Source organism: Clostridium kluyveri DSM 555 (assembly GCF_000016505.1).
Taxonomy (GTDB): Bacteria; Bacillota; Clostridia; order Clostridiales; family Clostridiaceae; genus Clostridium_B; species Clostridium_B kluyveri.
The window spans coordinates 57,672-173,014 of sequence record NC_009706.1; the positions used below are offsets into that span (position 1 = coordinate 57,672).

The 115,343-nt window shown below is 31.7% G+C and carries 108 protein-coding genes, 14 tRNA genes, 1 rRNA gene, 2 pseudogenes and 1 other annotated feature (1 of these 126 only partly in view); of the genes and pseudogenes, 82 read left to right on the forward strand and 43 right to left on the reverse strand.

The features are described 5' to 3' along the window. The first annotated feature begins 301 nt into the window (after positions 1-301). The 7 genes and pseudogenes from CKL_RS00285 to CKL_RS00315 all read left to right on the forward strand — a co-directional run bounded on the left by CKL_RS00285 (position 302) and on the right by CKL_RS00315 (position 3,538). Positions 302-847 carry a terminase small subunit gene (locus CKL_RS00285; protein WP_011988661.1) on the forward strand — a complete coding sequence of 182 codons (546 nt, stop codon included), beginning with the start codon at positions 302-304 and terminating at the stop codon, positions 845-847. Positions 848-946: 99 nt separating this feature from the next. After that, positions 947-1,183 (forward strand): DUF3139 domain-containing protein, encoded by a 237-nt coding sequence (locus CKL_RS00290; RefSeq protein ID WP_011988662.1) that lies wholly within the window; start codon positions 947-949, stop codon positions 1,181-1,183. Between the two features lie 293 nt (positions 1,184-1,476). After that, the gene (locus CKL_RS00295) at positions 1,477-2,040 is read left to right on the forward strand and encodes a flavin reductase family protein (RefSeq protein ID WP_011988663.1); all 564 of its coding nucleotides are present in this window, start codon (positions 1,477-1,479) and stop codon (positions 2,038-2,040) included. Positions 2,041-2,166: 126 nt separating this feature from the next. After that, a pseudogene (locus tag CKL_RS19580) lies at positions 2,167-2,388 on the forward strand (DUF4829 domain-containing protein); the annotation flags it as partial. A 5-nt stretch (positions 2,389-2,393) separates the two neighbouring features. Further along, positions 2,394-2,582 (forward strand): hypothetical protein, encoded by a 189-nt coding sequence (locus CKL_RS00305; protein ID WP_012620037.1) that lies wholly within the window; start codon positions 2,394-2,396, stop codon positions 2,580-2,582. 117 nt (positions 2,583-2,699) lie between these two features. Beyond that, on the forward strand, positions 2,700-2,882 hold the full coding sequence (locus CKL_RS00310) for a hypothetical protein (RefSeq protein WP_011988665.1): 183 nt from the start codon (positions 2,700-2,702) through the stop codon (positions 2,880-2,882). A gap of 389 nt (positions 2,883-3,271) precedes the next feature. Beyond that, positions 3,272-3,538, forward strand: a complete 267-nt coding sequence (locus tag CKL_RS00315; protein WP_049759117.1) for a zinc ribbon domain-containing protein — start codon at positions 3,272-3,274, stop codon at positions 3,536-3,538. 155 nt (positions 3,539-3,693) lie between these two features. On the opposite strand, the gene CKL_RS00320 is transcribed toward CKL_RS00315, so the two are convergent. The 10 genes from CKL_RS00320 to CKL_RS00360 all read right to left on the reverse strand — a co-directional run bounded on the left by CKL_RS00320 (position 3,694) and on the right by CKL_RS00360 (position 13,333). Further along, positions 3,694-4,041 carry a cupin domain-containing protein gene (locus CKL_RS00320; protein ID WP_011988667.1) on the reverse strand — a complete coding sequence of 116 codons (348 nt, stop codon included), beginning with the start codon at positions 4,039-4,041 and terminating at the stop codon, positions 3,694-3,696. A 53-nt stretch (positions 4,042-4,094) separates the two neighbouring features. Continuing rightward, positions 4,095-4,610: a hypothetical protein gene (locus tag CKL_RS00325; RefSeq protein ID WP_011988668.1), complete on the reverse strand. Its 516-nt coding sequence runs from the start codon at positions 4,608-4,610 to the stop codon at positions 4,095-4,097. Between the two features lie 17 nt (positions 4,611-4,627). Then, positions 4,628-7,261, reverse strand: coding sequence for a phosphoenolpyruvate synthase (gene ppsA, locus CKL_RS00330; RefSeq protein WP_011988669.1), 2,634 nt, complete (start codon positions 7,259-7,261; stop codon positions 4,628-4,630). A 73-nt stretch (positions 7,262-7,334) separates the two neighbouring features. Beyond that, positions 7,335-7,955 carry a TetR/AcrR family transcriptional regulator gene (locus CKL_RS00335; protein WP_011988670.1) on the reverse strand — a complete coding sequence of 207 codons (621 nt, stop codon included), beginning with the start codon at positions 7,953-7,955 and terminating at the stop codon, positions 7,335-7,337. 210 nt (positions 7,956-8,165) lie between these two features. Next, positions 8,166-8,366: an ATP-binding cassette domain-containing protein gene (locus tag CKL_RS21445; protein ID WP_278184190.1), complete on the reverse strand. Its 201-nt coding sequence runs from the start codon at positions 8,364-8,366 to the stop codon at positions 8,166-8,168. Positions 8,367-8,417: 51 nt separating this feature from the next. Continuing rightward, entirely contained in the window at positions 8,418-8,750 is a 333-nt protein-coding gene (locus tag CKL_RS00340) for a zf-HC2 domain-containing protein (protein WP_011988672.1), read from the reverse strand. Next, on the reverse strand, positions 8,747-9,223 hold the full coding sequence (locus tag CKL_RS00345; RefSeq protein WP_011988673.1) for an RNA polymerase sigma factor: 477 nt from the start codon (positions 9,221-9,223) through the stop codon (positions 8,747-8,749). The genes CKL_RS00340 and CKL_RS00345 overlap by 4 nt, the downstream gene beginning before the upstream one ends. Positions 9,224-9,268: 45 nt before the next feature. Beyond that, positions 9,269-9,448 (reverse strand): helix-turn-helix domain-containing protein, encoded by a 180-nt coding sequence (locus CKL_RS00350; RefSeq protein WP_011988674.1) that lies wholly within the window; start codon positions 9,446-9,448, stop codon positions 9,269-9,271. Between the two features lie 317 nt (positions 9,449-9,765). Further along, entirely contained in the window at positions 9,766-11,517 is a 1,752-nt protein-coding gene (locus CKL_RS00355; RefSeq protein WP_011988675.1) for an ABC transporter ATP-binding protein, read from the reverse strand. Beyond that, positions 11,510-13,333 (reverse strand): ABC transporter ATP-binding protein, encoded by a 1,824-nt coding sequence (locus tag CKL_RS00360; RefSeq protein WP_011988676.1) that lies wholly within the window; start codon positions 13,331-13,333, stop codon positions 11,510-11,512. Before CKL_RS00360 ends, CKL_RS00355 begins: the two co-directional genes overlap by 8 nt. A gap of 588 nt (positions 13,334-13,921) precedes the next feature. Between CKL_RS00360 and CKL_RS00365 the strand changes: the two are divergent. The 5 genes and pseudogenes from CKL_RS00365 to CKL_RS00385 all read left to right on the forward strand — a co-directional run. Beyond that, a pseudogene (locus CKL_RS00365) lies at positions 13,922-14,662 on the forward strand (transposase); the annotation flags it as partial. Positions 14,663-15,053: 391 nt separating this feature from the next. Then, entirely contained in the window at positions 15,054-15,527 is a 474-nt protein-coding gene (locus CKL_RS00370) for a hypothetical protein (protein ID WP_011988679.1), read from the forward strand. A gap of 14 nt (positions 15,528-15,541) precedes the next feature. Continuing rightward, positions 15,542-15,760 carry a helix-turn-helix domain-containing protein gene (locus tag CKL_RS00375; RefSeq protein WP_011988680.1) on the forward strand — a complete coding sequence of 73 codons (219 nt, stop codon included), beginning with the start codon at positions 15,542-15,544 and terminating at the stop codon, positions 15,758-15,760. Between the two features lie 415 nt (positions 15,761-16,175). Then, positions 16,176-17,003 carry a class I SAM-dependent methyltransferase gene (locus tag CKL_RS00380; protein ID WP_011988681.1) on the forward strand — a complete coding sequence of 276 codons (828 nt, stop codon included), beginning with the start codon at positions 16,176-16,178 and terminating at the stop codon, positions 17,001-17,003. Positions 17,004-17,047: 44 nt separating this feature from the next. Then, positions 17,048-17,839, forward strand: a complete 792-nt coding sequence (locus CKL_RS00385; protein ID WP_011988682.1) for a class I SAM-dependent methyltransferase — start codon at positions 17,048-17,050, stop codon at positions 17,837-17,839. Between the two features lie 214 nt (positions 17,840-18,053). Here the strand turns inward: CKL_RS00385 and CKL_RS00390 are convergent, their stop codons facing one another. The 6 genes from CKL_RS00390 to CKL_RS00415 form a co-directional block, all read right to left on the reverse strand. Continuing rightward, on the reverse strand, positions 18,054-18,488 hold the full coding sequence (locus tag CKL_RS00390) for a MarR family winged helix-turn-helix transcriptional regulator (RefSeq protein WP_011988683.1): 435 nt from the start codon (positions 18,486-18,488) through the stop codon (positions 18,054-18,056). A gap of 24 nt (positions 18,489-18,512) precedes the next feature. Continuing rightward, positions 18,513-20,189: an MFS transporter gene (locus CKL_RS00395; RefSeq protein ID WP_242652512.1), complete on the reverse strand. Its 1,677-nt coding sequence runs from the start codon at positions 20,187-20,189 to the stop codon at positions 18,513-18,515. 262 nt (positions 20,190-20,451) lie between these two features. Continuing rightward, positions 20,452-21,996 carry a heavy metal translocating P-type ATPase gene (locus tag CKL_RS00400; protein WP_341271429.1) on the reverse strand — a complete coding sequence of 515 codons (1,545 nt, stop codon included), beginning with the start codon at positions 21,994-21,996 and terminating at the stop codon, positions 20,452-20,454. Then, a complete protein-coding gene (locus tag CKL_RS21675; RefSeq protein WP_011988686.1) occupies positions 21,981-22,331 on the reverse strand; it encodes a hypothetical protein in 351 nt (116 codons plus the stop codon). Before CKL_RS21675 ends, CKL_RS00400 begins: the two co-directional genes overlap by 16 nt. Positions 22,332-22,340: 9 nt before the next feature. Beyond that, positions 22,341-22,622, reverse strand: coding sequence for a metal-sensing transcriptional repressor (locus CKL_RS00410; protein ID WP_011988687.1), 282 nt, complete (start codon positions 22,620-22,622; stop codon positions 22,341-22,343). A gap of 128 nt (positions 22,623-22,750) precedes the next feature. Beyond that, positions 22,751-24,055, reverse strand: a complete 1,305-nt coding sequence (locus CKL_RS00415; protein ID WP_011988688.1) for a M18 family aminopeptidase — start codon at positions 24,053-24,055, stop codon at positions 22,751-22,753. Positions 24,056-24,564: 509 nt separating this feature from the next. Here CKL_RS00415 and CKL_RS00420 point away from each other — a divergent pair. The 3 genes from CKL_RS00420 (at position 24,565) to CKL_RS00430 (ending at position 28,207) form a co-directional block, all read left to right on the forward strand. Further along, positions 24,565-25,968, forward strand: a complete 1,404-nt coding sequence (locus CKL_RS00420) for an NAD(P)/FAD-dependent oxidoreductase (RefSeq protein WP_011988689.1) — start codon at positions 24,565-24,567, stop codon at positions 25,966-25,968. A gap of 75 nt (positions 25,969-26,043) precedes the next feature. Further along, positions 26,044-27,330, forward strand: a complete 1,287-nt coding sequence (locus CKL_RS00425; protein ID WP_011988690.1) for an adenylosuccinate synthase — start codon at positions 26,044-26,046, stop codon at positions 27,328-27,330. A 127-nt stretch (positions 27,331-27,457) separates the two neighbouring features. Beyond that, entirely contained in the window at positions 27,458-28,207 is a 750-nt protein-coding gene (locus CKL_RS00430; RefSeq protein ID WP_011988691.1) for an acyl-[acyl-carrier-protein] thioesterase, read from the forward strand. A gap of 13 nt (positions 28,208-28,220) precedes the next feature. Here the strand turns inward: CKL_RS00430 and CKL_RS00435 are convergent, their stop codons facing one another. Further along, positions 28,221-29,450: a BaiN/RdsA family NAD(P)/FAD-dependent oxidoreductase gene (locus CKL_RS00435; RefSeq protein ID WP_011988692.1), complete on the reverse strand. Its 1,230-nt coding sequence runs from the start codon at positions 29,448-29,450 to the stop codon at positions 28,221-28,223. A 145-nt stretch (positions 29,451-29,595) separates the two neighbouring features. Between CKL_RS00435 and CKL_RS00440 the strand changes: the two genes are divergently transcribed. The 8 genes from CKL_RS00440 to CKL_RS00475 all read left to right on the forward strand — a co-directional run bounded on the left by CKL_RS00440 (position 29,596) and on the right by CKL_RS00475 (position 30,861). Continuing rightward, positions 29,596-29,967, forward strand: coding sequence for a CoA-binding protein (locus CKL_RS00440; protein ID WP_011988693.1), 372 nt, complete (start codon positions 29,596-29,598; stop codon positions 29,965-29,967). A 206-nt stretch (positions 29,968-30,173) separates the two neighbouring features. Then, positions 30,174-30,248 (forward strand) — tRNA-Glu (locus CKL_RS00445). A 9-nt stretch (positions 30,249-30,257) separates the two neighbouring features. Continuing rightward, a tRNA-Val gene (locus CKL_RS00450) sits at positions 30,258-30,333 on the forward strand. Positions 30,334-30,339: 6 nt separating this feature from the next. Beyond that, positions 30,340-30,416: transfer RNA gene (locus CKL_RS00455), tRNA-Asp, on the forward strand. A gap of 107 nt (positions 30,417-30,523) precedes the next feature. Beyond that, positions 30,524-30,598 (forward strand) — tRNA-Glu (locus CKL_RS00460). A gap of 9 nt (positions 30,599-30,607) precedes the next feature. Then, positions 30,608-30,683 (forward strand) — tRNA-Val (locus tag CKL_RS00465). 21 nt (positions 30,684-30,704) lie between these two features. Further along, positions 30,705-30,781, forward strand: a tRNA-Asp gene (locus CKL_RS00470). 4 nt (positions 30,782-30,785) lie between these two features. Further along, a tRNA-Thr gene (locus CKL_RS00475) sits at positions 30,786-30,861 on the forward strand. Between the two features lie 41 nt (positions 30,862-30,902). Here CKL_RS00475 and CKL_RS00480 read toward each other — a convergent pair. Both CKL_RS00480 and CKL_RS00485 read right to left on the reverse strand, forming a co-directional pair. Next, positions 30,903-31,889 carry an ATP-binding protein gene (locus CKL_RS00480; RefSeq protein WP_011988694.1) on the reverse strand — a complete coding sequence of 329 codons (987 nt, stop codon included), beginning with the start codon at positions 31,887-31,889 and terminating at the stop codon, positions 30,903-30,905. Beyond that, positions 31,882-32,874, reverse strand: a complete 993-nt coding sequence (locus tag CKL_RS00485) for a DnaD domain protein (protein WP_011988695.1) — start codon at positions 32,872-32,874, stop codon at positions 31,882-31,884. Before CKL_RS00485 ends, CKL_RS00480 begins: the two co-directional genes overlap by 8 nt. A gap of 214 nt (positions 32,875-33,088) precedes the next feature. On the opposite strand from CKL_RS00485, the gene CKL_RS00490 reads away from it, so the two are divergent. The 13 genes from CKL_RS00490 to CKL_RS00550 all read left to right on the forward strand — a co-directional run bounded on the left by CKL_RS00490 (position 33,089) and on the right by CKL_RS00550 (position 44,082). Beyond that, positions 33,089-34,153 (forward strand): NAD(P)H-dependent flavin oxidoreductase, encoded by a 1,065-nt coding sequence (locus CKL_RS00490; protein ID WP_011988696.1) that lies wholly within the window; start codon positions 33,089-33,091, stop codon positions 34,151-34,153. Positions 34,154-34,194: 41 nt separating this feature from the next. Next, complete coding sequence (locus CKL_RS00495) at positions 34,195-34,671, forward strand: MarR family winged helix-turn-helix transcriptional regulator (RefSeq protein ID WP_011988697.1); 477 nt, start codon at positions 34,195-34,197, stop codon at positions 34,669-34,671. Continuing rightward, a complete protein-coding gene (locus tag CKL_RS00500) occupies positions 34,664-35,635 on the forward strand; it encodes a beta-ketoacyl-ACP synthase III (RefSeq protein WP_011988698.1) in 972 nt (323 codons plus the stop codon). Before CKL_RS00495 ends, CKL_RS00500 begins: the two co-directional genes overlap by 8 nt. A 24-nt stretch (positions 35,636-35,659) precedes the next feature. After that, the gene (locus tag CKL_RS00505; protein ID WP_011988699.1) at positions 35,660-35,887 is read left to right on the forward strand and encodes an acyl carrier protein; all 228 of its coding nucleotides are present in this window, start codon (positions 35,660-35,662) and stop codon (positions 35,885-35,887) included. Between the two features lie 12 nt (positions 35,888-35,899). Next, positions 35,900-36,844 (forward strand): enoyl-[acyl-carrier-protein] reductase FabK, encoded by a 945-nt coding sequence (fabK, locus tag CKL_RS00510; protein WP_011988700.1) that lies wholly within the window; start codon positions 35,900-35,902, stop codon positions 36,842-36,844. A gap of 15 nt (positions 36,845-36,859) precedes the next feature. Continuing rightward, on the forward strand, positions 36,860-37,798 hold the full coding sequence (fabD, locus tag CKL_RS00515; RefSeq protein WP_011988701.1) for an ACP S-malonyltransferase: 939 nt from the start codon (positions 36,860-36,862) through the stop codon (positions 37,796-37,798). 10 nt (positions 37,799-37,808) lie between these two features. Continuing rightward, entirely contained in the window at positions 37,809-38,555 is a 747-nt protein-coding gene (gene fabG, locus CKL_RS00520; protein WP_011988702.1) for a 3-oxoacyl-[acyl-carrier-protein] reductase, read from the forward strand. A gap of 24 nt (positions 38,556-38,579) precedes the next feature. Continuing rightward, positions 38,580-39,818, forward strand: coding sequence for a beta-ketoacyl-ACP synthase II (gene fabF, locus CKL_RS00525; RefSeq protein WP_011988703.1), 1,239 nt, complete (start codon positions 38,580-38,582; stop codon positions 39,816-39,818). A gap of 1 nt (position 39,819) precedes the next feature. Beyond that, positions 39,820-40,332, forward strand: a complete 513-nt coding sequence (gene accB / locus CKL_RS00530; RefSeq protein ID WP_011988704.1) for an acetyl-CoA carboxylase biotin carboxyl carrier protein — start codon at positions 39,820-39,822, stop codon at positions 40,330-40,332. A gap of 19 nt (positions 40,333-40,351) precedes the next feature. Then, positions 40,352-40,804 carry a 3-hydroxyacyl-ACP dehydratase FabZ gene (fabZ, locus tag CKL_RS00535; RefSeq protein ID WP_011988705.1) on the forward strand — a complete coding sequence of 151 codons (453 nt, stop codon included), beginning with the start codon at positions 40,352-40,354 and terminating at the stop codon, positions 40,802-40,804. A gap of 24 nt (positions 40,805-40,828) precedes the next feature. Further along, on the forward strand, positions 40,829-42,172 hold the full coding sequence (locus CKL_RS00540; protein WP_011988706.1) for an acetyl-CoA carboxylase biotin carboxylase subunit: 1,344 nt from the start codon (positions 40,829-40,831) through the stop codon (positions 42,170-42,172). Positions 42,173-42,292: 120 nt separating this feature from the next. Continuing rightward, entirely contained in the window at positions 42,293-43,168 is an 876-nt protein-coding gene (gene accD, locus CKL_RS00545) for an acetyl-CoA carboxylase, carboxyltransferase subunit beta (protein WP_011988707.1), read from the forward strand. A gap of 68 nt (positions 43,169-43,236) precedes the next feature. Then, positions 43,237-44,082, forward strand: coding sequence for an acetyl-CoA carboxylase carboxyltransferase subunit alpha (locus CKL_RS00550; RefSeq protein WP_011988708.1), 846 nt, complete (start codon positions 43,237-43,239; stop codon positions 44,080-44,082). A gap of 87 nt (positions 44,083-44,169) precedes the next feature. Here CKL_RS00550 and CKL_RS00555 read toward each other — a convergent pair whose 3' ends face one another. From CKL_RS00555 to CKL_RS19595, 16 genes are all read right to left on the reverse strand, one after another. Next, positions 44,170-44,679, reverse strand: a complete 510-nt coding sequence (locus CKL_RS00555; protein ID WP_011988709.1) for a ferritin — start codon at positions 44,677-44,679, stop codon at positions 44,170-44,172. Positions 44,680-44,847: 168 nt separating this feature from the next. Then, entirely contained in the window at positions 44,848-46,047 is a 1,200-nt protein-coding gene (locus tag CKL_RS00560) for a S8 family serine peptidase (RefSeq protein WP_011988710.1), read from the reverse strand. A gap of 100 nt (positions 46,048-46,147) precedes the next feature. Beyond that, positions 46,148-46,579 carry a DMT family transporter gene (locus tag CKL_RS00565; RefSeq protein WP_011988711.1) on the reverse strand — a complete coding sequence of 144 codons (432 nt, stop codon included), beginning with the start codon at positions 46,577-46,579 and terminating at the stop codon, positions 46,148-46,150. Positions 46,580-46,714: 135 nt separating this feature from the next. After that, entirely contained in the window at positions 46,715-47,194 is a 480-nt protein-coding gene (locus CKL_RS00570) for a dUTP diphosphatase (RefSeq protein WP_011988712.1), read from the reverse strand. A gap of 308 nt (positions 47,195-47,502) precedes the next feature. Then, a complete protein-coding gene (locus tag CKL_RS00575; protein ID WP_011988713.1) occupies positions 47,503-47,748 on the reverse strand; it encodes a TM1266 family iron-only hydrogenase system putative regulator in 246 nt (81 codons plus the stop codon). A gap of 28 nt (positions 47,749-47,776) precedes the next feature. After that, positions 47,777-49,168 (reverse strand): asparagine--tRNA ligase, encoded by a 1,392-nt coding sequence (gene asnS / locus CKL_RS00580; RefSeq protein ID WP_011988714.1) that lies wholly within the window; start codon positions 49,166-49,168, stop codon positions 47,777-47,779. A 51-nt stretch (positions 49,169-49,219) separates the two neighbouring features. Further along, positions 49,220-49,462 (reverse strand) — a binding site (T-box leader). Between the two features lie 96 nt (positions 49,463-49,558). Continuing rightward, entirely contained in the window at positions 49,559-50,032 is a 474-nt protein-coding gene (locus CKL_RS00585; RefSeq protein ID WP_011988715.1) for a methylated-DNA--[protein]-cysteine S-methyltransferase, read from the reverse strand. A 38-nt stretch (positions 50,033-50,070) separates the two neighbouring features. Then, the gene (locus tag CKL_RS00590) at positions 50,071-51,825 is read right to left on the reverse strand and encodes a DUF4434 domain-containing protein (RefSeq protein ID WP_242652514.1); all 1,755 of its coding nucleotides are present in this window, start codon (positions 51,823-51,825) and stop codon (positions 50,071-50,073) included. 99 nt (positions 51,826-51,924) lie between these two features. Beyond that, positions 51,925-55,419, reverse strand: a complete 3,495-nt coding sequence (locus CKL_RS00595) for an AAA family ATPase (RefSeq protein ID WP_011988717.1) — start codon at positions 55,417-55,419, stop codon at positions 51,925-51,927. Next, entirely contained in the window at positions 55,382-56,626 is a 1,245-nt protein-coding gene (locus CKL_RS00600; protein WP_011988718.1) for an exonuclease SbcCD subunit D, read from the reverse strand. Before CKL_RS00600 ends, CKL_RS00595 begins: the two co-directional genes overlap by 38 nt. Positions 56,627-56,737: 111 nt before the next feature. Then, positions 56,738-57,238 (reverse strand): SEC-C metal-binding domain-containing protein, encoded by a 501-nt coding sequence (locus CKL_RS00605; RefSeq protein ID WP_011988719.1) that lies wholly within the window; start codon positions 57,236-57,238, stop codon positions 56,738-56,740. Positions 57,239-57,294: 56 nt separating this feature from the next. Further along, positions 57,295-57,456 carry a CxxH/CxxC protein gene (locus tag CKL_RS19590; RefSeq protein WP_011988720.1) on the reverse strand — a complete coding sequence of 54 codons (162 nt, stop codon included), beginning with the start codon at positions 57,454-57,456 and terminating at the stop codon, positions 57,295-57,297. Then, entirely contained in the window at positions 57,440-58,006 is a 567-nt protein-coding gene (locus tag CKL_RS00610) for a GerMN domain-containing protein (RefSeq protein ID WP_011988721.1), read from the reverse strand. The genes CKL_RS19590 and CKL_RS00610 overlap by 17 nt, the downstream gene beginning before the upstream one ends. 15 nt (positions 58,007-58,021) lie before the next feature. Then, a complete protein-coding gene (locus CKL_RS00615; RefSeq protein ID WP_011988722.1) occupies positions 58,022-58,810 on the reverse strand; it encodes an MBL fold metallo-hydrolase in 789 nt (262 codons plus the stop codon). Between the two features lie 22 nt (positions 58,811-58,832). Beyond that, positions 58,833-60,095, reverse strand: coding sequence for a UDP-N-acetylglucosamine 1-carboxyvinyltransferase (locus CKL_RS00620; protein WP_011988723.1), 1,263 nt, complete (start codon positions 60,093-60,095; stop codon positions 58,833-58,835). Between the two features lie 432 nt (positions 60,096-60,527). Next, a complete protein-coding gene (locus CKL_RS19595) occupies positions 60,528-60,692 on the reverse strand; it encodes a DUF1540 domain-containing protein (protein ID WP_011988724.1) in 165 nt (54 codons plus the stop codon). A gap of 217 nt (positions 60,693-60,909) precedes the next feature. Here CKL_RS19595 and CKL_RS00625 point away from each other — a divergent pair, with 217 nt between their 5' ends. After that, positions 60,910-61,455, forward strand: coding sequence for a hypothetical protein (locus CKL_RS00625; RefSeq protein WP_011988725.1), 546 nt, complete (start codon positions 60,910-60,912; stop codon positions 61,453-61,455). A 51-nt stretch (positions 61,456-61,506) separates the two neighbouring features. On the opposite strand, the gene CKL_RS00630 is transcribed toward CKL_RS00625, so the two are convergent. Then, a complete protein-coding gene (locus tag CKL_RS00630; RefSeq protein WP_011988726.1) occupies positions 61,507-63,405 on the reverse strand; it encodes a type I glutamate--ammonia ligase in 1,899 nt (632 codons plus the stop codon). Between the two features lie 347 nt (positions 63,406-63,752). On the opposite strand from CKL_RS00630, the gene murI reads away from it, so the two are divergent. From murI to CKL_RS00645, 3 genes are all read left to right on the forward strand, one after another. After that, positions 63,753-64,526, forward strand: coding sequence for a glutamate racemase (murI, locus tag CKL_RS00635; protein ID WP_011988727.1), 774 nt, complete (start codon positions 63,753-63,755; stop codon positions 64,524-64,526). A gap of 61 nt (positions 64,527-64,587) precedes the next feature. Next, positions 64,588-65,262 (forward strand): S24 family peptidase, encoded by a 675-nt coding sequence (locus CKL_RS00640; protein WP_011988728.1) that lies wholly within the window; start codon positions 64,588-64,590, stop codon positions 65,260-65,262. Positions 65,263-65,382: 120 nt separating this feature from the next. Further along, positions 65,383-67,182, forward strand: a complete 1,800-nt coding sequence (locus CKL_RS00645) for a heme NO-binding domain-containing protein (RefSeq protein ID WP_011988729.1) — start codon at positions 65,383-65,385, stop codon at positions 67,180-67,182. Positions 67,183-67,232: 50 nt separating this feature from the next. On the opposite strand, the gene CKL_RS00650 is transcribed toward CKL_RS00645, so the two are convergent. Together CKL_RS00650 and CKL_RS00655 are read right to left on the reverse strand one after the other, a co-directional pair. After that, positions 67,233-68,132 (reverse strand): radical SAM protein, encoded by a 900-nt coding sequence (locus CKL_RS00650; protein ID WP_011988730.1) that lies wholly within the window; start codon positions 68,130-68,132, stop codon positions 67,233-67,235. Positions 68,133-68,254: 122 nt separating this feature from the next. After that, positions 68,255-69,295, reverse strand: a complete 1,041-nt coding sequence (locus CKL_RS00655) for a YkvI family membrane protein (protein ID WP_011988731.1) — start codon at positions 69,293-69,295, stop codon at positions 68,255-68,257. Positions 69,296-69,479: 184 nt separating this feature from the next. Here CKL_RS00655 and CKL_RS00660 point away from each other — a divergent pair, with 184 nt between their 5' ends. From CKL_RS00660 to CKL_RS00670, 3 genes are read left to right on the forward strand one after another with little or no spacing between them, the layout of a single operon-like run. Continuing rightward, complete coding sequence (locus tag CKL_RS00660; RefSeq protein WP_011988732.1) at positions 69,480-70,580, forward strand: hypothetical protein; 1,101 nt, start codon at positions 69,480-69,482, stop codon at positions 70,578-70,580. 49 nt (positions 70,581-70,629) lie between these two features. Beyond that, the gene (gene mnmL, locus CKL_RS00665) at positions 70,630-71,550 is read left to right on the forward strand and encodes a tRNA modification radical SAM protein MnmL/YtqA (RefSeq protein ID WP_011988733.1); all 921 of its coding nucleotides are present in this window, start codon (positions 70,630-70,632) and stop codon (positions 71,548-71,550) included. A gap of 38 nt (positions 71,551-71,588) precedes the next feature. Then, a complete protein-coding gene (locus tag CKL_RS00670; RefSeq protein WP_011988734.1) occupies positions 71,589-72,311 on the forward strand; it encodes a 2-phosphosulfolactate phosphatase family protein in 723 nt (240 codons plus the stop codon). 34 nt (positions 72,312-72,345) lie between these two features. Here CKL_RS00670 and CKL_RS00675 read toward each other — a convergent pair whose 3' ends face one another. The 5 genes from CKL_RS00675 to murC all read right to left on the reverse strand — a co-directional run bounded on the left by CKL_RS00675 (position 72,346) and on the right by murC (position 76,930). Beyond that, positions 72,346-72,750 (reverse strand): hypothetical protein, encoded by a 405-nt coding sequence (locus CKL_RS00675; RefSeq protein ID WP_011988735.1) that lies wholly within the window; start codon positions 72,748-72,750, stop codon positions 72,346-72,348. Between the two features lie 31 nt (positions 72,751-72,781). Further along, the gene (locus CKL_RS00680; protein WP_011988736.1) at positions 72,782-73,474 is read right to left on the reverse strand and encodes an HAD family hydrolase; all 693 of its coding nucleotides are present in this window, start codon (positions 73,472-73,474) and stop codon (positions 72,782-72,784) included. Between the two features lie 138 nt (positions 73,475-73,612). Next, positions 73,613-74,956 (reverse strand): [Fe-Fe] hydrogenase large subunit C-terminal domain-containing protein, encoded by a 1,344-nt coding sequence (locus CKL_RS00685; RefSeq protein WP_011988737.1) that lies wholly within the window; start codon positions 74,954-74,956, stop codon positions 73,613-73,615. Between the two features lie 197 nt (positions 74,957-75,153). Continuing rightward, complete coding sequence (locus CKL_RS00690; protein ID WP_011988738.1) at positions 75,154-75,474, reverse strand: hypothetical protein; 321 nt, start codon at positions 75,472-75,474, stop codon at positions 75,154-75,156. Between the two features lie 82 nt (positions 75,475-75,556). Then, entirely contained in the window at positions 75,557-76,930 is a 1,374-nt protein-coding gene (murC, locus tag CKL_RS00695) for a UDP-N-acetylmuramate--L-alanine ligase (RefSeq protein ID WP_011988739.1), read from the reverse strand. Between the two features lie 292 nt (positions 76,931-77,222). Here murC and purR point away from each other — a divergent pair, with 292 nt between their 5' ends. From purR to CKL_RS00890, 39 genes are all read left to right on the forward strand, one after another. Next, entirely contained in the window at positions 77,223-78,035 is an 813-nt protein-coding gene (gene purR / locus CKL_RS00700; protein WP_011988740.1) for a pur operon repressor, read from the forward strand. Positions 78,036-78,138: 103 nt separating this feature from the next. Next, the gene (spoVG, locus tag CKL_RS00705) at positions 78,139-78,429 is read left to right on the forward strand and encodes a septation regulator SpoVG (RefSeq protein WP_011988741.1); all 291 of its coding nucleotides are present in this window, start codon (positions 78,139-78,141) and stop codon (positions 78,427-78,429) included. A gap of 155 nt (positions 78,430-78,584) precedes the next feature. Then, positions 78,585-79,955 carry a bifunctional UDP-N-acetylglucosamine diphosphorylase/glucosamine-1-phosphate N-acetyltransferase GlmU gene (gene glmU, locus CKL_RS00710; RefSeq protein ID WP_011988742.1) on the forward strand — a complete coding sequence of 457 codons (1,371 nt, stop codon included), beginning with the start codon at positions 78,585-78,587 and terminating at the stop codon, positions 79,953-79,955. Positions 79,956-79,979: 24 nt separating this feature from the next. Then, positions 79,980-80,939: a ribose-phosphate diphosphokinase gene (locus tag CKL_RS00715; protein WP_011988743.1), complete on the forward strand. Its 960-nt coding sequence runs from the start codon at positions 79,980-79,982 to the stop codon at positions 80,937-80,939. 483 nt (positions 80,940-81,422) lie between these two features. Further along, positions 81,423-82,109, forward strand: coding sequence for a response regulator transcription factor (locus tag CKL_RS00720; RefSeq protein WP_011988744.1), 687 nt, complete (start codon positions 81,423-81,425; stop codon positions 82,107-82,109). After that, positions 82,110-83,525, forward strand: coding sequence for a sensor histidine kinase (locus tag CKL_RS00725; protein ID WP_011988745.1), 1,416 nt, complete (start codon positions 82,110-82,112; stop codon positions 83,523-83,525). 80 nt (positions 83,526-83,605) lie between these two features. Further along, positions 83,606-84,796, forward strand: coding sequence for a S1C family serine protease (locus CKL_RS00730; protein WP_011988746.1), 1,191 nt, complete (start codon positions 83,606-83,608; stop codon positions 84,794-84,796). A 94-nt stretch (positions 84,797-84,890) separates the two neighbouring features. Then, positions 84,891-85,454, forward strand: coding sequence for an aminoacyl-tRNA hydrolase (gene pth, locus CKL_RS00735; protein WP_011988747.1), 564 nt, complete (start codon positions 84,891-84,893; stop codon positions 85,452-85,454). A gap of 107 nt (positions 85,455-85,561) precedes the next feature. Continuing rightward, a complete protein-coding gene (gene mfd, locus CKL_RS00740; RefSeq protein ID WP_011988748.1) occupies positions 85,562-89,083 on the forward strand; it encodes a transcription-repair coupling factor in 3,522 nt (1,173 codons plus the stop codon). Between the two features lie 75 nt (positions 89,084-89,158). Next, the gene (locus CKL_RS00745) at positions 89,159-90,184 is read left to right on the forward strand and encodes a peptidylprolyl isomerase (protein ID WP_011988749.1); all 1,026 of its coding nucleotides are present in this window, start codon (positions 89,159-89,161) and stop codon (positions 90,182-90,184) included. A 235-nt stretch (positions 90,185-90,419) separates the two neighbouring features. Beyond that, the gene (gene spoVT, locus CKL_RS00750; protein ID WP_011988750.1) at positions 90,420-90,971 is read left to right on the forward strand and encodes a stage V sporulation protein T; all 552 of its coding nucleotides are present in this window, start codon (positions 90,420-90,422) and stop codon (positions 90,969-90,971) included. A gap of 169 nt (positions 90,972-91,140) precedes the next feature. After that, the gene (locus CKL_RS00755) at positions 91,141-92,676 is read left to right on the forward strand and encodes a putative polysaccharide biosynthesis protein (RefSeq protein WP_011988751.1); all 1,536 of its coding nucleotides are present in this window, start codon (positions 91,141-91,143) and stop codon (positions 92,674-92,676) included. Between the two features lie 13 nt (positions 92,677-92,689). Beyond that, positions 92,690-94,138: a bifunctional methyltransferase/pyrophosphohydrolase YabN gene (yabN, locus tag CKL_RS00760; RefSeq protein WP_011988752.1), complete on the forward strand. Its 1,449-nt coding sequence runs from the start codon at positions 92,690-92,692 to the stop codon at positions 94,136-94,138. 366 nt (positions 94,139-94,504) lie between these two features. Next, on the forward strand, positions 94,505-94,828 hold the full coding sequence (locus CKL_RS00765) for an HU family DNA-binding protein (protein WP_172634745.1): 324 nt from the start codon (positions 94,505-94,507) through the stop codon (positions 94,826-94,828). A 97-nt stretch (positions 94,829-94,925) separates the two neighbouring features. Next, a complete protein-coding gene (locus CKL_RS00770; protein ID WP_011988754.1) occupies positions 94,926-95,171 on the forward strand; it encodes an RNA-binding S4 domain-containing protein in 246 nt (81 codons plus the stop codon). Positions 95,172-95,234: 63 nt separating this feature from the next. After that, positions 95,235-95,525 carry a sporulation protein YabP gene (gene yabP, locus CKL_RS00775; protein WP_011988755.1) on the forward strand — a complete coding sequence of 97 codons (291 nt, stop codon included), beginning with the start codon at positions 95,235-95,237 and terminating at the stop codon, positions 95,523-95,525. A gap of 31 nt (positions 95,526-95,556) precedes the next feature. Next, on the forward strand, positions 95,557-95,967 hold the full coding sequence (yabQ, locus tag CKL_RS00780; protein WP_011988756.1) for a spore cortex biosynthesis protein YabQ: 411 nt from the start codon (positions 95,557-95,559) through the stop codon (positions 95,965-95,967). Positions 95,968-96,094: 127 nt separating this feature from the next. Next, the gene (locus CKL_RS00785; protein WP_011988757.1) at positions 96,095-96,367 is read left to right on the forward strand and encodes an FtsB family cell division protein; all 273 of its coding nucleotides are present in this window, start codon (positions 96,095-96,097) and stop codon (positions 96,365-96,367) included. Between the two features lie 179 nt (positions 96,368-96,546). After that, the gene (locus CKL_RS00790) at positions 96,547-96,957 is read left to right on the forward strand and encodes a S1 domain-containing RNA-binding protein (protein ID WP_011988758.1); all 411 of its coding nucleotides are present in this window, start codon (positions 96,547-96,549) and stop codon (positions 96,955-96,957) included. 125 nt (positions 96,958-97,082) lie between these two features. Then, positions 97,083-97,171 (forward strand) — tRNA-Leu (locus CKL_RS00795). A gap of 6 nt (positions 97,172-97,177) precedes the next feature. Then, a tRNA-Met gene (locus CKL_RS00800) sits at positions 97,178-97,253 on the forward strand. A gap of 11 nt (positions 97,254-97,264) precedes the next feature. Next, a tRNA-Met gene (locus tag CKL_RS00805) sits at positions 97,265-97,341 on the forward strand. A gap of 10 nt (positions 97,342-97,351) precedes the next feature. Further along, positions 97,352-97,440, forward strand: a tRNA-Leu gene (locus CKL_RS00810). Between the two features lie 6 nt (positions 97,441-97,446). Continuing rightward, positions 97,447-97,522, forward strand: a tRNA-Met gene (locus CKL_RS00815). A 12-nt stretch (positions 97,523-97,534) separates the two neighbouring features. Continuing rightward, positions 97,535-97,611: transfer RNA gene (locus CKL_RS00820), tRNA-Met, on the forward strand. Positions 97,612-97,871: 260 nt separating this feature from the next. Continuing rightward, complete coding sequence (gene spoIIE, locus CKL_RS00825; RefSeq protein ID WP_011988759.1) at positions 97,872-100,259, forward strand: stage II sporulation protein E; 2,388 nt, start codon at positions 97,872-97,874, stop codon at positions 100,257-100,259. 179 nt (positions 100,260-100,438) lie between these two features. Further along, positions 100,439-101,827, forward strand: a complete 1,389-nt coding sequence (gene tilS, locus CKL_RS00830; protein WP_011988760.1) for a tRNA lysidine(34) synthetase TilS — start codon at positions 100,439-100,441, stop codon at positions 101,825-101,827. A 4-nt stretch (positions 101,828-101,831) separates the two neighbouring features. Then, the gene (gene hpt, locus CKL_RS00835; protein WP_011988761.1) at positions 101,832-102,377 is read left to right on the forward strand and encodes a hypoxanthine phosphoribosyltransferase; all 546 of its coding nucleotides are present in this window, start codon (positions 101,832-101,834) and stop codon (positions 102,375-102,377) included. A gap of 82 nt (positions 102,378-102,459) precedes the next feature. Further along, positions 102,460-104,262, forward strand: a complete 1,803-nt coding sequence (gene ftsH, locus CKL_RS00840; protein ID WP_011988762.1) for an ATP-dependent zinc metalloprotease FtsH — start codon at positions 102,460-102,462, stop codon at positions 104,260-104,262. A 138-nt stretch (positions 104,263-104,400) separates the two neighbouring features. Continuing rightward, positions 104,401-104,784 carry a thioesterase family protein gene (locus CKL_RS00845; protein WP_011988763.1) on the forward strand — a complete coding sequence of 128 codons (384 nt, stop codon included), beginning with the start codon at positions 104,401-104,403 and terminating at the stop codon, positions 104,782-104,784. 151 nt (positions 104,785-104,935) lie between these two features. Then, positions 104,936-105,715 (forward strand): type III pantothenate kinase, encoded by a 780-nt coding sequence (locus CKL_RS00850; protein WP_011988764.1) that lies wholly within the window; start codon positions 104,936-104,938, stop codon positions 105,713-105,715. Positions 105,716-105,723: 8 nt separating this feature from the next. Next, positions 105,724-106,686, forward strand: a complete 963-nt coding sequence (dusB, locus tag CKL_RS00855; RefSeq protein WP_011988765.1) for a tRNA dihydrouridine synthase DusB — start codon at positions 105,724-105,726, stop codon at positions 106,684-106,686. Between the two features lie 60 nt (positions 106,687-106,746). Continuing rightward, positions 106,747-107,568 carry a hypothetical protein gene (locus CKL_RS00860; protein ID WP_011988766.1) on the forward strand — a complete coding sequence of 274 codons (822 nt, stop codon included), beginning with the start codon at positions 106,747-106,749 and terminating at the stop codon, positions 107,566-107,568. A 176-nt stretch (positions 107,569-107,744) separates the two neighbouring features. Beyond that, positions 107,745-108,224, forward strand: coding sequence for a transcription elongation factor GreA (gene greA / locus CKL_RS00865; RefSeq protein WP_011988767.1), 480 nt, complete (start codon positions 107,745-107,747; stop codon positions 108,222-108,224). A 17-nt stretch (positions 108,225-108,241) separates the two neighbouring features. Beyond that, positions 108,242-109,750 (forward strand): lysine--tRNA ligase, encoded by a 1,509-nt coding sequence (lysS, locus tag CKL_RS00870; RefSeq protein ID WP_011988768.1) that lies wholly within the window; start codon positions 108,242-108,244, stop codon positions 109,748-109,750. A 150-nt stretch (positions 109,751-109,900) separates the two neighbouring features. Continuing rightward, positions 109,901-109,975, forward strand: a tRNA-Asn gene (locus CKL_RS00875). Between the two features lie 318 nt (positions 109,976-110,293). After that, positions 110,294-111,685: a glycine--tRNA ligase gene (locus CKL_RS00880; RefSeq protein ID WP_011988769.1), complete on the forward strand. Its 1,392-nt coding sequence runs from the start codon at positions 110,294-110,296 to the stop codon at positions 111,683-111,685. A gap of 625 nt (positions 111,686-112,310) precedes the next feature. After that, positions 112,311-113,687 (forward strand): UDP-N-acetylmuramoyl-L-alanine--D-glutamate ligase, encoded by a 1,377-nt coding sequence (gene murD / locus CKL_RS00885; RefSeq protein WP_011988770.1) that lies wholly within the window; start codon positions 112,311-112,313, stop codon positions 113,685-113,687. Positions 113,688-114,308: 621 nt separating this feature from the next. Beyond that, a 16S ribosomal RNA gene (locus tag CKL_RS00890) occupies positions 114,309-115,343 on the forward strand; it runs 476 nt beyond the window's last position.

The following is a 115,343-nucleotide window of genomic DNA, read 5'->3' on the forward strand; positions in this document are numbered from 1 at the left end:
ATAATGATTAACAATATTATCAAAAGTAAGTACCCGTCACCTGGGTGCTTGTTTTTATATCTTTTAACATATGTGTAATGATATCATAACAATTGGTGAATATAATATATTTAAAGGTAATCCATAATGATACCAAAAGCAATACCCGTAATTAAGCATAGGTAATTATTGATTATATATAATTATACTCATCAACTAAAAACTCTTAATATCACACAAAGTACCAATATTATTTTGGTACTTATTTTTTTATTTCAAAAAATTAATGGTCCATGGATTAATAGGAACTGAGGTGGCATTGATGGGAAAATTAACGTCAAAACAAAAAATATTTGTTAATGAATACTTAGTGGACCTTAATGCCACTAGAGTCTATAAGATAGTTTATCCTAGGCGTAAAAAAGATGAAACAGCAGCACAGGCAGGAAGTAGATTGTTGAGAAACGTCAGGGTTAAAGATTATATAGATAATACAATCCAGGGATATACTGCAGCACTTGGTAAGTATGCTGTAAATGCTATTGATACTATTCTAGGTGTTAAAAATGAAAAACCGGCTAGTTTTTTACAACAAATTCCGGGATTAAAAGAATTCTTGGTTAATCCATATTCACAACAAAGAACCATTGAGGATTTTTATTCACTTAAAAGTGATATATATTCAAAATACCAGGAAGCAGTTAAAAAGTTTAAAGCAGAAAATCCTGATATAGAATATAATGACTGGCTCAGAGCTTTAAAGAACAATATTACACCTATTAAAAATCCTAAGGAAGAAGTAATAAGTTTACCTGATGAACTTTCAAAATTGCACAAACAGCAATATCAATATAATTTTGAAGAGTAGTCTTTTTATTTTGCCTGAAATATAAAATATGGTAATATTAAAGTATTATTAATAGTAGTAAAACACGATATTGGTAACTAAATGAGAGGAGTATAAAGAATGTCAGGCGAATCTAATGGACACAGTAAAAGTTTCATTGTTCTAATAATATTAATTGCAATGTATTTTATCCAAATGGGAGTAGTTAATTATAAAAAGCATCAGGTATACAATAATGTAAGAGCTTATTTGATAGACACAGAGGGACATAAAAGCCAGAATATTAAAGAAATTAAAGTAACGCATACTTATTTAGGTATTATTTTAGGACCTTCTAGCTATCCTAGTTTTTACTGATGAACCAAACGCCTTATATCAGTATGCTGGTTATGATAAGATATATCAAATAGGGGTAGCTGGGAAGCCGAATGAAGGTAAAGATTTCAAATATTTTGAAAGATAATAAGTCTAGATAATATAATGGAAACTTTAGCGTGATAGATATTTATTGCGATGCTAAGAACATTTATTTTTGGGCATAATCTATCTATATGATAACTCATAGAAAAGAAACAGTCTATATTTTTTAAAAATTTATCCATACAATTATTATTGTTGCAACAAATAAATAATTGGATTGGAGAAAGAATATGATAAAGAAGAAAATAGCAAATATCCCTTTTGGACCATTTATTACAATTTTAGCAGGGGCGATGGTTAATGGAAAACCAAACTATGCCACACTAGGTGCATATGGGGTTGTAAGTCAGAAACCTGTACTCTATATTTCATTGAAAAATTCCCACTATACGACTTCAGGCGTAGTGAAAAATGGATTCTTTAGTGTAAACATACCATCCTCTGAATCTATTGATAAGACTGATTTTTGTGGGTGTGTCTCTGGTAATAAAGAAGATAAATCGAATGTTTTTGATTCATTTTATGATGATACAGGAAATGCGCCAATGATAAAAGAATGTCCTGTAAATTACCTTTGTAAGGTAATACAGACAATTCCTATATTTGATTTTACGATGTTTATTGGAGAAATTGTTGCAGTATATGCGAATGAAGACTGCTTGGAAAACGGAAGACCAAGTGCTCTGAAAGTTAAACCAACGGTAATGATGGGTTCAGGGTACTTTGATCTAAAGGATAGAGTTGGTTCAATATTTAAAACATATCGTACCATAAGTACTGATGATCCTAAATAATAGGTATTAATATAAGGATGATACAGAATTTTATTATTACACAATATTTCCCATAATGAGACACAACACATTCAGAGTCTTGGAGAAATCTAAGACTCTTTTTACTTTGCTCCACTTTTTAAAGAAGGGTATCTATCTAATGGCAAAGGAAGCATTAATGGTGTCAAAGGAGAAAATGTAAAGATATATAGAATTGAATATGATGTGAAATATAAAAAGGGAGCAATTGTGGCCGAAGAAAGTGGAACGCACCAAAAATGGTGTACACTTATTAGAAAAGACAAAAAATCACCTTGGTTAGATGGAGTGTTAAGACCGGAGACTTGGAATATATTTTTGAATAATTAGGGGAGATGTTTTATGTGTCGCAAAAGTTAAGCAATCTTATAGAAGTGAAGAAAATGATTGCTATATCTTTAATCGCTACATTTATTGTGTTAGCTGTACGTAGGATAATTTCAGGGGAAAGTTTTCAGAACATATTTTTGATAATTATAGGCTTTTATTGTGGACAAAGTACTGCTAGGAATACAAATAAATAATTATTGCCCTGGGAAACCAGGGTTTTATTTTTTTATGTAAAATTGGAATATTGAGCAGGAATATACATATTATTGTAGAAGTACTTATATGTAATAATTGAAAGGAGAGAGAAATAAATGAAAATCATAGGAATAATTCTTATTATTGTAGGAGTTGCTGGAATAATAGTGGGTTGTGTTGTGCGCGGTAACATAGGAATAGCTGCTATAATAGGAGCTTTAGCAAGCTTAATATCAGGAATAGGATTTATTTTGGCAGACAAAAAGATTGAATTATTATCGAATAATAAGAGTTCTTAATTTATTCTATACTGGTAGAAAGAGATCAAATATATAATTACTCCTAAAAGAGATAAAAGCTCTGGTGTATACCAGGGCTTTTATTGAGGTAATACATAATGAGTAAAATATAAAAATATTCTTATGGTATTAACCATTATATCCAATTCACTACATTTAAAACAAAAGAGAGCTTTATGTTCAAAACCTATTTACATATATTGTAAAATAGTATATCATATACTTATGAGGTCAACATTCCTGAGTTTATTATTATTTACAACCAATATATTCTCCAAGCCTACCAGAAAAATCTCTGGTAGGCTTTACTTTTATGCCTAAATATGGACGAACTGTTACTATATTGTTACAATTAAATAAAATGTACATAAATGGGGGAGGGAATTATAGTGGAAAATAAAAATTTAGTAAAATGTAAAGCTTGTGATGCAGATATTGCAAAGAGTGCTAAAAAGTGTCCGCATTGTGGAGAAGACCAGAGAAATTTTTTTATGCGATATAAGGTATTATCTATAATAATTATTTTAATAGTATTGGCTGGTATTGGTTCTGCATTGAATAATGAGAATGATAAAATCACTACTACAAATTTTACAAGACAGGATACTGCCAACACAAAAACTTCTACTTCAACTTTAAGCGGCAAAGATTTCTGAATGATCCCAGCTTTTTTTTCTTGAACTGGTATTCTAAATAGCCATAGGTGCTGATGGTCGTCCGAATTGTTGGAATTATTGTCTATTCTTAATATCTAGTTTTCTATAAAATGTGCCTCCTTTCTGAAATGTGGGATCTACCATACAGTTTCTCATTACTTGATAAAGGTCAGCAGCATCTTAAACCGTTCTCTTGCTGACAAGGCATGTGGAACATTGGCTGGCATGACCACAGATTCTCCTTTTTTAACGGTGAGGGTTTTCTCACCGATAGTGATTTCTGCAGCGCCATCCAAGATTTGTAACAGAGCGTCCCCTGGAGCGCTGTGAGCATTAATCGCTTCCCCTTGGGCCCCTTGGTCTATAGCAAGCAATATAATGTTGATGTTGGACAATTGAGCAATCGGTAGGCTAACCAACTTTCCCCTTTGATACTCCACCAAACTTTCCAGGTTCACGCTCTCCTCATTGGGAATATTCATGATAAACTGGTTTTTCTCCAAATTAGCTCAGTCCTTTCTTGTGTTTTAAAATATTAAGCCCCCCATGCCAGTTTCTAAGTAGGGTTTCCTGCTGTTCGCTGAAGCGCGGCCTGGTGTTCTACTACTTTCTTGTAAACGTCATCCCAAGTTTTACAGGGAATAATGTTCAGATCGCTTTTGGGGTAATCCGTTTGACCATACAGAAAAATGGTTCCCTTATAACTGCTTGGTAGATAGTTGAAAATATCAAGGGTATCGTCAATCGAACCGATGACATGAGGATAGAGATAGGCTAATGTATCTGCTTTCCATTTCATTCCTTCCTCAAGCTTTAAATTGTTAGGTCTGGTTATTACTGGTATATCGGGAAAGCCATGTTTCTTTAGCCATCTCTTTGTAGCATCCCTGATTGACGTCTGTCTTAAAGTAAGGTAACCTACTACAGGGATAACATGATCTATTCTTTCAATCGCTTTATCAGAACCTTTAATGATCGGATATCCTTCCGTCATTTCTTCCGATTCCAGGGCTTGCAGCCCCCACTTTCGAATTTCTTCAACATTCCAAAAGGGAACATCATGAGCAAGCATTCTTGCACATAGTTCTTCTACAGATAGATTTTCAGGATTTCCACATACCCTTTCGTTCCATTTACCCGAATTTTTTGTCCGTCTTTAATGAGCCTGGTAGCGTTTTCCACGCCTACAACCGCAGGCAGGCCGTATTCTCTGGCAACCACAGAACCATGGGTCATCATGCCGCCCACTTCCGCCACTAATCCGCTAATGGACACGAAAACCGGCGTCCAGCTTGGGTCTGTGAATCTTGTCACTAAAATGTCGCTTTTTGATAGTTCGGCGTCCTCTAGCCGGAGAATAACACGAGCGCGGCCTTCCACAACCCCCGACGACGCGGGTATTCCAATGAGCGCCCCTTTTGGTGCCTTTCCCGAGTCGTATTCGCCTGGGATTATCTCGCCTTCGGAAGTCATCAGCCTCGGTGGCGTCAGTTTTTTGTAAACTTCGAACTCCTCTTCTCGCTTCAATATTTTGTTATAATCAAATTTCTTCGTCCGGGCGGCCTCCCGCAGTTCCTCAAAAGACAGATAATAAATATCCTCTCTCTTGCGGAAAACCCCGCATTGAACCAACTTTTCGGCCTCCCGCAGGAGGGCCTGTTTGACTATCCAATAGCGACAAACCATGACGTACTTGGGATACTCCCGGTAGCCGATGAAGTTGCGTATGCGGCTGATCATTTTCTCCGCTTTTTTCGCTTTGCCCTTCGAAAGGCGGCTTAGAATTTCCCGCCGCTTTTCCTCGGCTTCTTTCAGTCCCTGTTCAAATATCTCTTTATGTGCGCCTGGTGTGAAGTTTTCGATATTGCTCAGAATCATCGGGGCAAGTGCGGACGGCTCCTCTATCCAGCGCGGCTTTGTGATGTCTATCTCACCGGAACAGCGCACGCCGTATTTTGCTAAAAATTCCCGCATGGCTTTGCTTACGGCCTCGCCGCCCTCCAATTTGCCAAGATCATTAAAAAACACGTCTGCCCCCTCAGGTTTAACTGTTTTTAGGTATTCCGCTACCGCCGGGTACTGTCTCACCACGTCTGAAACATCCAGCAGTTCAAGCCCCATCTCACCCGCTACATTGTTCGGCACGGACTGTGTCAGTGTGTCCGCAGCACCTTTCTCGCCGAGCCATTTCTCCACGTTTTTGTTGACCCAGCTCACCGCGAGGGTCCCAGTCCAGACAGAACCCAAACCCTGAGGGTCGCCGATCGCCTTAATAAGCTGTTTTAATTCCATATCAACTGCGGTAAAAAGCTCATCGCCGGAAAGTGCGGCGAACTTTTTCTTAAGCTCCTTTATAGCTGCCTCATTTTTCCTCATCAAAGCGGGGACTACGCCCACGTCGCCCGACCGGTAGATTTTTATGAACTGCGTGACCAATGCCCACGAAAAATACCCCGACCCCATGCTAAGAAACCGCTTGCCGCGCGAAAGCGATTTTATGAACTCTTTCCGCTTCGTTAAGTTTTTTAGCGCGCTATCGATCAGCGGGTCGACTTTCCCCATTGCCGCGACCGCAAGCGTCCGCCCGAAAGTTGACGCCATATCGTGAGAGAGATCCATGAAAAGCCTGCCTCCCGCTTGGATCATCAACGTTTCGTCGCCCCCGCTGTACTGGAAGCAGGAAAGCCCCAGCGGCTTCATCGCGTCTGTCATCATCTGCTGGTGCCCAAACGACATATACACGTGGTTTTTCCCATCCCGCACGTCTGGTATGGGGTATAAGGTAGTGATGGGACGGCTCTGGACGATAAAGAATTTATTTTCATATAGGCACCATTCGATATCCTGCGGACGGCCAAAATAGGCTTCAATCCGTCTGCCTGTTTTCTCAAGCTCCAAAATCTGCTCGTCTGTCAGCGTCTGCCTGTTCTGACGGTCAGCCTGGATTTTTTTCTCCTCCGTTCCACCTTCTTTTAAGGCATAGATCGCCAGCTCTTTTGTGGATATCTTCTTATCAATGATCCTGTCGTCACGCACCTTATAGTTGTCCGCGTTTACTAGGCCGGAGACCAGAGCTTCACCGAGCCCAAAGCTTGCATCGATGGAGAGTACCTTCCTGTTAGCACTGACAGGATCGGCTGTAAACATAATTCCTGCCGCCTCCGGGAAAACCATCTTCTGGATAACCACAGACAGATGGACCTTACGGTGATCGAAGCTGTTTTGGATGCGGTAGGTCACGGCACGGTCAGTAAATAGCGATGCCCAGCACCTGCTGATGTGTCTGAGGATTGCTTCCTTTCCTATGATGTTCAGATACGTATCCTGTTGTCCCGCAAAGGAGGCTGTCGGCAGATCCTCTGCCGTAGCGCTGGAACGTACGGCATAGGCATTTTTTTCACCAAGTTGGGCAAGATGACGGGTAATCTCATTATCAATGCCTTTCGGAAGAGTTATTCCTTCGATGACCTTGCGGATTTTTGCGCTGATTTCACCAATGCCTTCTCTGTTGTCTGCTTTTAGAGGGGATAATTGATTTAGAAGTGAATTAAACTCTTCGCTATTCCTGATAATTTCTTTATATGCTTCGGTAGTAACACAAAAGCCCTCCGGCACTTGTATTCCCTCAATCCTGGATAGTTCTCCCAGGTTGGCGCCTTTGCCCCCGACCATCGCAAGCTTGGTTTTATCGATTTCGCAAAAACCAAGTACATATGAGTTCATACATATTCTCCTTTCTTTTTGCGTTTTTATTTCTCATTAATGAGAAGTATTTTTGAGTAAATCAGACTATACGTTATAAATATTTTTCCTTATAAAAATTTTTTTTAAATAGGTTTATACATTCATCAATTTCTTCGCATAGAGCATCAAGATCAATCCTTGCTTTAGTTGGCATTTTACTTAAATACCCATCGACAAGCTTATTGAGTATTTTCATAACAAGATTTGGATCAATGTCATCTTTAAATTTTGAAATGTCAGTGCCTTCAAAAGCAATTTTGCTTCTCAAACTTTCACTTTCACTATTTGCAAGAATAGCTTTTATGTTCGCTTTAACTTCATCATCATTTTCAAAATACACACTGTCTAAGAAAGAAAGGATGGCAGGATGTTTTTTCATAACCGAAATTTCAATGCTGGCTGCAAGCTTAATTCTGTCAAAAAAATCAGTAACGGCATTATCAAACTTTTCATAGAGTTCATTCAGGATAATACGAGTGCATAAATCAATTAGGTATAAATACAAAGCCTTTTTTGTGCTAAAGTAATGAAATACCAATGCTTTTGAAATCCCCGCTGCAGCAGCGATATCGCTTATAGATGCTTTTTTGTAACCGTTAGTTCCAAAGCATGTAAGAGCGGCATCAATAATTATATTTTGCTTTTCTATGGGTAAACTTAAAAATTTCTCCAAAAGACTCACCTCGTAAATGTTATTAACCGAAACGGTTAATAACATAATAACACAATTAACCGTTTCGGTCAATAATATTAAAAACTTTAACACCTACTATAAGTAGTGTTTTATATGATGGTTGTTTTAAATTAATTGCAAAAAGGACATAATATCCATTTGCTTTCTTCCATATGATACCTCCGCTATCATTTTCACAACTCATACTTTCTAAAAACAGAGAGGCCCAATATGGTGGCTATCAGCATAGTAGCAACCGAATTGATTACAATTAAAATTCTGGATTAATCCCGTAAGGATATGGAGTAGGGTTGTTTTTCCAGAACCGTTTTTCCCAACCAGCCCGTAAATATCGCTATATTCTACATGTATAGAAACATCTTCTAAAATGGTACTTGCTTCATACTGCATTTTGATGCTTTTTGTTGTTAAAATGTGATTATTCAATTTACAATCCTTCAATCAATAGGGTTTTGGTAAAGCTCGTATATCCATAAACAAATACAAAACGAGAGCAATGGCGGCAATCACTAAAAGTGTAATTAAGACACCTTCTAGTAAAGATCTTATCATTCCTTTTTTCCATCTCCTTGACAGTTTTCTTACTGCTTCGGCTTCTTTCAAGTTTTGATCTTTGTGATTTATAAAAAGATCCCCTTTCATTGTTTGCAGTTCGGTCTTGCAGTTATCGCATTCAGCAAGGTGTTCCTCAATCAGCGCCTTGCTATCATTACTGCATACCCCGTCGAGGTACAACGGGAGCAGGTCTTTTATGATCTCGCAAGATATTTTCATTTTATTACCTCCTGTAATTGCTTTTTGGCCCTATAAAAAATCAGTCTTGCCCAACTGTCAGTTTTTCCGAATAGTTCCCCGATTTGTGAGAATGGCAGTTCTCCAAACACCCGTAAAGTAAAAACTTCTTTGTATGGTTCAGTTAGATTATGCAACTCAATGTGCAGCTGTTTCGACGTATCCTTGTCAAGATAATCCGTTTCTAAGTTGAAAGATATATCCGGTATGCCTGTATCCAAGTCTGATACAATACGCTTTTTCTTTTTATAAAGTGTAAAATAGGTGTTCTTTGCTATTTGACAAAGCCAAACATACAGCTTGCAAGAACCATTAAATTTATCTATGTGCTGCATTGCCTTAAAAAAGGTTTCTTGCGTTATTTCTTCTGCAACAGCCTCATCCATATAAAGGGATAGTACATATTTATAAACGTCGGAAAAATATTCCGAATATATCTCACCGAAATCCGCCACTTTCTCACCTCCTTACTTATAAGACTTGTATTGTATAAAAGCGTTTCAAACTTTTTTATTTTCTTTCCGGCGTCCGTCTGCGGGCTTTTCAGCGTCTTTCGGTATCAGCCACATTTGACTGAATCTTATCACACCAGATATGCGGTTTTCCTCACAAAGTTTTTGTACGCACTGTTCTGAAATACCCAACTTCTTTGCTGTTTCCGGGGCAGAAATATAATCCATATTTACCTGCCCTTTCTTTTCTACTTTATATTATATACGGCAAGCCGAATAGTAACGAGAAAAATATGACTTATTTAAGTCGTATGTATGATTAAGGAAATGGACAAATCCACGCAGAGCAGATAGCTTGAAAGCCCGCTTGACGATATGAGCGATGCTGACCTCTTGACAGTGAAAAGGGCATGTTAACCAAGGGTTAAATTATTTTTTAACAGACATAGTAGTGTTAAGTTACATGACTGGCAAAAATTAAAAATGACAGGCTTATCTTTGGAAGATACTCCTGTCGTTTTTGTTCTTGTATTTAAATGATTTTTCTATACACTCCAGCCTAGACTTTCCTGCTGAATATTGTATAGTCTTTCATATAGGCCTTTATTTTTGATCAATGTATCATGGGTACCTTCCTCCACTAGTTTACCTTCATTTAAAACAATGATTTTATCCGCCCCTGCAACTGTTCTCAGTCTGTGTGCGATTACAATAACTGTTTTTCCCGAAATCAATTTAGAGATGGCCTGCTGAATCCATACCTCATTTTCAGGATCTAAAGAAGCTGTAGCTTCATCCAGCAGTACGATAGGTGCATTCTTTAAAAGTGCACGGGCAATTGAAATTCGCTGTCGCTCACCGCCTGAAAGGGTACTGCCGTTTTCACCGAGCGTTGTTTGATAACCGTCAGGTAATTCATTTACAAACTTGTCGCAGCAAGCTGCTTTTGCAGCCTCCATCACTTGATGTTCTGTTGCCTCTAGATTTCCGATGCGGATATTATTGTATACCGTATCGTTAAAGAGAATAACATCCTGAAATACAAAGGACATATAGCTCATAAGATATTCCGGATCCAGTGTTTTAACATCCACGCCTCCAATTTTAATCCTTCCCTTGTTTACATCCCAAAACCGTGCAATTAGTCTTGAAATTGTGCTTTTTCCGCATCCTGAAGGACCTACCAGAGCTGTAATAGTATCTGAAGGGATGGATACTGTAAGATTTTTGATTACCACATCTTCCTGAGGATTCTTATTATTATAGCTGAAGGACACATTTTCAAAATCAATATTCCAGTTTGTAATCTGTGTTTGAGTATCTCCTTCCATAACCGGTGTATTTATTAAAGTACGCATTCGCTTTGTAGCAATGCGATGATAAAATAGTTCTGGTAATAAAGTAAGTTCAACAACAACTGGTCCATAGATTCTTACAACGATGAGCAAAAACATTAATAATGGGATGAGCTCAATTTTACCCTCTGTCAGTAGATAAACGCCGACAAAGACTGTAAGTCCCACACCAGCCTGTATAATCATCTGAGCCCCTGTAACAAAAATCCCGGTGCCAAATTCCATTTTAATAGCCATTTTTTTCATCAAACGTAAAGAGCTATCTAATGATGAGAACTTGGAACCGTCCAAACCGCATGCCTTGATAACCTTGATACCCTCCAGATATTCCTGCACCTGTCCGGATGCCTTTAGCTTTGCATCCACATGTTTTTCTCCCAATTTATTCTGAATCTTTTTACTGCCTAAAATGACAAGAAGCGCAATGGGTACAGTGCAGAATATAGAAAGTGCAAGCCTCCAGTCAAATATGGCAAGCATGGCACAAATAATGGTGATAGAAATAGCATTGGCACACAATTGCGGAATTATATGACTCAATACATGTTCAGTAGTAGAGCAGTCTCCCATGATATTCGTGGTAAGCTCTGATAAATCCTTGGAATTAAAAAAGCTCATGGGAAGTTTTCGTATATGCTCAGAGACGCTGATTCGCGTATTCTCAGCCTCCATATAAGAGGTTACATAGGTTTTTTTATAATCATTTTTGCTGGCGATAAACACCAAAATTGCCGATATGATACCGGCTCCAAACAGTATCCACATTATTGTCCATGAAATTTTCTGACCCATGAGCGGTTTTAATAGTTCGGTAAAAATTCCAATGGTCACGCCAAAGGGCAGCATTAGTGAGAGATTGGTAATAGTACATGCTATTATGGCCTTCTTTAAATCGGAATAGCCTTTATCTGTAAGCATCAACATCTCCTTGAGATTAAGCATTTGTTTCGCCCCCCTTTCTGTTCATCTTCCAATCCAACATTTTGACATACATATTCCACATGGCGAAATATTTTCCTTCTTTTGCAAGTAGTTCATCATGGATGCCCTGCTCGATAAGATGGCCCTTGTCAATTACCACTATTTTATTAGCACTCCGTATGGTAGACAAACGGTGTGCAATCATAACCACTGTTTTGCCATGCATTAGCTTTTTAAAAGCCCTTTGGATAAGATGTTCATTCTCGGGATCCGAAAATGCAGTTGCTTCATCTAGTATAATAATTGGTGCATTTTTTACAATGGCCCTTGCAATGGCAATACGATGCTGCTCCCCTCCTGATAGATGAATTCCTTTTGTGCCAATCACAGTATCATATTTATTATGCAGCTTTTCAATAAATTCATGGCATTGGGCGGCTTTGGCCGCAGCAATTATTTGTTCATTTGTTGCATTTTGATTTCCCATACGGATATTTTCCATAATACTCTGTTTAAAGAGAAATACATCCTGGAATACAAAGCTAACTTTTTCCATCAAATAATTTGTATTCATATGGCGAATGTCCACCCCACCAATTCGGATGCTTCCTTCTGTTACATCAAAAAAACGCGGAATCAGATGGGCGATGGTACTTTTTCCTCCCCCGGAAGGGCCCACAATAGCTGTAATTTGATTTTCCTCCGCGCTGAATGAAACGCGGGACAGGGCCGCAGCTTCTTGATCTGCATAAGAAAAAGATACATTTTCAAAAATAATTTCATGCTTTTTAGTTGTTTTTGGATTTTTGGGTTGAGACAGTGATGCAGTGTGCAGAATTTCATCCATTCGTTCTACTCCACCGATGATTTGGATGCCGCTGGTAGAAACATACATAATTTTCGTCATAATGGTTGCAATAGAGGGTACAAAAATCAAATAAAAAATAAATTTGCTGGCAAATGAAATATAATCTGTTGTATTGAGTCCAATTAGAATACCTACTGGTATTAAAAATAAGTAAATGTTATTTACAATTGTGATAAAGGCCGACATATAATTTTCCCAGCTTAATGTATAGGGAATCACCATATTAGTATATTCCTTTATTGCTTTGTGCATCCTGCGAAAGGAATATACGGTTTGTTTGAAAGCTTTGACTACGGTAATGCCTCTTATATATTCTACAGATGCATTGTTCATATCTTCTAGTGAGGTTTGATATTTTTTCATCATGGTCTTTGCTCCATCATTTCCGTAGGCAATCATCTGAATAACAAAGGCAATGACAATGCCTACGATTGCTGCGAGACCAAAGCGCCAGTCAACAACAAGTAAAATGATGAACATGACAAGTGGTGCAACAAAAGATGCTACCATATCGGGAAGTTGATGGGCGATAAATCCTTCGATCTTTTCAATGTTCTCATCCATAATCTTGCGTAGTTTACCGCTGCCGACTAAAACGTGAAAGCCTAGGGGTACTTTAGCGAGATGTGATGCAAAATTTACCTTCAATTCGTACAGCGTACCGAAGGCTGCAAGATGTGAACACATCAGAGCTAAAAAGTACAATAGGATATTCAGAATAATACCTCCAAAAGCAATCCAGCCGAATCCAATTGTCCTTTCTACATCAAGGGCTGAGAATTCGGGATATATTCCCATGATCTCCAAAACGATATAGTAAATAGCGATATACGGAATAAAAGAAGCAATAGAAGCCAGTGCGGATAAAATCACCGAAGTGATCATAAGCGGTTTTTTTGTGGCCGCAAGTTCCATTAGCCTTGTCATTCCAGTTTTCGGTTTTTTGGCTATTGCAGTTTTCTGTTTCATGGGCAACCTCTCTTTTCTAAAAAATATAGTTTCATTTCTAAACTCTGAAAGCATACAACACTTGAAAACTTTAAGGAGTATCATTAAGTTAGTTTTAACTAACTTAATGATACTCCTTTTTCTCTATTTTTTCAATCCTTTCAAATAAATTTGATAGAGTTGTTAAAGGAGTATTCCTATGCACACCTGATCAAGATGACGTATAGACATATATATAGTTATAACAAGTTAATCTTCTAAAATTTTCAATAAGTGCTCTTTTATAAAATGCTATATGGTTTTAATTTACATTGTATTTTGACTCTGATAGTATACTGTATCAATATCACATGGTTATATATTCATATAATTAAATATCCTGAATTGTAAAATGAATTGCAGCCCATTAACTTTATTTGAGTTATAAAATTTTAAGTTAAATATATATGTCCAGGAGGCTGCATCCTGGCTTACAAAAAGATTGGTGAGGAGCCAGTCTTTTTGTTGCGTTGTTTTTATCAGACATTTATCCTTAAAACGTTGGCGGCAGAATGGAGGATATATGTCTAATTTTTTTACCTATGAAGAAAGACTTGAGTTGCAGAAATATCTGAAAAAAAGTCTTTCCTTTATATTGATGCATGCCTGTTTGATGTCAGGAACATTGATCTTCCCAGAAAAGTTAAGTTTCGTGAGCGATACAAAAAGCCTGAATTTAAAGTAGATAAAGGCTGCCGCATCGGTCGCAATTATGAAGCATTTGGAACTTTTATGGATAAGAATCCTGACATATCAGTAGTACAAATGGATTCTGTCATTGGTAGTAAAGGGGGTAAATATCTTTTAACTATTCATTTTGTAGAATGCAGTCTTATGCTTGCTTTTTTAAGAGAAGCAAACACATCAAAATCTGTGATTGATGTATTCAATCAACTTGATAGTACCCTTGGGAAAGACTTGTTTAGCAAACTATTTCCAGTTATTCTTACTGATAACGGAAGTGAATTTTCTAATCCCAAATCGATTGAATATAGGAATACATTTCCTTTGCTGCGTACGCATGTATTTTACTGTGATGCGGGAAGTCCCTATCAAAAAGGAGCTATTGAAGTAAATCATGAACTTATACGTCGTGTACTTCTAAAAGGAACGAGTTTTAATCAGCTTAAACAGGATGATATTAATTTAATGATGAATCATATCAATTCCTACAAAAGAAAAAAGCTAAATAATCGTAGTCCCTACGAAACATTCAGCTTTTATCATGGAGAAGAAGTTTTACATAAGCTTGGATGTGCACCAGTTGCCTCCAGTGATATCATGTTAAAACCTGCTCTTCTCAAAAAATAATAAATTTGCGTGCCGCCAACCATCTATTTGTCTAAGGAATAAAGGGGTGGATTCTCCGATTACAAAAAAATCGAGAGGGAGTTGACTCCTCTTTGGCATGCCTGTGATTATTATAATACTCCAATAAAAGTTGAAGATCAAACTGCATTTGGTTTACAAAAACTGCGATTCGAGTACAAAAGTGGCATTTCGTTTACAAATATTCAGTTGTCGTTTACATATATTGCTTCTCACTTTACAAAGTGGCTTCTCACCTTACAAGTAAGTTTATACTCTGCATTTAATATCTTAGTCGTATAATATTTAATGTTTTACATTAAATATTAGTTGAAAAACATAAAATTATATGTTAATCTAGATTTAGAAAATATAAAGGAGGTTTTTTATAAAAATGCGAGCGAAACATGAAATCGAGACTACCAGCGTAGCTCTACAAATTATTTTAGCAATCACGTCAATACTTACGATTATTGCAGAAATATTTTCAATCAGAGAATTAATAAATGCTGTTGAAGGTAACGCAATTTTAACGACTCAAATTAAGCAAGTCATTTATTATGTATTTTTCATAGCAATTCAGTTTGTTGCATTTCTGATTTTTCATGCAATTTCTAAAAACAAAACACCATTTTTGCCAGAAGTATCTAGAAATATAAAAATCATTGGTGGACTTATCATGTCTTCCAACGCTATAGCACAGTGGACAGGAAGTATCATTTCGTCAATTATGAGCAACCATATAAAAATTACAATTATTGATGAATCTGTTCTGTTAGGATTGTTACTAGGATTAATCTTTGCCTGTTTAGGAGCAATTTTTGATTATGGCTGCGTTCTTCAAAAACAAGATGATGAAACTCTTTAGAGAGGGAGGAGAAAATGGCAATTATATTAAGGTTGGATAGGGTAATGGCTGATCGTAAAATATCGGTTAACGAATTGGCGGATAAGATTGGTATTGCAAACGTCAATCTATCGAAGATAAAAACTGGCAAAATTAGCGCAATACGTTTTTCTACGCTTAACGCAATCTGTGATATATTGGATTGTCAGCCTGGAGATATCCTTGAATTTCAGAAAGATGAAAACAAAACATAATATATCTTTTCGTTTTTCCCTTTTTGAAGAAGAATAGTATCTATTGCTTCTTTTATACCATATATTGCTACCTATAAGGTGAATTTTGCATTCCATATTGCCAAGGTACCACTAGGCTTTTACATTTTAGTGAACAGCGGCAAATTGTACGAGATTAAAGAATATACCAATATGGTGATTTCCTATACATTAAGCTGGGAAAACTATATATCTGCTTTTACTACTATTGTAAATAATATTTATCTATTTCTAATCAATGGGTATTCTAAAGAGAATTAAAAACACAGGTACAAGTTGACTCTTTTCATTCTCGCAACAATTTGATATAATATAAACAAGTTAGATTAATCTAACTTGTTTATATTGAGATAATTGATATATTAAATAATACTTTGTTGCAAGAAAGGGGTTCAATATGGAAAAAAAACCAATATTACAGGTGCAGACAGTACAAAACACAATGCTTCTTCCGCTTTGGGGACGTGCTGTAGCTAGTGAGAAGAATCCTGAAATACTGTATGATAAGCAAGCTATTGATATTATCAAAAACTATGATTATAATTTTAAAAATGTTGCAAAAACCTTTGGGGAATTTGGTGGCATTTGTTATGTAATACGTGCACGTAAAATTGAAGATGCTATTCGGGAATTTATACGAAAGTATCCTCGAGGGACAGTAGTAAATATTGGAGCAGGTCTGGATACATCCTTTTCCAGAGTTGATAATGGAAGTATACTATGGTATAACCTGGATTTACCTGATTCTATTGCTTTTCGCAGGAGTTTTATTCCAGATTCTGAGCGTAATATTAGTATTGCAAAATCTTTGTTTGATACTACATGGTTTGATGATGTAAAATTTACCTTTGAAGATGGCATATTTTTTGTTTCGGGAGGGGTTTTCTATTTTTTTAAAGAACAGCAACTTCGTGAAATATTAAGGATAATGGCAAGGCGTTTTCCAGGAGGAGAATTGTATTTTGATGCTGAATCCAGAACGGCAGTTAAAAAATCAAATAATATGATTAAAAAAACAGGGAATAAAGGAGCCACAATGTATTTTTATGTTAATGATGCAAAGAAATTTCAAAGTTGGTCATCAGCTATCAAATTGGTTTCCTGTGAAGGCTATTTTAAAAATATTCCATTTAATAAACAATGGAGTCTTAGACTTCGTTTGATGATGAGGATGTCGGATTGGACGCATATGATGAAATTTGTTCATCTACGTTTTTTAAAATAAGTGTAGTTAGAATTTCTGAATAACTTGATATAAGGAGGAAAAAAATGATTTCGTTAAACGGTGTGCAGGAAACTCTGTTAATACCCCTTGCCATTAAGGCGAGTGAAACCAAACGATCCAATGCAAGGATACATGATTTAAAAGCTGTGGAAATCATAGAAAAGTTGAATTTGGACACTTCCAAATATGATAAATTTATGAGCCACGAAGGTGTTGTAGCAAGAACCATTCTTTTTGATGATGCTACTAAGTACTATTTGAAAAAATACCCTAAATCCGTTTGCATTTCTATTGGATGTGGTTTTGATTCAAGATTCTCAAGAGTTGATAATGGAATATTAATTTGGTATGATTTGGACTTTCCTGAAGTGATTTATGCTAGAAAACAATTTTTACCAGAGCATGAAAGAGTGCATTTAATAGAAAAATCTGCATTAGATGCCTCATGGCCTGATGAAATAAAAAAAGGCTATAAAACTATTATCATTATAGAAGGAATGCTAATGTATTTAAAAGAAGAAGAGGTAAAGCAACTTTTACAAATTATAAAAAACAATTTTAATGACATCATATTACTAGTAGAACTTATGCCATCTATTTCGTCAAAAAGTAGCAAATTTCATGATACAGTCAAAAATACAGATGCAACATTTAAATGGGGTGTTAAATCGGGAAAAGAAGTTGAAAAACTCTGTGATGGTCTGAAACTTGTTTATGAAAAGAGTTTTAATTGTGAAATGAAAAAACACTCCTTCAGAGGCAAACTGTTTGCTTCCATTCCCATCATTCGAAATTTTAATGATCGGCTTGCTGTTTTTGCATTGAATAAATTTTAAATGGTATTTTAGTAACTATTAGTGTACATTTATGACCGCTATTGTGTTGCCTGACTTCTTTTTAAATACAATGGTATTTTCTGACGAAAGTTTGTCAGGGAGTGGCAATAGCTGTGAATCTTTTTCATTAAATAATGACAAGTTTTATCCTAAAGCTGCCACCCCTTTGATTTAAGAATTTCTGGGTGTCTAAAAATATTGATATAAATTTACTTTAAAGGCATGTATCACATGCGTTTTTTGCCATTTGTTCTATGCAGTTCAAGAAGATTTTTTGTGATTCCACTGGAATACCTGTCATGATTTGTTTATTCCAATCTGTAATTGCAGATTGAATCTCAGGAACGAGAGCTAATGCTTTTGGAGTTAAATAGACCTTATTGGCTCTTTTATCAGTTGCGTCTTCCTGGCGCCTTACATAATTTCCCTGTTCTAGTTTTTTTATTGCCCTTGCGATAGAACCTTTATCCACTTTCAACAAATCCGATATTTGTTCCTGGCTAATTCCATCATTTTTGTAAATCGATAAAATCAGTAGAGAAGAACCACTTGCTCCACCATATGCCTCCAACTTTTTATTCATATAGTTTTTACGATAACGGTATAGTATAGATATCCAAAGATTTAAGAAATTTTGGTTATGTGTCATTTTAATTCTCCTCTCTTACAGGTATCATGATTCGTCATGCACATATTGTTTGCCACGCATGTAGGATGCAACTGCAGCAATGGCAGACATAACAGCCGAAATATAAAATGCAAGGCGTAGACTCGACATTACCGCAGGTGCTATAGTTAATGGAAAAAAATGATTACCCAAAATAATTGTTTTAGTAGCACTTGGAATGGTAGAAAGAGTCTGTTGATCAATGAGTGCTCCCATTGGATTATATCCTAGAAATGCTGCAAACAAAGCTGATGTAGGAGGCATGTTGGAAATCTGCTGTGCCATTGTGGATGGAACGCCAACATTAATCAATCCACTGTATAAAATAGAGGGTAAGTTATGTGCAAGTCCAAGGATAATAATTGCAAAATAAAGTGTCATACTTAAAGCCATTCCGGTATTCTGAAAGGTTGACCTCATTCCCGAGGTAGCTCCTCTTTGAGAAGCAGGAACAGAATTCATGATTGCAGTGGTATTTGGTGCGGCAAACATGCCCATACCACAGCCTAGGATTAATAAGATTACAATAAAAATGTTGTATCCAAAATTAGCTGGCAAAAGCGTCAAAAGGATAAAACCAAGAGCTGAAAATAGCATCCCGCCTGTGGCAAAAAATCGAGCACCATATTGATCTGATAGTTTTCCACATAATGGTCCCATTATAAAGAAGCCAATCATCATGGGCAACATATAAATGCCCGCCCACAATGGGGTAGATTCAAAACTGTAGCCATGTAATGGAAGCCATATTCCTTGTAACCAAATAATCAACATGAATTGTAAACCACCTCGTGCGATGGATGATATAAACAGACTTAAATTACCAAAGGCAAACGCACGATTTTTGAATAATTCCAGATGGAACATGGGCATCTTGACTTTTCGTTCGATAAATACAAATACAATAAGCAGTAATAAACCTAAACTTATTCCCAAAATCACAAAAGGATTGCCCCAGCCCATTTTGGATGAACCATATGGCATAATTCCATAGGTTAGTGCCAGCAGCAGTAGAGTTAGACCAACAGCGAATGTACTATTTCCTAACCAGTCAATCTTTTGTGTTTTATCCGGTACAGACTGTTCTTTGAGTTTGATATACGCCCATATAGTTCCAAATAATCCAACGGGTACACTTACAAGAAAAACAAGGCGCCAGTCAATTTCGGCAAGGACTCCTCCGATAACAAGACCAAGCAATGATCCCCCAATACCAGCAATTTGGTTGAGTCCCATAGCCATACCACGCTCTTTAGAAGAAAAAGCATCAGTAAGAATAGCAGTGCTGTTAGAAAATAAAAATCCTGCTCCCACTCCCTGTAGAAGTCTGAACAAAATCATTAAAATGATGCCATTTGATCCGTTCCCAGGAGTCAGATACAGTAAAATGGAGGCTGCTGTAAAAATTCCAAAACCTAAATTGTATAGACGTACACGGCCATAGATATCCGAAATCCTACCAAAGGAAACCAGTAATGTGGCGGTTACTACAGTAAAGCCCATCAGCATCCATAGCATATATGAAGCACCATTTGCCGATAATGGATCCACATTCATTCCTCGAAAGATTGCAGGAAGTGAAATTAGAATTATATTGTTATTTAATGAAGCCATAAGTACGCCAAGGGTTGTATTAGAAAGAGCAATCCATTTATAATGTTTTTTATTATGTTTTTGTTTCATTAGTTTGTTTTGTCTAGTAATAAATTGTAGCATTTTTTTACCTTTCTTAAATTTAATTATTATTAATAGTATTACCCTTGATAAGTAAAGGATAATCTATTTTTAATTCATCTTTTATGAAAGATTATATCAAAAATTAGTTGCCTAGTCAACTAATTTGGTTTATGGAAATATAATGCTTGAACTTTTTTCATAAGCCAAAATACATTTTGTTGAATTTGCTGAAATACAATTTTAATTTTTGATTTTAATGACGACTTAATTAAACTTTTTTATCATACAATCTCGCGAATCTCGCGGCATTCATTACCACTAATACAGAACCAATATTATGCACTAATGCCCCTGTAATAGGATTTAATATTCCTAGTAAAGATAATGTAATGGCTATGACATTAATTATCATGGATATTGAAATATTGATTTTGATATTATATATGATAGCATTGGACAATCGTTTTACATAAGCCGTTTTAACGATATCATCTCCCATAAGGGCAATATCGGCAGCATCAATGGCAATATCGCTGCCCATTGTTCCCATTGCCATTCCTATAGAGGATGTTTTTAATGCAGCTGCATCATTGATTCCATCGCCAATCATACATATGTAATCACCTTCATTTTCTATTTGTGATATAATGCTAACTTTATCTTCGGGAAGAAGAGAAGAATTTACTTCTGTAATACCTGATTTTTTGGCGATATACTCTGCTGCATTTTTATTATCTCCGGTTAAAAGTATGGTACGATGTATACCAGCAGAATGAAGAGAATATATTGCTTCTTTGACGTTTTCTTTAAGAACATCAGAAAGTGCAATAAAACCTATTACCTTATAATCTCCAGCAATAATTACTACAGCTTTTCCTTGACTGTAAAATTCATTAAGTGTAAGTTTTAAAGAATCTTCATAAGAAACATGAAAGTCTTCAAGCAGTTTTTCATTTCCACAAAGGATGAGTTTTTCTTGTACGATTCCATGCACCCCTTTACCTATAGACATTACAAAATTTGAAACTCTATGAGTTGGTATTTTTTTTTCACGGACATAAGATGTAATGGCCTTTCCTATGGGATGTTCAGAATGGCTTTCACAGGATGCAGCAAGAGATAATAATTTATTTTCTTCTATATTAAATGATATAATATCGCTTACCTCAAGTATTCCTTTTGTTAAAGTACCTGTTTTATCAAAAGCTACTACAGATACCTTGCCCATTTTTTCTAAAGCTTCTCCAGATTTTATAACTACACCAAATTTAGTTGCTTGTCCAATAGCAGCTACAATAGAAACTGGTGTAGCCAGTGCTAATGCGCAAGGGCAAAAAACCACTAATATCGTTACTGCCTTAATAAGATCTTTGGTAATAAAATATCCCACAATAGCTATAAGACAAGCTATGGGAACCAGACATTGAGCCCATTTATCCACAATTTTTTGCATGGGAGCTTGTTTGTTTTCAGCCTCCTTAGCAAGTAATACCATTTTCTTTAGGGAAGAATTCTGAAGGGTTTTTGTTACAGCTACATCAATAGAGCCAAAGCAATTTAGAGTTCCTGTAAATACAACATCTCCTACAAATTTGTCAACAGGAAGCGATTCTCCAGTTAAAACTGATTGATTAACGGAGGTTTCTCCTGAAATGATTTCTCCATCGGCAACAATAATTTCACCAGGTAGTATGCGAATCATATCTCCAATTCTCAGAGTGGATACATCTACAATTTCTTCTGCAAGAGAATTGTTATCTGATTTTTTTATCCTTTTGGCTTTATCTGGAATTAGTCTTAAAGGACCTTCAATCCCTTTTTTGCCTTTTCAACTGTCCTATCTTCAAGCCAGGCACCAATGGCCATAATAAAAACAACTTCACCTGCTGCAAAGATTTCACCTATATATATGGATGCAAACATGGCAATTGAGATAAGCAGAGCGGAACTTATAAAAAATTGGGTAATAATTCGTTGTAATGCCAAAACTACAAGTGGTGTTCCACAGATAAGTATGGTTATCCAGGCAGGATCCACGGGAAATATATGAAAAAAGATATTTAAAATACTTAGAATTAAAAATAACCCTGCTGTAATGATCATTGGCAATCGGGATAAGGAATCATAAATTTGTTTAAGAATATTCATTGTTATACCTCATTTCATGAATTTTCCGATGGCATCAGAAAATTTTTCAAGTTCAGATTTATCACCGGTATTTATTGCCTCTGTAATGCAGTGGTTTAAGTGATCTTGTAAAATGAGTTTGCCAATATTGTTAACTGCAGATTTTACAGCTGCCATCTGAATTAATATTTCACTGCAGTCCCGTTCATCTTGTACCATTTTTTTTACTGACTCAAGATGTCCTATGGCACGTGATAAACGATTTATAACCATTTTGGTATTCTCGTGTTTATGTTTTTTTTCTTGTGACATAGTTTACCCTCCTTTCTCAATATCCCCCCGTGGGGGATATTGAGATTATAACAAGATACTTTATTTTTGTCAATATTTACTCTTATAGAATTCGACCCTAAAAGTATGAAACAAAAGGTTAAGTTAAATTAAAAATTATAGAATGTTTTAAAGGAATTCATTGCATATACATAATCCTTTACACCCGCTAATTCTCTTATAGAATGCATGGATAATATAGGAATTCCCATGTCTACACATGTCATATTAATGTGGCTGGAGGAAATAGGTCCTATAGTTGAACCTCCTCTTTCATCCGAATGGTTCACAAATATTTGCACTGGAATGTTAGCCCTGTCACATATGCTTTTGTATATTGCGCCAGATACACCATCGGTAGTATAGCTTTGGCTGGCACTTATTTTTATAATGGGACCTTTATTTACGATAGGTCTATTTGCAGGATCTGATTTTTCTATATAATTTGGATGGAGTGCGTGCCCAAGATCACAGGATATCATAAAGGATTTTGATATGGCTCTATAGAATTGATCTTTATTTTTACCTAAGTTAAAGACTATTCTTTCCAATAAGGATAACAACATAGGAGAATTTGCGCCTTGCTTTGTAGTACTCCCAACTTCTTCGTTGTCAAAGCATACCATTACATTTGTACTATTTTTAACTTTAGTATCTGAAATGGATTTTATGCCCGAATATACCATACTCAAATCGTCTAATCTACCAGAAGATATAAATTCTCTATTAGCTCCCATTATAGTTCCTTTTCCAAATTCGTACAAAAACAGGTCAAAATCCAGAATATTTTCTTTAGCTATAGATAATTCTTCGCATATAATTTCAATGAGACAATGTTTATTTTTAGAATTGCTATTCACAAGGGTCAAAAGAGGAAGCATATGTTTTTGTTTACTCAATTTAATACCTGAGTTCACATCTCTATTCATGTGTATGGCTAGATTTGGTATTATCATAAGGGGCTTAGCTATGTTTATTAATGAGCTATGTGGATAAAAAGGATCTTTACTTTTTAATACAATCCTACCTGCCATGGCAAGGGGTCTATCCATCCATGTATTTAATATAGGGCCGCCATATACTTCTGTGTTTATTTTTATATAGTTATTTTCTACATTTATATCTGCATTGGGCTTTATTTTAAAGCAAGGAGAGTCAGTATGAGCTCCTATTATCCTAAATCCATCTTTCTCTATTTCTCCATTTCCCACTGTAAATGCAATAAGTGCAGAATCATTTTTTGTTATAAAATATTTTCCGCCTTTTTTTAAATTCCATGAATTCTCCTCTTTAATTTCGATAAATCCTGATTTTTTAAGTAAGTTTACAGCATTTTTCACTGCATGAAACGCTGTAGGGCTTTCATAGATATAATCTATAAGCTCTTCTGCTTCTTCAATTTCGTAATTTTTCATAATTCCTCCTAAAATAATTTAATATTTAATTTATATTTTATTATCCAAATTAAAAATATTCAATATAAAGTTTTATCCGAACGGCTATCATTTAATGAGTCTATAAAAAATATTGAGGGATTAAATTCAGAAATACAAACACTGCAATCTATTTCAAAAAAATTATAAATTTACCATGTAAATATATAGTTAAAATATTATTTATAAAATATTAAAAAAGTAAATAACTATTTAATATATATGACATAATGTTGTCACAATAATTATATAAAATAATTATATTAATATAGAATTTATCAGAAATTTAAAATAGTATAGATCTCCCTTATTAAAAATAAGTGCTGGCAATTAGCTGGTACTTATTTTTTTAAGATGTGAACTTTTCAAATTAAAAGAGAAGGTTTTTACCAGCATTTCACGAATTTTGATAGAAAATTTGTGAAAAATATTCGTATTGTTTATTGACTGTAACATTCAATTTTGATACCATGTTGTAGGAGGGATGCTACTTGAAGGAAAAATATGATGTTGTGATAATTGGAGCAGGTCCTGCTGGAATATTTGCTGCACTGGAAATCACAAAACTAAACAAGAACTTAAGTGTGCTTATAATTGATAAAGGTAGAAGTATAGAAAAAAGAAAATGTCCTGCAAGAGTAAATGGAAAATGTATAAATTGTAGTCCTTGTGGTATTACTTCCGGCTGGTCAGGAGCGGGAGCTTTTTCAGATGGAAAACTTTCTTTAAGCCCGGAAGTGGGAGGAAGGTTATTAGAGTATTTTTCAGAAGATGAGTGCATGGAATTAATAAAATATTGTGATGATATATATTTGAATTTTGGCGCTAATAAAACTGTGTATGGATTAAACAATGAAAAAATAGATAAAATAAAATACGAAGCAAGTAAATATAATATTCGTCTTATAGAATGTCCTGTAAGACATTTAGGAACGGAATTAGCTTATGAGGTATTGAAGAAAATGTATCATTATATTTTAAATGATACAAATACAGAATTTAGTGAACTTACAGAAGTAGAAGATATATTAATAGAAGATGATGCAGCTGCAGGAGTTTTGGTTAAAAATAAACAGGGACAAAAAAAGATTTCAGCAAAATATGTAATAGTTGCACCAGGCAGGGGTGGAGCGGAATGGTTTTCAATTCAATCTAAAAAGTTAAATTTAAAAACTAAAAATAATGCTGTGGATATAGGCGTAAGAGTAGAGGTACCTAATTCTATAATGGATCATTTAACTAAAGATTTATATGAAGCAAAACTTGTTTACTATTCGGATACCTTCGATAATAAAGTTAGAACTTTTTGTATGAATCCAGGAGGAGTTGTATCTGAAGAACATTATGATGGAACTATAGCAGTTGTAAATGGGCACAGCTACTCGGAAAAGGAACTGAGAACTGAAAATACGAATTTTGCTATGCTTGTTTCTACTTCTTTTACAGAACCTTTCGACCAACCTATAACTTATGGTAAGTATATTGCAAAACTTGGTAATATGTTAACTGGGGATGGTATAATGGTTCAAAGATTGGGAGATTTATTAAATGGTAGAAGAACTGATTATTCAAGAATTAAAAAATCTACTACTATACCAACTCTTAAATCAGCAGTACCAGGGGATTTAAGTTTTGTATTGCCTCAGAGGTGTTTGACTTCTATAGTTGAAGCATTAAAGGCTTTTAATAATATTGCACCAGGGCTTTACAGTAAAAATACATTACTTTATGGTGTGGAAGTTAAGTTTTATTCAAGTAAATTTGAAACTAATGATAAATTTGAAACAGCTATAAAAAATTTATATGCTATAGGAGATGGAGCTGGTATTACAAGAGGTCTTATGCAGGCTTCTGTAACTGGTGTAGTAGTTGCAAGAGATATAGCACATAAATAGTTTAAATATTATTTTAAAGTTGAAATTGTATTAATTGTAAGTTTCATGATATGTAAAAAAGGGGAGGAAGTTCTCATGTCAGCATTTATTGTTTTAGGTTCCCAGTGGGGCGACGAAGGAAAGGGTAAAATGACCGATTATCTTGCAAAAGATGTAGATGTAGTTGTCAGATTCCAAGGTGGTAATAATGCAGGTCATACAGTTAGGGTAGGGGATAAAGAATATAAACTTCATATTATACCATCTGGGATACTTTATAAGGATAAAGTAAATGTAATAGGCAATGGAGTAGTGCTTGATCCAGAAGCATTATTTCAGGAAATAGATTATTTGGAAAAAGCGGGGGTAGATATTCAGCCCGACAATTTGATGATAAGTGACAGAGCTCAGCTCATTATGCCTTATCATAAGGTATTGGATGGGATAAAGGAAAGATCCAGAGGGAAAAAAGATATAGGTACCACTGGAAAAGGAATTGGTCCTTGTTATACAGATAAAATGGAGAGAAGTGGTATAAGGGTTTGTGATCTTATAAACCAGGATGTTTTTAAAGAAAATTTGAAAGAAAATCTAAAGATTAAAAATGATATAATAACAAAAGTTTATGGAGAAGAAGCTTTGGACTTTGATTCAATCTGTGATCAATATATAGAATACAGGAAAAAATTGGCACCTTACGTTAAGGATATCTCTGTAGAGGTGTATAATAGCATCAAGAATGATAAAAAGGTATTATTTGAAGGGGCTCAGGGTACTTTATTGGATATAGATTATGGAACTTATCCCTATGTTACTTCCTCAAGTACCATTGCAGGGGGAGTATGTATAGGTGCAGGAATAGGACCTACACTTATAACAGGTGCCATAGGTGTTGCAAAAGCCTATACCACAAGAGTAGGAAAAGGGCCTTTCCCAACAGAACTTTTTGATGATACCGGAGATTGGATCAGAAAAAGTGGACGTGAATATGGAGTTACTACAGGCAGAGCTAGAAGATGCGGATGGCTGGATCTTGTAATACTTAAAACCAGTAGTAGAGTTTCAGGGCTTACTAATTTTGCTATTACTAAAATAGATACTCTAGGAGGACTTGAAAAGGTAAAGGTATGTACAGGATATAAATTTAATGGAAAAATTATAGATTATGTACCTGCTAGCTTGCAGGATTTAGCCAAATGTGAGCCTGTATATGAAGAATTTGATGGATGGGATAAAGATATTGAAAATGCTAAGACATATGATGAACTTCCGGAAAATGCTAAGATATATTTAAATAAAATAGAAGAGTTTACTAATACTAAAATATCTATAGTTTCTGTAGGACCAGGAAGAGATCAAACAATAAATTTGAATAATATGTAATTTGAATTTCACCTTTAAATAAACTTCTAAATTAATAGAACTTATTTAAAGGTGAAATTTTATTCTATGGAAAAAATAAAAATTATGTTATAAAATAAGTTTATAGTAAATTATAGGAGGGAAAATATTGGATAAATCAACTTTTGAAAAAGAATATGAAGTTCAATATCATGAAATAGATTTTAAGGGAAGATTACTTGTTACAAGTCTCATAAATTATTTTGGGGATGTGGCTACAAAGCATTCTGAGGCTATAGGAGGAAGTCTTAAATATCTAAAAGAAAAAGGTATTGCATGGGTTCTTTATAAATGGAATATACATATAAATAAAAGTCCCTATTATGGTGAAAAAATTACTATAAGAACTAAGGCTTGTTCTTTTAAAAAGTTTTACGCTTATAGAACTTTCCATGTTATAGATAAAGAGGGCAATATTGTAGCTTATGCAAATTCTCTTTGGATCTTGATAGATGTTAGTAGACGCAAAATAATTAGAATAACACAGGATATGTATAAGATGTATGGTATAAGTGAAAAAAATAAGGGTTTGATGGATATAAAAAAAATAAAGCTTCCAGAAAAATTTTCTATAGAGAAAAGCTTTGAAGTGAGGTATAGTGATATAGATACCAATAGACATGTTAATAATGTTAAGTATGTGGATTGGATGATAGAAACCATTCCTCTGGACATAGTACTTAACTACTCTATAGAAAATTTAAACATAACTTATGAAAAAGAAGCCAGGTATGGTGAAAACATAATAATACACACTGAGTTAAACAAACAAGATGAAGGTTACATATCTCTACATGAAATTGTAGATAAAGAAGGAAAAAGGCTGTCTGCCATAGAGGCTGTTTTGCAAAAAAAGTAAAAGTGCTAATGAATTATTTTTCAGCAGCACTTTTTCCTGCCGTAAATCCAGAGCTCCAGGCCCATTGTAGATTAAAACCACCACAATCTCCATGTACATCTAGTATTTCACCGGCAAAATATAAATTTTTTATCTTTTTAGATTCTAGAGTTTTTGGATTTATTTCGCATACATCAATACCACCGGAAGTGACCTGTGAGTTTTTAAAGGAATTGGTGTCGTATACTTTGAATTTCCAAGATTTAATTAATTTATATATGTTGTCTTTTTCTATCCAGGTTAATTCATCACAGGGCTTATGGATATTTTTTACTGAAGCTTCATTTAAAAGTATAGGTATTATTTTTTTATTTATTATTCCTATTAAAGAATTATGTATACTTCTATAATTAAAAATTCCCCAGTGATTTTCCAGAAATTCTGTTAACTCTTTTTTACTAAACTGTGGAAGCATATCAATTTCTAATTCAACTAACCTTTTATTAAACAAATTATAAGAAGCTGTGCCGCTTATATTCAATATAGGGGGACCTGATATTCCATAGTCGGTAAATAGTAATTCACCTTGCTCCTGTTCTTTTATTTTGTCATCTACAAGTAAATTCACATTGCCATTAAATTTTACTCCCGACAAGGCTTTTAAGCGGGTGTAATGCAGTTTTAGCTGTACCAGTGCAGGGATAGGAGAAATTATATTATGGCCTAGTTTTTTACATATATTAAGACCAGAACCATCAGAACCGGTGTCCGGAGCAGATTTACCTCCAGTGCATAAAATAATTTTTCTGCATTCATATATTTTATCTTCACAAAATATTTTAAAATATTTTTTTGTATATACAATATCTTTGACTTTTGAATTTAAGTAAATGGGAATATCTCTATCTTCAAGGGACATTTTTAGTATGTCTAGTACGGAGGATGCCTGAAGTGAAAGTGGATACATCTTCCCTTTTTCTAAAGTTGTAAGAGGTAATCCTAAAGAATTAAAAAATGTAACTGTATCATTTAAAGTAAAATTATCTAAGGTATCTTTAAAAAAATCAGGGTTTTTACTGTGATACCTAGAGTAATTTATATTCTCATTAGTTATATTGCATCTTCCATTTCCGGTGGATAATAATTTCTGGCCAATTCTTTTTTTCGACTCTAAGATCCCGACATCTTTTCCATTGTCTTTTACAGTAATTGAAGCCATTATGCCAGAAGCACCAGCGCCAATTACCATTATCTCATGAAACAAAAACATACCTCCCTAAGTTAAAATGAATGTACTATATAAATATTTTAACTCACTTGTATTTTTTTTAATATAGTTTGTGACTAAAAATTATATATTTACTTTAAATCTGTATATACTATAATTAAAAGAAAAGGGAGGGATATTTATGGTAGCTTCTGAGTTCTTGAATTATAAAAATTGGGTGGTAGTGGGCAGTGTAGCTAATAACAAAAAATATGCTTTTAGAATATTAAATTGTTTGAAAGATGATGGATTTAATGTAGCTGGGGTAAACCCTAGAAGTGCCGAAGGGGGTGCCTATAAATCCTTAGTAGAGGTACCTTTTAGCATAGATGTATTAGATCTATGTATAAACCCTGCACTTGGAATAAATATAGTTAAGGAAGCCAATAAGTTGGGAATAGATAAAATATTAATACAACCTGGTGCAGAAAGTGATGAAATATTCAACTTTTGTAATAATAATGGAATAAATTTTGTAGAGGGATGTGCACTTGTTGAACTTTCTCGAAGATAGAGTATAAGCCAAAATATTAATTTTAATTCAGTATAACTAAAAACTTATATAATTTTCAAATTAGCGTAAAGTGTTGAGATGTAAGGACTTTAGTAGAAATATAGAAAAAGATATTTAAGAATATAAAAAAAAGTGTTGACACTTTAGAGAATATTTTGTATTATAGACTATGTCAGGCCGCTGGATAGGTTTGATGCATAAGTAAAGGCCCCTTGGTCAAGCGGTTAAGACACCACCCTTTCACGGTGGTAACAGGAGTTCGATTCTCCTAGGGGTCACCATTATTACATGGGCGCATAGCTCAGCTGGGAGAGCACCTGCCTTACAAGCAGGGGGTCACAGGTTCGATCCCTGTTGTGCCCACCAACATAAGGCTCAGTAGCTCAGATGGTTAGAGTGCCGGCCTGTCACGCCGGAGGTCGAGGGTTCGATCCCCTTCTGAGTCGCCATGCCTTGCAACATTTATTTGTTGTAATAGGCCTTTAGCTTAAATTGGGAAGTCTACTCTAACATGAGAGAGTTACTTAGTTTAAGTTAAAATACTAAATTTGTTTTAGGCCCCTTGGTCAAGCGGTTAAGACACCACCCTTTCACGGTGGTAACAGGAGTTCGATTCTCCTAGGGGTCACCATTATTATATGGGCGCATAGCTCAGCTGGGAGAGCACCTGCCTTACAAGCAGGGGGTCACAGGTTCGATCCCTGTTGTGCCCACCATGTACCATATATTACGTATAGGGCTCAGTAGCTCAGATGGTTAGAGTGCCGGCCTGTCACGCCGGAGGTCGAGGGTTCGATCCCCTTCTGAGTCGCCATTTTGCTGGCATAGCTCAGCTGGTAGAGCAACTGACTTGTAATCAGTAGGTCGTGGGTTCGAAGCCTACTGCCAGCACCAAAAACCCCATGATACAATATCATGGGGTTTGGTGTTTTTTGCTATTTAAAGTTTTTGCTTTTTATATTTTTACGTATTCTTATATCTTCTCCAAAAAATTTAAATAAGGTAAATTCACCTAATAATCTGGAAGAAATTCTCTCTGAATAATATTTTAAAAGTTCTTCCAAATCACAATTAGTAGATATGAGCATTTTATTCTGTTTTAATAATTTCCTATTTATAAGATTAAATAATTCTGTCTTGGAAAAATCTGTTATCTGTTCTGAACCTAAATCATCTATTATTAGTAAATCACAATTTATTATAAGATCTTCTAATTTATTGTTCTCCTTAAATCTTATGCTTTTTAAGTCTTGAATTAAAGCTTCAGAAGTCCTATAAACTACTAGAAATCCTCTATCTAAGAGTTCTTTTGCTATGCAATTTGATAAAAAAGTTTTCCCTGTTCCTGGATTTCCATAAAATAACAAATTTTCTTTGGAAGAAGAAAAATTTTCTATGTATTTCCACGATGTAGAAGCTATTTTCTCTATGTTTTTTCTGGGGCTGGTTGGTTCTCCTTCATTTTTTAAAGGGGAATATAAGTGAAAATTAAAACTATCAAAATTGTTTTTACTTAGTATATTCATCAAATCGGAATTGTTATAATATAATTTAACTAACTTCTGTTTATAGCATAAACATTTTTTAGTGCCTATAAAACCAGTATCTTTACATTTGTTACATTTATAAATCATATCTAGATAATTCACAGGATAATTATTGGCCAGCATAAGTTGAGCCTTTTTTTTTCTCAGATTTTTAATTTTTTCTTTAAGTTCCTTCAAATATTTATCCTTATATTTTACATTATTCAATATATTTATTGATAATTTTATACAAAGTTTACCTATTTCACTTTCAATATCCAACACTTCAGGAACAGTTTTTCTAATTTCTTCTTTTCTTAGGTTTAAAGTTTGTTCATTTTTCTGCCTTATGTTTTCATAAATTTTTGTTATGTTTGAGTGATAGCTTTTAATCATTTCTATCCCACCCTAATAGTTTTTTTTCTAAATCTTCAAAATCATAGTTTCTTTGTTTGAAATTATTAAAAGATCCCTGATTTGAGTTATTTCTTAAGTTTTTATAATTAGTAGATGTATTTTTTTTCATATCTTTTTTTCTTATATCCTTAGTGGTCTTTATATTATCTCTATGCCAACTTGTAAGTATACCATCAATATATTTAAAGTCTGCTTTATTTATTCTTTGAAAGCATATATCGCAGGCTTTGTATATAATGTCTATAGAAAAGTTATAGCTTTCTATCCATTTAGAAAGCAATTCTTCTTGAGGTTTCATTATTTCTCTATCTTTTATGCCAAGGTAATTTAGAATTTTTCTTATATTTACCCATTTATCCTCATGTTTTTTTATAAAGGCCTGAGCATCATCTACATTTTTTATTTTAGCATCGAACCAGGATAGGGCGGTTTTTTCTATATATCTTATATTAGCCTTCCCTTTTAAGGTGCAATATTGCACTAATAAGAGTATTATTTCAGGAGAAAAATTCAGATCATTTAGCCAACTTATGTACATCATCATTTCTTTTGAAGATAATGGTCTTCCCATAGATTTTTCTATATCTTCTAACATGTCTTTTACAGAATGATTATTTAGTTCCTCCAATAAGTTTATATTACTTCCTTTTTCAATTTCTATATTATCATCATATAAATCTAAAAATTCTATATTGTAATTTCCCATATTATCTATAGGAACTAATTTTATTACATTCTCCTCATTCCAATAATTCCATGCATTTAATACATCCGTTTCCAAAAGATGCAAAGTATTTGCTATTATTTGAGAGTTTACTCCTATCTCCCCTGATTTGCAATATTTTAATCCAAGAAGATATACCTTTACAAATTCTCCACGGGCCTTAGTCATGTATTTATCTATGAATATATTGCTTACAGGAGTATAGCTGCTTTCTTTAGTCTTAAACATATATGTACTCATATTCTATTTACCTGCCTTTATTAAATAAGGTTTTAAAAGCTGTATTACTAAATTATTATATCAGACTAAATACAAAAAGTATAATGTAGTAAAAGGGTTACAAGGGTGATAAATTTACGGAAAATTTTAACATACTGGACAGTTAAAAGTTTTTAATATATACTTTGATTATCAAAATATTTGATAATCAAAAATTAAAAAAGGAGAGAGTTAAATGAGATTACCTTCATTGATTATAGGAGATTTAAAGGCTAATATACCTATTATTCAAGGTGGCATGGGTGTGGGTATTTCTGGATATAATTTAGCGCAGGCAGTAGCAAATGAAGGTGGAATAGGTGTAATCTCTACTGTTCAAATAGGTTATAAGGAATTAGATTTTGAAACTAATTCTAAAGAAGCAAATATTAGAGCTTTAACAAAACAAATAAGAAAAGCTAGAGAATTAAGCCCAAAGGGTATAATTGGTGTAAATATAATGGTAGCTATAGAGCAGTATGATGCAATGGTAAAAACCTGTGTGGAAGAAAAAGCAGATATAATAATATCGGGAGCTGGGCTGCCCCTTAATTTACCTAAACTGGTTCAGGGAAGTTCTATAAAAATAGTACCTATAGTTTCTTCTGGAAAGGCTGCATCTATTATAATTAGAAATTGGCTTAAAAAATACTCCAGAATGCCAGATGCAGTTGTAGTAGAAGGGCCTGAGGCAGGGGGACACCTTGGATTTCATCTAAAGCAACTTCAAGAAGGTAAAGAATTACTGGAAGATATAGTTGTAGAAGTTGTTAAGGTAGTAAGAGGCTTTGAAAATGGAGATAATGTTCCAGTTATAGCTGCGGGAGGCATATATACAGGATGTGATATTGTAAAATTTTTAAAACTAGGGGCAAACGGGGTTCAAATGGGAACTCGTTTTGTAGCCACTGAAGAATGTGATGCACATATAAATTTTAAAAATGCCTACATAGATGTGAAAAAAGAGGATATAAGTATAATAAAAAGCCCTGTAGGACTTCCAGGAAGGGCTATAAGAAATAAATTCATAAAACAAACTGAAACCACTGATATAATTACTCCTGATAAATGTTATAATTGCCTAAAAAAGTGCAATCCGTCTAAAACACCGTACTGTATATCTAAAGCTTTAATAAATTCAGTTAAAGGAAATGTTGAGGATGGACTTGTATTTATAGGAAGTAATGGGTATAGGGTAAATAAGATTGTAAAGGTTAAAGAGCTTATAAAGGAACTTGTAGAGGAAGCAGAAAAGTGCTAAATACATGTTGAAATACATTATTTATTTAAAGTGGTGATTTAGTGAATAAAAGTATAAATGTCATAAATGAATTATTGGTGGACATTTTTAATGACATTTTAGAAATAGAACAAAAGGCCCTTCAATATGCAGCATTTAATGATTTATCTATTACAGAAATACATACCATAGAAGCTATAGGCATGTATAAGACTAGAAAAATGACTGAAGTTGCCTGTCAGTTAGATATAACGTTAGGTACCTTGACTAAAGCTGTAGATCAATTGGTAAAAAAGGAATATGCCCTAAGAAGACGCAGTGAGGAAGATAGAAGAATTGTATATGTACAGTTAACTAAAAAAGGCAAACTTGCGTTTAGAGTGCATCATAAGTTTCATTCTGATATGGTTAAAGAAGCTATGGAAGGATTTACAGAAGAAGATGAAAGGATTTTAATTAAATCATTAGAAAAACTTAATAATTTTTTTAAATCAAAATATAATCTTAAAATTAAACCAAAGGAGAATAACAATGAATAAAGTAGAAATTGCAGGTTTAGGAAGTTACGTTCCACCTAAAATTTTAGATAATAATGATCTGTCTTTAATAGTGGATACCAATGATGAATGGATAAGATGTAGAACAGGAATAAGGCAAAGGAGAATATCACAGGGAGAAAACACTTCAGAAATGGCTACAAAAGCAGCTATAAATGCTATGAAAAGTGCAAATATAAAGGCGGAAGATATTGATCTTATAGTGGTTGCAACCATTACACCAGATAACTTTATACCTTCTACAGCATGTATAGTACAAAAAAATATTAAAGCTGTTAATGCTACTTGTTTTGATATATCTGCAGCCTGTTCTGGACTTATATATGGATTAGATATTGGAACACAGTTTATACGTTCAGGAAGATTTAAAGTGGTACTTGCAATAGGAGCTGAAACTCTTTCTAAAATACTTAACTGGCAGGATAGAAGTACCTGTATTTTGTTTGGAGATGGGGCCGCTGCTGCTATTTTACAAATGGGAGAAGAGGAGAGTATACTTTCTATGTATACAGGATCTGATGGATTTCAAGGAGATGCTTTAACCTGTCCTGCAGTTCCGGTAAATAACCCCTGTACTACATCAGATTTTCAAAAAAGTGTAGTAACTATGGATGGTAAAGCTATATTTAAATTTGCAGTAAAGATTTTGGTAAAGTCTGTGAAAATGTTACTTAAGGAACAGGAGGTTACCTTAGAAGAAATTAAATATATAATTCCTCATCAAGCTAATTATAGAATAATAGAATGTGCTGCTAAAATATTGAAGGTAGATATAGATAAATTCTATATTAATCTGGACCTATATGGAAATACATCTGCAGCTAGTGTGGGAATAGCTTTGGATGAGGTATATAAAAAGAATTTGGTAGAAAAGGGAGATAAAGTTCTTATTATAGGTTTTGGAGGAGGATTAACTTACGGAGGATTATTGATTAATGTAATTTAATGATCAGTATTCTGGAGGGTAAAAATGATTTTTAATAGGATAAAAAAGATTATAGTAGAACAGCTTGATTTAGATGAAAAGGATATAGAAAAAAATACTTCTTTTAAAGAGCTTAAAGTGGATTCTTTAGAATTATTTCAAATAATAATTGATATAGAAGAGGAATTTGATGTTCAAATAGAAGATGCGGAATCAATAAAAACTGTTCAAGATGCAGTAAAAATTGTAGAAGAAAAAATTAATATAAAATAGGAGGTCTAGTTTATGATTAATACTGTATTTTCCAATATGATGGGAATAAAATATCCAATTATCCAGGGAGGAATGGCCCGTATTGCAGATAGTTCTTTAGCAGCTGCAGTATCTAATGCAGGAGGAGTTGGGATAATTACAGGGAATGCACCTCTTGAGTGGGTAAGAAATGAGATACGCAAGGCTAAGGAACTTACGGATAAACCTTTTGGTGTGAACATAATGTTGCTTTCAGAAACCGCTGAGGCTGTGGCTAAAATGGCATGTGAAGAAAAGATAAAATTTGTTACTACAGGGGCAGGTAATCCAGGAAAATACATAGACATGTGGAAAAAGTATGATATAAAGGTTATACCTGTGGTTGCATCTGTAGCATTAGCCAAAAGAATGGAAAGAGCAGGAGTAGATGCTGTTATTGCAGAGGGATGTGAGTCAGGAGGACATATAGGAGAACTCACAACCATGGCATTAGTTCCTCAGGTAGTAGATGCTGTAAGTATTCCTGTAATTGCAGCAGGAGGTATAGGTGACGGAAGAGGAGCAGCAGCAGCTTTTATGCTTGGAGCAGAGGGTATACAACTTGGAACCAGATTTTTAGTTGCAAGAGAGTGTACAGTTCCAAAAAGCTATAAAGATAAAGTATTAAGATCGAAGGATATAGATACTCAAGTTACAGGAAGAGCTACAGGTCATCCTGTACGTGTTTTGAGAAATAAACTTACTAGAAAATTTCAATTGCTGGAAAAGCAAGGGGCATCCCTCGAACAATATGAAGAATTGGGAAAAGGAGCTCTTGCAAAGGCTGTAGTAGATGGGGATGTAGAAAATGGTTCTGTTATGGCAGGACAGATAGTAGGACTTGTAAATAAAGAACAAAGTTGTAGTGAAATAATAGAAGAAATATTTGAGGAATGCAAAAATAGTATTGAGAAGATAAACAATATGTTTGAAAAATAGTATTTGGAGGTAACCATGGGCAAAATAGCATTTTTATTTTCGGGTCAGGGAGCACAGTATTTAGGTATGGGGGAAGATCTCTTTGAAAATATAAACGTATGTAAAGAGATATTTCAACAGGCAGATAATGAATTAGGAGTTTCCATAAGTAATATATGTTTTAAAGGGCCGGAAGAAGATTTGAATAGGACTGAAAATACACAACCGGCAATTTTAACAACTAGCATAGCAGCGTTGAAAGCTTTAGAAAGTTTTGATATTAAGGCTGATATCACTGCAGGGTTGAGTCTTGGAGAATATTCGTCACTTGTATATAGCGGCGTTATGAAATTTGAGGAAGCTGTAGTTTTAGTAAAAAAAAGGGGAAAATATATGCAAGAAGCAGTCCCAGAAGGTAGAGGTACTATGGCTGCAATTATGGGATTAAATTATTGGGATGTGGAAAAAATATGTAATGACTGCAGTTACTTGGGAACAGTAGAACTTTCAAATATTAATTGTCCAGGTCAAGTTGTAATAGGCGGGGAAGTAGAAGCAGTGAAAGCTGCTTGTAGTGCAGCTAAAGATAAGGGTGCACGTAAGGTAGTAGAGCTTATTGTTAGTGGCCCTTTTCATACATCTATGCTAAAACCTGCTTCGGAAAAGCTAGAAGAAGAATTGAAGAATATATCTATAAATCAGTTTTCTATGCCAGTTGTAACAAATGTCACTGGAGAAATAATTGAAAAGGTTGATGATGTAAAGCCTTATCTCAAGAAACAGGTTATGAGTACAGTACTTTTTGAAAAAAGTATAAATACTATGATAGAATTTGGAGTAGATACTTTTATAGAGATAGGTCCTGGAAGAGTATTAAGTGGATTTGTAAAGAAAGTAAATAGAAAGGTACGTGCTTTAAATGTTCAGGATATAAAAAGTCTAAATAGTACTGTGGAAAAATTAAGAAATGGATAGGAGAAATGCAATGGATAATTTAAATAAAAAAGTGGCTTTAATTACAGGAGGAGCTAGGGGAATTGGAAAGGCTATTTCACTTAAATTGGCAGAACAGGGATTTTATATAGTAGTAAACTATAGAAGCAGCTCGAATCTTATAGATGAATTAATAAAGGAGGTTGAGAAAAGAGGAAGCAAGGCTATTGCTGTTTGTGGAGATGTAAGTATATTTGAAGATGCAAAAAATATCATAAAAGAAGCAGTTAGTGCTTTTGGAAGGATAGATGTATTGGTAAATAATGCAGGCATAACTAAAGATGGATTAATACTTAGAATGAAAGAAGAAGATTTTGATCAGGTTATAAATGTAAATTTAAAAGGAACATTTAATTGTATAAGACATGTAAGTCCAATAATGGTGAAACAGCGAAGTGGAAAAATAATAAATGTATCTTCAGTAGTAGGTATAGCAGGCAATGCAGGTCAGGTAAATTACTCTGCGGCAAAGGCAGGAATAATAGGAGTTACAAAGTCCACGGCCAGAGAATTGGCATCAAGGGGGATAAATGTAAATGCTGTGGCACCAGGATTTATAAAGACAGATATGACAGATACCTTATCAGACAAGGTGAAGGAAAACACATTGAATGGTATACCATTAAAAAGATTTGGAACAGCTGATGATGTAGCAAATGTAATAGCCTTTTTAGCTTCTCCTAGTGCGGATTATTTAACAGGACAAATAATAAATATAGATGGTGGAATGGTAATGTAAATTTTTAAAGGTTAGGTGAAATATATGAAAAAGAGAGTTGTAATTACAGGACTTGGGGCAGTTACCCCTCTAGGAAATGATGTGGATACTTTTTGGAATAATGTAAAAAATGGTGTTTGTGGTATAGACTTTATTAAGTCATTTGATACAGAAAATTTTAAATCAAAGTTAGCGGCAGAGGTTAAAGATTTTATCCCTGAAAAATTTCTTGATAAAAGAGAAGTTAGAAGGCTGGATAAATTTTCACAATTTGCCATGGTGTCAGCAGAGGAAGCTTTAAAGGATTCAGGACTTGATCTTGATACCTTAGATAAATATAGATTTGGGGTTTTGGTAGGCTCCGGAATTGGGGGAATAGGTACCATAGAGAAAGAACATGTTACCCTTATGGAAAAAGGACCTGGAAGGGTACGTCCTATGTTTATACCTATGATTATAGGTAATATGGCAGCAGGAAATGTTGCCATAAAGTTCGGGGCTAAAGGAGTATGTACTACTGTTGTTACAGCCTGTGCTACGGGTACAAATGCAATTGGTGAAGCTTATAAAATGATTGAGGGCGGGAGAGCAGATGTGATGATTGCAGGAGGTACAGAGGCATCTATAACACCTCTTTCCATAGCAGGATTTATATCTCTTACAGCACTTAGCAGAAGTGATGATCCAAAACGAGCATCTATTCCTTTTGATAAGGAAAGAGGTGGATTTGTTATGGGGGAAGGAGCAGGTATTGTCATACTTGAATCACTAGAACATGCAAAGAAAAGAAATGCCAATATATATGCTGAGGTAGTAGGATATGGATCAACTTGTGATGCTTATCATATAACAGCAGTAGATCCTGAAGGAGAAGGGCCTGCAAGAGCTATGAAAATTGCAATAGAAGAAGCGGGAATTGATAAGGAGGAAGTTTCTTATATAAATGCTCACGGTACAGGTACTCCAACTAATGATAAATCAGAAACTAAAGCTATAAAATTAGTATTTGGGGATAAGGCAAAAGATATACCTATAAGTTCAACTAAATCTATGACAGGACATCTTTTAGGGGCTGCCGGAGCTATAGAAGCTATAGTGTGTGTTAAATCTGTTCAAGATAATTATATTCCACCTACCATAGGTTATAGAGAGGCAGATGAGGAATGCGATCTTGATTATGTTCCAAATGAGGGAAGAAATGCAGAGGTTAAATATGCCATGTCTAATTCCTTCGGATTTGGAGGTCATAATGCAGTAATTTTATTGAAAAAGTGGAGTGATTAATATGGATGTTAAGGCAATTGAAGATATTATAAGAACCATGGATAATTCACAATTGGGATATTTAGAAATAAATTGGCAGGGAATATCTATAATAATGAAGAAACAAGGGGAAGAAGGCAATATAAAAAATATAAATATTATGGGAGAAAATAAAGAAAAATTAAATGCTATTTCACAAAATTGTGAAGATAAAATAATAAGAACAAGAGAAGAGAAAACTAATGAATTAGAAATCACAGAAAGTGAGATTGCTACTGAAAAGGATGATTCTATAAAAGAAATAACAGCACCTATAGTAGGTACCTTTTATAGTTCACCTAGTCCTGATAAACCCTCTTTTGTAAATGTAGGCTCTAAAGTTAAAAAAGGAGATGTGCTTTGTATAATAGAAGCTATGAAACTTATGAATGAAATCCAAAGTGAAGTAGAAGGGGAAGTAGTAGAAATCCTGGCTAAAAATGAACAGATGGTAGAGTATGGACAGCTTATTTTCAAAATAAAAGTTAGTAATTAGAAAGAAGGGAAGAGCGCATATGGAAGAACAATTTAAAGTGGATTTTGGAGTGCAGGATATAAAAAATATTATTCCTCATAGATATCCTTTTTTATTAATAGATAGGGTAAGTTATATAGAACCTGGGAAAAAGGTTGTAGCTTATAAAAATGTTACTTCAAATGAATATTTTTTTCAAGGACATTTCCCTGAAATGCCTGTAATGCCAGGGGTACTTATAATAGAAGCATTAGCTCAAGCAGGAGCTGTGGCCATTTTGAGCCAGGAAGAATTTAAGGGAAAAATAGCTTTTTTTGGAGCCATAAATAAAGCAAAATTCAGAAGAAATGTGGTACCAGGAGATACTTTGAAATTAGAAGTAGAAATAATAAAAATTAAAGGTTCCGCAGGAATAGGCAAGGGCACTGCTTATATAGGAGAAAAAAAAGCTGCTGAAGGAGAATTGATGTTTATGATAGGAGACAAAAATTAGATTGTCAGGAGTTGAGTTTTAGAAGTGTTTAGTAAAATTTTGATTGCCAACAGGGGAGAAATAGCAGTTAGAATAATTAGAACCTGTAGAGAAATGGGTATAGAGACTGTGGCAGTATATTCAGAAGCGGATAGAGACGCCCTCCATACACAAATGGCAGATGAAGCTGTTTGTATTGGCCCTGCCGCGCCTGGGGAAAGTTATTTAAATGTACAAAATATAATAAGTGCTACGGTATTATCTGGTGCAGAGGCTATTCACCCTGGGTTTGGTTTTTTATCAGAAAATAGTAAATTTGCTAAGATATGTGAAGAATGTAATATTACTTTTATAGGGCCTGGCGCAGAGTGCATTGAGAATATGGGTAATAAATCTAATGCTAGAAGTATAATGAGTAAAGCAGGAGTTTCTATAATACCAGGCTCCAAAAAAGCTATAAATTCAAATGAGGAACTTTTAGAAGTGGCAAGAAATATAGGATATCCTGTTATGATAAAGGCTTCTGCTGGAGGGGGCGGAAGAGGTATAAGAATTGTACGTAGTGAAGATGATCTCATAAGAAGTTATGAAAATGCCAAAGCTGAGGCAAGAATAGCTTTTGGAGATGATACTATATATTTGGAAAAATTCATAGAATCCCCAAAACATATTGAGATTCAGATACTCGGAGATAATTTTGGCAATATAGTCTATTTAGGGGAAAGAGATTGTTCCATGCAGAGAAGAAATCAAAAACTTTTAGAAGAGGCTCCAGGAAAAGTCATAACGGATGAACTTAGAATATCTATGGGAGAAATGGCTGTAAGAGCTGCTAAAGCTGTAAGGTATAATAATGCTGGAACTGTAGAATTTCTTTTAGATAAAGACGGAAATTATTATTTTATGGAGATGAATACCCGTATACAAGTAGAACATCCTGTAACTGAAATGATAACAGGAATAGATCTTATAAAAGAACAGATAAAAATTGCCTTTGGAGAAAAATTAAGTTTTTCACAACAGGATATAAAAATAAATGGACATTCCATAGAATGCAGAATAAATGCAGAAAATGTGGAAAGGGGTTTTATGCCTTCTCCGGGGAAAATAACTGAATTATATGTTCCTGGAGGACCTAATGTTAGAGTAGATAGTGCAGTGTATTCAGGATATAATATCCCACCCTATTATGATTCTATGATAGCGAAACTTATTGTATATGGTAAGGATAGAGAAGAAGCTATATGCAGGATGAGAAGAGCTTTAGGAGAATTTATCATAGAGGGGGTAAATACAAATATAGATTTTCAGTTTGAATTAATAAGCAGTGACGAGTTTATAAGAGGAACCTATGATACAGCATTTATAGAAAAAAATTTTAAGTACTGATGAAGTTTGAAGTTTAGTGGTAGATAGTAAATAGAGTTTATTTTTGCAATGTTTTACTATATAATAAATTAAATGGTAATTTAGTTAACTGGTGATTTTATAAAAGAGGTGATAGCGAACTTGTTAAATAAATTCTTTAAAAAAACTAAGTACATTACAGTCAGCCAGCGAGCTTTAGGGGATATTCATGATGATTTTACGAAGAAGCCAAGTATACCAAATGGCATGTGGGTAAAATGTGATGGTTGTGGTAAGGTATTATATAAAAATGATATGGAGAAAAATAATAAAGTATGTTATCATTGTGGATATCATTTTAGGATGAATGCACTGGAACGATTAGAACTTATATTGGATAAAGAAAGTTTTTATGAATTTGATAAGGATATAACTGCTGCCAATCCCATAGAATTTAAAGGGTATGAAGATAAAATTAAAAATATGCAAAATAAGACCAATATAAAGGAAGCTGTAATAACAGGCAAAGGTACCATAGGACGAGAAGAAGCCGTAGTATGTATTATGGATAGTAATTTTATGATGGGAAGTATGGGTTCTGTGGTTGGGGAGAAAATCACAAGGGCAGTGGAAAAATCTATAGAGTTGAAATTACCATTAATCATTTTTACAACTTCAGGAGGAGCAAGAATGCAGGAGGGAATTTTTTCACTAATGCAAATGGCAAAAGTAAGTGGTGCAATTAGTAGATTGAATGAAGAGGGACTCCTGTATTTATCGGTACTTACGGATCCTACAACAGGTGGAGTAACAGCTAGCTTTGCTATGATTGGAGATATAATTTTAGCAGAACCAGGTGCCCTTATAGGATTCGCAGGAAAAAGAGTAATAGAACAAACTATAAAGCAAAAACTTCCTGAAGGATTTCAAAAAGCAGAATTTCTACTACAACATGGATTTATTGATAATATAGTTTCCAGAGAAAATTTAAAAGAAACTTTAAGAAAAATATTAGTTATTCATGGTAGAGGTAACTAATATTAAAAAATTGTTTATAATAAATTACTATTTTATTATAAATTTGTTGGATGAAAGGAAGTTGTTGTATGGAAAGGTTAGGAAAGGTGCAAAAAGCTCTTAATAAAAAATTTGAAAGTAAAAGTGTGTGGAATAGGGTGACTTTAGCAAGAATGGTTGATAGACCTACTTCTTTAGATTATATATACAAGATATTTGATTCCTTTATGGAATTTCATGGAGATAGATATTTTGGAGATGATCCTTCTGTAGTAGGTGGAATTGCATTATTAGATGGAAAACCTGTGACTGTAATAGGCCAACAAAAAGGCAATAATACTAATGAAAATATAAAAAGAAATTTTGGCATGCCGGAACCAGATGGATATAGAAAGAGTTTAAGACTTATGAAACAAGCGGATAAGTTTCATAGACCAATTATATGTTTTGTAGATACTCCTGGGGCTTTTTGCGGTGTAGAGGCAGAAGAAAGAGGACAGGGGGAGGCCATAGCTAGAAATTTGATGAATATGTTTAAATTAAGGGTGCCTATAATATCCATAGTAATTGGAGAAGGTGGAAGTGGAGGAGCACTTGCCTTTGCCGTTGCAGATTCAGTTTGGATGCTTGAAAATTCTATATATTCTATTTTGTCTCCTGAAGGATTTGCAGGCATACTTTGGAAGGATGCATCTAGGGCTAAAGAGGCCGCAGAGGTTATGAAGATTACAGCTCAAGACTTAAAAAACTATGGGATAATAGACCAAGTATTAAAAGAACCTTCAGGAGGAGCACAAAAAGATGTAGATACTATGGCTAAAACTATAAAAGAAGAACTTATAAAAAAATTAGGTATACTTAAGAAATTTGATATAGATGAGTTACTTAAGCTTAGATATAATAAATTTAGAAGTATGGGTGAATTCATAGAATAGTGAAAAGTTTAATAATAAAAATAACTACAAAGAATAGATTAAATATTTTTCAGTGTAGTTATTTTTATTTATGTGAATTTCTTTAGATTATACGGCAGCAGGGGGAGTAAAAGTTCTACTTGACAGTTCCTGATCATACAAGTAAAGTGCTGCAGGATTGTCACCTATTCTCTTTAATGTTTGGATGGCATTGTTAAAAGTATCTTCTTCTTCAACTTGTTCATCTATAAACCATTGAAGAAAACCTAATGAAGCATAATCTTTATCTTCTCTAGCTATTTCCATTAAGTTATTAAATCTTTGTGTAACTTTTTGTTCATGAGCTAAAGCGGCTTCAAAGGCTTCAAGAGGTGACGCGTAATTATTTTCAGGATCTGGAAAACCTTTAATAATAACTCTTCCGCCTACTTGATTTAAGTAATTAAAGAGTTTTGTAGCATGGAAGTTTTCTTCTTCTATTTGGACTTTAAAAAAATTTGTGAAGCCGTTTAGACCTTGTGATGCAAAATATGCCTGCATAGCCAAATAGATATTAGCAGAGTAGTACTCAAAATTTATTTGATCGTTTATAAAATTTACTAATCTTTCGCTTATCATAACAGCACTGTTATCAAAACTTATAAAACTGTTTTTTATAATTGTTTTAAAATAACAGTTTACACCTCCTTGTAAATTTTAATTATTTATAATTATTAAATAAAAGTATATATTCATAATAGCATATTTTAACTAAAGTTTAAATAGTTTGTTAAATTTTAGATTCATCTATGGTAATAGTTTCTCCAGATCCAGCATACCAGAACCCTGATAGTATTTTGGTATATCTAAAGAATTACAGCATACCTTTAAAAGAGAAATGAGATCCTTAAAGGTAAGTGATGGATTATTTTCGTACATAAGAGAACACACACCACTTATATAACCGGCAGCACAGGAAGTTCCGCTGTAGCATGTATAAGGCTTTTCTAATATTTTAGGGTATAATTTCATGCCATTTCTTTCAGAAATATAACTGGTATTTGTATTTATAGAGCATATGTTTACACAAGCAGCGGCTAGATCAGGTTTCTCTGTTTTGTTAATGGGTCCGCAAGAAGAGTATTTATAGGGTTTTGGGATTTTATAGGTTGTATCCATGCCTGCCACAGTTATACAATTCCTTAAGGTGGCTATACCTCTTATACTACCCTCTGAATTGCCTCGATGTCCTGTGGGAACTACAACGGCTATGTTTAATTTGACAGCTTCTTCAAAAAGTTTTTCAAATAGGGATAGTATGAAGTAATCAGCTATTTCTAGTTCCAAAGGCAGGCAGATTACTTTTATATTTTCATTAATACTTTCTTGTATTAATAATTGAAGTGAAAATAAGATGTCAGATATATAACCTTTTCCAAGAGAATTAAAGGCTTTTACAGAATAAATACTGCTGCCCTCTGCAATACCTCTATACATACCTTTAGATTGGATACCATTTCCGCATATAATTCCACTTATAAAGGTGCCGTGACCATTATCGTCATAAGGATATTTGTAATTGCCTATTAAGTCTATAAATTTTTTTATTTTATTTTTGGGACTTAAAAGATCTGCATGGGGATAAGTGCCTGAATCTACTAGTCCTATACATACATCTTTTCCTGTGAGCTTATATCTTCCTTGAAATGTTATGCCGTTTGAAGCAAGAACCCCCTTTTCACCGCAAAGCAAAGCAAAATAATCATTTGCTATAAAACTTACTTGAGGAAATTCAATTATTCTATTTATAGAACGAGGAGTCAAAATGGCACATATACAGTTTATCATTGAAATGGAATGTATCATATTACCGCTGTATGTTTTTATTTTTTTTTCTATGGCCTCTGGTAAGGAAGTACATTTTATTATCACCCTGTAATTTTTATATAGTCCTTTATCTAAGGATATTTTCAGGTTAGTTTCTAATTTATTTTTGATAGAAAACATATTCTTCCCCTTAAAATTAATTACAATAATATTATAATATTACTTAATAATATATGTGATATTAAGTGTAATAATTAATATATAATTTTAAAATATACATCTATCCTTTCCATTTCAATATAACAATGCCTATTATCATTACGGCAATGCCTATTATTTTATTTAAGGTAAAATTAATCTTTGGAGAATCAAATAAACCGAAAAAGTCAATTACAGCTGCAGCTATAAGCTGTGCCGTTAGGATTATAGCAATGCAGTGGGTTACCCCTAAAAGTTTAATTCCCTGCATTACAGTAAAAATTATAATCACTCCTAAAGCTCCTCCTAAAAAGTACAACTTTCTGCAGCAGCTTAAATTTGATAAATTTTTATCTTTAATCATGAAAACTATTATAAGAGTTATTATAAAACCAATACCTTGTACTATTGCGTTTGTTAACCACAATCCTATTTTTTCACTAAGTCTTGTATTGAACACACCTTGTAAGCTCATACTGACTCCTGATATTATTGCATATAATATGCCAAGCATAAATACATCACCTTCCTGAAAATTAGTTTAACCATAAAGATGATATATTATTAAGCTATAATATGAAATTTTAATGTAGACTTAATTAGTTGAAAGACCATTCTCTGTATTAAATAACATACAGAGAATAGTCTTTCAACATTTAAATTTTTCCTTATAGATAAAATGGTTATAGCAGTAAGCATTTTCTATTTCCTTCATAGACAACCCTATTTTTTTCCCTAAACTTATGAAATCTTCAAACAAAGTAATATAATGGTCTTTTGAAGAACAGACTATAAAATCATTTATATCAATATATATGTTCAAAAATTGTGATGTAATAATATCTTCATTAACTTTTATGTTTACTTCAATATCTGTAAACCCTTTTTCAAGTCCTAAAGTCAATATGAAGTATAAGCAATCTACATAACTCTTTAAAATTAAATCCTTATTGGTAGGTGCATTGTCAGTCCAAAATTTGAAACATTGAGTTTCATTAGCCAGTTCAGCTATTTTTACTTGAAGTGCAAGAGTTTTTTTTGAAAGTAAATCCTTTTTTTCTATAAAAACATTTTTTTTAGTTCTTTCATCTAAGTTTTCTTGTAATTCAAATAATTTTACAAGATCCATAAACAGACCGCCTTTCCATATTGATATAATTATTGTAAAAAAATTTTTTCACCTAATAATATTTTAGCTAAAATTGATATATATTAAAACAATGTGCAACCGGTTACACTAAAAATTTATTTTAAATTTTAAAAATAAATTGATTTATAACGATTACTGTAGATTATAGTGAAAATATAGGAATGTTTCTATATGGGAAAATATACATTATATGTATATGAAGGGTAAGGCTTCTATAGTTTGATATAAAATCATAGAAGCCTCGTTAAATGAAGGTATGTTATTTTAAGTTAGATATTTTAAGAAAATTATTTTTTTGTAATAGCTGTTTTTACATTTATCCCATTTATTCTCCCTAATTTTCCGGTCATAGAACTTATTTCATCAGAAGTTCCATCTACTATTATTGATATAACAGAAATATTTTTTTCTCTATAGGGGATACCTAGTCTTCCCACTATAATATCTGAAAAAGAATGAAGTATACTATTTACAATTGGAGCATTATCAAGATCTTCTACAACTATTCCAACCACAGCAATTCTTTTTTCCAAAGGTTTTTCCCCCTTCTCAATTAATATTTTAAAATTCAGCAGAACCCGGTGTTCTAGGAAATGGAATTACATCTCTTATGTTAGACATACCTGTTATATACATAAGTATTCTTTCAAAACCCAATCCAAAACCAGAGTGTTTGGTTTCACCATATTTTCTAAGTTCGAGATACCACCAGTAATCCTCTTTGTTAAGCCCAAATTCTGATATCCTCTTTTCAAGGACAGATAATCTTTCTTCTCTTTGACTTCCTCCCACTATTTCTCCTACTCCTGGTACTAAAAGGTCTGCAGCGGCTACTGTCTTTCCGTCTTCATTTTCTCTCATGTAGAAGGCTTTTATAGCTTTTGGATAGTCTGTAACAAATATAGGCTTTTCGAACACTTTTTCTGTTAAATATCTTTCATGTTCTGTTTGAAGATCAATACCCCATTCTACTGGGTATTGAAAAGATGCCCCACTTTTCTGTAAGATGTCTACAGCTTCGGTGTAAGTTATTCTTCCAAATTCTGAATTAACCACGTTATTTAGTCTGTCAAATAAAGATTTATCAATGAATGAGTTGAAAAAGGCCATTTCTTCAGGAGCTTTTTCAAGTACATAATTTATTATATACTTTACCAGTTCTTCTGCAGTATCCATATAATCTTTCAGTTCAGCAAAAGCCATTTCAGGTTCTATCATCCAGAATTCAGCTGCATGTCTTGATGTATTTGAATCTTCCGCTCTAAAAGTAGGACCAAATGTATATACATTTCTAAAAGCAAGAGCCATAGTTTCAGCAGACAACTGACCACTTACAGTTAAATTTGTTTCTTTACCAAAGAAATCTTTAGAAAAGTCTACAGAGTTATCTTCTTCTTTAGGAACGTTATTTAAATCCATTGTAGTTATTCTGAACATTTCACCAGCTCCCTCGCAGTCACTGCCTGTGATTATAGGAGTATTTACATATACAAAATCTTTTTCCTGAAAGAATTTATGTACTGCATAGGCCGCAATGGAACGAACTCTAAATACAGCAGAGAAAGTATTACTTCTTGGTCTTAAATGAGCTATAGTTCTTAAGTACTCAAGAGTATGCCTCTTCTTTTGAAGAGGGTATTCTGAAGATGAATTTCCTTCTAAAGATATCTTTTTGGCTTTAATTTCAAAAGATTGTTTTGCATTAGGGGTTAAAATTAGGGTGCCCTCCACAGACAATGACGAACTAATAGGTAATTTTATTATTTCTTTAAAATTTTCTATTTTGTCATCTAAAACTACTTGAACATTTTTAAAAAATGATCCATCATTTAATTCTATGAAAGCAAAGGATTTAGAATCTCTTATGGTTCTTATCCAGCCCGAGATTTCAATATCTTTATCTATAAATTTTTCAGTTTCCCTGTAAAGAGATTTTACTAATGTTTTTTTCATGTTATTTTCCTCCGTAAATTTATTATGTTATTAATAAAAGTCTTTCATCCCTAAAGGGACGAAAGACTTAATTCGCGGTACCACCCAATTTGTCATAAATATGACCAGCTCTTAGGATAAGATAAATACCTTATCCTTCAATTTTAAGGTGTTGAATACCTCTAAGCCTAATTCCATAGTGGTTTCGGTTAGAAACTTCGAGATGTTCTTCAATATAGACTTACATTGGACTTTCACCATAACCAATTCGCTTTAGAAAGTTCCTATATTTACTCTTCTCATCATAGTTTTTAGTTTATAAGTTAAAATTTATCATAATTTAAATCTTCATTTTAAAATTATAATATTTATGAAATTTATTGTCAATGATTATGAAAAAATATGTTGATATCAGTTATATTTTTGTTCATGCTCCAAAAGCCATTTTTTTCGCCATAGCCCACCGCCATATCCGGTTAAATTCCCATCCTTACCTATAACCCTGTGACAGGGGATAATTATACTTATTTTGTTATGGTGATTTGCACCTCCTACAGCTCTAACGGCATTTTTATTATTTATTGAATTAGCTATATCATAATAAGAACAGGTGTGGCCATAAGGGATTTTTAGAAGTTCCTTCCACACTTTTTCTCTAAAGGGAGTACCTGAAATATGAAGTTTAATTGAGAAATTTTTTCTGGTGCCTCTAAAATATTCATCCAACTGAGTTATACAATTTTTTATATGTATACTGTAATTATTATTAGTTGTAATTTCTGGTTCATAGTTTAAAAACACTATAGAATTTATTCCTATGTCATCACTATCTATTTTCATGGTTCCAATAGGAGAAGAATAGAAGCAGGTGTATGGAGTTTCCATAATTAATCACTTCCTTTCTGCTATAAAAATTTTTATTTTCAATTTCTTATTTCAAATTCGTCTATAAAAGTGTAGTGATTGGCTTTGGTAACAGAGAATAGCCTTACATATCTGGCATTTATAGGAGTATCCAGTGTGAGGTATAAAGGGTACTTAGAACCATATCTATCGGAAAAGGGGATAGATGGAATTCGTATAAAGCCTACTGGAGTAAAATTTATGCCATCTTGTGATATGGAAATAGAGGCCCTATCAGGTAGTTCAGACCATGGAATGGGATCTCTAAGGTAACTTACCATAAATTGCTGAACAGGTATTACTTTTCCTAAGTCTATAGTTATATCTAAGGGGTCATTGTACCATCCTGTAAAATTTTTATCTTTCACTGAATTTATGGAAGAATATTTACCATCTGTAATTTTAGTAAGTTTGGGATCATTATAATTTTCATGTGGCATTGGGGATAGAGTATAGGTGCAATTTTTAGAAACTATATTAGGCAGTTTCTTGATAGAATCCACATTAACTGTTACCAAATTAGATGGTTTTGATAGATTGCCTGAAAAGTCTAAGGCTCTTACTTTATAGGTATAGGATTTTACATTTTCTTTCAGTATAGGTATATCTACAATAGTATTAGAAGATACTTTAGGATCACCCCCATATTTTCTTTGAACCATAATTCTTGAAATTAAAATATTATCTCTGTAAACTTCATATCCACAGATATTATCGGTTCTTTTTGGAGCCTGCCAGGTTATCTTAAATTTATTTTTTTCTATGGCAGCTACATTTAGATTCTGGGGCATATTTAGTTTTTCATTAGGGAGTTTTCCGTTTTTTACATAGTAGGAGTATGCCTCATTAAACCCATTGGATATATTGTTCGGACTGTAGTAATGGTTGTATGAAAAACAGATTATATTATCTACAGTAGGTTGTTCTAATTTGAGTTGTTTTAAAAATCTATCTAATGGTACAGTGGAATTATTGACATAGTCAAAGGTTTCAGTATTAGCCCAAAATAACATTCCAGGTTTTTTAGATACCGCTTTTCTAAGAGCTGTATACCAGGAATTAACTTCATCCAGTTTTAGTCTGCCACTTCCTATAGAATCTTGGGGACAAAATATATCTCCACTTTTGAAGTTAGTTTTTGAAAATAAATATTCCCAGTTTGAAGCATATTCTTTTGCAGTACCTACAGAAGAATTCATAAATGGTGATAGTAAAATTGGCAAACGTTTATGGTTTTTATCAAGGTAATTCAAATGGATATTAAGGGCATTAGACAGAGTATCAAAGTCACTAAGTTTATTGAACTTAGCATTGTCCACTTCATAAGGAAAATACCAGCCATAAAATGCATTGGGGTATTTAGAATGATAATTTTCATATAGTTCACTGGCTATAAGATTAGCTCTTTCCATTTGAGAATTTAGCCATAAGGAATCATTTCCTGATATTTGCCACCATTGACTATTGAAATTTGTATCTATGAAGACTTTAATATTTAATTTTTCAGCGTTTTTTAAACATAATTCTACAGGGTCTATATTGCCATATAGTTTTTGAAAACTTTTATTCTTACTTTTATAACAGGTCTTAGTAATATCTCCCTCTGTTTGAGAAACATTTGTTATTATAAGGTAGTTCATTTTATTTTCTTTAAGATAGAGCAATTCTTTTTCCCATTTATCTGAATTCCAGTTTTGTGTTAAATCCAGTTGTATAAAAGAACCGTCTACTATAGGATAATTTTTATTATTTCTTAAAGGGCTATTAAAATACATTAATGTAAAAAGTAAAACTACTAATATTAAAATTATTGATATGAATTTTTTATTCCACATATATTATGAGCGTTCCTTTCTCATTTTTAAGTAATTTAATTAACTTTTTTCTATTCTTACTTTACTTCCCCCCATTCCAGATTCAGCAGTAGTTACTATAAGTTTTACAGGCATCCTTTCTTTTATAACTTCCAGATGACTTATGACTCCTATGGACAATTTGTCATTATGGATTTTTTCCAGTGAGTCCATCACTATTTCCAGTAAATTGTCATCTAGAGTTCCAAAGCCTTCGTCCAGGAAAAACAATTCTAAAGGTGATCTGCCTTTTAATTGTATTTGAGATGACAGTGCCAGTGCCAGTGCCAAAGATGCAACGAAAGTCTCACCCCCTGATAATGTGGAGGCATCTCTTTCCTTCCCTCCATTTTTATAATCCCTAATGAAAAATCTTCCGTCTTCATCTACTTCCAGTCCATAATTGCCGCAGGTAATCTCCCTCAATTGTTTATCGGCCTCTAAGGATATATATTTCAATTGATTTGCTGCTATAAACTCCACAAACTTTTTACCTTTAAATAATTTTTCTAGATCACTTAGGAGAGCCAATTTATGTTCTATTTTTTTCTTTTTATTTAATAAATCCTTTAGTTCCAGTAATCTTGTATTTATAGAAGTTACTTCTTTATTTAATGTTATTTTATCCTCATATAATTTCTCTAGTTCATAACTCTTTTTATTTTTATCATTTTGTGTTTTATACCACTGATCTTTTGTTAAAGTTCTTCCCTTCATATTTTTATAAATGTTTTCTATAGCACCTTTTATTCTTGAAATAGAATTTCTATATTCTTGTATCTCTTTATTTAATTTTTCTATTTCTGATTTATTCATAAAAAACTTTTCAACTTCATAAATATCTTCAAACCCTTGTTCATACAGTATACTTTTAAGATTTTTTTCTTCTTTTATATTTCTTTCATTTAAATTAACTAGATTACTTTGAGCTAATATTATCTTATTATTAATTTCATCATATTCTTTTATTATTTTCCTGGCGGTTTTTTCAGTTTTTATATATTCACTTTCAATTTTTTCTATAAGATTACATACTTCTCTATTGAAATGATTAAGATCTGTTATCTCACCCACTTTATTTTTTATGTTATATTCTTTTTCAACTATGCTTTTATTCATTTCCCGAGTTCTTGTTTGTTTTTCACTTAGTTTTTCTTTCAGTTCTGTAATATAATATCTAATTTCATCTTTTTCACTTTGCTTTACTTCTATGGTTTTCCTTATTTTCTTTACTTCCCTTTCCAGGCTGGATGTACGTTTTTGTGTTTCTATAATTTCATTTGCTTTGTTCTTTAAATCTTCTACAGATAAATCAGCTTTTAATAAAGATAATTGGTCCTTTATTAATTTTATTTGTTCTTCTTCTAATTTTAAATCCTGCTGTAACTTTATGAGTTGGGTACTATTTTCAATTTCTATTGTAAGTTCCTTATTATAGTCAATATCCAGAGAATTCTTGTTGTCTTTCAATGCTTTTATTTCTTCTTCTATAAGACTTTTTTCTCTTTTAAATTCATATATTTGCTGTTTTAATTTATAAAATTTATCTTGAAGAATTTTTATAGGTGTTGATTTAAAATCTTCCCCTAGTTCTTCAATTTTCTTTTTATTTTCCTCTATATTTTTTCTTTTTAATGCTATGTTAGTTCGAATTTCTATTGTTTCTTTAGTTGATTTCTCTATTTTGTTCTTTTTTTCAAGGCAATGTGATTTTAATTTTTCAAGATTATCCCTATCAATTTTACCCATTTCCTTTTTTTCATGATATACAGAACCACATACGGGGCATGGATCACCCTCTCGCAGAGTGTGTATCAGCATAATTGCCATATTGTCTCTTTCGAATTGGTAAATTTTTTTCTCTAATTCTTCTATAGAATTTCTCATGTTAGATTCAAAGGCAGTTATATTTCTTAGGTCTTTCTCTAAATTTTCAACCATGCCTTTATTTTTATCTAACAAATCCATATACTCATTATATTTATCCCATTTTGTTTTGAAATAAGACAAACGTTGGTGAAAATTTAATAGTGTATTTTCATCTCCAGGGCAAGTTTTAATCAGTATATTTAATCGTGTATTACAGTGAGATAAGGTCTTTTCTATTTCATTTATATGTTTTAATAGTATTTCTTTTCTATAAACTGCTGCTTTTATATTTTCTTCACAATTTTTTATACTTTCAATTAATTTGTCCCTTTGTAGTATTTTATTTTCATAATTAGTTAAAGTAATTATACCTTCATTTATTTTTTCCCTATATTCTTCAGATATTTTTAAAGTTTCTATCAATTTTTCTTTAGTTTTCATTTCATTTAACAAATTAGAGGTATAATTCTCATTTGTTATTACCTGGTCATTTTTATTATTGAACTTTTCCTTTAAAGATTCGATATCGTTCTCAAGAAGGATTTTCTCCTGCCTAAGTTTTTCAAGTAGTTTTTGTTCTTCAATGGCGTCTTTAATTTTTTGTTCTTTTACCTTCAATTCAGGTAGTTTTTTATCTTTTTTATCTCTTGCTTCGTTTAGTAATATTTCTATTTCATTTTTATTTTTTTTTATACTGTTTATTTTAATATTTAAATTAGATAAGTTATCTTTAGTAATTTTTATTTGTGCAGATGTATTCTTGAAATTATCTGCATAAGGTTTCACCTTTAAAGTACCTTCTGCCAATTTGATTTTTTTCTCATAATTTTTTATTTCATTTTCTCTTTTTGTTAACAGCTCTAGTTCATAAGATTTCTGCTCTAATTCCAATTGAAGTTTCCATAAATCATTTTCATCATTATATTTCTTTTCTAAATAGTTATATTCCTTTTTAGTTTCTTCATAGCTATTTTCTAATTGTTTCATTTGCATCATCTTGACTTCTAGAATTTCCTCATTGATACCTTCATAACCTTTAAGTTGTCCCTCAAGCTCATGGAACTTCATTTTTTCCTCTTTATTTTTTAAATTCAATTTAAATGAAAGATTATCTCCATATTTTTGTAGGCCAAATAACCTCTCAAGCATATTTCTTCTATCTTTTCCTTCTAGTCTTAAAAATTCACTGAATTTACCTTGGGGAAGTACTACAGTTCTTGTGAAATCCTCCAGTTTCAGTCCCAGTATTTCCTGACATTTTTCAGTTACATTTTTAGACCCTTCTTCCAGAATTTTTTCTATATTATCTTCAATACTTATTATTCTGGCTGTTTTACTTCTTACGCTGCCACTTTTTTGGTCTCTTCTAAACTCCCTTTCTACCCTATAAGTCTTTACCTTTTTTTCAGATATCTGAAATTTATAACTTACATATAAGTTGTTGCAATTTACATTTATAAAATTTGAACTTTTTCTAGCTACTTCACCATATAGAGACAAGGTAATTCCATCAAGCACAGTAGATTTTCCACTGCCAGTGGGGCCAAATATACCGAATATACCTCTTTCTGTTAATTTTTCAAAATCAATTTCTTGACTGCTCTCAAAGCTATTTAATCCTTTTATTTTCAGGCTGATAGGCTTCATCCTCTTTTTCCTCCTTCATAATAGACAATAATAAATCTATTACCTCTGATTGAGGCTCTACTTTTCTTTCTTTAAAGTAGAATTCTCTAAAAATTTCTTCAAAGGATTTATGGGAAAAATCATGTATATTTATATTTTTAGAAGGATTATCTCCTATTTTTGGTACAATTTCAATTATGTCCTTTTTTGTAGTTTTCATAAACTTTATTTCATCTTCCCTTATAAACCTATCTGTAGTTACCTCTAAATAAACCCAACAGTTTCTATCCTTGTTCTTAGTACATCTTTCTATGGCATCTTCAATGCTGCTGCACTTCCAGACTTCTATGGGCTTATACACCTTGAGTTCAATCTCATGGATATTACACTCCTTTCCAGCTTTTACATCTACAATAAAACACTTTTTCTTAAAATTGATTTCTTTTTTATTATATTGAATAGGTGAACCGGAATATCTGGCCTTTCCATTAGTTCCCGGTACTATTTGAGGTTTATGAATATGACCCAGGGCTATATACTGTGCATTTTCTGGAAAACAATCTTTATTTACAATAAAACTTCCACCAAGCTGTACATTTCTCTCAGAGCCGGCTTGGTCACTTCCTAGAGTGAACAAGTGAGAAATGAGAATATTTATAGTGTCTTCCCTATAATTTTTACTTAAGTTATGAAATAATTTTTTAATTCTGTCATTGTATGATTTTATTTGTTCTTTTTCTTCTTCCATACTATTGTATAAAACTTCATTCAATCTCTTTTCACTAGGATAAGGTACTGCTATAATTATGGCCTTTTCTTTATTTAGCTCAATTTCAATAAAACCCTGGCCGGAATTTATTACTTTGTTATTTCCATAGTCACCCCTGGGAACTATGGATTTTGGAGTTCCCATCATTATGATACCATGATCTCTAGCGAGAGGTCCTGCTGCCACTAACCTGTCAGGATTATCGTGATTTCCTGCGATAATCAGGGTTAACCTTTCTCCTTTTGAGGATAACTTTTTTAATGTTTGATAAAATATTTTTTCAGCTCTTGCAGGTGGATTCGCATTATCATAAATATCTCCTGCGATAATTACCAAATCTACATGATTCTTCTGGACTATATTTATAAAATCTTCAAGAAATGCCTCCTGTTCCTCCATACGACTGTGGCCTTCCAAACTTTTTCCAAGGTGCCAGTCGGAAGTATGTAAAATTCTCATTAGGTTCTCCCTTCAAATTCAATAATAGAATTATAATACACGCCACTAATAATTCAGATACTAGTGGCGTTCGTGTAAGTTTTTATGTAATTTATGAAAATTTTAATAGTATCATTTATTTCCACAGCAGTGTTTATATTTTTTGCCGCTTCCACAGGGACAAGGATCATTTCTACCTACTCTATTTTTATTTACTATTGTTTTAGAATTAAGCCATTTTTTACGGATTTCTTTTCTTTTTTCACTGGAGAATATAGAATTCCATTGAGAAAGCTTATATAAATAATCTGCTTTTGAATCCAGCATATTATAGTACAATTTTTCAAAATTAATACTTATATTGATCTTAGAGCTTTCTTCCAAATTATCTAGTTCAAGAGGAGTATCTAAGCTAGTATTCACACCATCTAGAAATCCCATAAAGTATATTGTTGAGGTTTCAAATTTTTTTGCTAGTTCTTCTATGGTTCCCTCCAATATATTTTCATGTTCACATAATATTTTTGTATAAATATTTTTTTCAATTGTGCCATATTGTTTCCAGAATGCATTTTCTCCGTTAGTTTTTACAAAGTCTACAACCATATCTGTCCAATCTTTATACAAACTCATAGTTCTATTCTGCTACTGTACTTTTGTAGCAGTACCCCCTTTCAAAAATTTTTATTTTAAGGTTTCAATTTTAAAATGTATTTAGCTTCCTTATCGCAATAAGTGCATTTGTGGTTCTCAGTACTCATTAAATAGGGAAAAGTTTCATTATCTAATATAAAATCATCAAAAGATATATCTATATGTTCACTGCAGCAGTATTTATTTTTTTCTTGCATTTTCAATATCGTCCTTTCCAATAGGTTTCGATAAGTCAAAATTATTACTCCAAATACCTGAATCTTTATTATTTATGGAAATTTTAACTTTGTTTATAGTCGAAATTTGTGTAAGGGAAAAAACTATACTTTTTAAACAAGTTTCTTCTTTAATTGAGGTCATTTCAATATTGGCTTCTTCGCTTAAATTCAAATAAGCAATATTATCTTTTATTGACATACTTATGATTCTAGTATTTTTAGGAAGTATGGGAGTCAGGTTACTTTTAACAGAGGGACCTTTTATCAATTCATTTATTATGGTTTCTGCGAATAATTCATCTTTTTTTATTATGCGGCTTTCTTTAGATATTTCAACTGTATTTGGATCTTTAGAAGAATTAAAATAGATATTTAAATCCAACAGGTTATCTGTCTCTTTTGAAAGAGCTATAATTTTTTCTTTTTCATTATTATTTATACTTAAATTGTCCTTTTTGTCACAAGCAGATAATATTAAAATAGAAAATGTAATTATAAAGCATAGAAATGTAATAAAAAATTTTTTCATATGTCTCACCTTTTTCTATTTAAATTTTATATAATTACTGGGTTTATCACGTCTTGCCATAGATATAGTTACATCCATATTTAATTTTACACCAGCTTCAATTAAAGTATTTATTACAGTCTGGTATGCTAGTTCTGGATAATTATTTGTTTTACTTAGATGTCCCAAAATAATTTTTTTAAATTTGTTATTTATGATATTTAATATAGCTTTTCCACAGTCGTCATTAGATAAATGTCCTATTTTGCTTAGAATTCGTCTTTTTAGATCATAGGGATATGGACCGAATTTTAACATCTCGACATCATGGTTACTTTCTAGAAGTATTATATCGGAGTCCTTTAAAATATATTTAATTTCATCTGAAATAAATCCCAAATCTGTTGCTACACAGGCTCTTTTATTTTTACAATCGATAGCATAGCCGTAAGGGTCTACAGCATCGTGAGATGTACTAAAACTTGTTATATCCATATCTTTTATACTTATGTGATTATTATAAAGTACTTTTATATTATGTTCTTTTATTTTTCCAATATATTTTAACATACATTGCCAGGTAAGAGCATTTGCATAAATAGGTATATTATATTTTCTAGATAAAACCCCTACCCCCTTGATGTGATCAGTATGTTCGTGTGTAACAAGTATAGCATCTATCTCATTTGGATTGAATCCGATTTTTAAAAGGGCAGTTTCTATATTTTTACCTGAAAGGCCTGCATCTACTAAAATTTTGGTGTTATCTGATGCTAAAAAGGTGCTATTTCCACTGCTTCCGCTGTATAAAGGACAAAAAATCATGTTAATATCCCCCAAATTTTAATTATTCCACGTAAGATACTCTTTTTATGTTAGCACCTAAAGCTTTAAATTTATCCTCTATATTAGGATATCCTCTGTCAATATGATCAATGCTTAAAACTTCAGTAGTGCCATCTGCAATAAGGCCTGCTATAACCATTGCTGCACCAGCTCTTAAGTCTGTAGCTTTTACTATAGCCCCACTGAGTTTATCTACACCATCTATAATAGCGATTCTTCCTTCTACTTTAATATTTGCACCCATTTTTTTTAATTCATCTATGTGTTTAAATCTACTTTCCCATATACTTTCATTTATAATACTTCTTCCTTCTGCAACTGTTAGAAGAGCACTTAAAGGCTGTTGTACATCAGTAGGGAAACCCGGATAAGGTTGAGTTTTTATATTTATACCTTTTAATCTCCCCTTGGATTTCACAGTTATAGAATCGCCATTTTCTATTATTTCAACGCCCATTTCTATGAGTTTTGCAGATATGGACTCTAAGTGTTTAGGTATAACATTTTCTATTATTACTTCTCCACCACAAGCGGCAGCTGCAATCATATATGTACCTGCTTCTATTTGATCTGGTATAACACTGTAGGAACATCCTTTTAATTCCTTTACTCCTACCACACGTATTATTTCAGTACCTGCACCTTTAATATTTGCTCCCATACTGTTTAAAAAGTTTGCTACATCTACTACATGGGGTTCTTTTGCTACATTCTCAAGGGTTGTTATTCCTTCTGCTAGGGTAGCGGCTAACATCACATTTATAGTTGCACCTACGCTTACTACATCAAAAAATATACTTGTGCCAACTAATTTTTCAGCACTTACCGATACACAGCCATGTTTGATTTCTACTTTGGCACCTAATGCTCCAAAACCTTTTATATGTTGATCTATAGGTCGTACTCCTATAGGGCATCCCCCGGGCAGTTCAACTCTTGCCTTTTTAAATCTGGCAAGCAGTGCACCTATAAGGTAATAAGAAGCTCGCATTTTTCTCACATCATCAGTATCTGCATCTATTTTATTTATGGTGGTACTGTCTATAACTACTAAGTTTTTCCCAGTTTTCACCTTGCAGCCTAAGCTTTTTAAGATTTTTTCTATACAATGTACATCTTCTATGTCAGGTATATTATCAATGGAACATATACCACTGCTGGCTAGTATTGATGCTGGTAATATTGCAACGGCAGCATTTTTAGCACCGTTAATCTCTATAGAACCGGAAAGAGGATTTCCGCCATTAATTACTAATTTATTCATTTATGTATCCATCCTTATCATAAATTTAATTTATATAAAGTTTTAGAAAATATTAAATTTAATTCATATTACACAAAGTTTATTATAACATAATTCTATATTATTTTAATAATAAATTTAAAAATATGAAGGGTGTGTTAAAATTATTTATTTATCAAGTGATTCTTGGGCCTGGGTGAAGTTTACTATAAAAAATACTTATCCTCATCTGAACCTTATTAACAGCATTCTTAGTGCCTTTAGTACTTAGAATACGTTATACTTTAGAGGAAGAACTTATCCAGGCATGTGGCAGTGTTTATTTGCCACTTTGGAGAAAATGAGAGTATCATCTAATTCTAGTGTTCACATAAATTTAAAACCCAGCTTTAAAAAATAAAGCTAGGTTTTTTAAGTGTAATTTGTGTTTTTTAGAATATACTGTGGAAGAAATTATTCCTTTTTAAAACTTCCACAGTCAGTACATTGTACGTCTTTAGCCATTGCTTCATGTTTGGTGACTTCTATTTTGTCAAGTGTGCAGTAATTGGTGTCCTTTGCATGAAATCTACATTCGTTAACTATACATCCTATACTGGAATTTTTACCATTATTCATAATTTTACCTGCTTATAGAAATATCGTATTTTTAGTAAGCAGGATTTGTCACCTCTTTCTCTATATAATTTTTAAACATTAATAGTATTGTCTTTTTATAAAGTTTGTATTCTATAAATTAATATAAATATTTAATACTATATATGGTGGTTTTATGTTATAATAATACCTAAACAAAATGTATATTTGTAAATTTATCTGGGGGATTGAGAAAATAATGAAATATTATTTGGTGGCTTTATTTGATAAAGATTCTTATTTCTATATTCAACGCATACAAAAAAATATATGTAGAAAATATAAATTATATAAAAATGTACCCATGTTACATATAACTCTTGAAATTATAGAAAATCCTGATTTAGAAAAACTCACTAAAATTATTTCGGATATATTAAAACCCTATAAGAAATTTAAAGTACAGATAAATGATGTTGGTATTGATTCTTTTTATAAATCTATCAATTTAAAAATTGAGAATAAAGGATATATTATAAGATTAGCTAGACAAATAAATGAAATTCTAAAATTGCATAAATTTAATGTAAAAGAGAATTTAAAGGATATTAATTTAAAGGTGTTGCTGGCAAATACTAGTTATCAAATGAGGGAATCCAATTTTAAAGAACATAATAAACTTCATGAAAACATTAAAATAGAGAATACCTGTAAGATGGTCAAAATAGATAGGATTGAACTTTGGAAAGCTGTGAACAACAAAAAAGAGGTAATATTAAGAAATTTTCCGCTAAGAGATTTTTAAATTATATTTATAAAACAGAGTAAGTTTTGTAGACTTACTCTGTTTTAAACATTAAATATCAAGTAAATTTTTCTTATATATAGAGTATAATTCTCTTAGCTCTGACATTTTTTCTTCTACTTCTATTTGAAGGTTGGATACTTCTTCGTAGTTTTTTTCCTCTGATGCAATTCTTATTTTAGAGAATAAACTCTTATTAGAATAGGAATCCTTCATCAAATAGCATTTTAAAGCATCTATTTTCATCCAGGTAGCTACATCTAAATCTAAAGCTTTATCTACAGAATGAAGTAATTTATAACCTCTTATTTCGTCAATGTATTCATTTAAAATTCTATGATTCAGTTCTACTAACCATCTTTTTATAGCACCTAATTTGAAACTGTTTATTAATTTGTCATTTAATACATCATCTTTAGTTAATACAGCTTTCTTTTCTGGATATTTATCAATAGCTGTTAAGTTTTCATATACAGTTGCAGGTGCCGTACCGAAGAATTTAGCTCTTTCTTCATCAGTAAAGTCTTCAAATACATCTTCTTCACTTCTATAAGCTCTATCTTTTTCTAAGTAAGATGCATCTTCTCCAGGTTTTTTGGATAACTCGGCCAAAAGATCATCTTCTGTCTTAGAACCAGTTATTGCATAAGTTATTCCATCTAACATGGCCATGTATAATCCTGTTACAGCAAGATAAGTATTAGTACGAGGATTTGGAGCTCTAAGTTCAAATCTTGTACCTAAAGGATTTTCTAAATCCCTTACAACTCCTATAAGTACGGTTCTGTTTCTTGAAGGTATTTCAACAGTGTGTCCTATAGAAGTTACTATACAAACAGGTGCTTCAAATCCAGGTTTTAATCTTCTTAAAGAATCCGTTGTAGAAGATACGAAGGGATTTATAACCTCGTAATTTTTAAGTATACCCATTACGGAAGCGTAACCAAAAATACTTAAAAAGTGATTTTTAGTAGAAGAAAATAAATTTATCATTTTACCACTTTTCAGTTTCAATGCCATGCCTATGTGAGTATGTTCTCCGCTTCCAGCTACTCCATCTATAGGTTTAGCTAGGAAAGTAACCTCTAATCCATTATTTCTGAAAGTTTCTTTAACTATACTTTTTACCAGTAATTCATTATCCACAGATTGTACTGCAGTAGAATATTTCCAGTCTATTTCAAGTTGTTCCATTATATGATTAAATCTTCCCTTATCATCAATGTTGGATTTTATTCCTCCTACTTCTTTATGACCCATTTCAGGTTCTAATCCGTACAATTCCATAGTTGAAAGTGTTTGTTCTAAAGCAGTCCTTACTGCACCTTTAGTTCTAGTCCAATATTGTTCTTGTAGTGTTTGGGATGTGGATAATTCTTCAATTTCAGCAGGGTTATTAGGAGTATTTACCCAGAATTCTAGTTCTGTTGCACATGTAGCAACTACATCATCTATATCTTCATATTTTAGTCCAAAAGAAGAAAGGGAATTTGGATATTCTTTGAATAAATTTAGAAGATTTGTTTTAAAGTGTTGTATACAATTTTTTAGTACATATCTAGAATCTACAGCTTTGTGCTCATGATAGAAAAAGCATGGAATTCTAAGTGTTCCAACAGGTTTATCTGTTTCAGGATCGATATTATTAGTATTATAGTCTATATACCAATTCACATCACAATCACATACCATATCGACTTTTGCATTATTTAGTGTAGCTATACCTGGAAGAACTACAGATGAACCATCAGTCTGAATTGATCCTTTTAAAAATCCAGAGATATCTTTTAGAAAAATCTTAATAGGGATTTTCTCGTCAGTGTCATTTCCTGAAAGATCTATACCTACAAGAGATACAAATTTTATTTCAGGATGAGAAGTTAGTAGTTCTTTTAAACTATCTTCAGATTGCATAGTCTTAGGTATTACATAGATTAAATCTTTTAACATAGTTTTTTCCTCCTATAAATGAGTTAGAAGAGCATAGATTTTTAATACTCTGTCAGTGTATAGTCAATTTAATTTATATTCTAGTTGATAAAATATAAATTATTTATTAATTATTTAAATTTTATATATTTATGATTTTATAATTAATATTCATATATGTCAATAGATTTTGAATAAATTTATGGGTCAGGTTGCAATAGTTAAAAAATATAAAATATAATATTTGATTTTAAGGATAAAGCTTAAAAATTAAGGTTATTTATTCATGTTTTTAAAAATTTGTGTAGTTTAAATCTATATTATATAATAAAATGTATAACATTTTTATTAAGTGGTGAGGTGATAGAGTGGATTCTGAGGATAGGCCAATTGGTTTTTTTGATTCAGGAGTGGGAGGAATAAGTGTATTAAAAGAAGCTGTTAAGATCTTATCAAATGAAAATTTTGTTTATTTTGGGGATTCAAAGATGGCACCTTATGGAGTGAGAACTGTGGAAGAGGTTAAAAAACTCACATTTAATGCTGTAGAATTTTTATTAAAGAAAAATATAAAGGCCTTAGTAGTGGCCTGTAATACTGCTACTAGTGCCGCTATAATAGATTTGCGAAAGGCATATAGTAAATATATGCCCATAGTAGGTATAGAACCGGCCTTAAAACCTGCAGTAGAATGTAATAGAAAGGGAAATATAATAATAATGGCAACACCTATGACCCTAGCAGAAAGTAAATTCAATAATCTTATGAAAAGATATAGCAATTCAAATATCTTACCCCTTCCATGTAGTGGTCTAGTAGAACTTATTGAGGAGGGAAAAACAGAAGGAGAGGAAATAGAACGTTATTTGGAAGAAAAATTAATTCCTTTAAAAGGAAACGGAATCGCAGCAGTAGTACTTGGATGTACCCATTATCCGTTTATAAAAAAAAGTATATCTAAAGTTTTAAATCAGGATGTTCTAATACTTGATGGAAGTAAGGGAACTGTTAGGCAGTTGAAAAGGCAGCTTATTAAATATCATATAGAAAGCAATAAAAGTAAAATTGGAAAGATAAAGATATTTAATTCTATGAATAGTCAATATATAATAAAATTAAGTTATAAACTTTTAAAAGAGTGAAATTTTCAAATTATGTACAGAATTTGAATTATTATCTACAAGATTAAATCAGGAGGAAAAAATGAGTAGGGTAGGAGAAAAAATAAAATCTGCAAGAATAGAATTAGGAATTAGTCAAAAATTATTGGGGAAAAAATTGGGTGTATCAGAAAAGTTTATTAATGAAGTAGAATTAGGCAGGAAAATAGCAAGCCAAGGTATAATTGATAAATTATCTAAAATTTTAGGTAAAAATATAAATGATATAACCATGTCTTTTGAGGAACAGGCATATGAAGAAGAAAAAAATGAAAAATTTTCTCCTGTACCTAAAAAAGAAAAAATCCAGGTTCAGGATGTTTGGAGTGAAGCATTTAGTTCAGTTCTAAAAAAGATACCTATCTATGGATATGATATAAATAAAATAATTAATTTTAAGCAATTACCTATAATAAATAATAAAGTAGAAGGATATGCTCAAGACAAAGTAATTTACTTACAAATAGAAAGTAATGATATGGAAGGTTTTAGAATACAAGATGGGGATCTGGCTTTGGCACATATAACTGGAGAAATAGAGAATAATTCCATATGTCTGGTTGAATATGGTGGAAAAAGAGAGGTAAGACAAATAAAAAAAATGGATAACAAAAAAGTTTTACTTATAAGTGGAAAAAATAGTATAAGAACTGAAACAATAGAAATTAAAGATTTAAAAATAATTGCAAAATTAGATAAGTTGGAAATAAAGTTATAATAAAAAAACTATTAAATACATAATTAAAAGTTCTAATCTAAAATGAGTTATGGTTAGAACTTTTATTTCACAATCATTCTTTGGAATAAACTGATAAAAATTTGAAAGGAGGAATAAAAAATGAAAGGTACTGTTATTGCTACATGGATGAGAACCTGCAGAAAATTATATAATGATGAAATTGTAAATGATGCTATGAATTCAGTAGGATGGGGGGCATCTAAGATATTTTCCCCTGCTGAAAATGTAAATGACGGAGAAGTAAAAAAGGTAATAGAATATATAGCAAAAGTTAATAATGAAGATACAAAAGAGTTATGGAAAAAGATAGGTCTTGATAACATAAATGCCTTCTACAAAGATTACCCAGCTTTTTTTAAACATGAAAATTTATATTCATTTTTAAGATCAATGTTTGATGTTCATGTAGCTATGACTAAAAAATTTCCAGGGGCCAAGCCACCTTTGGTGACGATTAATCCCATATCTTCAAAAGCTGCTGTATTTGAGTATAAATCTGAAAGAGGTATGTTTGATTATCTTATGGGAATGATAGAAGGAAGTGCTGGGTTTTTTGGTGAAAAGTTGAAGATAGAAGAAATAGAGAGAAATAATAATTCAGTAAAATTTAAATTTATTTTTGAGAAAGAAATATATTATAAGAAGGTATATAAGTTTAATAAATTTCTTTCATTTGGAATTATAAATAATCTGGGCTTAAAAGTAGGAATAATTAATTTTATATTTTGTTTAATGATTTCTATTTTAATATTTGGATCAAATGATTGGTTTAAATCTATAATTATTTCAATATTAATTCTTTTTGCATCATATATTTCTGGCTCCATACTTATGAGACCTAAATCCCTCATAATAGAAACTATAGATAAAATTAATAATGGTAATTATATTGAAGATGGAGATATAGAGACAAATGATTTTTTTGAAGATATATTTAATCTTATTAAAAAGCATAAAAGTATCATTAAAGCAGACTTTACAGGATTTAAAGGTGTAACTGATGAGATGAGTACTTTTGTATCTAATATAAATGAAATATCTAATTCTATGAATAGTACTTCAAATGAAATATCGGATGTGGTGGAACAGGTGGCCAATTGTGCTGTGGATCAGGCGGAAAATACCCAGAATGTAGTGTCTGTATTAAATGAGAATATAAGACATTTAAATAATATAGTGGAGGATGAAAACAATAATAAACTGGAATTAGAAAAATCAATAGATAAAATAAATAATAGTTATGAGAATATAGATAATACCAGTAAAAATATATTATCTACACTGCAGAGTTTTAAAGAGGTTAATGATAAAGGATTAGAGCTTCAATCAAAAGTAAAAGATATTACCAGTATAGTTTCAGTGGTATCAGAGATTTCAGAACAGACTAATTTGTTGGCATTAAATGCTTCCATTGAGGCGGCTCGAGCTGGAGAACAAGGAAAAGGCTTTGTAGTAGTAGCAGAGGAGATTAGAGTTTTAGCAGAACAGTCTCAAGATGCAGTTAAGGATATAAATTCTAATTTAATTAAATTTGTAGATGAAATAAAAGTATTGGTAGATAAAATAGAATCGCAATTTGATGTCCTTAAAGGGGAAAGTGAGAATTTAAAAGATGTTAGAAATATAAGCTATGAAGCGACTACTGCAGCGGCAACAGTAGCTGAATCTATGATAAAAACTATAGACAAGTTAAATGTACAGTCAGAAGCTATATCTGGAATATATGAAAATATGGAGTCTCTAGCTGCAATTGCACAGGAAAATTCAGCATCTTCTGAAGAAGTAAGTGCCAATGTATCAAGTTATACTAATGAAATTAAAAATCTTATGAATAATATACATGAATTCAAGAACATAACAGAGTCTTTTAAAGCCGAATTATATAAATATAAAATATAATAAGAAAACTGGCTAGAGACATTTGGCCAGTTTTCTTATTATATTTTATATTAAATTCCCTGTAAATCAAAATGAGGTACGAAATTTTTAGAACAGGTTCCCGTGCTTTGGATAAATGCATTTTTTATACCCAATGAAATGCAATAATTTATAAAAGAATTATAATGTTTTGAATTTAAAGGTTTATTTATTTCAGGAAATTTATAAGCTTTATAAAGGGGAGTATATTGATTCATAATGCTTATGTATACTGAATCACCAAAGGTATTATAAATATAATCTATTATTTTTTTGGAATCAAATAGTAGTCCAGGAAGCATAAGATGTCTTATTATAACCCCCTTTGTTATCAATCCATTTTTGTCAAATGCTACACTGCCTACCTGATTAAACATTTCTTCTATAGCTTTTGTGGCGTGAATGAAATAATCTGGAGCATTAGAGTACTTAATGGAATATTTATTGTTAAAATATTTCAGATATGGCAGGTATACATCTATATATCCTTTTAAAGCCTTTAATGCAGATATAGTTTCATAACTATTTGTATTAAATAATACTGGCAAATTAAGACCTTGTGATTTTGCTATATCTAAAGCTTGAATTATTTGAGGAATATAATGGGTAGGTGTAACCAAATTTATATTATGTGCTCCCTGATTTTGTTGAAATAGAAAAATTTCACTGAGTCTTTCTACAGATACTTCCTTTCCAAAACCATTGGCACTTATTTCATAATTTTGACAAAAATTACATTTTAAATTGCAGTTGGAAAAAAATATAGTTCCAGAACCATTACTTCCGGAGATACAGGGCTCTTCCCAAGTGTGTAGACATACCTTGGCTATTTTTATATTTTTACCTGCATGACAAAATCCAGTATTTCCATCAAGTCTATCTGCCTTACAATGTCTATGACATAATTGGCAATTTTTAAGGTGATTTATCATAAAAAGCACTTCCTTAAATAATATATTATTTAGAAGTAATAATAGAATTTTATTGGTACTTTTTAAGTATAGTCTGATTGCATGCAGGTGTCTAGGTATTATTATGCGATACCATTATGCACTTAATTCTTAAAATAAAAAATTATGCATTGTATTATAAATATAAGACTGACTACTCCAAAGGCTGGGTATAGAAAAGAAATAAGATTTACAAAACCAATTTGAGATATAGGAATTATAATAAGAATAATTATAAATATTGATTTTTTATAAGATATATTAAATATTTCTTCAAAATTTTTTCCTACACTATATACATTGGATACTTCAGTAGAGAACATTTCAAGCCAGATTATAATAAGTATCATTATTTGAAGTGCTTTTCCAAAACGGTTGGCTATATAAAGTAGAGGAATTTCATATTTAAAAATATAAGGTATGTTTAAAAGTAATAAAAAATTTATAATAAGAGCTAATATAGTAAGACCCAGGGAGCCTATGATGGAACCGGCTATAAGGCTTTTCTTTTTATTTATAGAAAGTGTAAGAGGGATTAACACTCCGCTATAACATAATATGTTAAACCCTGCGTATATTAATGAAGAAAAAAACCAATTATTTTTATAATGAGGTATACTTTTTAAGTAAGAGATATTTATATTTTTATAAAATGCCAAATATAATATGAATAAAGTAAGTATGACTAATATAAGGGAAGGTACTATGACTGAATTTATTTCCATGAGACCTTTAATATTTCTAGATAATACGATTATAGATATAGTGAGCATTAATAACATACCTACCCATCTAGGCAGGTTAAAGTATTGGTGTATTAAAGCACCGCTTCCAGCCAATATTATTGCTGAGCTTCCCATTAGAAAAAAGGTAGTTAAAAAATTAGTAGCCATGCCCAAAAATCCAGGACTGACCAATTTTATAAGACCATCATAAGAATTTAATTTATATTTTATACTTATATTTATTATTATAATAGACATTATTATGTAGATAATAGAACAACCTAATATACCTATAAAACTATTATAACCATATTGTGTAAAAAATTGGCTAATTTCTTGTCCAGATGCCAGACCTGCTCCAACCACAGTTCCTATAAAAACTGTAGATATTTGAAAAATTAAAATTATTTTTTCTTTCAAAAATCTCCCTCCCCATAAAATACTTTTAATAAAACTATCCAATATTAAAGTATATAAGCATTAAATAAAAATAATGAATTATAAATTAAAATTTTATTTGAGGGAAAAATAAGATTTGTAAAATGAAGTATCATTTTTGATAAAGGGGGTGAAATTTCTACTAAAATTAACTAGTGGAAAATTTATGAAAAAAATATATATATTCAAAATAATATTTATTGTCATTTTTTTTTCAGGTATATTGTTTGGATGTAGTTCATATGAGCAACCGAATACTACCAGTATAAATGGAGATTTTGATATGAAGGCTGCAGCTAGTACCGTAGATACCTATATGAAATATCTTATGAAGAATGATATTGAAAATATCAAGAAGTTATATTCTAAAGAACTTTTAAAAAGTCCTGTAGCAAATGAAAATCAAAATTTAAGTATTATGGGTTATAGTTTAAATGATAATAGTGAAGTTGGTAAATCTGGAGTTTTCAAAGTGAAAATTGTAAGATCTGATTTAAGTAAACCTTTTTCAACTTTGGATGAATATTCAGTAAAAGTTATAAAAGAAGGAAATGATTATAAAATTGGTGAAATTAGCAGCATTTTAGATAGAGAAGCTTTTGTTGAGAAAAATAGAATAAAAATGAGAAGTAAAGATAACATAAACGTAGATGTAATAATAGGTATAAATAATATGCCACAATATGTATTTTCTAAAGATGATGAAGCGAATGTGAATAAAATGTCTGTGCCAAGAAGCAATTTTGGAATACTTGATTTTTCTTACGGAGGTGATTATCTAGCCTTAGTTACTTATGATAAAAATTCATATATAGGGGTAGTAAAAATAGATGAAAGCATGGAAGTACAATCTGATAATTCAGGTTCTTCAGATGGACAGGGAAATAGTGAAAGTGCACAACAGGAGCAAATAGATGAATATAATCAAAAAATTATAGGTAAAAATATAATAAACTTAGATATTCTAAAAAATACTAAAGTAGAATTTTTAACATTTTCTTCTGATGAAAAGTTCATTGTAGCTCAGTATACAAATGATAGTATAGGTCACTGCATAAGAATGTATAAAATGGATTCCGGAGATATAATAAATTTTAAATTTGAAGATAACTTCCCACTTAATAAAGTAGACATAGTTTTTTCTTCTTTTGATACAGATACATTGAATTTTGATGTTATATCTAAAGCAAACAATAGTGAATCTCTTCCTGATATAATTGGAAAATGGAGGCTGAACTTAAAAGATTTTAAGGCAGTTAAAATATGATATAATAAGCCCTAGTAGTTATGTATTATTGAAAGGATGAAAATTTATAATGCAGTGGGGAGATAAAGCATACTATAATTTAAACTATTATTTAAGAAAAAAATTTGGATGTAAAGTATTTAAAATATCTTTAGATGGGGGATTTTCCTGTCCTAACAGAGATGGCAAGATAAGCAGTGGAGGATGTATTTTTTGTAGTGAAAGGGGATCAGGGGATTTTGCAGGAAATAGAAATCTTTCTATAACAGAGCAATTTTATAATATAAAAAAGATGATGAATAAAAAGTGGAAACAAGGGAAATATATAGCCTATTTTCAAGCCTATACAAATACTTATGCCCCTATAGAAATTCTTAGAGAAAAATATGAAGAAGCTATGAGTCAGGAAGGTGTAGTAGGCATGGCAATAGCCACAAGACCTGATTGTCTTGAAGCGAATGTTTTAGAGCTGTTACATGAGTTTAATGAAAAAACTTATATTTGGGTAGAACTTGGGCTTCAAACTTCCAATGAGTATACCGCCAGGAAAATAAATAGAGGGTACAATCTATATACCTTTGAGAAGGCTGTATATAATCTTAGAAAGAAAAATATTGATGTAGTAGCACATGTAATAATGGGTTTGCCGGGAGAAAATCAAAGTGATATGATAAATACAGTAAAGTATATTTCAAATCAAGATATACAGGGGGTAAAATTTCATCTGCTTCATTTAATGAAACATACTCCTATGGTTAAATTATATAATGAAGGTAAATTGAAATTTATGAGGCAGCAGGAATATGTAGATATAATATGCATGGCTTTATCAAATATTCGTTCGGATGTTGTAATTCATAGATTAACAGGAGATTCTCCTAGAGATTTGCTTATAGAACCTAAATGGAGCTTAAAAAAGTGGGAAATTTTAAATGAAATTGATAAAGCTATGAAAGATAAAGATATATATCAAGGAATATATTGTAATTAGTATATTATAAAGTTGTTTTTGGAAAGGCTGATGTTCAATTGAAAATAGACATAATAATATCAGCAGATGATATAAAAAAAGAAAAGATTTTACATAAATCTGTAATAGTAGTAGATATGCTTAGGGCAACTTCCGTAATAATTACTGCTATTAATAATGGATGCAGGGAAGTAATACCAGTGTTAACTATAGAAGAGGCCTTAGAAATATACCATAAAAATAGAGAAAAGTATGTAATGGGAGGAGAGAGAAAAGCTTTAAAAATAGAAGGATTCCATTGTTCTAATTCCCCTTTGGAATATAGTAGACAGGTTGTAGAAAATAAGACGTTAGTAATTACCACAAGTAATGGCACTAAAGCTATAAAGGGAAGTATAATGGCTAAAAATATATTAATTGGTGCTCTTATAAATGCAGACGAAGTAGCAAATAGAAGTATAAATCTAAATAATGATGTGGTAATAGTTAATGCAGGTACCTGTGGGCAATTTTCTATAGATGATTTCATATGCAGCGGATACATGATAAATTGTGTGATAAAAAAGATAAAAGTCGATCTTACAGATATAGCCAGAACTGCATTATATATTTATGAACAGAACCCAGATATTATAACATTTATAAAAAAAGCCTCCCATTATAAAAGAATAAAAAAATTAAAATTATATGATGATTTAGAATACTGCTGTAGGAAAGATATAATAAAAATTGTTCCAGAATATATAGATGGAATAATCAAATGTAATAAATTAATTTATTGACAAAAACTCCAGCCCATACAGCGCTGGAGTTTAGTCAAGTTATTTTTATATAATTAGATTTTACCCATCCCTTAGAATTTATTCTAGATGATCTGTTAATTTGATTTAAAGATATTTCATACCACAACTGGTTTTGAATTTTAGCAGTATCTTCAATTTTTAGTGGAGTATTTTCCTCTAAAATATTTACTACACTAGATTTTAAAGTAGGAGCTAAATAAAGGCTAGTTTTTATAGTAACTACTGCATTTGAATTTTCAGGAGTAATATAACTTATATCTACTCGTTTTGGAGATTCTTTTGATAATTTTGATTTTAAAGAATCATTTTCATATTTTAAAGAAATTATTTGTCTCCGTTGTGATGAAAACTTGTTTGAAAAATGATACAAAATAATCCCATTTCCTATTATTAGTAGTAAAAGTAAAAAAGTAAGCATTTTTAATTTCTCCATTAATATTTCTATAACATTACATTATATTCAACAACTCACTTAAAGATGAAAATTTTACACTACCTTCCGTTAAATCTTTGTATTTAAATATATACATATCAGCATGTTTTATTACATCATCCCATTGATAATCTGAATAGAAATCATATACCCCAACTACAGACATACCAGCAGCTTTAGCACCTTTGACTGCAGGTAAAATATCCTCAAATACTATACAATCTTTGGGAGATAAATTTAATTTTTTAGCAGTTAAAAGAAATATGTCAGGAAAACTTTTACCTCTTTTTACTTCAGATACTGTGGTTATGGCATCAAAAAGATCATATACCTTATTTTTCTTAAGGCTTATTTCTGTTAATTCCCTAGAGTTGCTGGTAGCTAGGCCTATTTTAATGCCTTTTTGTTTTAATAAAAGCAAAAATTCTCTGGCACCATGCTTTAATGGTATGTTTGTAGAGTATTCATAAACACATGTGTCATAACATTCATTTTGAATTTCCTCTATACTTTCAGGTAGATTAAATCTATTCTTAAAATATTTAGCAACTTCATAAAAAGTCATAGTTTGTATATCCTGTTTCAAATTTTCAGGCATTGGTATGTTTCTTTTATTTAAAATTTTTCTATCAATACTTTCCCACAGCCACATAGAATCTACAAGGGTTCCATCCATATCAAAAATAACCCCTTTAGTGTTTTTAAGCATTATGATCACCTCATATTTAAGTATAACATCCAAATAAGGTAACATAAATACTAAAGTTTTATAAATGTAATAGTAAAATAATTTATATATAACAAAATTAACATAATAAAGTGACAAATACGGAGTTACAAGTATATTTTAGAAACGTCTTTCTAATAGCTCGATTTTTTCCACATTTTTAAAATCTTCTAAAGAATTAATATCTAAAAGTTCCAGTATTTTATCCATACATTTACTATCTATGGAAACTTTGATTTCAGAGTTTTCGGCAAAGGCATCTATTTTATCTCTTCCCTTTTCTTTTGGTATAAGTACTTTAGGCCCTCCTACACAACCTCCAATACATCCCATTCCTTCAATAAAATTAGCTGAGATTTCTCCTTTTTCAGCACGGCTTAATAATTCTTTACATTCCTTTACACCGTTTGCCTGAACTGATTTAAATAATTCCTTCTTTTCGGGGAACATTTTTTCCACAGCTTCTCCTACAGCAATAGATACCCCGCCGGTACGTGCATATAATCGTCCTCCCTTAGAAGCATATTCAGTTGAAGCATCACCTTCTATTTTAGAAGGATCTATATTAAGTGCATCAAAGATATCTTTTGTTTCTGTAAAAGTAAGTACAAAGTCTATATCACCAATTATATCTTTTTCTTTTGCCTCTGCTTTTTTCGCTATACAGGGACCTATAAAAACAACTTTACATTCAGGATTTAATTTTTTAAGTACTCTTCCACCAGCGGTCATTGGTGATACAGAAGGAGATACGTGTTTTACTAGATTATTGTATTTTCGTCTTAACATGCCAACCCACATAGGACAACAGCAAGAAGTTATTACAAGATCCTTTTTATCCTTTACATGACTGTCAAATTCCACTGCTTCTTTTAAGGTTAACATATCTGCAAAAAATGCCACTTCAATCATATCTGTAAAGCCTATTTTTTTGAAAGAAGTTCTTAATTGCTCCATTGTAACATTATCTCCGAATTGACCTGTTATGGCAGGAGCTACTATGGCTATTACAGGAGAATCACTTTTCAAGATATTAGCAAGTGGTAGAAATTGAACAGTATCCATTATAGAACCGTTAGGACAGGCATCTACACAAAAACCGCAGTCAGTACATTTATCTTTATCTATGAATGGATGATTCTTCTCTTTGTGAATAAATATAGCATCAAAAGGACAAGATTTTTCACATAGAGTTTTATCTCCATCTCTGCATTCCTGAGAACAGTTAGTAACCTTATTTATTATTTTTTCATCTTTATTATAAGATTTTATTGCTTTTTTTAATTCTTCCATGAAATTTGAGCTGTAAGTTATGTTAGTGCCGCATAATGAAGATATGATTTTACAAAATTCTTCCCTATCCAACTTATGTTCGGATAGAATTTGTTCTACTGTCTCTTCAAAGTTTTCATCATAGTAGGATTTCACAATTAACTTAAATAGATCCCTATATTTGTCTTTCATAATTTTAACAACTCCTTTTCAAGCTTTTTATTCTACGATTATAACATATTTAGACACTTGCAGAATAGTGTGTGATTTCCAAATTTTCAGTAATATATCTTTTATGAATAAAAAGGTAGCTAAAACCTAAAACATACTATCATTTTAGGCTTTAGCTATTTTTAATGAACATAGATACTGATTTGTGTAAGAAAATATTATTTTACAGGGAGATTTTCATTATCCCCTTCACCTCTCGTAGGTACTGTTGACATTAAAAATCCTACTAATATAGAAATTAAAGCTGGGGATATTATGTTTATATAAGCTATGTAAGAAGTTTTATATAATATGAAAGCGGTTATACCAGTTATAAGTATACTTATGATAAATATATAAATTACAAATTTAGCAAAAGAACTAAAAAATTTTTTATATAATTTATGTCTTGTAGGGCCATTGATTATTTTTACAAATAAGAAATAGGATATTAAAATCAAGAAAATATCTACAACGGCAGATATTAAAAAATTTTTCATATTAACACCTCCAATAGGATATCGAATATAGTATTACCCTATTAGAGGTATTTTACACCTAATTATAAATTTTTTCATGGAGTTATTGATTTAAATATAATTCACCAACTTGAAAAACGTCTCCTGCCCCTATTGTTAAGAGTACATCTCCTTCTGTTAAAATGTTATTTAAATACTGAACTATTGAATCGAAGTCTTTTATGTTTCTGCACTTAACCCCTCTCTTTATAATTTGCTCACATAGCATAGATGAACTTATTTCACCTGTGTCTTTTTCTCTTGCAGGAAATATGTCTGATAGTATTAGTTCATCTACATTATCAAAAGCAGCAGTGAATTCTTTAAATAAACTTATAGTTCTTGAAAAAGTATGGGGTTGAAATACACAAATTATTCTTTTATGAGGATAATTTTTTGCAGCATTTAAAGTTGCTTTGATCTCTGTAGGGTGATGTGCATAATCATCTATAACCACTACACCTTTTCTCTGGCCTTTAATTTCAAATCTTCTATGGGTACCTTTAAAACTTTTTAGTCCATTTATTATATTATCAACTGATATATTTAAAATCAAAGAAACGGATATACTTGCTAGTGCATTTAATATATTATGTTCGCCTGGAACACTTAAATTCAAGGAAAATAATTTTTTATCGGATTTATATACTTCAAAGAAAGCACGTCCTTCTTTGTCAAAGCATATATTTTTAGCAGTAATATCTCCAGTTTCTATACCATAGCTCATTACATTGCAATTTACATTTGATATAATTTTTTCCATTCTTCTATCATCAGCACAGCATACCAAATATCCTTCCTTAGGAATTAGTTTTCCGAATTTTATAAATGCATTTTGTATTTCTTCTATATCTTTATAGTAATCTAGATGATCTGCATCGATATTTAAGATTATACCTATAAAGGGAAAGAATTTAAGAAAGGATTCTTTATATTCACAAGCCTCTGTAATAAAGAAAGGACTATTCCCAATACGGACATTTCCACCTATTATGTCTAAATTTCCGCCCACAAGTATGGTAGGATCCAGATTAGCTTCAAGTGTTATGGAGGATAACATGGAAGTGGTGGTAGTTTTACCGTGAGTACCGGATACTGCTATATTGTATTTATGTCCTTTCATTATTTCACCTAAGAATTCAGCCCTGTCCATAAGGGGGATATTTAAATCTTTAGCTTTTAATAGTTCTTCATTATTTTTTGAAATTGCAGCAGTGTATACTACAAGATCTATATCAGAGGTTATATTTTGGCTTATCTGTCCTATATATACTTTTGCTCCTTTTAATTCTAATCTTTCTGTGGCTTCAGAAGATTTCACATCTGAACCGGAGACTTTAAAGCCTTTTTCCAGCAAAATTTCTGCTAGTGCACTCATACTTATTCCGCCTATGCCTATAAAATGAACTTTTTTATTTTTTATAAAATCAAATGACAATTAAATCACTCCTTATAATTAACTTGACCTATTTACTAATTATATACAAAATTTAGTTAAAAAACACACAAAATCATACTTTTTTAAAATAAAAACATGGGGAAACTCCATTTGAACTTTAGAATCACTTGATAATGAGCATTGTTTTAGTGAGAGTTAAAATGGAATGAATTTTTGTGTATTAGTATTAGAATTAAATAAGAGTTGATTATTGATGACTTTTAGAATACAATATGAATAATAGAATAAAATCTTAAGATATTATTCGTAAAATTTATAGATAGGTGATAAGATGCAGAAATTCAGTAGAAACCATAGAATAGCGGCAATAACTAAAATTTTGCTGGAAAATCCTAACAAAATAATGAGTCTGAATAATTTTACTCTTATGTTTAATACAGCTAAGTCCACAGTAAGTGAAGATATATTAGTAGTGAAAGACACTTTGAATAAATTTCAAATGGGAAGAATAGATACTATATCCGGAGCCTCAGGAGGGATAAAGTATGTCTGTGGAATATCCAGTGAAAAGAGAAGAGAATTTGCTGAAAAATTATGTATTATTTTGAAAAATAGAGAAAGAATAATACCAGGCAATTTTTTATATATGACAGATATAATGTTTAATCCTGCTATAATATATATTGCAGGAGTGATCTTAGCATCTATTTTTATAGAGAAAAATATTGATTATGTGGTTACTGTTGAAACCAAAGGGATTCCTTTAGCTTATGAGGTGGCTAGGATGATGGGAGTCCAACTTGTAGTTGTAAGGAGAGAACAAAAGTTTACTGAAGGGTCTACTTTAACTATAAATTATGTTTCAGGTTCTACAGGAAGAATTCAAACTATGTCCTTATCTAAAAAGGCCTTAAAGAAGGGGAGTAAATGTATTTTTATAGATGACTTTATGAGGGCAGGAGGAACTGCCATAGGCATAATAAATCTATTGAAAGAATTTGAAAGTGAACTTTTGGGCATAGGGTTTTTAATAGATAATGTAGAAACCCCTAAAAAATTAGTACAGGATTATAAATCTATAGTAGATTTTAAAGGTATTGATGAAAATGGTAATGCATTGTTATTCCCTTCTGGAAACATTTAACTAATAAAATTTTCAAAAAATTTATTAGTTTTTCAAAAAACAAGAAGGAAAAATATAAGATATAGAGAATAGTATATACATAAGCATCTTGGAGGTGGATTATATGCAAATTACAGATGTCAGAGTGAGGAAAATTGCTGCCGAGGGTAAGATGAAAGCTATTGTTTCAGTAACCTTTGATAACGAATTCGTTGTTCACGATATAAAGGTTATAGAAGGTCAGAATGGTCTTTTTATAGCAATGCCAAGTAGGAAAACTCCTGATGGAGAGTTTAAGGATATTGCTCACCCAATAAATACTCAAACAAGAGAGAAGATACAAAAAGCAATTCTTGGTGAGTATGAAAAAGTAAAAAATGAGGAAACTGTTACCGAGGAAAAGGTAGAGGAATAATAAAAAGGAGTAATTACTCCTTTTTATTATTTTCAGCTATTTTATGCTATTTTTATAAGGTTGCAAATAATTTTTATATAAAATATAATATTAAGGGATGTTTAATGATATATTGTAGAAAAGTGAAGATTTATAACCATTAAAGAGGTGTTGAAATGTATAATTGTGCTATAATACTGGCTGCAGGTGAAGGTAAAAGAATGAAATCTTCTAAACCTAAAGTACTTCATAAAATCTGCGGCAAAGAAATGATAAATGTAGTTATTGATGTTGTAAAAAAAGCACAAATAAAGGATATAAATGTGGTAATTGGGAAAAATTCAGAAAAAGTAAAAAAAGCTACAGAGGTTAAAAATACAAGTTATTCTTTTCAAGATAAACAACTAGGCACAGGACATGCGGTTCTTTGTGCTAGTGATTTTTTAAAAAACAAAAGAGGAATTGTAGCTGTATTCACAGGGGATTCACCTTTAATAAAAGAAAATACTATAAAAAACATGCTGGATTTTCATGAAGCTGGGGGCTATGGAGCTACTATACTTACATCTATAGTACAAAATCCTTTTGGTTATGGAAGAATCATAAGAGAGGAAGATGAACAGGTACTTAAAATAGTGGAACATAAGGATTGTCTACAAGAAGAGCTCCAGGTTAAGGAAATAAATTCGGGGATGTATTGTTTTGATATAGAAAGTTTAATTGAAAGCTTAGGTAAAATACGTAATAATAATGCTCAAGGGGAGTATTATTTAACAGATGTTATAGAGATATTAAAGCAAGAGGGGAAAAAAATAGGTGCACTTCCCATTCCTTTTGAGGAAACTATGGGAGTCAATTCAAGGGTACAGCTTGCAGAGGCTGAAAAGATTATGAGAAACAGAATAAATAAAATACATATGGAAAATGGAGTTACGTTAATTGATCATAATAATACTTACATAGATTTAGATATTCAAATAGGAAAAGATACAATAATATATCCTGGGAATGTTTTTCAGGGGGATACTGTTATAGGCGAAAATTGTATTTTTTATCCTAATTCTAGAATACAAAGTAGTGTAATAAAGGATAATGTAACAGTGGAGAATTCTGTAGTATTAGAAAGTACAATAGGGGAAAATACTAGTGTAGGGCCTTTTGCTTATATAAGACCTGAAACTACAATAGGAAAATCTGTGAAGATAGGTGATTTTGTAGAAGTTAAAAAGTCTACAATAGGTGATAATACAAAAGTATCTCATTTAACATACATAGGGGATGCTGAAGTTGGAAGCAAGTGCAATTTTGGCTGTGGAACTGTTGTAGTAAACTATAATGGAAAAAATAAGAATAAAACCTTGATCGGAAATAATTCATTTATAGGATGTAATACAAATTTGGTGTCTCCAGTTAAGGTTAATGACAATACTTATATAGCTGCAGGTTCTACTATAACAGATGAAGTTCCAGAAGGTGCACTGGCTATAGCAAGGGCACGGCAGGTGAATAAGAAGAGTTGGGTGTATAAAAAAGGATTAAAGAAATAAAAATTTTTAGGAGGGCTTTACATAATGATAACCCATGGTAAAAATATTAAAATTTTTGCAGGAAATTCTCATCCTGATTTAGCTAAACAAATAGGGGATATTTTAGGCATTAAAGTAGGAGATTCCAAAGTTACAACTTTTAGTGATGGGGAAATATGTGTAAATATTAATGAAACAGTAAGAGGAATGGATGTATTTATAGTTCAATCCACGAATAATCCAGTAAATGATAATTTGATGGAACTTTTAATTATGATTGATGCTTTTAAAAGAGCCTCTGCAGGAAGAATAACTGCTGTAATACCTTATTATGGTTATGCAAGACAAGATAGAAAGGCTAAGGCAAGGGATCCAATTACAGCAAAACTTGTAGCTGATATATTAACAGCTACTGGTGCAGATAGAGTACTTACAATGGATTTACATGCTTCTCAAATTCAGGGATATTTTAATATACCTCTTGATCATCTTTTAGGAACACCTATACTTGCAAAATATTTTATACAAAAAGGATTTGATGAAAAGGATGATGTGGTTGTAGTTTCTCCGGATCTTGGAAGCGTAACTAGAGCCAGAAAGTTTGCAGATAAACTTCATGCATCCATAGCTATTATAGATAAAAGGAGACCTAGAGTTAATGTATCTGAAATAATGAATATAATTGGAGATATAAAGGATAAGACCGTTATATTAGTAGATGATATGATAGATACAGCAGGCACAATAACAAATGGGGCTAATGCTCTTATAGAACGGGGAGCAAAAGAAGTTTATGCATGCTGTACCCATGCTGTTTTATCGGGACCTGCAATAGAAAGAATAAAGAACTCTGCTATAAAAGAGTTAGTAATGTTAAACACAATAAATTTACCAGAGAATAAGATACTGGATAACTTCAAGATATTATCTATAGCTCCAGTATTTGCTGAAGCTATAAGAAGAATATATGAAGATATTTCGGTGAGTAAATTATTCGAAGATTAATAATATAGAGGCATGTGGAAATAATCCACATGCCTTTATAGCGGTGATTTTGAGACTTAGGTGAAGTTTGGTAGTAAGACATATTTTATCCATTTAAATCTTATAGGATAAATATTTGTAACTTATTTGTAACTTTTGAAGATACAATATTATTTAGGCTAAAATATATGATAGATTTAATATAGGAATAATCGTTTAAGTATAATTATTTGACAATATTTGATTAAAAATTATATACAGGGGTTAAAATCATGTAACTTATAGAATTATTTATCCAAATATGGTAATTAGCTAATACTCCAATTTTCTTCAAAGTAGGAGATAAGCATTTCCTATAGCAAACTTTACCTGAACCTAAGAATCATTTGTTCTAGATGAGCAGCAGAGTTTATCTTGTATTTTAGAGAAATTTTAGAAGTATTTGGGCAGTGCTAGCTTTAGGATAAATATAGGTACGTGTTTATAATTTTAGGAGGGAATTAGATGGAAGGCTCAATAGGAAAAATTTTAATTGTAGATGACGATGAAAATATATGTGAAGTAATAAAAATGTATGTGGAGAGTGCTGGCTATGAAGTGCAAGTTGCAAATGATGGAAAGTCAGCAGAAACAACATTTTTAGAATATAAACCGGATTTAGTAATCCTAGATATAATGCTTCCTAATATCGATGGAATAGATGTTCTTAAATGGATAAGAAAAGATTATGAAACTCCTGTAATTATGCTTACGGCAAAAGGAGAAACCTTTGATAAAGTTTTAGGGCTTGAACTTGGAGCAGATGATTATATAGTAAAGCCTTTTGAACCTAAAGAGATGTTAGCAAGGATTAAAGCAGTACTTAGGAGATACAGCGTAGATAATGAAAACAAAGAAGTATTGAAATTTGAACAGTTAACTATTGATATAAATTCATATACAGTTACCTATAGAAATGAAGATATAAAGATGCCGCCAAAAGAGTTTGAATTATTATATTATCTGGCTAATAATAAAAATAGAGTATTTACTAGAGAGCAGCTTTTATGTGAAGTGTGGGGATATGATTATCCTGGAGATTCTAGAACTGTAGATGTACATGTTAAAAGATTAAGAGAAAAACTTCAAGGAGGACCTAACTGGCAAATAGAAACAGTATGGGGTGTTGGATATAAGTTTGAGGTGAAGTAGATGAAAAAGGGATTATTTTCAAAGCTTGTAGCTGCATTTACTGCAATTATTATAGTAAGTTTTGTAATGACAGCAGCTTTTTTGTCTTACTGGTTTGAGAGTTATTATTTTGAACAGAGAAAAAGTCAGCTGCTTAAAGAATCCCAATTTATAAGTTATAAGGCACTTCAATATTTAGCAGGAGACTTAACTTCAGATGAGATAAATGAAACTTTAAATAATATAGCCAAGTATCTTTCGGCGGATATATGGCTTGTGGATAACTATGGTTATGTATATTCGGTATCAAAAAGTGAACATAAACAATTAGTAACTAATCCCACTCAGATAGTTACTAAAGATTTGGAAGAGCTTAGAGAAAATAAAACTGTAGATAAAAAAGAAATTCATTCAGATATACTTGTGGATCCAGTACATACTTTTGAAATACCTATTTTTTCAAATGGAGTTTTTAAAGGTGCTATACTTATGCATACTTCTATAAATGAACTAAGAGAACCTTTAAAGAGAGTATATGAGATTATATGGATATCTGCTATCTTAGCTATTATAATATGCTCTGTTGTAATTTATTATCTTTCTCAGAGAATAATAGTATATCCACTTAAGAAGATTAATTATGTAGCAGATAAAATATCAAAAGGAGAAGTGGAAAAAAGAGTATGTATAAATTCAAATGATGAAATTGGAGAATTGGCTAAATCTTTTAATAGTATGGCGGATTCACTGGAACAAGTGGAAAAAAATAGGAGACACTTTATATCTAATGTATCTCATGAAATAAGATCTCCGCTAACGTCTATAAAAGGGTTTATAGGCGGAATGATTGACGGCATTATTCCGCATGAAAAACAAAATTATTATTTGTCAGTTACTTATTCTGAAATACAGAGACTTACGAGACTTGTAAATGATCTTTTGGATTTATCCGCTATTGAAGCGGGGCAATTTAAACTTAGAATAGAGGAATTAGATATAAATGAAATTATAAGATTATGTATTATAAAATTTCAAACTAAAATAAATGAAAAAAAATTAAAAGTAGATGTAGTTATGGAAAATGACAAACTTTATGTAGCTGCAGATAGAGATAGAATAAATCAGGTGGTCACAAATCTGATAGATAATGCTGTTAAGTATGTAAATGTAGGTGGTAATATAAAGGTTTCAACTAAAATTAAGGGAGAGAAAGCATTTATATCTGTTTATAATGATGGTGAGGGAATACCAGAATCAGAATTGAAACATATATGGGATAGATTTTATAAATCGGATAAGTCAAGAACTTCAAAAGTTAGTACAGGACTTGGACTTTCTATTGTAAGGAGTATATTAACACAACTAGGAGAAGATATATGGGTTGAGAATAGAGAATCTGGTGGTATTATATTTGCATTTACTTTAAAAAGGGTTTAAGAAATTATTACATTCCGTTCATATTTGTGTAAAAATTTTTTACTATAATAACTCTAAATTTCAGTTATGAGGTGTATTTAATGAATGATAACAACAGATATGATGACATAAAAGACGTTTACTGGGAAAAAGTAGATGCAGATAGTGGAAAAATAAAATTTATAAATATGAATAGGCGATCCACTGTAAGAACGTTGGTTAAACTGTGTTGTTTTATACTGGTGGCAGCTGTTTCGGGAGGCATATCTGGGGCATATATAGCAAATAAAAAGGAAAGTACCAAAATCTATACACCTGATAATCAGTTATTGGTGGAATCTAATAACGGCAATAAAAAACAAGAAGATACATCTGAAAGTAATATATATACAAATTCTATATCGAAAGTAGCACAAACGGTTGGTCTATCTGTAGTTGGTATAAGCAATAAGGCAGAAGGATATTTTGGATTACAGGATGTGGGAAGTGGATCGGGTATAATAGTTGATTCAAATGGATATATAGCCACTAATTATCATGTAATAGAAGGGGCAGATAAGGTTACAGTAAGACTTTCAAGTGGAAAGATTCTAGATGCATCTATATTGGGAGTTAACCAGCAGGCTGATTTAGCTGTAATAAAGGTGGATGCTAAAAATCTTCCTGTAGTTAAATTTGGAGATTCTTCAGCGGTAAAAGTAGGCGATATTGTAATTGCCGTAGGGAATTCTTTAGGTCAGGAGTTTCCAAGTGTTACTGCAGGTATAATAAGTGCACTAAATAGAAAAATAGAGTATAATGGAACTGTATACAAAGTTATTCAAACAGATGCGGCTACAAATCCCGGAAATAGTGGAGGCGCTCTTTGTAATATAAAAGGTTATGTTATAGGTATTAATACTTTGAAGATAGGTTCTGATTCCAATGTAGAGGGTATAAGTTTTGCAATAAATATAAATGATGCTAAAAATATAATAAAATCACTTATGAGTTATGGGGAAGTTTCAAAGCCCTATTTAGGTATATATGGTGAAAGTGTAACATCACAGAATAATAATGTTCAAGGAGTGTACATACAACAGGTGGAGAAAGATAGTGGTGCTGCAGCTTCAGGTATAAAACCTACGGATATATTGACTGAAATAGATGGTAAGAAGGTAAAGAGTTTATCAGACATAGAAGGGATACTGCAAGGACATAAGGTAGGAGATAAGGTTGTGGGGAAGATATGGAGAAATGGTAAGATCATAGAAATAGAAATAGTTCTTTCTGAAAATAAAGAAAGCGAATAATAAAGAGACTATATGTAAGTCTCTTTATTATTTATGTTTTTTAGTATAATATATTATTAAGATGATAATTTAAAGCTTAGATTGGAGTAAGAACATGTTTTTAATAGTTGGTTTAGGGAATATAGGAGTTAAATATCACCGTACAAGACATAATATTGGATTTGATTTTATAGATTTAGTAAGCAAAAAGTATAATATTACCTTAAATAGGGAAAAATTTAAAGGAAATTATGGAGAAGGGTTCATAGGACAAAATAAAGTTATATTATTGAAACCTGGTACTTATATGAATCTAAGTGGGGAAAGTGTAAGAGAAGCTGTAAATTTTTATAAGATTGAAAATGACCGTATGATAATTATATATGATGATATAGATATAGATATTGGAAGGTTTAGAATAAGGCATCGGGGAAGTGCTGGAGGACATAATGGTATAAAGAATATAATATTAAATCTAGGAACGGATGTATTTCCAAGAATAAAAATAGGTATTGGACATCCTAATGTAGATCTTGTATCTTATGTTCTTGGAAAGTTCTCTGAAGATGATAGGATTAATATAGAAAAGGTTTTAAAAACTAGTGTAGAAGCATTAGAGTGTATTATGGATTTTGGCATAGAAGTAGCTATGAATAAGTTTAATGGATTTAAGCTGTGAAATTTTATAATGTTACTTCAAACCGTTTAGTTTCTTTAATATAGAGAAACTAACGGTTATTGTGCGTTTGATTTTTTATGAATAAATATTATAGGGTGGTTGTTAAAATGAGACTAGATGGACTTATGGAACCTATTAGAAAAAGCAGTGAATTTAAAGATATTATGGCTGGGATAGATAGAAAAAAGTTTCCTATAGCGGTATTTGGACTTTCGGAATCTTCTAGAAGTTATTTAATATATGCAGTATATAACCAGCAAGATAAGCCTTTTTTAATTATTACTCATAGTGATGTAGAGGCTAGAAAGTTATATGAAGATTTGTGTTTTTATTTACCACAAGTATATTATTTTCCTACTAAAGAAGTGGTGTTCTATAATATAGATGCTATATCTGGGGATTTAAGGTGGGAAAGATTAAAAGTTATAAGAGAAATGTTGAATCCGGGGAAAAAAATCATAATAACTTGTGTGGAATCCTTAGCTTCTGTGTATGTGCCTGTAGAATTGTATAAAAATTATATATTTAAGATATCTGTGGGGGATAAAGTAGATTTTAAAAATATTAGTGAAAAATTAATACAGTGTGGATATGAGAGAATGGAAATGGTAGAGAGAAGAGGACAATTTTCTATAAGAGGGGGTATAATGGATATATATTCTCCTATTTCACAAGAACCCTATAGAGTTGAATTATTTGGTGATGAGGTAGAATCTATTAGAAATTTCAATTTAGAATCTCAAAGAAGTATTGAAAAGATGAATAATATAGAAATATTTGCTGCAAAGGAGATTATATTTGACAGAGAGCGAATTGAAATAGGAAAAAGCAAAATAAAAGAGGATTTAGCATCAATAATAGAAAAATTAAAAGAGAATAAAAATAATGAAGGAATGGAAAAGATAAAAACGATAACAAACAAAAATCTGGAAACCCTTCAGGAAACATGGACATTTGAGAGTATAGATAGCTTCCTACCTTATTTTTATGAACATACTTCTTCTTTCTTAGATTATGCAAAAAATTATTTTGTAATTGTAGATGATATAAAAAGATGTAGTGGAAAATTAGATAGTGTATATTTTGAGTTTCTGGAAAATTATAAAAATTTTCTGGAAAGGGGGAATGTATTACCAGGACAGAGTAAAATGTTACTTGATAGATCTGAATTAATTGATGAATTTAATCATAGAGAAATTATTATATTAGATGCCATTGCCAAATCTACTAAAATTCTTCCACCAAAACTAATAGTAAATTTTACCCAGATAACTTTAAATAATTATCAGGGCAAATTAGAGCTTCTTATTGAAGAAATAAAGCATAAGAAATCTAAAAGCTTTAAAATTTTAATTTTATCCGGTACAAGGGCAAGAGGAGAAAGGCTAGTAGATACCTTAAGAGACAATGGAATTGAAAGTAGTTATAGGGATGTGGTGAATGAAATTAAGCCTGGCGAAGTGGTTATAACTTTTGGGAATCAATTAAAAGGGTTTGAGTATCCAGAGATTAAGATAAGTGTTATTTCCGATAAAGAGGTTTTTGGGAAGGCTAAAAGAAAAAATATAAGAAAAACTAATAAAAAGGGAACAAGTAAGATAAAAAGTTTTACAGAGTTGAAACCAGGGGATTTTATAGTTCATGTAAACCACGGTATAGGAGTATATAAAGGAATAAAACAGTTAGAACTTCAAGGGCATAAAAAGGATTATCTGGAACTTGTGTATGAATGTGAGGATAAATTATATGTACCAGTAGAACAGCTTGATATGGTACAAAAGTACATAGGCTCAGAAGGGAAAAATCCAAAGATAAATAAACTAGGAAGCTCAGAATGGAGTAAAGTTAAAAAGAAGGCAAAGAAATCAATAGAAGAGATGGCGGAGGACTTGATAAAATTATATGCAATCAGGTCTACTTTAAAGGGATATAAATATTCAAAAGATACTATATGGCAAAAACAATTTGAGGATGAATTTCCCTATGAAGAAACTCCGGATCAGCTATCTACTATACAGGATATAAAGATGGATATGGAATCAGATAAAGTAATGGATAGATTACTTTGCGGGGATGTAGGCTATGGCAAAACGGAAGTTGCAGTGAGGGCTGCTTTTAAAGCGGTGATGGATGGCAAGCAAGTAGCTTTTTTAGTTCCAACTACAATATTGGCACAGCAGCATTATAATAATTTTATTCAAAGATTTTCTGATTTTCCTGTAAAAATAGACATGATAAGTAGATTTAAAACTGCCGCACAACAAAAGGCTACTATAAAAGCTGTTAAAATAGGGGATGTAGATGTACTTATTGGAACTCATAGGATACTTCAAAAAGATGTACAATTTAAGGATTTGGGACTTCTTATTATAGATGAAGAACAAAGATTTGGAGTTAGCCATAAAGAAAAAATTAAACAGATAAGAAAGAATGTAGATGTATTAACTTTAAGTGCTACTCCTATACCTAGAACACTTCATATGTCCCTTGTGGGAGTTAGAGATATAAGTGTTATAGAAACACCACCAGATGAAAGATATCCTATACAAACTTATGTAGTTGAATACAATGACCAGCTGATTAGAGATGCTGTTTTAAGAGAGTTAAGCAGAGGAGGACAGGTTTACTTTGTGTATAACAGGGTAGAGAATATAAAGGAAATGGCATCTTACATAGCTAAGTTGATTCCAGAAGGTAAAGTGGCAGTGGCTCATGGTCAAATGCAAGAGAGGGAACTTGAAGGAATAATAATGGACTTCATGCAGAATAAGTATGATATTTTAGTATCTACTACTATAATAGAAACGGGCATGGACATACAAAATGTAAATACCATGGTAATATATGATGCGGATAAAATGGGACTATCTCAATTATATCAATTAAGAGGAAGGGTGGGAAGAACTAATAGAATAGCCTATTGTTATTTAAGTTATCGCAAGGATAAAGTTCTTAAAGAAGTGGCAGAAAAAAGACTTAAGGTTATTAAAGAATTCACTGAATTAGGTTCTGGATTTAAAATAGCATTAAAAGATCTGGAGATAAGGGGAGCAGGCAATATGATGGGTTCCTCTCAACATGGGCATATGGCAGCTGTAGGATATGACTTATATTGTAGAATGCTTGAGGATTCTATAAAATTGATAAAGGGTGAGATAGATAAAGAACCGGTGGAAACCACAGTGGAATTGAAAGTAGATGCATATATACCGGATAATTATATAGAAAATGAAGTCCAAAAAATAGAAGTGTATAAGAAAATAGCCGCTATAAGTTCCTATGAAGATATGTTGGATATAAAAGAGGAATTAGAGGATAGGTTCTATGATATACCACCATCTGTGTATAATTTGATGGATATAGCTTATATAAGAAGTATAGGTAAGGAACTTGGAATAGAATCTATAAAAGAATCAAAAAATGAAGTGGTTTTTACCTTTCAAAATGAAGATAGAGTAGATAAAAATGTATTAAAGGCATTGGTGAAAACTTATTTTGGTAAAATAGTCTTAAAAATGAATAAAAAACTTAGTTTTGGATATACATTAAAAGATGTAAAGAGAGAAAACCTTTTGAGTAATGTTAAGGAGATTGTTAAATATATGATACAAATATATGAACAAAAATAGTTTTGTAGTAAAAATGCTTTTATGTTAAAATAAATTTGTATTTTGTAAAACTTGAAGAAAGTGGGGGAATAAACTGTGAAAAATATAGGAAGGTTGGCGGTTACTGCACTTATAGCAGTATTTATATTTTCAGTAACTGGATGCAATATGATAGAGAAAACACCAGAGGCCATAGCTAAGAGTACGGTAGCAGAGGTTAATGGGGAGAAGATAACAAGAAGTGATCTAGATAAGGATCCAAATACAATACAATTAATAACCCAAGTTAAGCAGCAATATGGGGAAAACTATAAAGAAAATGAAGATGCGGTTAATACTATAAAGACTCAAAAAGAGCAGATACTTGATGATTTAATTACAAATAAGGTAGTTGCACAAAAAGCTAAGGAATTGAAACTTTTACCGGATGAGACTAAACTTAAATCTGATATGGAAACTCAAATTGCACAGCTTAAAAAACAAAATTTTAATGATGATGCAGAACAATTTAATACTGCATTAAAGGCACAGGGATTTACTGAAGAATCATTTAAAGCTATGTTTTTATCGCAATTGAGAACTCAGCAGACTCTGGAAAAAGTAACTGAGAGTATTTCAAAAAATATAAAAATAACAGATAAGGAAATAGAAGATTATTATAATACCAATAAGAGCAAATATACAGAACAACCTAATAAGATGCATTTAGCTCATATACTGGTAAAAACTGAAGATGAAGCCAAGAAAGTAAAAAAGAGATTAGATGATGGAGAAGATTTTGCAAAAGTTGCAAAAGAAGTGTCACAAGATACAGCTAGTAAAGATAACGGTGGAGATTTAGGAACTGTAAATTATGATAATTCAGGGTATGATGCTGATTTTATGGCAGGAGCTCTCGCATTAAAAGAAGGTGCCATATCGGCACCAGTTAAAAGTAGTTTTGGATATCATATAATAAAATGTATAAAAAAGGAAGAATATCCAGTTAAGGCTCTTAGTGCAGTTAAGGATCAAATAAAAACACAACTGGAAAGTGATAAAAAGAACAGTTTAGTTTCCCAAAAAATTCAGGAGTGGAAAAAAGCTTCTACCATAACTAAAAAAGAAAAAAATATTATATAGAAGAGATTACATATCAAGTGATTCTTAGAAAAACTTATATTTAACTTGGAATGTTCTAAATTTATTTAGAAAATAACTTTAGAATAAAAAGCTTTGAAAGAACTGTAGTATTGTATTATTACAGTTTTTTTAAGTTTTTTCTAATTTAAATAACAATTGTGTATAAAATTTCATGTTTAGAAAGATAATATATAATACAAGTTATATATAATTTTTAAGGAGGAATCAATTAAGTATGAAAGCAACAGGAATTGTTAGAAGAATAGACGATTTAGGTAGAGTTGTTATACCAAAGGAAATAAGAAGGACTCTTAGAATAAGGGAGGGAGATCCTTTAGAGATATTTACAGACAGAGAAGGAGGAGTCATACTGAAAAAATATTCTCCTATTGGAGAGTTAAGTGATTTTTCAAAAGGGTATACAGAGTCACTTCAGCAGACTATAGGTCATATAGTTATGATTTGTGATAAAGACAGCGTAGTATCCGTAACTGGTACACCAAAAAAGGAATATATAGAAAAGAAAATAAGTCCTGAACTAGAAAAACTTATAGAAGATAGAAGGACAGTATCAACATGTAGGAATGAAAATCAGATTATTCCGTTATATGATGATGAGGATATAGAAGGAAAGTATTCAGCTCAGGTTATATGTCCTATAATAGCAGGAGGAGATGCAATTGGAGCTGTAATAATAGTGTCAAAAGAAGAAGCTGAATTTGGGGATGTGGAAATTAAATTAGCCGAAACTGCATCATCCTTTTTAGGAAAGCAAATGGAACAATAGATAATAGTGGCAGCAAAGCTGCCATTTTATTTTTATCCCTTGATACATTAAGACATTATTGACTGAAATATAAAAAATATTCACTTAAAGTAATAATAGCCTCCGGTTTTAAATAATTATAAACAGGGAAATAAATTGTTTGGGAATATAGTAAGCTGGAGGTATATTTATGAAAAAACAATCGCTTATAAAAGGAACTGTTATATTAGGAATAGCGGGTATAATATCTAAATTTTTAGGCCTATTTTTTAGATGGCCTCTTCAAATGCTTATTGGAGATGAAGGTGTAGGGTATTATCAAATGTCTTTTCCATTATATATGTTTTTTATTGCGGTGGCGTCGGGCATACCGGTAGCAGTATCTAAAATGGTATCTGAAAGAAATGCTACAGGAGATTATGAGGGAGTAATTCAGGTATTTAAAAAATCCGTACTTTTAATGTTTGTTTTAGGGACAGGTTTTACGGCCATACTTCTTATATTTTCTGACCCAATTATACATTTTTTAAAATGGGATAAAAAATCCTATTATTCTCTAGTAGCAATTGCATTTGCACCTATGTTTATATCTATAATGAGTGCTTTCAGAGGATTCTTTCAAGGACTCCAAAATATGAATTATACTGCTATGTCTCAAGTGGTAGAGCAAATAGGAAGAATATTGGTAGGAGTTGGACTTGCATATTTACTTTTACCTAAAGGTATAGAATATTCCGCAGGAGGGGCAGCATTAGGAGCTGCTGCAGGAGGGCTATTTGGGGGAATATATCTAATAATTAAATATGTTCATGTGAGAAAAGAGATAAAGGTATTTAAAGTACCAGACAATAAAGAAATATTGACTAAATTACTATACATAGCAGTTCCCGTATCTCTAGGAGCGGCTGTAAGCAGCATAATGAGTCTTATAGACTCAGCTTTGGTACCCCAAAAATTACTAGAAGCGGGATTTACATATAGAGATGCTGCCATATTATATGGACAACTCACCGGGAAAGCGTTTATATTAATAAATGTCCCCTTAACATTATCCTCTGCATTATGTGCTTCTCTAATGCCTATAATTGCAGAATCTCATATATTAAATAAAAAGGTTGATGTTATAAACAAAGTGGATTTATCCTTTAAACTTTCTAATGTAATTGCATTCCCATCCATGTTAGGATTATATACTTTGGCATATCCAATTTTGGATCTAATATTTCCGGGTCAGTCTGCAGGCTTTAATATACTACAATATTCAGCCTTATCTATACCATTTATAATATTAGTGCAGACATCTACAGCTATATTACAGGGAGTAGGATATTATATTAGACCTGTATTTAATTTAGCTGTAGGATGCATTATAAAAATAATTATAACTTTATCCATGGTACCTGTTCCTTCTATAAATATTTATGGAGCAATTTTAGGAAGTATAGGAGGATATGCGGTAACATGTGTTTTAAATATAATATTTTTAAGTAAAAAGTTAAAAATAAATATAAATTACTTCCAGACTATGGTTAAACCAGCATTTGCTTCTTTTTTTATGATAGGATCTGTTGTAATTATATATTGGTACGTCTATAATTATACCATGAGCAGCAGAATAGCCTGTTTTTTATCTATTATTTCAGGTCTAATTATATATATGCCTCTTATAGTTGTATTTGGCATATTTAAATATAGTTATATAAAAGATAAATTTTTAAAGAAATAAGGAGAGGTTACAAGTGATTAAAGTAGTAGGATTAGGTCCTGGTTCTCCAGATTCCCTTACCATGGGTACGATTGATATACTAAAAAATACAGATAAAATTTATTTAAGAACAGAAAAACACCCTACTGTAATCTATTTAAGACAGTTAGGCATTAATTTTGAAACTTATGATTATGTATATGAAAAGGAAAAAAAATTTGAAGATGTATATAGTAATATTGTAAAAGATTTAATATTTAAAGAAAAACAATTTAAAGAAATAGTTTATGGGGTACCAGGTCATCCACTGGTAGCGGAGAAATCTGTTATGTTATTGTTAAAACTGTGCGAAAAGCAAGCTATAGATGTAAAAGTGATACCTTCAGTTAGTTTTATAGATGTAATTATGGAAAGATTAAAAATAAATGTAGTTGAAGGAATAAAAATAATAGACGCTTTTGATATAAAAAGTCATCTGGTGGATAAACGAGTAGGAATAATAATAACGCAGGTATATGATAGGCTAATTGCATCAGAGGTAAAATTGGCACTTATGGATTATTATAAAGATGATACAAATATATTTTTTATAAGAGCTGCGGGGGTTGAAGGAATAGAAAGTATAAGGCAAATTAAATTATATAAGCTTGACAGACAAAGTGATATAGATTATTTAACCTCGGTTTATATACCTAAAGGTATAGAACTCACTTATGATTTAAAAGACTTGTTAGATATAATGGAAAAATTGAGGAGTGAAACAGGATGTCCCTGGGATAAGGAGCAAAATCATGACAGTTTAAAAAAATACCTTATAGAAGAAAGTTATGAAGTTGTAGAATCCATAGAAGAAAAAGATGATACAAAATTAGTAGAAGAATTAGGTGACGTACTGTTACAGGTGGTTTTCCATTGTCAAATAGGAAAAGAGGAAGGTTTTTTCAATATAAATGATGTAATTAGGGCTATATGTGATAAAATGATAAAGAGGCATCCACATGTATTTGGAAATATGAAAATTCATAATTCTAAGGAGGTGTTAATAAGCTGGGATAAAATAAAGAAAAAGGAACAAGGATTAAAAACATATACAGATGAACTCAGACATGTAGCTAAAACTTTACCGGCCTTAATGAGAGCTTTTAAGGTTCAGGAAAAAGCCGCAAAGGTAGGTTTTGACTGGGAAAAAGTTGAATATGCTTTAGATAAGGTATTAGAGGAATATTATGAAGTTAAAGAGGTATATAAAGGTGAACAAAAGGTAAAAATATTAGAAGAAATAGGGGATTTAATATTTGCATGTGTAAATGTTGCAAGATTCCTTGACATTGACCCCGAGTTTGCATTAAATTATACTATAGAGAAATTTATAAGGCGTTTTGCATATATAGAAAAAAATTCTAGGGAACATGGACTAGATATGGCAAATATGACTTTAGATGAAATGGATGAACTTTGGGAGGAAGCCAAAAATAAGTTTTAAATATTTTGTATAAAAAAGAAGGAATTTTTAATTATGTATAGAATATGCTAATATGCCTATATAAAAAATATGTTTAGTAATTCAGAAAACAATAACAATTTTAGAGATATGTACAAATATACATAAATAAATAGTAAATATTTTTTTGTATATTATCTAAGTGTATTTAAGGTTCATCCACATATTTTGTAATTTGATATTTGTAAATAATACAAATGTATTTAAATTAGGCACTCTCAACATACAATTGATAATAAATATTAATTATCATAAAATATAAGGGTGAACCTGCATTTGTTGATTAAATTAAATTTTAATTTTAAAATTTAATTTAAGAATAGCCAAAGCTTCGTTTATAGTATAGGTATGTATATTTGTGTACTTTTATCTATAAAAATAAGAGGAGGTAAAAAGATGAATAAATCAGAATTAATTGTTGGTATAGCAGAAAAATCCAAGTTAACTAAAAAAGATGCAGAGGCAGCTTTAAAGGGATTCATAGAAAGTGTAGAGGAGACATTAGAAAAAGGAGAGAAAGTTCAATTAGTAGGGTTTGGAACATTTGAAACAAGAAAAAGAGCTGCAAGAGTTGGAAGAAATCCAAGGACTAAAGAAGTAATAAACATACCAGAATCAACAGTTCCTGTATTTAAGGCTGGTAAGGAATTTAGGGATAAAGTAAATAAATAGTATAGTTTATACAAAACGCCTGGATGAAAATCCGGGCTTTTCCTTTTAAATGTATGATATAACAAACTAAATAAGTATTAGAACAGGAGGATTAAATATGAGATTGGATAAATATCTTAAGGTATCCAGAATAATAAAGAGAAGAACGATAGCAAAGGAAGCATGTGAAGGCGGACGAGTTACTATAAATGGTAAAATGGCCAAACCTAGTACAGAAGTTAAAGAAGGAGATATAATAGAAATTAAATATGCAAATAGATCCTTAAAGGCAAAGATCCTGGATATTCAAAATCATGTTAAAAAAGAAGAAGTTCAAAATATGTATGAAATAATTTCAGGTTAAGAATATATGGTAATATAATTTATTCAGTTCACATATATTTATTATATGTGGAGGGGATGTTTTATGGAGAAAAAAGAAATAAATATAGAACATAAGAAGAGTCTTCTGAGTCTTGAAAGTAGGAGGAAGTTAATTTTAACGGGTATTATAGAAGTAGTCAGTTTTAATGAAGACCAAATAGTTTTAAATACTAATCTTGGAACCCTCAATATAAAAGGAAAAGATCTGAAAATGAATAAGCTGGATGTACAAAATGGCGATGTTGTTATTATAGGAGTTATAAATGCCTGTGTATATACAAGCAGTGAACCCAGAAAAAAGAGACAGAATCTAATATCAAAGATATTTAAATAATAAAGATATAGTTATTTAGGAAAGGGTTATTATGATTATATCAATAGAAGAGCAAATTCGACTTATAGCATTTAGTATTATGGCAGGAATAATAACCGGAATATTATTTGATTTTTATAGGTTAATACGAGGATACTCTAATCTAAGTAGAATAATAATGTTTATAGAAGATACTCTGTTTTGGATATTTACAGCTATAATTGTATTTGTGTTTTTACTTTATACTAATTATGCATATATGGGCATGTATGCATATGTATTATTAGCAGTAGGCATATATATATATATGAAATTTTTCAGTAGTATATTTGTAAAATTTCACAAGAGTCTATTTAAAGTGTGGGGAAGGATTTTTAGGATAATTATAAACATATTATGTTATCCATTTCAGTACGTTATTTATAATATCGCAAGAAAAAATAAAAAAAATTATAAAAATTAACTTGAAGAAAATGAAAAATCAAATTACAATATAAATATGATGTTTTGTAGTTAATAGATTATTAATGTCTGTTGAAAAAAGTATATGCTATAGATATTTTAAATCATAGAAGATTGGTGATTGTTTAATGAAAGTAAGAATTAAATGGAAAAAAATATTTTTTTTATTAATAATTCTATATGCGGTATATATTTTTGTAAGTCAACAGATTACTATGTATAATATAAAAAAACAGATTACTGAGAGAAAAGTTGAAGAGATCAGGATGAAACAAAAAAATCAAAAATTACAGGATGAAGTTAAGATGTCTACATCTGATGCTTACATAGAAAAGTTAGCTAGAGAAAAATTAGGTCTTATTAATGAAGGTGAAACTCCTGTAATAGACAAAAATAATTAATAGTCATCAATATATAATAAATAATAAAAGTAGAATTTTAAGTGTCTACAGAAATTATGGAGGATAAATTGTTGTGGAACTAGAAAAGATTTCAGGGAAGGATCCAAGGAGTCCCACTCTGAAAGGGAAGAAAAAGATTATATTATATAGTATTATTTTTAAGGAGGAGTCTTTTTAATATGACCTTAAAGGCAGGAAGCATACTAGAAGGTACAGTGATTAATATTACCAGTTTTGGAGCATTTGTGGACGTTAATGGTAAAACAGGATTAGTGCACATATCTGAAGTGTCAGATACCTATGTTAAAAATATAAGAGATTATTTAAAAGAAAAAGATAAGATAAGAGTTAAAATAATTTCTATTGATGATAATGGCAAGATAAGTTTATCTATGAAACAAGCAGAAAAGGATAAAAAAAGCTTGAGACCTCAGGAAATAGACTGGCAAAAAGAAAAAGTCAGAAATAATCAAGGTAGTTTTGAAGATAGGCTATCTAAGTTCTTAAAAGATAGCGAGGAGAGATTTCAAGATATTAAAAAACATCAGGATTCAAAAGGCAAAGGGTACAAAAAATCATCTAATTATTAGTAAAGTAGGTTAAAGAGGCGAGGTGCCTCTTTATTATTTTGTGAGATTAAAAAGTTTCATAAAATGGTTGACAATAAAATATTTATCATATATAATAACTTATGTCGTCAAATTGAGACTTTGTTGCTGGAGTGGCGGAACAGGCAGACGCACAGGACTTAAAATCCTGCGGGCTTTAAAACCCGTACCGGTTCGATTCCGGTCTTCAGCACCAAGATAGCGCGGGGTGGAGCAGTTGGTAGCTCGTCGGGCTCATAACCCGAAGGTCGTAGGTTCAAGTCCTTCCCCCGCAACCAAAATTATACAAGGCGGAATAGCTCAGTTGGCTAGAGCATTCGGTTCATACCCGAAGTGTCGTAGGTTCAATTCCTATTTCCGCTACCATTTTAAATTTGCTGGAGTGGCGGAACAGGCAGACGCACAGGACTTAAAATCCTGCGGGCTTTAAAACCCGTACCGGTTCGATTCCGGTCTTCAGCACCAAAATAGCGCGGGGTGGAGCAGTTGGTAGCTCGTCGGGCTCATAACCCGAAGGTCGTAGGTTCAAGTCCTTCCCCCGCAACCAAATTGTATATAGGGCGGAATAGCTCAGTTGGCTAGAGCATTCGGTTCATACCCGAAGTGTCGTAGGTTCGATTCCTATTTCCGCTACCAGTAGCTTGCAAATTTTTGCAAGCTTTTTATGATTATATAGTATTTGAGTCATATATTTAAAATATTTTGAATTTTATGGGTCTTACATGAAAAATATAAATATAACTTTTATATATATTTACATCAAAGTGAAAATTGATAAGAAACTTGGACATTATTGTCCTAAAAAAAATATACTATTATTTCATGTTATGACATTTATTTCCATTCATTACTGGTATAATTAATAACAGTAATTTTATAAGGTGGGTGGTATAATAATGCAATATGGAGTAGAGGTTGTTACTTATCAAAGAACGGAAAAGTTAAAGGGAGAAGAAAAAAAGCGTAAATTTGAACAAATGAGAAATATAGTAAAATTAATATTTTATTTCTTATGTGGATTTTTAGTATCTAGGGTCATGATGGTAAATCTTATGGCTCCTTTTGGCATAGCTTTTTTTATATCTATGGCTTTATGTGAAAAAAGAAAACCTGCATTAGTAACAGGAATTGGTACATTACTCGGATATATTTCAATATATGGAAATATAAAATATCTTCCTTCTTATTGTATAGTGACTGTTACATTAGTAACTCTAAATTATATATTAAAAAATAGTACTAAGGTTAAAAAGTTAATTTTATTTTTTGTTATTACTTTTTTAGAGTTTTCTGCTTATAAATTTTTTGCAATTAATCTTTCACCTGGGGTGGCTATTTTAAATTCTATGTTTGAAATTATGTGTATATTCCCATTATATTTTATTATTAATTATTCTATAATATGTTTTAATCAACTAAAGACTAGACATCTTTATAGTAGTGAAGAAATAATTAGCATGTCTATAACTACTTCATTAATTATAGCGGGTACTTGGGGAACGGCTATTCAAGGCGTATCTATTAGAAATGTAGTAGCATTGACTTTTATACTTATATTAGGTTATGTAAAAGGAAGTGCTTCGGGTGCTGCAGGTGGTGTAGCTATGGGTACAATAATAGGAGTGACATCTAATGATATGATGACCTATGTTTCAGTCTATGGGTTATGTGGACTTATATCAGGCTTGTTTAGAGAAACAGGTAAATGGATGAGTGGTGCAGGTTATATCATAGGATTTGCTGTATTAAAGATGTATTCTAATATAGGCTCCCAGTTTAAAATAATAGAGGTACTTATAAGCTGTATTATATATTTTGGAATACCACAGAGTATATATAGAAAAGTAGAATTAGAATTAGATTGGCAAAAGAAACAAGAGCATTTAAAGGAGAATTATGCGGATAAAATTAAATCTATTTTTATGCATAGGCTTGATAGTTTTTCTCATGTACTTAATGATATATCCTCTGTTCTTTCAAGGCTGGCTAGTAATAATAAGCTTACTATGAAAACTAAGAGTAGCGCACTTATAGAAAATTTAGCAGACAGAGTTTGTTCAAATTGTGATATGAATAATATGTGCTGGAAGAGAGAAACTTTTTATACTTATAATGCATTTTTAGAATTAATACAGAATTATCAGGAAAATAAAAAGTTTATTCCAGAGGAACTGCAAAAAAAATGTACCAGAAGAACTTTGCTTTTAAAGAATACTAAAGAGATTGTAAATAATTATATTGTAGACGAGATGTGGAAGAGTAGATTAAGTGAATGTAGGGAGCTATTGGCATATCAAATAGGCAATATGGGAAAAACTGTAGGTGAGATAGTACAGGATTTAAACTTAGATGTGAGGTTTAATACATCAGTAGAAAATAATATACGGAGGCTCTTAAACAAAAATAATATAAAGTACAAGGATGTATTTTGTTTTAAGGATAAAAATGAACATCTAGTTATAAATTTATCTATGGAAGTCTGCGGAGGAAAACAAGATTGTGTAAAGAAAATATTACCTTTAATTAATAATGTAACTGGGAAACTTATGGCCTTAAGTAAAGATAGTTGTGATATAAATTTTTCAGCGAATAGCTGTAGTGTAACTTTTGAAGAAACTCCAAAGTACCACATTGTCACTCATGTGATTAGCCAATGTAAACATGGAGAAAAGTATAATGGGGATAGCTATAGTTTTTGTAAACTACCAGATGGTACCTATATGACAATTATAAGTGATGGAATGGGTTCTGGTCCTCAGGCTGGAGAAGAGAGCAGTGCTGCCGTTGAACTTATAGAGAAATTTGCAAAGTCAGGTTTTAATAAGATGACTGCTATTAATACAGTTAACTCTATTATGGGGATTAAATTTACTGAAGATGAAAAATTTTCTACATTAGATTTGAGCAGTATAAATTTGTATAAAGGAGAAATAGATTTTATGAAAGTTGGAGCTACAGCTAGTTTTATAAAGAGAGGAGAAGATATTCTGGTAATAAAATCAAAGACACTCCCTATAGGTATATTAGATAAGCCCGATATAGATATAATAAACAAATCTGTAATGAATGGGGATTTTATAATAATGGTCAGTGATGGTGTAATCGACTATAATAGTGAATCAGCAGGTAATTTTATATGGATGATAGAATTTTTAAGGAAGTTAGATTGTACTGAGCCTAAGGACATGTGTGAGAAAATTATGGATAAATCCAAAGAATTATCTGGAGGAAAGGTAAAAGATGATATGACAGTAATAGTGGAAAAAGTGTATACTCTTTATTAAAGTATTCTATAGGTAGTTCAAAATATAGATTTATGTTAATGCAGGTTAAAAAGTATTATGTTTATGTTATAATTGGGTTGTTAAATGAATGTTAACTATGATAATAAATGAGATGATAATTTTTTACAGTAGATACACTTATGCTGTAAAGATTAAATAGGGTTAGGGAAGTGTGGTTGTTGATAGAAAATGTACTTAGTACTATAGAAGAAAATAAAATGTTTAATAGAGGTGATAAGGTAATAGTAGCTGTGTCAGGAGGGCCTGATTCCATATGTTTATTACATATGTTATATGTTCTGCAAAACAGATTAGATATAACTTTATATGCAGCTCATGTAAATCATTGTTTAAGGGGAGAAGAAGGGGATAAGGACGAGGAGTATGTAAAAAAATTTTGTGAGAGTTTATCTGTTGAATTTAAAAGTTTAAAAACAGATGTAAATTATATTGCCAAAGAAAAAAGAATATCCTGTGAAAGTGCAGGAAGAGAAGTAAGATATAAATTTTTTGAAGAATTAAAGAAAAAATTAAAAGCTGAGAAAATAGCTATAGCTCATAATGCTAATGATCAGGCAGAAACTGTTTTAATGAGAATTATGAGGGGAGCGGGTCTACAGGGTTTAACTGGTATAAATCCTGTGAGAGATAATGTTTTTGTAAGGCCTTTAATACGTATTACCAGAGATGAAATTGAAAAATATTGTGATAATAATAATCTTCATCCCAGAATTGATAAGACTAATTTGGAAACCATATATTCAAGGAATAAAATAAGATTAGAGCTTATACCTTATATACAAAATAATTTTAATAGAGATATAGTTGCGGTGTTAAATAGGCTTTCTGATATAATAAAAATAGATAATGATTATTTGAATTATATTTCTCGGGAAAAATTTAAAAAATATTGTGAAATAAAAGCACAAAAGGTTATAATATTTAAAGAGGCATTTCTAGAGGATAAAGCTGTATTAGTTAGAATAATCAGGATGTCCCTGGAAGTTGTGGAAGGAAATTTAAAAGATATTGAAAAAATCCACATTTTCAGTATAATAAATGTTCAAAAGTGTTCTACAGGTAAAGAAATAATGTTACCTCACAATTTGTTGGCATTAAATGATTATGGAAATATAATAATAAAAAAATATATAAAAGAATGTATGAAAAATTGTGAGGTACAGTATGTATTACAAATGGGATTTAACAATATTACTGATATTAAGTCTAAAATTTATATAGATTTAATTGAATTAAAAGAATATGCATATTATAAAAAAGATAGATTTATTCAGTATTTTGATTATGATAAAATAAAAGGGAGTATTATATTAAGGAACAGAAGGAAGGGAGATAGATTTATACCGCTTGGAATGATTGGAAATAAGAAATTAAAGAGTTTATTTATAGATTTAAAGATATCTAAAGATAAGAGGGATAAAATTCCCCTAATATGTTTTGGAGATAACATCGGATGGATTGTTGGATATAGAATAAGTGAACTTTTTAAGGTAGATAAAAACACTAAGAATATTTTGGCTATAAAGTTTGAAAGCGAGGAACTATAACATTATGAGTGATATGAGTGACGACATTAAGGAGATATTAATTAACAAAAGTGAAATTAGGAAAAAAGTAAAACAAATAGGGAAAAAGATAAGTAAAGATTATGAAGGAAAGGAGTTAATGCTTGTAGGCATATTAAAAGGCTCAGTTCCTTTTATGGCGGATTTGCTTAGAGAAATAACTATTCCATGTAGCATGGATTTTATGGCGGTTTCAAGTTATGGAAGTTCTACAAAGAGTTCAGGAGTTGTTAGGATATTAAAAGATTTAGATTTTGAAATAGAGGATAAATATATATTGATAGTAGAAGATATTATAGATTCAGGTACTACTTTGTCTTATCTGATTGAATATTTGAAAGGCAGGAAAGCTAAGAGTATAGAAATAGCGTGCCTTTTAAATAAACCTGAAAGAAGAAAAGTTAAAGTTGAAGCCAAGTACATAGGATTTGAGGTTCCAGATTATTTTTTGGTGGGATATGGATTGGATTATGCAGAAAAGTACAGGAATTTTCCTTATATTGGTATATTAAAAGAGGAAATTTACAAATAATTAGTATTAAAACTTATTGTAAAGGAATTTTACTTATGATACAATTTTACAGTATAAAACTAGAAAGAGAGGGGGGCCTTTAATGAAAAAATTTTCAAGTGCAACGGCCTGGGTTATAGTTTTTATATTAGTGATTCTTTCAGCATTGTGGTTGGTAAGAACCAATGAAAATTCAACAGCCATTAGTTTTAGTGATTTCCAAAAATATTGGTTAAGTAATGATATTAAAAATTTTCAGCTTAGAGAAGATAAAATGACAGTTCAAGGTAGTTTGAAAAATGGAACAGCATATGAAACAGTAGTTCCATCTGAAAGATTATTTCAATTTATAGGTGAACACCCTAAAGAGGGAGAAGTTCAAGAAATATATCTTAAACCCGCTACAATACCTATGTGGGTACAGTATTTGCCAACAATTCTTTTAATACTTATGCTTGTAGCATTTTGGTTTATGTTTATGCAGCAATCTCAAGGCGGCGGAGGAAATCGAAATGTTATGAATTTTGGTAAGAGTAGAGCTAAAATGGCTACACCAGATAAAAAGAAGGTAACTTTTGCAGATGTAGCTGGGGCAGATGAAGAAAAAGAAGAATTAGCAGAAATAGTGGATTTTTTGAAACAACCTAAAAAATATATAGAGATGGGAGCTAGAATTCCTAAGGGGGTTTTACTTGTGGGGCCTCCGGGAACTGGTAAGACACTTTTAGCTAAAGCTATATCTGGTGAAGCAGGAGTGCCATTTTTTAGCATATCAGGTTCGGATTTTGTTGAAATGTTTGTTGGTGTAGGAGCTTCAAGGGTAAGGGATTTGTTCGATCAGGCGAAGAAAAATTCTCCATGTATAGTATTTATAGATGAGATAGATGCAGTTGGAAGACAAAGAGGAGCAGGACTTGGTGGAGGACATGATGAAAGGGAACAAACATTGAATCAACTCTTAGTTGAAATGGATGGATTTGGAGCTAATGAAGGAATAATTATGATAGCTGCAACAAATAGACCTGATATATTAGATCCTGCACTTTTAAGACCAGGAAGATTTGATAGACGAATACTTGTAGGAGCACCTGATATTAAAGGCAGAGAAGAAATTCTTAAAGTTCATTCCAGGAACAAACATTTAGCAGATGAAGTAAAGTTAGATGTTCTGGCTAAGAGAACACCTGGGTTCACAGGTGCGGATTTAGAAAATCTTATGAATGAATCTGCACTTTTGGCAGTTAGAAATAATAAGAATTTAATAGGCATGAATGAATTGGAGGAAGCGGTAACTAGAGTAATAGCAGGTCCTGAAAAAAGAAGTAGAGTGATTGATGAGGAAGATAGAAAGCTTACAGCTTACCATGAAGCAGGTCATGCAGTGGTAATGAAGTTGTTACCTAATTCTGACCCTGTACATGAAATAAGTATAATACCAAGGGGAATGGCAGGAGGATATACAATGCATCTTCCAGAAAAAGATAGCGCCTATACATCAAAAGCTAAGCTTAAAGATGAGATTGTAGGACTTCTTGGAGGCAGAGTAGCAGAAAAATTGGTTATAGGCGATATAAGTACAGGAGCTAAAAATGATATTGACAGAGCAACTACTATAGCTAAAAAGATGGTAATGGATTATGGTATGAGTGATTTGGGACCTATTGCATTTGGTTCAGGTCATGATGAGGTGTTTTTAGGAAGAGATTTAGGAAAAGGAAGAAATTTTAGTGAAGAAGTGGCTTTTGAAATAGATAAGGAGATAAGAAAATTAATAGATGAAGGGTATGATAAGGCTGAAAAACTTCTTTCGGAAAATATGCATAGACTTAAGGCTGTGGCAGAAAGACTTTTAGAAAAAGAAAAATTGGAAGCAAGTGAATTTGAAGAAATATTCGCTCAAACTTAATTTTGTATATTATATAAAAAACCCTGTGTCATTTCACGGAGTTTTTTATTTTATTTTTATAATTTTAAAATTCAAGTAACAGTGATATAATAAACATGTGTGTTTTGTTATAAATCTAAATGAAATGAGATGATTATGATGGAATTTAATTTAAAAGAAGGCATTACCTCTACTATGGAAATGCATGTAACTGATAATAATACAGCTAAGAAATTAGGATCAGGTAATTTAGATGTATTTGCCACACCAGCTATGATAGCTCTTATGGAAAATACATCTAAAAATAGTGTAGATCTTCATTTACCTACAGGATATACCACTGTTGGGATAGAAATAAATATAAAACATATTAAAGCATCTTCTGTTGGGGCTAAGATTAGATGCGAAGCATCTCTAAAGGAAGTTAAGGGGAAAAAATTAGTTTTTTATGTTGAGGCCTGGGATGAAAGTGGAAAGATTGGAGAAGGATCTCATACTAGATATATAGTAAATAGTGAGGATTTTATGAAGAAGATACAATAAAGTATAGCTTGTTATTTAATCTTGACAAATAAAATTTTATTGATACAATTAAATTGTTAATTTGAGAGAAATTAATGTTTTGGGGCAGTGGAAAATCTGCTCTTTAATTATGTATATATTGATAAACAAGTCAAAGGTGGTGTTATATTTAATGATTTTAGTCTTAGATGTTGGAAATACTAATATTGTTTTAGGGGTTTATGATGACAGGGAGCTTATATCAGTTTGGAGATTATCTACAGACTCTAAAAGAACAGCAGATGAATACGGAGTTCAGGTAATAGATTTATTTCTTCAAAGTAAATTAAAACCGGAAGATATAACTGGTTCTATAATATCTTCAGTAGTTCCTACTATTATGTATTCATTAGAACATATGATAATAAAATATTTTCAAGTTAGTCCTATTATAGTGGGACCAGGAGTAAAAACGGGTATAAATGTGAAATATGATAATCCAAGAGAAGTAGGGGCTGACAGGATAGTAAATGCTGTGGCTGCCCATGAAATCTATAATAGATCCCTAATTATTATAGACTTTGGAACAGCTACTACATTTTGTGCAGTTACATCTGCAGGAGATTATTTAGGAGGAGCTATATGTCCAGGCATAAAAATATCTTCTTCTGCTCTTTTTGAGATGGCAGCTAAACTTCCAAGAGTAGAGATAATAAGACCACAAAATATTATAGGAAAGAATACGGTTTCTAGTATGCAATCTGGTATAGTATATGGATATATTGGTCAGGTGGACTATATAGTTAAAAAGATGAAAATGGAAATGATGGATTTAGGAGAAGAAGAACCTTTGGTAATAGCTACAGGAGGACTTGCTAAACTCATAAATGAAGGAACAAAATCCATAGATATAATTGATTCTGTATTGACTTTAACAGGGCTTAGATTAATCTATGAAAAGAACAAAGAGTAGGTATGATAATGAAAATCGGAGAAATAGAATTTGAAAACAATGTATTTTTAGCTCCTATGGCAGGTATAACGGATAGGGCATTTAGAGAATTGTGTATAGAATTTAAATGTGGACTTGTTTATACTGAGATGATAAGTGCCAAAGCTTTATTTTATGGTAGCAAGGCTACGGAAAGTATGTTAATTGTATCTCCAGTAGAAGCACCCATAGCAGTCCAAATATTTGGGAATGATCCGGTCATAATGGCTAAAGCCTGTGATTATTTTAATGAAAATAAAGATATTTGTATGGTAGATATAAATATGGGTTGTCCAGCTCCTAAGATAGTAAGAAATGGAGAAGGTTCTGCACTTATGAAGAATCCAAAGCTTGCATCGGAAATAGTAAAAGAAGTAAAAAAGGCATCTTTAAAGCCAGTAACTGTAAAAATGAGGATTGGTTTTGATTCTGAGAGTATAAATGCTGTAAATTTTGCTAGAATTATGGAACAATCGGGAGCAGATGCTGTAACTATTCATGGGAGAACTAGTACTCAGATGTATAACGGCAAAGCAAATTGGGATATAATAAGTGATGTAAAACAATCAATTAAAATTCCCGTAATTGGTAATGGAGATGTATTTACTGTAGAAGATGCAAGTAGACTTTTTGAATTTACTAAATGTGATGGCATAATGATTGGAAGGGGAAGCTTGGGAAATCCATGGATATTTTCTCAGATATATGAAAATAAAAATTCTCGGTCTATCACCTATCCTACTCCACAGCAAAAAATAGATATGTGCATAGAACATTATAATAGGGCTATTTATTATAATGGAGAGTATAAGGCTGTGAGAGAAATGAGAAAACAAATAGGGTGGTATATAAAAGGTCTAAAAAACAGTAAGGAAATAAAAGAGAAAATTAACTGTGAAGAACGCAGTGAAATTGTATTTGAAATTTTAAATCAATACAAATTTATGTTGTAATTTTTAATTTGATATAGGAATAATATAGTATTGTATAGTAATTTAAGGAGAATATAGAATGTGAAATCAATCCTATATGCTGATTCCAATATGGCTAAATTTTATGATGATAATAGTTTTTGGGGAAACATAAAAGATAGATTTAAAATGAGAGTAAAAGAAGAACTTTTCATAAAAGAATTGAAATTAAAAATTAAAAATGTAAAATTTCCTCCTAATATTAATATAAATTCATATAATAGTAATATCTTAAGAGCTAAAAAAATGTGTAAAATTAAAGATATAGAATTGGCACCTAAAGTATATAGATATTTAGATTATACTCTATATAGTAAATTTCAGAAAAAGTTAATGGCTTTTAGTATTGTGGAAAGTTCTAAAATTATACTCAGAAATAAAAAAAAGAGTATAAGATGTAGTTGTATGGCAGTTTATGATGCTGCAGATCCTATTTTATTTGATACTATATGTTATTTATCTAGGGAAGCTAAATATATAATACTTATATCTAAAAAGATCACAAAAGTAAATGATATAAGCGAATATATTATAGCAAATTATGGAGTTACACCTATAATTACTTCTGATATAAAATTTTCTTTTAAAAATGCAGATTTTATAATAACATCTAGAAGAATAACTATGAGTAATAATAAATATGTGTGGTATGTAGATAATAGTTATATACCATATAGTAATAATAATATAGTAAACGATATTAGCTATAAAGTTCCTTGGGAATTTAAATATAAAGAAGTATCATTTGAACTTTTAGGATCTATACTTTCACAGATGGATGAGCGAGATGTAAAAAAATCTTTAAATTATAATGGCATATTTTTAGACAAAATAAAGTTTAATAAAAATGTATTAATATTATAGATATATTGAAATCTATAATATTTTAATTAAATTTTGAAAATGTTGACATTGTAATAGTGCTGTTTTATAATTACTTAAATGATAATTAGCGTAAATAAGGCAAGATATATTAAAGATTTTAAGACATTAATGGGGTATAGGAGAATTTTTATAAATTATTAAAAGGGGAGAATAGAATGAGCGGATTAAAAAAATATGTTATGACCTATGAAGGCATAAAAAAGCTGGAAAATGAATTAGAATATTTAAAGACAGTCAAGAGAAAAGAAATCACTGAAAAGATTAAAGTAGCTCTTTCCTTTGGAGATTTAAGTGAAAATTCAGAATATGATAGTGCTAAAAACGAACAAGCATTTGTAGAAGGTAGAATAGTACAACTAGAAAATATGCTTAAGAATGCCAGCATGGTAGATGAAGATGAGGTTCCATTAGATATAGTAGGTATAGGCTCAATTGTAAAAGTTAAGGATTATGATTTAGATGAAGAAGTAGAATACTTAATTGTGGGGTCTGCGGAAGCAGATCCTATTAATAATAAAATATCAAATGAATCCCCTGTAGGTAAAGGACTTGTGGGGAAAAAACCTGGAGATGTAATTGAAATACAGGTCCCAGATGGAGTTAGTAAGTACAAGATACTTAATATAAGAAGATAATTTGGAGGGTAATATCAATGGCAAAAGAGGAAAAAAATTTACATGTACTGGAAGAGAATTTCAATCAATTGATAAGGGAGAGGATACAAAAGTTTAAAAATTTACAAGAGCAAAATAAAGATCCCTTTGAGGTATATAAGGTTGAGAGAACCCATACTTCAAAAGAAATAAAAGATAACTATGAAACTTTAGATGGCACGGATGTTACTGTGGCTGGAAGACTAATGTCTAAAAGAGTTCATGGAAAGGCTGGATTTTCAGATTTGTATGATAGATATGGTAAAATTCAACTGTATATAAAGATAAATGATGTAGGAGAAGAAAAATTAAAGGAATATAAATCCTATGATATAGGAGACATTTTATCTGTAAGTGGCAAGGTTTTTAAGACTAGGACCGGAGAAGTATCAATTCATATTACGGATTTTCAACTTGCAGCTAAATCACTTAAACCTCTTCCAGAGAAATGGCATGGACTTAAGGATCCAGATTTAAGGTATAGACAAAGGTATGTAGATTTGATAATAAATCAGGATGTTAGAGATACCTTTTTAAAGAGGACTGCTGTAATAAGAGCTATAAGAGAATTTTTAGATGGTAGAGATTACATAGAGGTAGAGACACCAATACTGTCATCAATAGCTGGAGGAGCAGCTGCTAAGCCATTTATAACTCATCATAATGCTTTGGATATAGACATGTATTTAAGAATAGCAACTGAATTATATTTAAAAAGGCTAATAGTAGGTGGATTTGAAAAGGTATATGAGATAGGTAAAAATTTTAGAAACGAAGGAATAGATGTAAGGCATAATCCTGAATTTACAGCTATGGAATTATATGAAGCTTTTTCAGATTATAATGATATGATGGAATTAACTGAGAATATGCTGGCATATGTATGTGAAAAGGTGCTTGGTACTACAAAAGTTATATATCAGGATACGGAAATAGACTTTAAGCCTCCTTGGAATAGAATTACTATGGTAGATGCAGTTAAACAATTTACGAAAGTAGATTTTAATGAAGTTGAAAGTGATGACGAAGCTAGAAAGATTGCTGTTGAAAAAAATATTGAACTTAAAAAAGAATTAAAGGATTGTACAAAAGGGGATATATTAGTAGGAATGTTTGAAGAATTTTGTGAACATAAATTTATTCAACCAACTTTTGTAATGGATTATCCTGTTGAAATATCACCTTTAACTAAAAAGAAAAGAGGAAATGATAAATATACTGAGAGATTTGAGGGCTTTATATTTGGTAGAGAGGTATGTAATGCATATTCAGAGTTAAATGATCCTATAGTGCAGAGGGAAAGATTTATGCAGCAGATAAGAGAAAGAGAATTAGGGGATGATGAAGCTTATATGATGGATGAAGATTTTATAAATGCTCTTGAAATAGGTATGCCTCCTACGGGAGGACTTGGAATAGGTCTGGATAGAATTATAATGTTTCTTACGAATTCTTATTCTATAAGAGATGTCATATTATTTCCTACTATGAAGCCAAGTCAACAGTAGAAAATATTCCTTAACAAGTAAACTTTATCTTAATTTAAGAATCACTTGATGTTATAGCATAAAAATTTAAAATCCATAAATTTTTAGATTTATTAGTAAAAAAATATTGCATTTTTTAAATTGCGTGATATAATAATACATGTGAGTTCTTCCGTGGTAGCTCAATGGTGGAGCATTCGGCTGTTAACCGAAGGGCTGGAGGTTCGAATCCTCTCCACGGAGCCATTTTATTTTTTGTAATGGTTAAAAGCTTACTTAGTTATATTTACATGTAGTAATTAACAGATAGGTACTATAATTTAATAGGTTGCTTTGATAAAGGATAGTAACAATTTAAGTCTCTAGGTGGAAAGAGAAGTTGTGGATGGTGTGAACAACTGAGATTTTATTGTGAAGGAACTTTGGAGTTATATATTTAAAAGATGAGCTTGTGCTAAAAAGGGTGGAACCGCGGATATGAAATTCGTCCCTTGAAGGCGGGCTTTTTTTATACTTAAAAATCTAAATATAATTTAAATTGATTACGGGAAGGAGAAATAATTTATGCCTTTTGAGAAAACTATGGATAAGATAGTAGCTTTAGCTAAGAATAGGGGATTTGTATATCCAGGATCGGATATATATGGAGGATTGGCTAATACATGGGACTATGGTCCTATTGGAGTAGAATTAAAGAATAACGTAAAAAAAGCGTGGTGGCAAAAGTTTGTACATGAAAGTCAGTACAATGTGGGTATAGACTGTGCTATACTTATGAATAATGAAGTCTGGGTTGCTTCAGGTCATGTAGGAAATTTTTCAGATCCACTTATGGATTGTAAAGAATGTAAATCAAGATTTAGAGCTGATAAATTAGTTGAAGAACACATGACTTCAAAGGGTGTAGAAAAAGCTAGTGCAGATGGTTGGAACAATGAAAAATTAAAAGAGTATATAGATGATAATAACATTGTTTGTCCTGATTGTGGAAAAACAAATTTTACAGACATCAGACAGTTTAATCTTATGTTCAAGACTTTTCAAGGAGTTACGGAGGATTCGAAAGCAGAAATATATTTAAGGCCAGAAACAGCACAGGGGATATTTGTGAATTTTAAAAATGTCCAGAGAACAAGTAGAAAAAAAATACCTTTTGGAATAGCTCAGATAGGAAAGGCTTTTAGAAATGAAATAACTCCAGGAAACTTTACTTTTAGAACTAGGGAATTTGAACAGATGGAATTGGAATTTTTCTGCGAACCTGGTACTGATTTAGAATGGCATAATTACTGGAAGGAGTATTGCTGGAAATTTTTATTGAAACTCGGTATAAAAGAAGAGAATATAAGATTTAGAGTCCATGAAAAGGAAGAACTTTCTCATTATAGTAACGCCACTTCAGATATTGAATATTTATTTCCATTTGGATGGGGAGAACTTTGGGGTATAGCAGATAGAACTGATTATGATTTAACTCAACATCAAAATCGTTCGGGAAAAGACATGACTTATTTAAATCCAGTTACTAATGAAAGGTATATACCTTATTGTATAGAACCTTCTGTAGGAGCTGACAGAGCAGTACTTGCATTTTTAGTTGATGCCTATGATGAAGAAGAACTAGAAGGAGGAGATGTAAGAACGGTAATGCATTTTCATCCTGCCATAGCTCCCTTTAAAGTCGCGATTTTACCTTTAAGTAAAAAATTGTCGGAGAAAGCTCTGGATGTTTATAATATGCTGAGGAAAGATTTTAATGTGGATTATGATGATGCTGGGAGTATAGGCAAAAGATATAGAAGAGAAGATGAAATTGGTACGCCATATTGTATAACTATAGATTTTGATACTATGGATAATGATACTGTTACTATAAGAGATAGGGATACTATGAAACAATTTAGAGTAAAAATAGATGAATTGAAAGACTTCATAAAAGAAAAAATACAGTTTTAATAGGTGTATCATGTTAATTTTATTATCTTTATAAGAGACAGTGAAATTGGCATGATGCTATTTTTATTTATTATCAGTATTTACTATAAGCTATTTTAATTGCATGTCAATAAGTATTCTACAGCAAAAATTTACCGGACTTTCGTCCGGTAAATTAGGGTTTAATCATGGGGATATGTTATATGTTTAATTAAAACTTGGGGAATTATATTAATGTTTTCTTACGACACAACTAGAGTATATCACAAGTGAATGATAATTTTCAATAGTGAAATATAAAATCATTAAATTAAGTATTTTCATATAATTTTGATTTTACTAGACAATTTCATCTTAAATATAGATATATATTATATTTTTCATAAAATCATATCTGTTTTATTTCCAATATTTGCATTGCCATCATATGCTTTTATAAAATATTATGTTATTATATAATCAGGTATAGGTTTATCCAAAGGCAGCAATTAGATATATTCCCATCTTTTTAAATGAGAGATGAGTACTGCTGCGTGTTTGGGTAAGTTGTTGTAAGGGTTAGATGAAGAAAAACATTTCTCATAAGTGAACTCACCTGAACCCTTGAATTATTTGATTGTAATAGGCTTATTTTGGAGGTTTTTAAATGAAAAGAAATTTTGATGACTTTAAACAATTCATAAAATGTAAAAAAATAGGGGTAGTGGGAATAGGAATAAGTAATAAACCTTTAATTGATTTTTTATTAAAATTAGGTGCTAGAGTGAGTGCTTTCGATAAAAAAAGTCCAGATGAGATTGGAGAGGTAGCTAGAGAATTAAAAGAAAAAAATGTAGATTTGGTATTGGGTGAAAAATATCTTAATGATTTAAGTGATTTTGATATAATATTTAAAACACCTTCCATGAGGATAGATAGTCCAGCCTTTGTAAAAGCTAAAGAAAAGGGTGCCTATATAACATCTGAAATGGAAGAATTTATTAGATATTGTCCTGCTAAAATATATGGTGTAACTGGAAGTGACGGAAAAACCACAACTACTACGCTTATGTATAATATTTTGAAAAAGCAGGGATATAAAAGTTGGATAGGCGGAAATATAGGTACTCCCTTATTTTCTGAGGTAGAAGAAATAACACCTGATGATAGAGTTGTAATTGAGTTGTCCAGTTTTCAATTAATGACTATGAATATTTCACCTGAAGTGGCAGTTATAACCAATGTAAGTCCTAATCATCTGGATATTCATAAAGATATGGAAGAATATATAATGGCTAAAAAGAATATATTTAAATATCAGTCTAATTCAGATTTATTAGTATTAAATAAAGACAATGAGTTAACAAATTCTATGACAGGAGAAGCTTTGGGAAAAGTAAGACAATTTAGCATTAAAGAAAAGTTAAATAAAGGAGGATATTTAAATAAGGATAGTTTGTGTATAGATGGAGATGAAGTATGTAAACTATCAGAAATTAAGCTTAAAGGAATGCACAATGTAGAAAATCTTTTGGCAGCTTTTTGTGCTCTAAAAGATGATGTAAATATTGAAAGTATGAGAGAAATTGCTACTACTTTTTCAGGAGTAGAGCATAGATGTGAATTTGTAAGAGAAATAAACGGAGTAAAATATTATAATGATTCTATCGCTTCAAGTCCTACTAGGACATTAGCGGGTCTTAAAGCTTTTGAAAAACCTGTAATATTAATAGCTGGTGGATATGATAAAAAAATACCTTTTGATATCTTAGCAGAAGAGGGATATTCGAAAATTAAAACTTTAGTACTTATGGGAGCTACGAAATATAAAATAAAAGAAGCCTTTGAAAATCTTGAACTTAAAAAACATGTTCACATACCAATCATAATGGCCAATTCTTTAGTTGAAGCTGTAAATTCAGCAAGGAAAGTATCATGTAGGGGTGATGTAGTTACTTTGTCTCCTGCTTGTGCTAGTTTTGATATGTTTGCTAATTTTGAAATAAGAGGAAATATGTTTAAAGAAATAGTGAATGATATGTAATTAGTAGAGGGTATTTTAAAAGAAAGACTAACTTTTACAGTAAGTTTTTCTTTTTTATTTAGAGTTAATGTAAAGTATATACGATAACGTTTCCTAGCGTATCTTTATATGAATATAATAGTTTTTTGTAGAAATTAGTAGAATTAATTAGATAAGTAGAATATATGATGGTTATGTGTATAGAACAAAAATTAAGTTGTGGTATTATATCAAATGTCATTAAGTTCATAAGTGGCTTATGTTTATGAAAAATATAAAAAACCTTTTTAAATTTATTGACAAAGTTGAGAATATATGATAAACTACAAAAGCCATTGAAGAGAAATGGCATATGATCCTTGAAAATTAAACAGAATGAGGAAGATAGGTAAACTTATTTATTAAGAATAAACCAGCAATTCTTTTGAGCTGCGAGAGCAGTAGAGAGAGTAATTTCGTAATGAAGTATGTTTATCCGGTACTTTACTGGAAGAGATATACTAAAATTGCTAGTAGCGAGTACAGCGAGGAAAAGGCTGAATGAGGAGCGGAACTTACTTATGTAATTGAGCACCGGAATGAGGCATTTAACGAAGCTGGGCGAAGCTAATAGTAATTTTCAACAGAGTCAAATAAAACTTTTAAAATAAGAGTTTGATCCTGGCTCAGGACGAACGCTGGCGGCGTGCCTAACACATGCAAGTCGAGCGAGGAAGCCCCTTCGGGGGTGGGATAGCGGCGGACGGGTGAGTAACACGTGGGTAACCTGCCTCAAAGAGGGGGATAGCCTCTCGAAAGGGAGATTAATACCGCATAGAAGGTAAAAATCGCATGATAAATACCTTAAAGGAGCAATCCGCTTTGAGATGGGCCCGCGTCGCATTAGCTAGTTGGAGGGATAAAAGCCCCCCAAGGCGACGATGCGTAGCCGACCTGAGAGGGTGAACGGCCACATTGGAACTGAGATACGGTCCAGACTCCTACGGGAGGCAGCAGTGGGGAATATTGCACAATGGGGGAAACCCTGATGCAGCAACGCCGCGTGAGTGAAGAAGGTTTTCGGATCGTAAAGCTCTGTCATCCGGGACGATAATGACGGTACCGGAAGAGGAAGCCACGGCTAACTACGTGCCAGCAGCCGCGGTAATACGTAGGTGGCGAGCGTTGTCCGGAATTACTGGGCGTAAAGGGTGTGCAGGCGGATATTTAAGTGAGATGTGAAAGACCCGGGCTTAACCCGGGCAGTGCATTTCAAACTGGATATCTAGAGTGCAGGAGAGGAGAACGGAATTCCTAGTGTAGCGGTGAAATGCGTAGAGATTAGGAAGAACACCAGTGGCGAAGGCGGTTCTCTGGACTGTAACTGACGCTGAGGCACGAAAGCGTGGGTAGCAAACAGGATTAGATACCCTGGTAGTCCACGCCGTAAACGATGAGTACTAGGTGTAGGGGGTATCGACCCCCCCTGTGCCGCAGTAAACACAATAAGTACTCCGCCTGGGAAGTACGATCGCAAGATTAAAACTCAAAGGAATTGACGGGGACCCGCACAAGCAGCGGAGCATGTGGTTTAATTCGAAGCAACGCGAAGAACCTTACCTGGACTTGACATCCCCTGAATGACTCGTAATGGAGGAAGCCCTACGGGGCAGGGAGACAGGTGGTGCATGGTTGTCG

What these genes read in the sequence shown, in the direction of transcription:
- CKL_RS00285 (WP_011988661.1), top strand. Translation starts at nt 302, where the DNA reads ATGGGAAAATTAACGTCAAAACAAAAAATATTTGTTAATGAATACTTA.
- CKL_RS00290 (WP_011988662.1), top strand. Translation starts at nt 947, where the DNA reads ATGTCAGGCGAATCTAATGGACACAGTAAAAGTTTCATTGTTCTAATA.
- CKL_RS00295 (WP_011988663.1), top strand. Translation starts at nt 1,477, where the DNA reads ATGATAAAGAAGAAAATAGCAAATATCCCTTTTGGACCATTTATTACA.
- CKL_RS00305 (WP_012620037.1), top strand. Translation starts at nt 2,394, where the DNA reads ATGTTTTATGTGTCGCAAAAGTTAAGCAATCTTATAGAAGTGAAGAAA.
- CKL_RS00310 (WP_011988665.1), top strand. Translation starts at nt 2,700, where the DNA reads ATGAAAATCATAGGAATAATTCTTATTATTGTAGGAGTTGCTGGAATA.
- CKL_RS00325 (WP_011988668.1), bottom strand. Translation starts at nt 4,610, where the DNA reads ATGCTTGCTCATGATGTTCCCTTTTGGAATGTTGAAGAAATTCGAAAG.
- ppsA (WP_011988669.1), bottom strand. Translation starts at nt 7,261, where the DNA reads ATGAACTCATATGTACTTGGTTTTTGCGAAATCGATAAAACCAAGCTT.
- CKL_RS21445 (WP_278184190.1), bottom strand. Translation starts at nt 8,366, where the DNA reads ATGCAGTATGAAGCAAGTACCATTTTAGAAGATGTTTCTATACATGTA.
- CKL_RS00340 (WP_011988672.1), bottom strand. Translation starts at nt 8,750, where the DNA reads ATGAAAATATCTTGCGAGATCATAAAAGACCTGCTCCCGTTGTACCTC.
- CKL_RS00350 (WP_011988674.1), bottom strand. Translation starts at nt 9,448, where the DNA reads ATGGATTATATTTCTGCCCCGGAAACAGCAAAGAAGTTGGGTATTTCA.
- CKL_RS00355 (WP_011988675.1), bottom strand. Translation starts at nt 11,517, where the DNA reads ATGCTTAATCTCAAGGAGATGTTGATGCTTACAGATAAAGGCTATTCC.
- CKL_RS00360 (WP_011988676.1), bottom strand. Translation starts at nt 13,333, where the DNA reads ATGAAACAGAAAACTGCAATAGCCAAAAAACCGAAAACTGGAATGACA.
- CKL_RS00370 (WP_011988679.1), top strand. Translation starts at nt 15,054, where the DNA reads ATGCGAGCGAAACATGAAATCGAGACTACCAGCGTAGCTCTACAAATT.
- CKL_RS00375 (WP_011988680.1), top strand. Translation starts at nt 15,542, where the DNA reads ATGGCAATTATATTAAGGTTGGATAGGGTAATGGCTGATCGTAAAATA.
- CKL_RS00380 (WP_011988681.1), top strand. Translation starts at nt 16,176, where the DNA reads ATGGAAAAAAAACCAATATTACAGGTGCAGACAGTACAAAACACAATG.
- CKL_RS00385 (WP_011988682.1), top strand. Translation starts at nt 17,048, where the DNA reads ATGATTTCGTTAAACGGTGTGCAGGAAACTCTGTTAATACCCCTTGCC.
- CKL_RS00390 (WP_011988683.1), bottom strand. Translation starts at nt 18,488, where the DNA reads ATGACACATAACCAAAATTTCTTAAATCTTTGGATATCTATACTATAC.
- CKL_RS00395 (WP_242652512.1), bottom strand. Translation starts at nt 20,189, where the DNA reads ATGAAACAAAAACATAATAAAAAACATTATAAATGGATTGCTCTTTCT.
- CKL_RS21675 (WP_011988686.1), bottom strand. Translation starts at nt 22,331, where the DNA reads ATGAATATTCTTAAACAAATTTATGATTCCTTATCCCGATTGCCAATG.
- CKL_RS00410 (WP_011988687.1), bottom strand. Translation starts at nt 22,622, where the DNA reads ATGTCACAAGAAAAAAAACATAAACACGAGAATACCAAAATGGTTATA.
- CKL_RS00415 (WP_011988688.1), bottom strand. Translation starts at nt 24,055, where the DNA reads ATGAAAAATTACGAAATTGAAGAAGCAGAAGAGCTTATAGATTATATC.
- CKL_RS00425 (WP_011988690.1), top strand. Translation starts at nt 26,044, where the DNA reads ATGTCAGCATTTATTGTTTTAGGTTCCCAGTGGGGCGACGAAGGAAAG.
- CKL_RS00440 (WP_011988693.1), top strand. Translation starts at nt 29,596, where the DNA reads ATGGTAGCTTCTGAGTTCTTGAATTATAAAAATTGGGTGGTAGTGGGC.
- CKL_RS00480 (WP_011988694.1), bottom strand. Translation starts at nt 31,889, where the DNA reads ATGATTAAAAGCTATCACTCAAACATAACAAAAATTTATGAAAACATA.
- CKL_RS00485 (WP_011988695.1), bottom strand. Translation starts at nt 32,874, where the DNA reads ATGAGTACATATATGTTTAAGACTAAAGAAAGCAGCTATACTCCTGTA.
- CKL_RS00490 (WP_011988696.1), top strand. Translation starts at nt 33,089, where the DNA reads ATGAGATTACCTTCATTGATTATAGGAGATTTAAAGGCTAATATACCT.
- CKL_RS00500 (WP_011988698.1), top strand. Translation starts at nt 34,664, where the DNA reads ATGAATAAAGTAGAAATTGCAGGTTTAGGAAGTTACGTTCCACCTAAA.
- CKL_RS00505 (WP_011988699.1), top strand. Translation starts at nt 35,660, where the DNA reads ATGATTTTTAATAGGATAAAAAAGATTATAGTAGAACAGCTTGATTTA.
- fabK (WP_011988700.1), top strand. Translation starts at nt 35,900, where the DNA reads ATGATTAATACTGTATTTTCCAATATGATGGGAATAAAATATCCAATT.
- fabD (WP_011988701.1), top strand. Translation starts at nt 36,860, where the DNA reads ATGGGCAAAATAGCATTTTTATTTTCGGGTCAGGGAGCACAGTATTTA.
- fabG (WP_011988702.1), top strand. Translation starts at nt 37,809, where the DNA reads ATGGATAATTTAAATAAAAAAGTGGCTTTAATTACAGGAGGAGCTAGG.
- fabF (WP_011988703.1), top strand. Translation starts at nt 38,580, where the DNA reads ATGAAAAAGAGAGTTGTAATTACAGGACTTGGGGCAGTTACCCCTCTA.
- accB (WP_011988704.1), top strand. Translation starts at nt 39,820, where the DNA reads ATGGATGTTAAGGCAATTGAAGATATTATAAGAACCATGGATAATTCA.
- fabZ (WP_011988705.1), top strand. Translation starts at nt 40,352, where the DNA reads ATGGAAGAACAATTTAAAGTGGATTTTGGAGTGCAGGATATAAAAAAT.
- CKL_RS00550 (WP_011988708.1), top strand. Translation starts at nt 43,237, where the DNA reads ATGGAAAGGTTAGGAAAGGTGCAAAAAGCTCTTAATAAAAAATTTGAA.
- CKL_RS00555 (WP_011988709.1), bottom strand. Translation starts at nt 44,679, where the DNA reads ATGATAAGCGAAAGATTAGTAAATTTTATAAACGATCAAATAAATTTT.
- CKL_RS00560 (WP_011988710.1), bottom strand. Translation starts at nt 46,047, where the DNA reads ATGTTTTCTATCAAAAATAAATTAGAAACTAACCTGAAAATATCCTTA.
- CKL_RS00565 (WP_011988711.1), bottom strand. Translation starts at nt 46,579, where the DNA reads ATGCTTGGCATATTATATGCAATAATATCAGGAGTCAGTATGAGCTTA.
- CKL_RS00570 (WP_011988712.1), bottom strand. Translation starts at nt 47,194, where the DNA reads ATGGATCTTGTAAAATTATTTGAATTACAAGAAAACTTAGATGAAAGA.
- asnS (WP_011988714.1), bottom strand. Translation starts at nt 49,168, where the DNA reads ATGAAAAAAACATTAGTAAAATCTCTTTACAGGGAAACTGAAAAATTT.
- CKL_RS00585 (WP_011988715.1), bottom strand. Translation starts at nt 50,032, where the DNA reads ATGGAAACTCCATACACCTGCTTCTATTCTTCTCCTATTGGAACCATG.
- CKL_RS00590 (WP_242652514.1), bottom strand. Translation starts at nt 51,825, where the DNA reads ATGTATTTTAATAGCCCTTTAAGAAATAATAAAAATTATCCTATAGTA.
- CKL_RS00595 (WP_011988717.1), bottom strand. Translation starts at nt 55,419, where the DNA reads ATGAAGCCTATCAGCCTGAAAATAAAAGGATTAAATAGCTTTGAGAGC.
- CKL_RS00600 (WP_011988718.1), bottom strand. Translation starts at nt 56,626, where the DNA reads ATGAGAATTTTACATACTTCCGACTGGCACCTTGGAAAAAGTTTGGAA.
- CKL_RS00605 (WP_011988719.1), bottom strand. Translation starts at nt 57,238, where the DNA reads ATGAGTTTGTATAAAGATTGGACAGATATGGTTGTAGACTTTGTAAAA.
- CKL_RS19590 (WP_011988720.1), bottom strand. Translation starts at nt 57,456, where the DNA reads ATGCAAGAAAAAAATAAATACTGCTGCAGTGAACATATAGATATATCT.
- CKL_RS00610 (WP_011988721.1), bottom strand. Translation starts at nt 58,006, where the DNA reads ATGAAAAAATTTTTTATTACATTTCTATGCTTTATAATTACATTTTCT.
- CKL_RS00615 (WP_011988722.1), bottom strand. Translation starts at nt 58,810, where the DNA reads ATGATTTTTTGTCCTTTATACAGCGGAAGCAGTGGAAATAGCACCTTT.
- CKL_RS00620 (WP_011988723.1), bottom strand. Translation starts at nt 60,095, where the DNA reads ATGAATAAATTAGTAATTAATGGCGGAAATCCTCTTTCCGGTTCTATA.
- CKL_RS19595 (WP_011988724.1), bottom strand. Translation starts at nt 60,692, where the DNA reads ATGAATAATGGTAAAAATTCCAGTATAGGATGTATAGTTAACGAATGT.
- CKL_RS00625 (WP_011988725.1), top strand. Translation starts at nt 60,910, where the DNA reads ATGAAATATTATTTGGTGGCTTTATTTGATAAAGATTCTTATTTCTAT.
- CKL_RS00630 (WP_011988726.1), bottom strand. Translation starts at nt 63,405, where the DNA reads ATGTTAAAAGATTTAATCTATGTAATACCTAAGACTATGCAATCTGAA.
- CKL_RS00640 (WP_011988728.1), top strand. Translation starts at nt 64,588, where the DNA reads ATGAGTAGGGTAGGAGAAAAAATAAAATCTGCAAGAATAGAATTAGGA.
- CKL_RS00645 (WP_011988729.1), top strand. Translation starts at nt 65,383, where the DNA reads ATGAAAGGTACTGTTATTGCTACATGGATGAGAACCTGCAGAAAATTA.
- CKL_RS00650 (WP_011988730.1), bottom strand. Translation starts at nt 68,132, where the DNA reads ATGATAAATCACCTTAAAAATTGCCAATTATGTCATAGACATTGTAAG.
- CKL_RS00660 (WP_011988732.1), top strand. Translation starts at nt 69,480, where the DNA reads ATGAAAAAAATATATATATTCAAAATAATATTTATTGTCATTTTTTTT.
- mnmL (WP_011988733.1), top strand. Translation starts at nt 70,630, where the DNA reads ATGCAGTGGGGAGATAAAGCATACTATAATTTAAACTATTATTTAAGA.
- CKL_RS00675 (WP_011988735.1), bottom strand. Translation starts at nt 72,750, where the DNA reads ATGCTTACTTTTTTACTTTTACTACTAATAATAGGAAATGGGATTATT.
- CKL_RS00680 (WP_011988736.1), bottom strand. Translation starts at nt 73,474, where the DNA reads ATGCTTAAAAACACTAAAGGGGTTATTTTTGATATGGATGGAACCCTT.
- CKL_RS00685 (WP_011988737.1), bottom strand. Translation starts at nt 74,956, where the DNA reads ATGAAAGACAAATATAGGGATCTATTTAAGTTAATTGTGAAATCCTAC.
- CKL_RS00690 (WP_011988738.1), bottom strand. Translation starts at nt 75,474, where the DNA reads ATGAAAAATTTTTTAATATCTGCCGTTGTAGATATTTTCTTGATTTTA.
- purR (WP_011988740.1), top strand. Translation starts at nt 77,223, where the DNA reads ATGCAGAAATTCAGTAGAAACCATAGAATAGCGGCAATAACTAAAATT.
- spoVG (WP_011988741.1), top strand. Translation starts at nt 78,139, where the DNA reads ATGCAAATTACAGATGTCAGAGTGAGGAAAATTGCTGCCGAGGGTAAG.
- glmU (WP_011988742.1), top strand. Translation starts at nt 78,585, where the DNA reads ATGTATAATTGTGCTATAATACTGGCTGCAGGTGAAGGTAAAAGAATG.
- CKL_RS00715 (WP_011988743.1), top strand. Translation starts at nt 79,980, where the DNA reads ATGATAACCCATGGTAAAAATATTAAAATTTTTGCAGGAAATTCTCAT.
- CKL_RS00720 (WP_011988744.1), top strand. Translation starts at nt 81,423, where the DNA reads ATGGAAGGCTCAATAGGAAAAATTTTAATTGTAGATGACGATGAAAAT.
- CKL_RS00725 (WP_011988745.1), top strand. Translation starts at nt 82,110, where the DNA reads ATGAAAAAGGGATTATTTTCAAAGCTTGTAGCTGCATTTACTGCAATT.
- CKL_RS00730 (WP_011988746.1), top strand. Translation starts at nt 83,606, where the DNA reads ATGAATGATAACAACAGATATGATGACATAAAAGACGTTTACTGGGAA.
- pth (WP_011988747.1), top strand. Translation starts at nt 84,891, where the DNA reads ATGTTTTTAATAGTTGGTTTAGGGAATATAGGAGTTAAATATCACCGT.
- mfd (WP_011988748.1), top strand. Translation starts at nt 85,562, where the DNA reads ATGAGACTAGATGGACTTATGGAACCTATTAGAAAAAGCAGTGAATTT.
- spoVT (WP_011988750.1), top strand. Translation starts at nt 90,420, where the DNA reads ATGAAAGCAACAGGAATTGTTAGAAGAATAGACGATTTAGGTAGAGTT.
- CKL_RS00755 (WP_011988751.1), top strand. Translation starts at nt 91,141, where the DNA reads ATGAAAAAACAATCGCTTATAAAAGGAACTGTTATATTAGGAATAGCG.
- CKL_RS00765 (WP_172634745.1), top strand. Translation starts at nt 94,505, where the DNA reads ATGTATATTTGTGTACTTTTATCTATAAAAATAAGAGGAGGTAAAAAG.
- CKL_RS00770 (WP_011988754.1), top strand. Translation starts at nt 94,926, where the DNA reads ATGAGATTGGATAAATATCTTAAGGTATCCAGAATAATAAAGAGAAGA.
- yabP (WP_011988755.1), top strand. Translation starts at nt 95,235, where the DNA reads ATGGAGAAAAAAGAAATAAATATAGAACATAAGAAGAGTCTTCTGAGT.
- yabQ (WP_011988756.1), top strand. Translation starts at nt 95,557, where the DNA reads ATGATTATATCAATAGAAGAGCAAATTCGACTTATAGCATTTAGTATT.
- CKL_RS00785 (WP_011988757.1), top strand. Translation starts at nt 96,095, where the DNA reads ATGAAAGTAAGAATTAAATGGAAAAAAATATTTTTTTTATTAATAATT.
- CKL_RS00790 (WP_011988758.1), top strand. Translation starts at nt 96,547, where the DNA reads ATGACCTTAAAGGCAGGAAGCATACTAGAAGGTACAGTGATTAATATT.
- spoIIE (WP_011988759.1), top strand. Translation starts at nt 97,872, where the DNA reads ATGCAATATGGAGTAGAGGTTGTTACTTATCAAAGAACGGAAAAGTTA.
- hpt (WP_011988761.1), top strand. Translation starts at nt 101,832, where the DNA reads ATGAGTGATATGAGTGACGACATTAAGGAGATATTAATTAACAAAAGT.
- ftsH (WP_011988762.1), top strand. Translation starts at nt 102,460, where the DNA reads ATGAAAAAATTTTCAAGTGCAACGGCCTGGGTTATAGTTTTTATATTA.
- CKL_RS00845 (WP_011988763.1), top strand. Translation starts at nt 104,401, where the DNA reads ATGGAATTTAATTTAAAAGAAGGCATTACCTCTACTATGGAAATGCAT.
- CKL_RS00850 (WP_011988764.1), top strand. Translation starts at nt 104,936, where the DNA reads ATGATTTTAGTCTTAGATGTTGGAAATACTAATATTGTTTTAGGGGTT.
- dusB (WP_011988765.1), top strand. Translation starts at nt 105,724, where the DNA reads ATGAAAATCGGAGAAATAGAATTTGAAAACAATGTATTTTTAGCTCCT.
- greA (WP_011988767.1), top strand. Translation starts at nt 107,745, where the DNA reads ATGAGCGGATTAAAAAAATATGTTATGACCTATGAAGGCATAAAAAAG.
- lysS (WP_011988768.1), top strand. Translation starts at nt 108,242, where the DNA reads ATGGCAAAAGAGGAAAAAAATTTACATGTACTGGAAGAGAATTTCAAT.
- CKL_RS00880 (WP_011988769.1), top strand. Translation starts at nt 110,294, where the DNA reads ATGCCTTTTGAGAAAACTATGGATAAGATAGTAGCTTTAGCTAAGAAT.
- murD (WP_011988770.1), top strand. Translation starts at nt 112,311, where the DNA reads ATGAAAAGAAATTTTGATGACTTTAAACAATTCATAAAATGTAAAAAA.